This window comes from Acinetobacter sp. LT1 (assembly GCF_059800965.1).
Genome location: NZ_JBBAXE010000011.1, coordinates 1 through 115,343, shown reverse-complemented (window position 1 = coordinate 115,343; position 115,343 = coordinate 1). Strand labels below are relative to the sequence as shown.

General features: G+C 38.8%; 109 protein-coding genes, 4 tRNA genes, 1 other RNA gene, 1 pseudogene and 1 riboswitch (1 of these 116 running past the window's edge). Of the genes and pseudogenes, 47 read left to right on the top strand and 68 right to left on the bottom strand.

What is annotated here, in order from left to right:
- The 3 genes from rnpB to coaD all read right to left on the bottom strand — a co-directional run.
- Positions 1-341, bottom strand: an RNA gene (gene rnpB / locus WBW42_RS12540) — RNase P RNA component class A (it extends 15 nt beyond the left edge of the window).
- Between the two features lie 27 nt (positions 342-368).
- On the bottom strand, positions 369-632 hold the full coding sequence (locus WBW42_RS12535) for a YfhL family 4Fe-4S dicluster ferredoxin (RefSeq protein WP_005070936.1): 264 nt from the start codon (positions 630-632) through the stop codon (positions 369-371).
- Between the two features lies 1 nt (position 633).
- Positions 634-1,125, bottom strand: coding sequence for a pantetheine-phosphate adenylyltransferase (gene coaD / locus WBW42_RS12530; RefSeq protein ID WP_005070938.1), 492 nt, complete (start codon positions 1,123-1,125; stop codon positions 634-636).
- A gap of 134 nt (positions 1,126-1,259) precedes the next feature.
- Here coaD and smpB point away from each other — a divergent pair, with 134 nt between their 5' ends.
- Complete coding sequence (gene smpB, locus WBW42_RS12525) at positions 1,260-1,736, top strand: SsrA-binding protein SmpB (protein ID WP_002120348.1); 477 nt, start codon at positions 1,260-1,262, stop codon at positions 1,734-1,736.
- A 48-nt stretch (positions 1,737-1,784) separates the two neighbouring features.
- Here the strand turns inward: smpB and WBW42_RS12520 are convergent, their stop codons facing one another.
- The 3 genes from WBW42_RS12520 to rluD form a co-directional block, all read right to left on the bottom strand.
- The gene (locus WBW42_RS12520) at positions 1,785-2,336 is read right to left on the bottom strand and encodes a flavodoxin family protein (protein WP_032056895.1); all 552 of its coding nucleotides are present in this window, start codon (positions 2,334-2,336) and stop codon (positions 1,785-1,787) included.
- A 189-nt stretch (positions 2,337-2,525) separates the two neighbouring features.
- Entirely contained in the window at positions 2,526-3,263 is a 738-nt protein-coding gene (pgeF, locus tag WBW42_RS12515) for a peptidoglycan editing factor PgeF (protein WP_032056896.1), read from the bottom strand.
- A 10-nt stretch (positions 3,264-3,273) separates the two neighbouring features.
- A complete protein-coding gene (gene rluD / locus WBW42_RS12510; RefSeq protein WP_005075271.1) occupies positions 3,274-4,326 on the bottom strand; it encodes a 23S rRNA pseudouridine(1911/1915/1917) synthase RluD in 1,053 nt (350 codons plus the stop codon).
- Between the two features lie 71 nt (positions 4,327-4,397).
- Between rluD and WBW42_RS12505 the strand changes: the two genes are divergently transcribed.
- Both WBW42_RS12505 and WBW42_RS12500 read left to right on the top strand, forming a co-directional pair.
- Positions 4,398-5,561 carry an outer membrane protein assembly factor BamD gene (locus WBW42_RS12505; protein WP_032056897.1) on the top strand — a complete coding sequence of 388 codons (1,164 nt, stop codon included), beginning with the start codon at positions 4,398-4,400 and terminating at the stop codon, positions 5,559-5,561.
- Between the two features lie 157 nt (positions 5,562-5,718).
- Positions 5,719-7,587: a DNA primase gene (locus WBW42_RS12500; protein WP_032056898.1), complete on the top strand. Its 1,869-nt coding sequence runs from the start codon at positions 5,719-5,721 to the stop codon at positions 7,585-7,587.
- Here WBW42_RS12500 and hemA read toward each other — a convergent pair.
- Positions 7,584-8,867, bottom strand: coding sequence for a glutamyl-tRNA reductase (gene hemA / locus WBW42_RS12495; protein ID WP_032056899.1), 1,284 nt, complete (start codon positions 8,865-8,867; stop codon positions 7,584-7,586). The two genes, WBW42_RS12500 and hemA, sit on opposite strands and share 4 nt — an antisense overlap.
- A gap of 88 nt (positions 8,868-8,955) precedes the next feature.
- Here hemA and WBW42_RS12490 point away from each other — a divergent pair, with 88 nt between their 5' ends.
- The 11 genes from WBW42_RS12490 to panD all read left to right on the top strand — a co-directional run bounded on the left by WBW42_RS12490 (position 8,956) and on the right by panD (position 15,032).
- Positions 8,956-10,665 (top strand): tetratricopeptide repeat protein, encoded by a 1,710-nt coding sequence (locus tag WBW42_RS12490; protein WP_005070953.1) that lies wholly within the window; start codon positions 8,956-8,958, stop codon positions 10,663-10,665.
- Between the two features lie 4 nt (positions 10,666-10,669).
- A complete protein-coding gene (gene lolB, locus WBW42_RS12485) occupies positions 10,670-11,248 on the top strand; it encodes a lipoprotein insertase outer membrane protein LolB (protein WP_032056900.1) in 579 nt (192 codons plus the stop codon).
- Positions 11,249-11,266: 18 nt separating this feature from the next.
- Positions 11,267-12,100 (top strand): 4-(cytidine 5'-diphospho)-2-C-methyl-D-erythritol kinase, encoded by an 834-nt coding sequence (gene ispE / locus WBW42_RS12480; RefSeq protein WP_032056901.1) that lies wholly within the window; start codon positions 11,267-11,269, stop codon positions 12,098-12,100.
- Positions 12,099-12,173, top strand: a tRNA-Gln gene (locus WBW42_RS12475). The genes ispE and WBW42_RS12475 overlap by 2 nt, the downstream gene beginning before the upstream one ends.
- Before the next feature lie 29 nt (positions 12,174-12,202).
- A tRNA-Gln gene (locus WBW42_RS12470) sits at positions 12,203-12,277 on the top strand.
- 20 nt (positions 12,278-12,297) lie between these two features.
- A tRNA-Gln gene (locus tag WBW42_RS12465) sits at positions 12,298-12,372 on the top strand.
- A gap of 91 nt (positions 12,373-12,463) precedes the next feature.
- A tRNA-Gln gene (locus WBW42_RS12460) sits at positions 12,464-12,538 on the top strand.
- A 36-nt stretch (positions 12,539-12,574) separates the two neighbouring features.
- Complete coding sequence (locus WBW42_RS12455; RefSeq protein WP_002120445.1) at positions 12,575-13,525, top strand: ribose-phosphate pyrophosphokinase; 951 nt, start codon at positions 12,575-12,577, stop codon at positions 13,523-13,525.
- Positions 13,526-13,621: 96 nt separating this feature from the next.
- Positions 13,622-13,918, top strand: coding sequence for a 50S ribosomal protein L25 (rplY, locus tag WBW42_RS12450; RefSeq protein ID WP_002120443.1), 297 nt, complete (start codon positions 13,622-13,624; stop codon positions 13,916-13,918).
- A gap of 20 nt (positions 13,919-13,938) precedes the next feature.
- A complete protein-coding gene (pth, locus tag WBW42_RS12445; RefSeq protein ID WP_284106244.1) occupies positions 13,939-14,520 on the top strand; it encodes an aminoacyl-tRNA hydrolase in 582 nt (193 codons plus the stop codon).
- Between the two features lie 131 nt (positions 14,521-14,651).
- A complete protein-coding gene (panD, locus tag WBW42_RS12440; protein ID WP_002120296.1) occupies positions 14,652-15,032 on the top strand; it encodes an aspartate 1-decarboxylase in 381 nt (126 codons plus the stop codon).
- A 45-nt stretch (positions 15,033-15,077) separates the two neighbouring features.
- Here panD and WBW42_RS12435 read toward each other — a convergent pair whose 3' ends face one another.
- Positions 15,078-15,638, bottom strand: coding sequence for a GDYXXLXY domain-containing protein (locus WBW42_RS12435; RefSeq protein ID WP_032056902.1), 561 nt, complete (start codon positions 15,636-15,638; stop codon positions 15,078-15,080).
- Positions 15,635-17,419 (bottom strand): DUF2157 domain-containing protein, encoded by a 1,785-nt coding sequence (locus tag WBW42_RS12430; RefSeq protein ID WP_032056903.1) that lies wholly within the window; start codon positions 17,417-17,419, stop codon positions 15,635-15,637. Before WBW42_RS12430 ends, WBW42_RS12435 begins: the two co-directional genes overlap by 4 nt.
- 176 nt (positions 17,420-17,595) lie before the next feature.
- A riboswitch (FMN riboswitch) is annotated at positions 17,596-17,746 on the top strand.
- A 90-nt stretch (positions 17,747-17,836) separates the two neighbouring features.
- Here WBW42_RS12430 and ribB point away from each other — a divergent pair.
- Positions 17,837-18,496 (top strand): 3,4-dihydroxy-2-butanone-4-phosphate synthase, encoded by a 660-nt coding sequence (gene ribB / locus WBW42_RS12425; RefSeq protein ID WP_017481316.1) that lies wholly within the window; start codon positions 17,837-17,839, stop codon positions 18,494-18,496.
- A gap of 62 nt (positions 18,497-18,558) precedes the next feature.
- Here ribB and WBW42_RS12420 read toward each other — a convergent pair whose 3' ends face one another.
- The gene (locus tag WBW42_RS12420) at positions 18,559-19,233 is read right to left on the bottom strand and encodes an HAD-IA family hydrolase (protein ID WP_002120346.1); all 675 of its coding nucleotides are present in this window, start codon (positions 19,231-19,233) and stop codon (positions 18,559-18,561) included.
- A gap of 97 nt (positions 19,234-19,330) precedes the next feature.
- On the opposite strand from WBW42_RS12420, the gene WBW42_RS12415 reads away from it, so the two are divergent.
- Positions 19,331-20,098: a hydroxymethylpyrimidine/phosphomethylpyrimidine kinase gene (locus WBW42_RS12415; RefSeq protein ID WP_005075247.1), complete on the top strand. Its 768-nt coding sequence runs from the start codon at positions 19,331-19,333 to the stop codon at positions 20,096-20,098.
- Between the two features lie 44 nt (positions 20,099-20,142).
- Here the strand turns inward: WBW42_RS12415 and lysM are convergent, their stop codons facing one another.
- The 6 genes from lysM to WBW42_RS12385 form a co-directional block, all read right to left on the bottom strand.
- Positions 20,143-20,616, bottom strand: a complete 474-nt coding sequence (lysM, locus tag WBW42_RS12410; RefSeq protein WP_002120434.1) for a peptidoglycan-binding protein LysM — start codon at positions 20,614-20,616, stop codon at positions 20,143-20,145.
- Positions 20,617-20,802: 186 nt separating this feature from the next.
- The gene (gene acpP, locus WBW42_RS12405; protein ID WP_001279871.1) at positions 20,803-21,039 is read right to left on the bottom strand and encodes an acyl carrier protein; all 237 of its coding nucleotides are present in this window, start codon (positions 21,037-21,039) and stop codon (positions 20,803-20,805) included.
- Positions 21,040-21,123: 84 nt separating this feature from the next.
- On the bottom strand, positions 21,124-21,858 hold the full coding sequence (fabG, locus tag WBW42_RS12400) for a 3-oxoacyl-ACP reductase FabG (RefSeq protein WP_002120395.1): 735 nt from the start codon (positions 21,856-21,858) through the stop codon (positions 21,124-21,126).
- Complete coding sequence (gene fabD / locus WBW42_RS12395) at positions 21,855-22,841, bottom strand: ACP S-malonyltransferase (RefSeq protein ID WP_032056904.1); 987 nt, start codon at positions 22,839-22,841, stop codon at positions 21,855-21,857. Before fabD ends, fabG begins: the two co-directional genes overlap by 4 nt.
- A 152-nt stretch (positions 22,842-22,993) precedes the next feature.
- Positions 22,994-23,179, bottom strand: coding sequence for a 50S ribosomal protein L32 (gene rpmF, locus WBW42_RS12390; RefSeq protein ID WP_000290730.1), 186 nt, complete (start codon positions 23,177-23,179; stop codon positions 22,994-22,996).
- Positions 23,180-23,253: 74 nt separating this feature from the next.
- Positions 23,254-23,814: a YceD family protein gene (locus tag WBW42_RS12385; protein WP_002120393.1), complete on the bottom strand. Its 561-nt coding sequence runs from the start codon at positions 23,812-23,814 to the stop codon at positions 23,254-23,256.
- Between the two features lie 96 nt (positions 23,815-23,910).
- Between WBW42_RS12385 and WBW42_RS12380 the strand changes: the two genes are divergently transcribed.
- From WBW42_RS12380 to rluB, 5 genes are all read left to right on the top strand, one after another.
- Positions 23,911-24,573 (top strand): elongation factor P hydroxylase, encoded by a 663-nt coding sequence (locus WBW42_RS12380; RefSeq protein WP_032056905.1) that lies wholly within the window; start codon positions 23,911-23,913, stop codon positions 24,571-24,573.
- A 90-nt stretch (positions 24,574-24,663) separates the two neighbouring features.
- A complete protein-coding gene (locus WBW42_RS12375) occupies positions 24,664-25,281 on the top strand; it encodes an L-threonylcarbamoyladenylate synthase (RefSeq protein WP_002120255.1) in 618 nt (205 codons plus the stop codon).
- Between the two features lie 223 nt (positions 25,282-25,504).
- Positions 25,505-26,296, top strand: a complete 792-nt coding sequence (locus WBW42_RS12370; RefSeq protein ID WP_017387236.1) for a segregation and condensation protein A — start codon at positions 25,505-25,507, stop codon at positions 26,294-26,296.
- Positions 26,293-26,889 carry an SMC-Scp complex subunit ScpB gene (gene scpB / locus WBW42_RS12365; protein WP_002120355.1) on the top strand — a complete coding sequence of 199 codons (597 nt, stop codon included), beginning with the start codon at positions 26,293-26,295 and terminating at the stop codon, positions 26,887-26,889. The genes WBW42_RS12370 and scpB overlap by 4 nt, the downstream gene beginning before the upstream one ends.
- A gap of 41 nt (positions 26,890-26,930) precedes the next feature.
- Positions 26,931-27,854, top strand: a complete 924-nt coding sequence (gene rluB / locus WBW42_RS12360; RefSeq protein ID WP_017481313.1) for a 23S rRNA pseudouridine(2605) synthase RluB — start codon at positions 26,931-26,933, stop codon at positions 27,852-27,854.
- 61 nt (positions 27,855-27,915) lie between these two features.
- Here rluB and bioD read toward each other — a convergent pair whose 3' ends face one another.
- The 5 genes from bioD to WBW42_RS12335 form a co-directional block, all read right to left on the bottom strand.
- Complete coding sequence (bioD, locus tag WBW42_RS12355; protein ID WP_017481312.1) at positions 27,916-28,560, bottom strand: dethiobiotin synthase; 645 nt, start codon at positions 28,558-28,560, stop codon at positions 27,916-27,918.
- Positions 28,561-29,310 (bottom strand): malonyl-ACP O-methyltransferase BioC, encoded by a 750-nt coding sequence (gene bioC / locus WBW42_RS12350; protein WP_017481311.1) that lies wholly within the window; start codon positions 29,308-29,310, stop codon positions 28,561-28,563.
- On the bottom strand, positions 29,307-30,464 hold the full coding sequence (locus WBW42_RS12345) for an 8-amino-7-oxononanoate synthase (protein ID WP_017481310.1): 1,158 nt from the start codon (positions 30,462-30,464) through the stop codon (positions 29,307-29,309). Before WBW42_RS12345 ends, bioC begins: the two co-directional genes overlap by 4 nt.
- A 1-nt stretch (position 30,465) precedes the next feature.
- The gene (bioA, locus tag WBW42_RS12340; RefSeq protein ID WP_017481309.1) at positions 30,466-31,746 is read right to left on the bottom strand and encodes an adenosylmethionine--8-amino-7-oxononanoate transaminase; all 1,281 of its coding nucleotides are present in this window, start codon (positions 31,744-31,746) and stop codon (positions 30,466-30,468) included.
- Positions 31,747-31,839: 93 nt separating this feature from the next.
- A complete protein-coding gene (locus WBW42_RS12335; RefSeq protein WP_017402526.1) occupies positions 31,840-32,571 on the bottom strand; it encodes an alpha/beta fold hydrolase in 732 nt (243 codons plus the stop codon).
- Positions 32,572-32,927: 356 nt separating this feature from the next.
- Between WBW42_RS12335 and otsB the strand changes: the two genes are divergently transcribed.
- Positions 32,928-33,779, top strand: coding sequence for a trehalose-phosphatase (gene otsB / locus WBW42_RS12330; RefSeq protein WP_017481308.1), 852 nt, complete (start codon positions 32,928-32,930; stop codon positions 33,777-33,779).
- Positions 33,767-35,197, top strand: coding sequence for an alpha,alpha-trehalose-phosphate synthase (UDP-forming) (locus WBW42_RS12325; protein ID WP_000040106.1), 1,431 nt, complete (start codon positions 33,767-33,769; stop codon positions 35,195-35,197). The genes otsB and WBW42_RS12325 overlap by 13 nt, the downstream gene beginning before the upstream one ends.
- 67 nt (positions 35,198-35,264) lie before the next feature.
- Here the strand turns inward: WBW42_RS12325 and WBW42_RS12320 are convergent, their stop codons facing one another.
- The 7 genes from WBW42_RS12320 to WBW42_RS12290 all read right to left on the bottom strand — a co-directional run bounded on the left by WBW42_RS12320 (position 35,265) and on the right by WBW42_RS12290 (position 45,851).
- Positions 35,265-36,458: an MFS transporter gene (locus WBW42_RS12320; protein ID WP_001992131.1), complete on the bottom strand. Its 1,194-nt coding sequence runs from the start codon at positions 36,456-36,458 to the stop codon at positions 35,265-35,267.
- Between the two features lie 295 nt (positions 36,459-36,753).
- A complete protein-coding gene (gene ftn, locus WBW42_RS12315; RefSeq protein ID WP_001214863.1) occupies positions 36,754-37,218 on the bottom strand; it encodes a heteropolymeric bacterioferritin subunit Ftn in 465 nt (154 codons plus the stop codon).
- A gap of 253 nt (positions 37,219-37,471) precedes the next feature.
- On the bottom strand, positions 37,472-39,508 hold the full coding sequence (gene ligA / locus WBW42_RS12310; RefSeq protein ID WP_001018835.1) for an NAD-dependent DNA ligase LigA: 2,037 nt from the start codon (positions 39,506-39,508) through the stop codon (positions 37,472-37,474).
- 94 nt (positions 39,509-39,602) lie between these two features.
- On the bottom strand, positions 39,603-40,640 hold the full coding sequence (locus WBW42_RS12305; RefSeq protein ID WP_032033740.1) for a cell division protein ZipA C-terminal FtsZ-binding domain-containing protein: 1,038 nt from the start codon (positions 40,638-40,640) through the stop codon (positions 39,603-39,605).
- A 1-nt stretch (position 40,641) separates the two neighbouring features.
- On the bottom strand, positions 40,642-44,091 hold the full coding sequence (gene smc / locus WBW42_RS12300) for a chromosome segregation protein SMC (protein ID WP_032033741.1): 3,450 nt from the start codon (positions 44,089-44,091) through the stop codon (positions 40,642-40,644).
- 10 nt (positions 44,092-44,101) lie between these two features.
- Positions 44,102-44,797, bottom strand: a complete 696-nt coding sequence (locus tag WBW42_RS12295) for a GntR family transcriptional regulator (protein ID WP_001047228.1) — start codon at positions 44,795-44,797, stop codon at positions 44,102-44,104.
- A 250-nt stretch (positions 44,798-45,047) separates the two neighbouring features.
- Positions 45,048-45,851, bottom strand: a complete 804-nt coding sequence (locus WBW42_RS12290) for a sulfite exporter TauE/SafE family protein (protein WP_000420173.1) — start codon at positions 45,849-45,851, stop codon at positions 45,048-45,050.
- Positions 45,852-45,881: 30 nt separating this feature from the next.
- On the opposite strand from WBW42_RS12290, the gene WBW42_RS12285 reads away from it, so the two are divergent.
- On the top strand, positions 45,882-46,634 hold the full coding sequence (locus WBW42_RS12285) for a biotin--[acetyl-CoA-carboxylase] ligase (RefSeq protein WP_032056907.1): 753 nt from the start codon (positions 45,882-45,884) through the stop codon (positions 46,632-46,634).
- A 15-nt stretch (positions 46,635-46,649) separates the two neighbouring features.
- Positions 46,650-47,384 carry a pantothenate kinase gene (locus WBW42_RS12280; RefSeq protein WP_032006732.1) on the top strand — a complete coding sequence of 245 codons (735 nt, stop codon included), beginning with the start codon at positions 46,650-46,652 and terminating at the stop codon, positions 47,382-47,384.
- Between the two features lie 49 nt (positions 47,385-47,433).
- On the opposite strand, the gene ffh is transcribed toward WBW42_RS12280, so the two are convergent.
- Positions 47,434-48,846: a signal recognition particle protein gene (ffh, locus tag WBW42_RS12275; protein WP_032056908.1), complete on the bottom strand. Its 1,413-nt coding sequence runs from the start codon at positions 48,844-48,846 to the stop codon at positions 47,434-47,436.
- A gap of 140 nt (positions 48,847-48,986) precedes the next feature.
- Between ffh and WBW42_RS12270 the strand changes: the two genes are divergently transcribed.
- Positions 48,987-49,796, top strand: a complete 810-nt coding sequence (locus WBW42_RS12270) for a cytochrome C assembly family protein (protein WP_002120294.1) — start codon at positions 48,987-48,989, stop codon at positions 49,794-49,796.
- Positions 49,797-49,880: 84 nt separating this feature from the next.
- Positions 49,881-50,825, top strand: a complete 945-nt coding sequence (locus tag WBW42_RS12265; RefSeq protein WP_068938183.1) for a tRNA dihydrouridine synthase — start codon at positions 49,881-49,883, stop codon at positions 50,823-50,825.
- An 82-nt stretch (positions 50,826-50,907) separates the two neighbouring features.
- Here WBW42_RS12265 and WBW42_RS12260 read toward each other — a convergent pair whose 3' ends face one another.
- The 7 genes from WBW42_RS12260 to WBW42_RS12230 all read right to left on the bottom strand — a co-directional run bounded on the left by WBW42_RS12260 (position 50,908) and on the right by WBW42_RS12230 (position 60,431).
- A complete protein-coding gene (locus tag WBW42_RS12260) occupies positions 50,908-51,861 on the bottom strand; it encodes a DUF6160 family protein (protein WP_032056910.1) in 954 nt (317 codons plus the stop codon).
- Positions 51,862-52,022: 161 nt separating this feature from the next.
- On the bottom strand, positions 52,023-54,434 hold the full coding sequence (locus WBW42_RS12255) for a DUF6160 family protein (RefSeq protein ID WP_032056911.1): 2,412 nt from the start codon (positions 54,432-54,434) through the stop codon (positions 52,023-52,025).
- A 32-nt stretch (positions 54,435-54,466) separates the two neighbouring features.
- Complete coding sequence (locus WBW42_RS12250; RefSeq protein WP_032056912.1) at positions 54,467-55,192, bottom strand: DUF6160 family protein; 726 nt, start codon at positions 55,190-55,192, stop codon at positions 54,467-54,469.
- 15 nt (positions 55,193-55,207) lie between these two features.
- Complete coding sequence (locus tag WBW42_RS12245) at positions 55,208-57,340, bottom strand: hypothetical protein (protein WP_017481297.1); 2,133 nt, start codon at positions 57,338-57,340, stop codon at positions 55,208-55,210.
- A 213-nt stretch (positions 57,341-57,553) separates the two neighbouring features.
- A complete protein-coding gene (locus WBW42_RS12240) occupies positions 57,554-58,852 on the bottom strand; it encodes a type 2 periplasmic-binding domain-containing protein (protein WP_005071030.1) in 1,299 nt (432 codons plus the stop codon).
- A gap of 301 nt (positions 58,853-59,153) precedes the next feature.
- Entirely contained in the window at positions 59,154-59,723 is a 570-nt protein-coding gene (gene dcd, locus WBW42_RS12235) for a dCTP deaminase (protein ID WP_002120290.1), read from the bottom strand.
- A 114-nt stretch (positions 59,724-59,837) separates the two neighbouring features.
- Entirely contained in the window at positions 59,838-60,431 is a 594-nt protein-coding gene (locus WBW42_RS12230) for a LysE family translocator (protein ID WP_005071033.1), read from the bottom strand.
- A gap of 362 nt (positions 60,432-60,793) precedes the next feature.
- Between WBW42_RS12230 and WBW42_RS12225 the strand changes: the two genes are divergently transcribed.
- Positions 60,794-61,360 carry a DUF2062 domain-containing protein gene (locus WBW42_RS12225; protein WP_017401861.1) on the top strand — a complete coding sequence of 189 codons (567 nt, stop codon included), beginning with the start codon at positions 60,794-60,796 and terminating at the stop codon, positions 61,358-61,360.
- Between the two features lie 32 nt (positions 61,361-61,392).
- On the opposite strand, the gene WBW42_RS12220 is transcribed toward WBW42_RS12225, so the two are convergent.
- The 3 genes from WBW42_RS12220 to WBW42_RS12210 all read right to left on the bottom strand — a co-directional run bounded on the left by WBW42_RS12220 (position 61,393) and on the right by WBW42_RS12210 (position 64,245).
- A complete protein-coding gene (locus tag WBW42_RS12220) occupies positions 61,393-62,265 on the bottom strand; it encodes a 5'-methylthioadenosine/S-adenosylhomocysteine nucleosidase (RefSeq protein ID WP_032056913.1) in 873 nt (290 codons plus the stop codon).
- A 143-nt stretch (positions 62,266-62,408) separates the two neighbouring features.
- Positions 62,409-63,599 (bottom strand): iron-sulfur cluster carrier protein ApbC, encoded by a 1,191-nt coding sequence (gene apbC, locus WBW42_RS12215; RefSeq protein ID WP_032056914.1) that lies wholly within the window; start codon positions 63,597-63,599, stop codon positions 62,409-62,411.
- 145 nt (positions 63,600-63,744) lie between these two features.
- Positions 63,745-64,245 carry a hypothetical protein gene (locus WBW42_RS12210; RefSeq protein ID WP_032056915.1) on the bottom strand — a complete coding sequence of 167 codons (501 nt, stop codon included), beginning with the start codon at positions 64,243-64,245 and terminating at the stop codon, positions 63,745-63,747.
- Positions 64,246-64,530: 285 nt separating this feature from the next.
- On the opposite strand from WBW42_RS12210, the gene metG reads away from it, so the two are divergent.
- Positions 64,531-66,597, top strand: coding sequence for a methionine--tRNA ligase (gene metG, locus WBW42_RS12205; protein WP_032056916.1), 2,067 nt, complete (start codon positions 64,531-64,533; stop codon positions 66,595-66,597).
- Positions 66,598-66,679: 82 nt separating this feature from the next.
- Here the strand turns inward: metG and WBW42_RS12200 are convergent, their stop codons facing one another.
- From WBW42_RS12200 to WBW42_RS12190, 3 genes are all read right to left on the bottom strand, one after another.
- Positions 66,680-67,015: an EF-hand domain-containing protein gene (locus WBW42_RS12200; RefSeq protein WP_032056917.1), complete on the bottom strand. Its 336-nt coding sequence runs from the start codon at positions 67,013-67,015 to the stop codon at positions 66,680-66,682.
- Positions 66,996-67,184 carry an NF038215 family lipoprotein gene (locus WBW42_RS12195; RefSeq protein ID WP_032004289.1) on the bottom strand — a complete coding sequence of 63 codons (189 nt, stop codon included), beginning with the start codon at positions 67,182-67,184 and terminating at the stop codon, positions 66,996-66,998. The genes WBW42_RS12200 and WBW42_RS12195 overlap by 20 nt, the downstream gene beginning before the upstream one ends.
- A gap of 162 nt (positions 67,185-67,346) precedes the next feature.
- Positions 67,347-67,970, bottom strand: coding sequence for a LysE family translocator (locus WBW42_RS12190; RefSeq protein ID WP_002120398.1), 624 nt, complete (start codon positions 67,968-67,970; stop codon positions 67,347-67,349).
- A gap of 179 nt (positions 67,971-68,149) precedes the next feature.
- Here WBW42_RS12190 and WBW42_RS12185 point away from each other — a divergent pair, with 179 nt between their 5' ends.
- From WBW42_RS12185 to WBW42_RS12165, 5 genes are all read left to right on the top strand, one after another.
- A complete protein-coding gene (locus WBW42_RS12185; protein ID WP_032056918.1) occupies positions 68,150-68,719 on the top strand; it encodes a TetR/AcrR family transcriptional regulator in 570 nt (189 codons plus the stop codon).
- Entirely contained in the window at positions 68,716-70,359 is a 1,644-nt protein-coding gene (locus WBW42_RS12180) for an MFS transporter (RefSeq protein ID WP_032056919.1), read from the top strand. The genes WBW42_RS12185 and WBW42_RS12180 overlap by 4 nt, the downstream gene beginning before the upstream one ends.
- 39 nt (positions 70,360-70,398) lie before the next feature.
- Positions 70,399-71,517 carry an HlyD family secretion protein gene (locus tag WBW42_RS12175; protein WP_032056920.1) on the top strand — a complete coding sequence of 373 codons (1,119 nt, stop codon included), beginning with the start codon at positions 70,399-70,401 and terminating at the stop codon, positions 71,515-71,517.
- Between the two features lie 65 nt (positions 71,518-71,582).
- Positions 71,583-72,464, top strand: a complete 882-nt coding sequence (locus WBW42_RS12170) for a 1-aminocyclopropane-1-carboxylate deaminase/D-cysteine desulfhydrase (RefSeq protein ID WP_032056921.1) — start codon at positions 71,583-71,585, stop codon at positions 72,462-72,464.
- 117 nt (positions 72,465-72,581) lie between these two features.
- Entirely contained in the window at positions 72,582-73,781 is a 1,200-nt protein-coding gene (locus WBW42_RS12165) for a BaiN/RdsA family NAD(P)/FAD-dependent oxidoreductase (protein ID WP_032056922.1), read from the top strand.
- Between the two features lie 12 nt (positions 73,782-73,793).
- Here the strand turns inward: WBW42_RS12165 and WBW42_RS12160 are convergent, their stop codons facing one another.
- The 3 genes from WBW42_RS12160 to WBW42_RS12150 all read right to left on the bottom strand — a co-directional run bounded on the left by WBW42_RS12160 (position 73,794) and on the right by WBW42_RS12150 (position 76,247).
- Complete coding sequence (locus WBW42_RS12160) at positions 73,794-73,964, bottom strand: hypothetical protein (RefSeq protein WP_002120038.1); 171 nt, start codon at positions 73,962-73,964, stop codon at positions 73,794-73,796.
- Between the two features lie 126 nt (positions 73,965-74,090).
- Positions 74,091-75,794, bottom strand: a complete 1,704-nt coding sequence (locus WBW42_RS12155) for a mechanosensitive ion channel (protein ID WP_017481287.1) — start codon at positions 75,792-75,794, stop codon at positions 74,091-74,093.
- 225 nt (positions 75,795-76,019) lie between these two features.
- A complete protein-coding gene (locus WBW42_RS12150) occupies positions 76,020-76,247 on the bottom strand; it encodes a hypothetical protein (protein ID WP_002120072.1) in 228 nt (75 codons plus the stop codon).
- Between the two features lie 290 nt (positions 76,248-76,537).
- Here WBW42_RS12150 and WBW42_RS12145 point away from each other — a divergent pair, with 290 nt between their 5' ends.
- On the top strand, positions 76,538-76,957 hold the full coding sequence (locus WBW42_RS12145) for a hypothetical protein (RefSeq protein WP_014205905.1): 420 nt from the start codon (positions 76,538-76,540) through the stop codon (positions 76,955-76,957).
- A 49-nt stretch (positions 76,958-77,006) separates the two neighbouring features.
- Here WBW42_RS12145 and WBW42_RS12140 read toward each other — a convergent pair whose 3' ends face one another.
- Positions 77,007-77,768 (bottom strand): ferredoxin--NADP reductase, encoded by a 762-nt coding sequence (locus WBW42_RS12140; protein WP_032056923.1) that lies wholly within the window; start codon positions 77,766-77,768, stop codon positions 77,007-77,009.
- Positions 77,769-77,854: 86 nt separating this feature from the next.
- On the opposite strand from WBW42_RS12140, the gene gigC reads away from it, so the two are divergent.
- Positions 77,855-78,739, top strand: a complete 885-nt coding sequence (gigC, locus tag WBW42_RS12135) for a LysR family transcriptional regulator GigC (protein ID WP_002120024.1) — start codon at positions 77,855-77,857, stop codon at positions 78,737-78,739.
- 19 nt (positions 78,740-78,758) lie between these two features.
- Here the strand turns inward: gigC and WBW42_RS12130 are convergent, their stop codons facing one another.
- From WBW42_RS12130 to ndhC, 15 genes are all read right to left on the bottom strand, one after another.
- On the bottom strand, positions 78,759-79,052 hold the full coding sequence (locus tag WBW42_RS12130) for a cold shock domain-containing protein (protein WP_005803269.1): 294 nt from the start codon (positions 79,050-79,052) through the stop codon (positions 78,759-78,761).
- 116 nt (positions 79,053-79,168) lie between these two features.
- Positions 79,169-79,804 carry a uracil phosphoribosyltransferase gene (upp, locus tag WBW42_RS12125; protein ID WP_002120045.1) on the bottom strand — a complete coding sequence of 212 codons (636 nt, stop codon included), beginning with the start codon at positions 79,802-79,804 and terminating at the stop codon, positions 79,169-79,171.
- A gap of 100 nt (positions 79,805-79,904) precedes the next feature.
- Complete coding sequence (nuoN, locus tag WBW42_RS12120) at positions 79,905-81,398, bottom strand: NADH-quinone oxidoreductase subunit NuoN (protein ID WP_002120035.1); 1,494 nt, start codon at positions 81,396-81,398, stop codon at positions 79,905-79,907.
- Between the two features lie 2 nt (positions 81,399-81,400).
- Positions 81,401-82,999 (bottom strand): NADH-quinone oxidoreductase subunit M, encoded by a 1,599-nt coding sequence (gene nuoM, locus WBW42_RS12115; RefSeq protein ID WP_032056924.1) that lies wholly within the window; start codon positions 82,997-82,999, stop codon positions 81,401-81,403.
- A 1-nt stretch (position 83,000) separates the two neighbouring features.
- A complete protein-coding gene (nuoL, locus tag WBW42_RS12110) occupies positions 83,001-84,890 on the bottom strand; it encodes an NADH-quinone oxidoreductase subunit L (protein WP_032056925.1) in 1,890 nt (629 codons plus the stop codon).
- Positions 84,887-85,195, bottom strand: coding sequence for an NADH-quinone oxidoreductase subunit NuoK (nuoK, locus tag WBW42_RS12105; protein WP_000529822.1), 309 nt, complete (start codon positions 85,193-85,195; stop codon positions 84,887-84,889). The genes nuoL and nuoK overlap by 4 nt, the downstream gene beginning before the upstream one ends.
- Positions 85,195-85,713, bottom strand: a complete 519-nt coding sequence (gene nuoJ / locus WBW42_RS12100) for an NADH-quinone oxidoreductase subunit J (RefSeq protein WP_014205902.1) — start codon at positions 85,711-85,713, stop codon at positions 85,195-85,197. Before nuoJ ends, nuoK begins: the two co-directional genes overlap by 1 nt.
- A complete protein-coding gene (gene nuoI / locus WBW42_RS12095) occupies positions 85,713-86,255 on the bottom strand; it encodes an NADH-quinone oxidoreductase subunit NuoI (protein WP_002120012.1) in 543 nt (180 codons plus the stop codon). The genes nuoJ and nuoI overlap by 1 nt, the downstream gene beginning before the upstream one ends.
- Positions 86,256-86,273: 18 nt before the next feature.
- Positions 86,274-87,290, bottom strand: coding sequence for an NADH-quinone oxidoreductase subunit NuoH (nuoH, locus tag WBW42_RS12090; protein ID WP_004703499.1), 1,017 nt, complete (start codon positions 87,288-87,290; stop codon positions 86,274-86,276).
- A 3-nt stretch (positions 87,291-87,293) separates the two neighbouring features.
- The gene (nuoG, locus tag WBW42_RS12085; protein WP_032056926.1) at positions 87,294-89,978 is read right to left on the bottom strand and encodes an NADH-quinone oxidoreductase subunit NuoG; all 2,685 of its coding nucleotides are present in this window, start codon (positions 89,976-89,978) and stop codon (positions 87,294-87,296) included.
- An 11-nt stretch (positions 89,979-89,989) separates the two neighbouring features.
- Complete coding sequence (nuoF, locus tag WBW42_RS12080) at positions 89,990-91,321, bottom strand: NADH-quinone oxidoreductase subunit NuoF (RefSeq protein WP_002120030.1); 1,332 nt, start codon at positions 91,319-91,321, stop codon at positions 89,990-89,992.
- On the bottom strand, positions 91,318-91,827 hold the full coding sequence (gene nuoE, locus WBW42_RS12075; protein WP_002120040.1) for an NADH-quinone oxidoreductase subunit NuoE: 510 nt from the start codon (positions 91,825-91,827) through the stop codon (positions 91,318-91,320). Before nuoE ends, nuoF begins: the two co-directional genes overlap by 4 nt.
- Before the next feature lie 13 nt (positions 91,828-91,840).
- Positions 91,841-93,628: an NADH-quinone oxidoreductase subunit C/D gene (gene nuoC / locus WBW42_RS12070; RefSeq protein WP_002120052.1), complete on the bottom strand. Its 1,788-nt coding sequence runs from the start codon at positions 93,626-93,628 to the stop codon at positions 91,841-91,843.
- A gap of 84 nt (positions 93,629-93,712) precedes the next feature.
- On the bottom strand, positions 93,713-94,390 hold the full coding sequence (locus tag WBW42_RS12065; RefSeq protein ID WP_002120034.1) for a NuoB/complex I 20 kDa subunit family protein: 678 nt from the start codon (positions 94,388-94,390) through the stop codon (positions 93,713-93,715).
- Between the two features lie 6 nt (positions 94,391-94,396).
- Positions 94,397-94,948 (bottom strand): NADH-quinone oxidoreductase subunit A, encoded by a 552-nt coding sequence (gene ndhC, locus WBW42_RS12060; RefSeq protein ID WP_002120061.1) that lies wholly within the window; start codon positions 94,946-94,948, stop codon positions 94,397-94,399.
- Between the two features lie 425 nt (positions 94,949-95,373).
- Between ndhC and WBW42_RS12055 the strand changes: the two genes are divergently transcribed.
- Positions 95,374-96,792: a GGDEF domain-containing protein gene (locus WBW42_RS12055; RefSeq protein WP_017481284.1), complete on the top strand. Its 1,419-nt coding sequence runs from the start codon at positions 95,374-95,376 to the stop codon at positions 96,790-96,792.
- Between the two features lie 92 nt (positions 96,793-96,884).
- Complete coding sequence (locus WBW42_RS12050; RefSeq protein WP_002120022.1) at positions 96,885-97,238, top strand: hypothetical protein; 354 nt, start codon at positions 96,885-96,887, stop codon at positions 97,236-97,238.
- Between the two features lie 21 nt (positions 97,239-97,259).
- On the opposite strand, the gene bfmS is transcribed toward WBW42_RS12050, so the two are convergent.
- Genes bfmS through WBW42_RS12035 form a run of 3 tightly spaced genes read right to left on the bottom strand, consistent with a single transcriptional unit; the run spans position 97,260 to position 99,837 of the window.
- Positions 97,260-98,909: a sensor histidine kinase BfmS gene (gene bfmS / locus WBW42_RS12045; RefSeq protein ID WP_002120020.1), complete on the bottom strand. Its 1,650-nt coding sequence runs from the start codon at positions 98,907-98,909 to the stop codon at positions 97,260-97,262.
- Positions 98,910-98,941: 32 nt separating this feature from the next.
- Positions 98,942-99,658, bottom strand: a complete 717-nt coding sequence (gene bfmR / locus WBW42_RS12040; RefSeq protein ID WP_000076440.1) for a response regulator transcription factor BfmR — start codon at positions 99,656-99,658, stop codon at positions 98,942-98,944.
- Positions 99,655-99,837, bottom strand: a complete 183-nt coding sequence (locus WBW42_RS12035; protein ID WP_031944149.1) for a hypothetical protein — start codon at positions 99,835-99,837, stop codon at positions 99,655-99,657. The genes bfmR and WBW42_RS12035 overlap by 4 nt, the downstream gene beginning before the upstream one ends.
- A gap of 353 nt (positions 99,838-100,190) precedes the next feature.
- On the opposite strand from WBW42_RS12035, the gene WBW42_RS12030 reads away from it, so the two are divergent.
- The 3 genes from WBW42_RS12030 to WBW42_RS12020 all read left to right on the top strand — a co-directional run bounded on the left by WBW42_RS12030 (position 100,191) and on the right by WBW42_RS12020 (position 104,638).
- Complete coding sequence (locus WBW42_RS12030) at positions 100,191-103,025, top strand: ribonucleoside-diphosphate reductase subunit alpha (RefSeq protein ID WP_002120003.1); 2,835 nt, start codon at positions 100,191-100,193, stop codon at positions 103,023-103,025.
- Between the two features lie 56 nt (positions 103,026-103,081).
- Positions 103,082-103,216, top strand: a complete 135-nt coding sequence (locus tag WBW42_RS12025) for a hypothetical protein (protein WP_002120013.1) — start codon at positions 103,082-103,084, stop codon at positions 103,214-103,216.
- A 138-nt stretch (positions 103,217-103,354) separates the two neighbouring features.
- On the top strand, positions 103,355-104,638 hold the full coding sequence (locus WBW42_RS12020; RefSeq protein ID WP_005803276.1) for a ribonucleotide-diphosphate reductase subunit beta: 1,284 nt from the start codon (positions 103,355-103,357) through the stop codon (positions 104,636-104,638).
- A gap of 81 nt (positions 104,639-104,719) precedes the next feature.
- Here WBW42_RS12020 and WBW42_RS12015 read toward each other — a convergent pair whose 3' ends face one another.
- Positions 104,720-105,613 (bottom strand): PhzF family isomerase, encoded by an 894-nt coding sequence (locus tag WBW42_RS12015; protein ID WP_032056927.1) that lies wholly within the window; start codon positions 105,611-105,613, stop codon positions 104,720-104,722.
- Between the two features lie 224 nt (positions 105,614-105,837).
- Between WBW42_RS12015 and WBW42_RS12010 the strand changes: the two genes are divergently transcribed.
- Entirely contained in the window at positions 105,838-106,701 is an 864-nt protein-coding gene (locus WBW42_RS12010) for a LysR family transcriptional regulator (RefSeq protein ID WP_032056928.1), read from the top strand.
- Positions 106,702-106,960: 259 nt separating this feature from the next.
- Here WBW42_RS12010 and WBW42_RS12005 read toward each other — a convergent pair whose 3' ends face one another.
- The 3 genes from WBW42_RS12005 to WBW42_RS11995 all read right to left on the bottom strand — a co-directional run bounded on the left by WBW42_RS12005 (position 106,961) and on the right by WBW42_RS11995 (position 110,455).
- A complete protein-coding gene (locus WBW42_RS12005; RefSeq protein WP_032056929.1) occupies positions 106,961-108,100 on the bottom strand; it encodes a reverse transcriptase family protein in 1,140 nt (379 codons plus the stop codon).
- A 204-nt stretch (positions 108,101-108,304) separates the two neighbouring features.
- Positions 108,305-109,477 carry a phosphoribosyltransferase-like protein gene (locus WBW42_RS12000; RefSeq protein ID WP_050679201.1) on the bottom strand — a complete coding sequence of 391 codons (1,173 nt, stop codon included), beginning with the start codon at positions 109,475-109,477 and terminating at the stop codon, positions 108,305-108,307.
- Positions 109,478-109,855: 378 nt separating this feature from the next.
- Positions 109,856-110,455 (bottom strand): TetR/AcrR family transcriptional regulator, encoded by a 600-nt coding sequence (locus WBW42_RS11995; protein ID WP_032056931.1) that lies wholly within the window; start codon positions 110,453-110,455, stop codon positions 109,856-109,858.
- Positions 110,456-110,576: 121 nt separating this feature from the next.
- On the opposite strand from WBW42_RS11995, the gene WBW42_RS11990 reads away from it, so the two are divergent.
- From WBW42_RS11990 to WBW42_RS11970, 5 genes and pseudogenes are all read left to right on the top strand, one after another.
- Entirely contained in the window at positions 110,577-110,918 is a 342-nt protein-coding gene (locus WBW42_RS11990) for a darcynin family protein (RefSeq protein WP_032056932.1), read from the top strand.
- A 194-nt stretch (positions 110,919-111,112) separates the two neighbouring features.
- A complete protein-coding gene (locus tag WBW42_RS11985; RefSeq protein ID WP_284106155.1) occupies positions 111,113-112,735 on the top strand; it encodes an nSTAND3 domain-containing NTPase in 1,623 nt (540 codons plus the stop codon).
- A 54-nt stretch (positions 112,736-112,789) separates the two neighbouring features.
- Positions 112,790-113,191 carry a hypothetical protein gene (locus WBW42_RS11980; protein ID WP_284106153.1) on the top strand — a complete coding sequence of 134 codons (402 nt, stop codon included), beginning with the start codon at positions 112,790-112,792 and terminating at the stop codon, positions 113,189-113,191.
- Positions 113,192-113,203: 12 nt separating this feature from the next.
- Positions 113,204-114,964, top strand: coding sequence for a hypothetical protein (locus WBW42_RS11975; RefSeq protein ID WP_284106151.1), 1,761 nt, complete (start codon positions 113,204-113,206; stop codon positions 114,962-114,964).
- Between the two features lie 155 nt (positions 114,965-115,119).
- Positions 115,120-115,236: pseudogene (locus WBW42_RS11970) on the top strand (restriction endonuclease); the annotation flags it as partial.
- Positions 115,237-115,343: the final 107 nt, after the last annotated feature.

Below are 115,343 nucleotides of genomic sequence, written 5' to 3'. Positions count from 1 at the left end.
ATAAGCCGGGTTCTGTCGAGGATGGCCATTCCTCTAGGCGTACAATCACTCATACGCTCAAGCGACCTACCCGAATCCAGTACGGGCCGTACCTCAGGATTCCTATTTGGTCTTGCTTCTGGTGGGGTTTACCATGCCGTGAACTGTTACCAGACACGCGGTGCGCTCTTACCGCACCCTTTCACCCTTACCTCACGAATGAGGCGGTCTACTCTCTGCTGCACTTTCCGTCGGCTTTCACCGCCCAGGCGTTACCTGGCACCCTGCCCTATGAAGCCCGGACTTTCCTCCCCTGCTTCAGTCACGAAGACCTCCACAGCAGCGACCATCCAGCTCACTTCAGGGGCGCATATTAACAAATTTATTTACTAATTGCTTGTGCTTTTTTGAGCAATTAATTTTTTATATTTGTCGAATAGCTCATCTTCCGTCTCCACATGCTGCGGATCTTTAGGAATACAGTCCACTGGACAAAATAACTGACATTGCGGCTGGTCATGATGACCAACGCATTCAGTGCATAAATCTGGATGAATTTCATAAATCACTTCACCCATGAAAATAGCTTCATTTGGGCAAACTGGTTCACAAACATCACAGTTTATGCATTCATCGGTAATATATAACGACACTTTACCAACCTTGTTGATGTTTACGTTCAAAGGCCTCAACCACAGCTTGCGGAACAAACTTGGTTACATCCCCTTTTAAACGAGCAATTTCCCGAATTAATGTCGAAGAAATAAATGAATACTGCTCAGATGGTGTTAAAAATACTGCTTCAAAATGTGGGTCAAGTTGACGGTTCATATTGGCAAGTTGAAATTCATATTCAAAATCAGAAACTGCTCTTAAACCACGAAGTACTGCTGTTGCCTTTTGCTCTTTGAAAAAATTAACTAGTAAACCATCAAAGCCTACAAATTCAACATTTGATAAATGGCTGAGTGATGTTTGGGCCAGTTCAACTCTCTCTTCTAGACTGAACAAAGGATTTTTATGATGTCCAATTGCAATTGCTACTACAACCTCATCAAACATTCTTGATGCTCTAGTAACTAAATCAACGTGTCCATTCGTGATGGGGTCAAATGTTCCAGGATAAATTACACGCGTTTTAGACATCCGCTAGTACTCTAATTGTATTGTGAACCTATTTTAGCAAAAGTTATACATGAGGCGAAATATTGACGTGCAGGAAAAACTTCACCTTAGCATCAGTTTACGGCACAATAGGCATAATTGTGGAAGTTTGAATTATGGCGAAAGCAACAGTAGTAAAGAAACATAATGGCGGAACCATCGCACAAAATAAACGTGCCCGTCATGATTATTTTATCGAAGAAAAATTTGAAGCTGGTATGTCTTTACTCGGCTGGGAAGTAAAGTCTTTACGTGCTGGTCGCATGAGTTTGACAGAAAGTTATGTCATTTTTAAGAATGGTGAAGCGTTTTTATTTGGTGCACAAATTCAACCGCTCCTTTCAGCATCTACTCATGTAGTACCTGAAGCTACACGTACACGTAAATTATTATTATCACGCCGAGAACTAGAAAAGCTAACAGGTTCAGTTAACCAAAAAGGTTACTCATGTGTTCCTTTAGCATGTTACTGGAAAGGTCACTTGGTTAAACTTGAAATCGCGCTTGTGAAAGGTAAACAGCTTCATGACAAACGTGCGACTGAAAAAGATCGCGATTGGCAGCGTGATAAAGCTCGTATATTTCATAAGTAATTAAATAAAAAGCCTCTTTTTAGAGGCTTTTTTATATCGCGGAATTTATTAATTTAATCTATATAAGAGTCCAGCAATATATTCGCCAAACCATTTAGCTGTATCTAAATCACCTTGTGGAGGAGTAATTTCAACAGGTGCATTATCTGACTGCGTCATTAAACCTAAACAACTCGATAATCGATTTAAATCTTTTTCACTATGCCCAGTCGTCATTAAAGGTAAACCTGACCAAAGCATGCCATGTTGCATCGCAAAAATATTTAATTGTTGTAATACCGCCAATTTATCGCCGCTTAGACCACCTGAGTTTGCAAAGCCAGCTGCAAGCTTTCCTTGCCACAAACGCTCTTTCCAACGTTTAGAAGTACTGTCCATAAACTTTTTAAAGTCAGCGGTCATACTCCCCATATAGGTAGGCGAACCAAAAATAATACCGTGCGATGCATCAAGTGCATCCCAATCAATATGTTCAATATTCATTAAATGTACTTTTACACCCATCACCTCTGCCCCAGCAGCAATAGCGGAAGCTACCTTCGCGGTATGACCATATGGACTGTGGTAGACAATAGAGAGATGTTTTTCAGGCGAAGACATAAGATTAAAGTTTTGAGCGATTTTTTCTATTTTATCATTTTATTAACGCTTGCTAAACCTTCATCTATAAATATGAAATATAAGGTTTTCACTACTGCATACTATAGAAATATTTTCAAATTAAATAAAAAACTCTCCTATTTTTAATAAATATAAAATAAGAGAGTCATTTAAGGAAGTTATCAAAACTTACATAAAAACAAACGTAGCCATACGTCCTGTCTTCGCATCACGACGATAAGAAAAATACTCATCACCCTGTTGATAAGAACATTGATCTCCACCTAAGACTTGTTGCACACCTAGACTTTGCAAAATAAAGCGTGCAATGGCATATAAATCTGCATGAAATTTATTTGGAGCCACGCCCTCAACAAAAGCTGTTTCCAACTCTGGATATTTATCACAAAAAGCAGTTTTTACTTCGGCCCCAATTTCAAAACAAGGTTGACTGATTGCAGCTCCTAACCATGCCCAAGTTGGAGGATTCTGCATAGCGGCTACTGTATTTTCAATAATGCCACCTGCTAAACCACGCCAACCCGCATGCAAATTAGCAACTTCACTGCCTTCGGCATTTCCCAACACGACTGGTAAGCAATCAGCCGTCATCATCATTAAAGCATGACCTTTAGTTTGAGTAACTAAACCATCACCAATTAAAGCTTTAAAGGGAATTTGTTCATTTACAGTATGGCAAATCGTACTATGCGTTTGGGTCATCCATGTCATTTTTTTAACACCAAATTTCGCAAACTCATCTAACAATATCATTCGATGCTGTTGAACACGTTGTACCTCATCTTTGACATGTAAAGCCAAATTAAAGCCAGATAATTCAAGTTGATCCGTTGGTAATGCCAAAGGATGTTGAACACGTGTCTGCCCTACAAATACACCTTGAGGTAAACCTTGAACAAATTCCATATGCACGTCCTTAATATGCAGCGTTTTCTGAACGTAACACATTCACTAAATGTGTGAAATCTTCAGGCCACGGCGCTTCAAATAGCATTTCTTCACCAGTACGAGGGTGTTTTAAGCCCAATTTCGCTGCGTGCAATGCCTGACGTTTAAAACCACGTAAAGTTTCAATGAGCAATTCAGATGCACCAGCTGGCACACGTACACGGTTCATATAAACCTGATCGCCAATCAAACCGTAACCAATATAACTAAAATGCACACGGATCTGATGTGTTCGTCCTGTTTCAAGACGAGCTTGTACACGGGTAAAATCTTTAAAACGTTCTTTTACATTGTAGTGAGTTACTGCATCTCGTCCACCCGGTAAAATTGCCATTTTCACACGGTCAACTGGGTGGCGTTTGATTGGTTCATCAATGGTACCGCCAGCAATAATATTTCCATAAACAACCAAGTCATATACACGGTAAACCGTTTTATTTGCCAACTGTTTACTTAAAGAAAATTGAGCTTCTAGGCTTTTAGCAACAACCAGTAAACCGCTGGTATCTTTATCAATACGGTGTACTAAACCAGCGCGCGAAAGTTCTGCCAATTTTGGGAAATGGTAAAGCAAAGCATTCACTAAAGTTCCAGAACTATTGCCTGCTCCTGGATGTACCACCATGCCTACTGGCTTATTAATGACTAAAATATCATCGTCTTCATAGACAATATTAAGTGGAATATTTTCAGGTTGACTCGTCGTCTGAGCTTCGAGCTCTACTTCGAGCGTAAGTAGCTCTGTTCCTTCACAACGGTGCTTAGGCTTGACAATGTTACCATTCACCAACAGATGGCCATCCTTCAACCATTGCTTGAGCTTTTCACGCGAAAACTCGCTCCACACCAAAGCTGCTACCTGATCGATACGTTGTCCCAGATAGGTTTCATCTAGCTGAACTTGCAACGATAAACGTGTTGCAGTTGTATCAGAAGTATGGTTATCTGCATCCTCAGAATCTTCAAGTAAATTGAAGTCGGTTTCAGAGAAGTTTGTGTTTGAAGATTGTGCTGAAGTCATTTGATCATTGAGATAAAAGTGGTTTAATAGCGCAATTGTAGCTCATTGCCCAACATAACAGAGGAGTTTTTATGTCGCTACCACGTTATAAAATTACGATGCTTGCCTTATCTTTAGGCGTAGCGTCTGCATTTGTGGGCTGTAGCAGCAATCCAAGTAAAAAAGAAGTGGTCGATACTGGCCCTCAATCTAGTGAACAAGCTTACTTCGAAAAGGCCCAAAAGTCGCTTGACCGTGGTCAATATCTTGATGCGACCAAGTCTTTAGAGGCAATCGATACTTATTATCCGACTGGACAATACGCTCAACAAGCACAACTTGAACTTCTATATTCGAAATTTAAACAAAAAGATTATGAAGGCACCATTGCCTTAGCAGAACGTTTTATTCGTTTAAATCCTCAACATCCAAATGTGGATTATGCTTATTATGTTCGTGCTGTTGCCAATATGGAGCAAAACTACGACAGTTTGATGCGTTATACCTCTTTGCAACAGTCACATCGTGATGTGAGTTATTTAAAAGTTGCGTATCAAAACTTTGTTGATTTAATTCGTCGTTTCCCAAGTAGCCAATATTCTGTTGATGCTGCTCAGCGTATGAAATTCATTGGGCAAGAACTTGCTGAAAATGAAATGACTGCCGCTCGCTTCAACGTTAAGCGTAAAGCTTGGATCGCCGCTGCAGAACGTTCGCAATGGGTGATTGAACACTATCCACAAACACCTCAAATTCCAGAAGCTTTAGCCACTTTGGCATATAGCTATGACAAGTTAGGTGATAAAGCTACTTCGCAACAATATATTGAAGTTTTAAAACTTAATTATCCAAGCTTGGTGAAAAAAGACGGCACAGTTAACATGCGTGCTGCTCGTAAAGAAGGTAACTGGATCAACCGTGCAACTTTAGGTATTTTCGGTCGTGAATCGACTGCTGCAACGCCAGAGAGCACAACTGAAGCAGAAGCTCCAAAACGTGGTTTCCTCAACCGTGTTAGTTTTGGTTTAATTGGTAATTCAGATAAAGAAGAAACTAAAGCACCAGAACAAACACCTGTTGAAGCTCCTAAGTCTGAACGTAGTTGGACAAACCGTTTAAGCTTCGGTTTATTAGACAAACCTGAGTCACAAGCAGCAGAAAATACAACTGTTGCACCAGCTGTAACCTCTACTGAAGCTTCAACTGATGTTCAATCAGATGAGGCAACACAAGGTGCGGATGACGCTGCTCAATAAGTTTAAGCTTTAAAAAACATCAACAAACAGGCAAGTGATATCACTTGCTTGTTTGTTTTTATAAAATATTAAAATATTTATTGGGCATATCTCGATTCATCATGTCAGAATATTCTGACTTACTGTCTCATCAAGTTTTAATACGGTTATCTGAATTATGGCAATTCCACAACATACGATTGATCAAATTCTAGATCGCACAGATATTGTCGATCTGATTGGTCAGCGTGTGAAATTGAAAAAAACCGGACGTACATATTCCGGCTGTTGCCCTTTTCATCAAGAAAAAACGCCATCATTCCATGTCTACCGTGACAAACAGTATTATCACTGCTTTGGTTGTCAGGCTAACGGAAATGCAATCCGTTTTCTTATGGATATTGATAACCGAAACTTTATTGAGGTAATGAAAGAATTATCGAGCAGTACTGGAATTGAATTACCCAAAGATAATACTGAGAATAAAAAACTATCTTATACCCGTCAGGTTACAAAGCCACCTGTTACTAAAACAAATACGGCTGAGCCTGTAACTTCACAGCAGCCATCAGATGAAAGCTACAACACGCTTGAACCCGTATTTTTTGATGACCCTTTTGCTCAGTTCGAACAGCCGTTTAGCTTTGATGAACCAGTTCAAGAAGGTAATTTATATGACTTACTGGAAAATGTTGCTCAGTTCTATGAACAACAATTACCTCATAGTCAAAAGGCAAAAAATTACTTTAAACAGCGTGGACTAACCAATCAGACTATTCAATTTTGGCGCTTAGGCTATGCTCCAGAAGACTGGCAACACCTAGAAAAAGCTTTTCCTTATGATATTGACGGCTTAAAACAACTTGGACTTATCCGCTCGAGCGATAATGGCCGTGATTTTGACCTATTACGTGACCGCGTTATTTTCCCAATTCGCGACCCGAAAGGCCGAGTGGTTGGCTTTGGTGGGCGTGCATTAAATGATGAAATCAAGCCCAAATATATTAACTCGCCAGATTCAGAAGTCTTTCATAAAAATCAGCTACTTTACGGACTTTATGAAGGTAGAAAACTTAAATCTAGCGATTGGTTAATGGTTGAAGGCTATATGGATGTCATTGCGCTTCAGCAATATGGCATTACAGGAGCTGTAGCAACCTTAGGAACTGCAAGTAATACTGAACACCTTAATATTTTATTTAAACAAAATAGTCGTATTACCATTGCTTTTGATGGTGATGCTGCTGGTCAAAAAGCAGCACGCAGAACTTTAGAAATTGCTTTACCCCTTCTCAATGATGGTCGTGAACTTAAATTTTTTGTTCTACCCAATGATCACGATCCAGACTCTCTCATCCGTCGAGAAGGACTCGAAAATTTTCAAAAACTATTACAACAAGCCCCTCTTTTGTCCGATTTCGTGTTTGCGCACTTAACAGGTCAACACGATATCAGTACGCCTGAAGGGAAAAGCTTAGTCATGGGTGAACTCAGAGAACTCACCGAGTTATTACCAAAACAAGGTTCTTTCCGTTACTTACTTACTCAATCTTTCCGTGAAAAACTCGGACTAGGTAAACGTTTTACCCCACAAATCAGCCACGATGCCTCGCTCTCATTTAACATCCATACTAAAGATGAAGACTTTGCGATTGCAATTTTAATGCATCATCCTTTTCTTTATATTCATTTTGAAGGATTACGGGCTTATATTCACCAAGATGAATTATTAGCCAAAGTACTGGCAATCTTAAATCGTATTTTTGATGATTTACCGGATGATCAAGAGTTGGCAACTTATTATGTGCTTGGTGCTTGTAGTAGTTACTGTCATGAAATCGCCGATATTATGCAAAGAACCAATATTCAAGCACTAACACAGGCACCTGAAGTAGCTGACAAGTTAGCTAAAGAATATTCATTAAGTTTGCAAGAAAGATATTTACGTCAGAAGCTGAAATCACCGATTTCTTTAATTGAATCAAGAAATCTAAGACAACAATTGAATGAATTAACAAAACAAATTAGCTTAAAGTTGTTGTCTTAATGTTTTGGCTTACGCTCATGATCAAATACATCCTGTAAATGCTGTTGTAACCATTCAAAATAATCAGGATTTTCTGCTTTAGCAGCTTCACGTAACAAGATAGATGTGGGATGCATAAGTTTTTGCGTCAAACGGTGAGCAAATTGCTGTAACACCTGTTCGGCATTCTCACCATGATGCAAAGCTTCTAACGCATGTGTAAGCTCTTGTTGACTAATCTCTTCACTGTGCTGGCGGTAAGCATGAATTGTACTACCCGCCTCTTTAACCTTTTGATGCGTAATAAGCTGAGTAGCTAATTGATTAACCATGACCTCTGCTTCAACAGCCGCCTGACGACGTTGAGCAAGGTTTTCATCAATCACACTTTGTAAATCATCGACACCATATAAATAGACCCCATCAAGTGCTTCAACTTTAGGATCTATATCACGTGGTACCGCTAAATCAACCATTAACATTTGTTGGTAGCGGCGTTTTTTTAATGCAGCCTTAACATCAGAATAAGCAATAACTTGATATAAACTTCCAGTACAGCTCGACACGACATCAGCACGATATAAATTCTCTGCTAATGCTGAAAACTCAATGATTTCAACTTCAACCTGTTGTGCAATCTCCTGAGCCAGCTGGTCAGCACGCTCACGGCTACGATTACAAATAATAATCTTCGCGACACCCATTTCAGCCAAATGCTTAGCAACCAAGCTATTCATTTCACCTGCAGCAACAACCATTACGGTAAGCTTTTCAGGCTTACTAAAAACTTGTAAAGCAAGTTGTGCAACAGCATACCCCATCGAAACAGCATGACTACCGACCGCTGTTTCGGAACGTACACGTTTAGCTGCATAGAAAGCGTATTCAAAAACACTATTTAATTCAGGAGAGACCGTTTGAGCTTCTTTAGACAATGCTAAAGCACTTTTAACCTGCCCTAAAATTTGCGGCTCACCAAGCATGAGAGAATCTAGACCACTCGCCACTCGCATTAAATGTGTAATCGCCTGCGTATTCTCGTAACGATAAACATGATGAATTAACTGCTTTACATCAATATTATTGGCATCAGCTAACCATTTTAGAAGGCTTTCGGCGTTTTCTGCCATGGCATAAACTTCTGTACGGTTACAGGTCGAGACGACCACCAAATCCTTTAAGTTTTGGTGATGGCGTTGTTCGGCAAGCAAGCGACTTAATCGCTCTGCATTGAAAGCAATTTGTTCGCGGAGTTCTACAGAAGCTGTTTGATGGTTGACACCCAATGCAAAGAAAGACATATCAGATCATCATTTCGCTAAATTTATGCTATTGTGCAACATCGGTGTCATAAAAAGCATTACTTTGGATCAATAAAAATTGCGTCAAATGAATAGCCGTATTAATTTTAACGGTGCTTCGATAAGACAGTATTCTACCACATTCTTGTTGTTAGGTAGCATGTCCTCGTATGTCTATGCACGTCCTGTGCAAGAGACCTATGCCGTGCATTCATTTGATCAGGCCCTAGAGCAAACAATGGTCGCTGAATTTGCTCTAGCTTATGACGATATTCCAAACGCTTTGCATAATTACACAGTGCTCGCAATTAAAAGCAACTCTACATCAATTAAGCAGAGAGCTTTAGACGTTGCACTTGAATATAATGATTTACAAGCTGCGTTAAATATTGCTACTCATTGGGTAGCTCAAGAGCCTAAAGATGTACCAGCTTTATTTTATTTGTCACACATTGCTTTAAAAACGCACGAATATCAGCTTGCTGCTGAGACATTAGATAAAATTTTAAAGATAGATCCCACTGCCGATTTAGAACAAATTTTAGCTAGCATTGCTCCAGAAAATGCGCAAGATCGAGAAGTACTATTAACAGCTTTACGTTCTAGCGCAGAAAAAGACAATCCTTCTATTTTGGCACTCATCGCCAATTTAGAAGCTCAAAATGGCCAATTACAAACTGCGCTAACCAACATTAACAAAGCATTACGTCGACGTCCTAAAGTAACGAGTTTTATTTTAATGAAAGCAAACTTACTTATTGCTCTCAGCGATCAAGAAGGTGCGCTTAAATGGTATGCAAAGTCGAGTCGTAAGAATAAGAAAAATTTAGATATTCGATTAGCGGAAATCCGCTATCTCATACAAATTAACCAATCTCAGCTTGCGTTAGAAAAACTTGAAAAAATTATAGAAACTAACCCTAAAGCTGAAGAAGCCTTATTCATTGCAGGCTTAACGAGTATTGATTTAAAACAATATGACAAAGCAGAACAATATCTTGTTGACCTAAGAAACTCGGCTAAATACCAAAATGAAGCATATTACTACTTAGCCATTAATGCAGAGCGTAAACAGCATTATGAAACTGCAAAAGCTTACTATCGTTTAGTTGATGGCAGTTTATATGTGGTATCTAGACGAAACTTGATCGCAATATATGATAAACAAGAAAACTTACACGATGCTTTACGGTTCCTTACTCAAGAACGAGTAAATTATCCTCAACATGCAAGTTTCTTATATCAAGCCCAAGCTGAAATCTTAAAGAAAATGGGTAATAAAAAAGCTGCACTAAATCTATTAGATGAAGCAATTAAAAACCTACCCGACGACCCAGAACTGATTTATGCGGAAGTTTTATTACTTGATCCATATACGGATCGTGACAAGCTGGACAAAACATTAAAACAATTATTACAACTTGAGCCCAACAGCCCAACGTATCTAAATGCATATGCTTATACACTGGCACTGCAAAACCGTCGTTTAAAAGAAGCACGTCAGTATGCAGAGCAAGCTTTAGAATATGCGCCTGAACAGGCCTCAATTCTTGATACGCTAGGTTATATTGCATTTTTACAGAACGATTATGAAGCTGCGGCGGAAGCCTTAGGCAAAGCCTATGAACTTAGCCATAATATAAATATTGGCGTTCGTTATGCTAAAGCTTTGTATATGCAAGGGTCACTCACGCAATTTAGCGCAGTGTTACAACAACTGAAACAAAAACATGCCAATGATCCACAATTACAACAGCTTGATGCGTTAATTTTACCTACATCTGCAAAAAAGAGTTAAATATATGAGCAAATTTGCCCAACTGTGCACAGCGATTTGTGGATCAAGTGCATTATTTCTAACCGGTTGTCAGCATTTTACTCAACCCAAGCCAGCGGTTACCCAACAAGTTCAAGATGAAAAGCACTTTAATTTGCAAGGTAAGATTGGAGTTCGTACACCACAACAAACCGGTAGTGCTTTTTTTACTTGGCTTCAACAGCAAGATAATTTTGATATCGAGTTAAGCGGCATTTTAGGCGTTGGAAAAACCCAAATTCAGGGTAAACCAGGCGAAGTAACTTTAAACAGTTCTAAAACAGGACTTATTAGCGCTGCCTCTCCAGAAGAACTTTTAGAACGTGCAACGGGTTGGCAAGCCCCTATTACACACTTAACGAGCTGGATTTTAGCAAAACCAGCAACGCTAAATGCTCAAATTACGAAAGACGCTGCAAATCGAGTGAGCCAACTCATTGAAGATGGCTGGACGGTTAATTTCAGTTACGATGGTGAACAAACTTTGCCAAACAAACTGGTTTTAAAGCAAGCTCTTGCTGAAGATAAAGAAAACCGTATTACAATGGTCATCCAAAACCGCTAAGTCTAATTATATAAATCTATGATTCGAGTTCCTTCCCCTGCTAAGCTCAACCTGTTTTTACATATTACAGGCCGACGCGAAAATGGTTACCATGAGCTACAAACCATTTTCCAACTTATTGATTTATATGACTGGATGACATTTACCCTGACTTCAAATGAAGAAATCAAAATTGATGGGTTAAGTGAAATTCGTCCTGAAGAAAATTTGATTTATCGGGCAGCGCAAATACTAAAGCCACATGCAAAAAAGTTTTGTGGTGTACACATCAAAATTGAAAAAAATATTCCAATGGGCGCAGGTCTAGGCGGTGGTTCTTCCAATGCCGCCACCACGCTTATTGTGTTAAATCAATTATGGGAATGTGGTCTGGAGCAAGAACAACTTGCGGACTACGGTGTTAAGCTCGGTGCCGATGTTCCTATTTTTATTTATGGTAAAAACGCATGGGCCGAAGGCATCGGTGAACATTTATCATTCATAGACTTAGATCAAAAACAGTTCATTATTTTAAAACCTGATTGTTTTATCAGCACTCAATTGCTTTTTTCACAAAAAACATTGACAAGAGACTCTAAGACCACTAAATTTTGCGCCTATCAGTTAGAGCCTTCTAATTTTGGAAATAACTTTGAGCCACTGGCTCGACAGTTATACCCTAAAGTAGAAGAAGCAATGCAATATTTAGATCAGTTTGGTCAAGCAAAGCTTACAGGTACAGGTGCTTGTGTTTTTACTGAAGTAACAAATGAAATGAATATTGACGAAATTCTTAACCATTCACCATGTAAATCTTACTTGGTAAATAGTTTAAAAGAATCTCCTCTTAATCATTTTAAAGTTACACGTTAGGGGCGTCGCCAAGTGGTAAGGCACCGGGTTTTGATCTCGGCATCCGTTGGTTCGAATCCAGCCGCCCCTGCCAACCTCACCTGTAATAATGATGATTATATTAGGGGCGTCGCCAAGTGGTAAGGCACCGGGTTTTGATCTCGGCATCCGTTGGTTCGAATCCAGCCGCCCCTGCCATCATATATATCATCGAATTTAGGGGCGTCGCCAAGTGGTAAGGCACCGGGTTTTGATCTCGGCATCCGTTGGTTCGAATCCAGCCGCCCCTGCCATTCTCTTATTTTAAAGACAGACTTAATTGCTATGCTTTTTGTTGATTAATCTTGACATTGCATTGCAAAAATATTAAAGTTCTGCCGCATTAGGGGCGTCGCCAAGTGGTAAGGCACCGGGTTTTGATCTCGGCATCCGTTGGTTCGAATCCAGCCGCCCCTGCCATCTATTTCATTACATACCAACCGCCAAGGGTGCTTCATGCCCAATCTTGTCGTTTTTAGTGGAAATGCTCATCCACAGTTCGCTCAAAAAGTCGTAAGTCACTTACATATCCCTCTAGGTGCTGCATCAGTCGGTCACTTTTCTGATGGAGAAATTTCAGTAGAAATTACTGAAAATGTTCGTGGTAAAGACGTATTTATCGTTCAGCCTACTTGTGCCCCTACCAATGATAACCTTATGGAAATCTTGGTTATGGCAGATGCTTTGCGTCGTGCAAGTGCTGGTCGTATTACCGCTGTTATCCCTTATTTTGGTTATGCTCGCCAAGACCGTCGTCCACGTTCTGCACGTGTGCCGATTACAGCTAAAGTTGTTGCAGACATGCTTACCACTGTTGGTATTGACCGTGTCGTGATGATCGACTTACATGCTGACCAAATTCAAGGTTTCTTCGATATTCCAGTCGATAACATCTACGGTACTCCTGCTTTGCTTGCTGACTTACGTCAACAACAACATGACAACCTTATGGTGGTTTCTCCTGACGTTGGTGGTGTAGTACGTGCTCGTGCTGTTGCCAAACAGATGGGTGACATCGATTTAGCAATTATTGATAAACGTCGTCAAAAAGCCAATGAGTCGCAAGTTATGCACTTAATTGGTGACGTAAAAGATCGTGATTGCGTTATCGTAGACGATATGGTTGATACTGCTGGTACATTGTGTAAAGCAGCTGATGCGCTTAAGCAATTTGGTGCACGTCGTGTAGTTGCATACGCAACTCACCCTGTACTATCAGGTAAGGCTATTGAAAACTTACGTAATTCAGTTATTGATGAACTGGTTGTGACTGATACCATTCCTCTTTCTGAAGAAGCATTGACCTTAGGCAAGATCCGTCAGGTTTCTGTTGCTAGCATGGTTGCTGAAACGATTCGTCGTATTAATAACGAAGAGTCTATCAGTGCAATGTTCGATAGTTTATAATATTGCAGCTTTTTATAAACCCTAGCCTTGGCTGGGGTTTTCTATCACTAAACTGGTCGCAAGTTTAGTCTTTTAAACTTTAATGAGGATTTACTCATGGCAAACTTCGTATTAAACGCTCAAGCGCGTGCTGAAGACAAACAAGGGAAAGGTGCGAGCCGCCGCCTTCGTCGCGAAGCTTTAATTCCAGCTATCATTTATGGTGGCAACGCTGAGCCTGTAACTGTTACTTTAGAACTTCGTGAGCTTGTAAAAGCTTTAGAAAGCAATGCTTTCTTTGAAGAAGTTGTAGAAATCAAAGTGGGCGACAAAGTTGAAAACGTTAAAATCCAAGCGTTACAACGTCACCCATCTAAAAACACTCCTATGCACGCTGACTTCAAACGCGCATAAGTGTTTAAAGGCGTAGATTAGTGTCAAATATTTCGCTAATTGTTGGTTTGGGCAATCCTGGTTCAGAATATGCCCAAACCCGCCATAATGCAGGTTTTTGGTTCATTGAACAGCTTGCTGACAAATATGGCATTACATTAAAAAATGATCCGAAATTTCACGGAATCAGTGGACGTGGTAATATAGAAGGACACGATGTCCGTCTACTTCTACCCATTACATTTATGAACCGTTCTGGACAAAGTGTAGTTCCATTTGCAAAATTTTATCAAATTGCTCCCGAAGCAATTTTGATTGCTCATGATGAACTTGATATGAGCCCAGGTGTAATTCGTCTTAAAACAGGCGGTGGACACGGTGGTCATAACGGTTTACGTGACATTGTCCCTCATATTGGTCCAAATTTTCACCGTTTACGTATTGGTATCGGACATCCTGGCTCGAAAGAGAAAGTTTCAGGTCACGTACTTGGAAAAGCGCCAAGTAGTGAACAAAGTCTGATGGATGCTGCAATTGATCATGCCCTTTCTAAAGTGAAGCTACTTGTTCAAGGACAAGTTCCACAGGCCATGAATCAAATTAATGCATATAAACCCACTTAAATTGTTGAACAATCATGCTTGCTATCTTGCTTTTTTAGGAGCAAAATGCGCATCAGCCACTTTGCCAACCGCAAAAGCTAAAGATTTCACCATAAGATCTACCTCTTAGGTCTACTCAGGAGACGCTAGCCATGCTATCTCGTTTATTAAAATGCAAAATTCACCGTGCAGTTGTAACCCATGCTGAACTTCACTATGAAGGTTCTTGTGCAATTGATGGCGTATTGATGGACTTAGCTGGTATTCGTGAATATGAAGAAATTCATGTTTGGAATGTAACCAATGGCAAACGCTTCACAACTTATGCGATTCGTGGTGAAGATAACTCTGGAATTATTTCAGTAAACGGCGGTGCTGCACATCAAGCAGACGTTGGCGATTTAGTAATTATTGCTACATTTGGTGATTTTACTGAAGCTGAAGCAAATATTCATAAACCACGTTTGGTATATGCTAATCCAAATAATACAGTCAACCACACAGCGAATTGCATTCCTGTTCAAGTTGCCTAATTTATTTTAAGAATAAAAAGCCCGCATTGACGGGCTTTTATTATTTTATAAATCCTTAATAGTTCCTTCCCACCAGTTCTTTTGTTTTTCACAATTTAATGGTTGAAGCTGCTCTCCTCGTAATTCGAACAATATCACCTCTCCTTCAGGATTTACCTTAAATTCAGCATATTTGGCTTTTTCATAACATTGAGCCAAGCCTTCTGCAAACAAGAAACTGCGAGAGGCAGGATATAAAGCCTGCAAACGATTTTCAGGATTTTTTAAAATTAACCTCTGCCCAGCAAATGAATTATTAATATCTAAAATGGTACGAACTACGCGATTTTGTGAATCCAAAATAACTTTTGCGGGAACGGAAGAGCGATTAAAAATCACCTGTTCCAGAGCCTCACCTTCACTTCCTGCAAGAGCTTTAAGAGATTGTAAATGTAATTCATAAGCCAGTGCCATATAGTCACCTTGTAAAATTGAACGAGGGTCAACTGGCTTAAGCTCAATAAAAATACTTTTACTATGGTGCAAATGCCATTCATTTTTCGCCACTAAACCTGCAAAAAATAATATGGTGGCTAATGCAAGAATAAGAGAAAAATACTTTTTCATTCTTTCTCTCCTTTAACAAGATCATTTTTATTTTCACGTTGAAGTAACCAAGACAGAGCCAATAAAACAATACCCGAAATAAAAATAGATGCACTCTTAGCTAGAAAAGTTATTTGTAGGTTGTAATAGAGCTGCCAGAACACAAAAACGAATACAGTTAAGCTCACTCCATACACAATATAATCTTTCTTTTTTAATGCCCACGTTAAAATAATAAGCAGGATGAAAATTTCAAAATATCCCAACACAATAAGTAACACACCAAATATTAAAAAGGCGAAAAAAGTGAGTGCCTTAAGTTGTCGATATAAATGAAGAACACTAAAGCAAAGTAACCAGACAACAGGTAGCAAATATAAAACCCATAACTGCTGATCTATCGAATTTTCTGGTACCAACCCCATAAAAGTATTGAAAAAAGAAGCTACAAGAATTACGACCAGCACGCATAAAAAAATACTACGCTCGTATAGGGCTATTGATTCTCTCTTAGGTAAGAGCACCAAACTAAAAACCAAGTAACTGAGCAAAGTTAAATTTAAATAAGTCTGAGTAGAATGTATTGACCACAATGAATGGTCCAGTTGTAGCAAATAGATAAAAGCTATGCCATACGTAGCAAGCATTTGAATTAAAATGAAGAACCAATGAGGTTTAAGAAAATAACTAATACATAGAATAAAAATCTGTGCAATTAAAACCCATAGAATTTGATCTGTTTCTGAACCAAGATGAAATAAGAAAGCGGTCTGCCCACTGATAAATAAACAATAGGCAAATTGCCGAAAGAAATAGCTTTGTGATTTCTTTAAAAGAATAAACGCCGATCCAACAAAAACAATTCCAATAACTAAAGAAATAGCTTCCCAAAACACCAGCGTAAAAGCTGCAAGTGCCAAGCCAGCAAGCCAAGCACCAATTGCCAATGGAATGATATAAAAGCGGCTTTGACGAAAAATTTTTATTAAAAGATAGCTAATCAGCGCAAACCAAATAAAAATAATGCCTGCAGTCAATAAAAATATGAACTCATTAGAGTCTTTAAATAGGTTATTAATCCCATCTACAAGCCATATGGTTGCGGTCACGCCCAGAACAGCAGCCATTAAACTGGCACATAACTGATCATCTTTTTTGAAGAAATAATAAAAAGCGATTATTCCTGAAAAGAAAGCAGAAATTAGATAAGCAATATTCTCATTCGATAAATATTGAATCATTCCAATAATCGAAATAACGGCGAACCAAGCGATAAAGACAAATCGTAAAGCACGATATTTCTTTATACACACCCAAAATTCAATAAGGCTTAATAAATTCAGAGCAAATAGATATACATAAGGAAATTTTTCTGACCAGAAAGTCTGTTTAAAAAATAAAAAAAGTGTAAGTTGGCTGGTAATACAAATTAAAGCAAAGATTCCAATATTTGGTCGATATAACCACGGCAGTATAAGCAATGTCCAAATTAAAAAAAGCAAATAACTGTCCGCACCTGTTTGATAAACCTGTCCAATAACGGCCAAGCTTAAGCCTATCATCAAACCACAAACGCTATGTAAGGTCTGCCTAACCCCATCACTTAAAGTATCTTTTGTGCTGAACCATGCTGACACAAGTAATATAACGGGCGGGATAGCGAGTTGAATACTGTTTGGAAGCATAAACCAGTTGGCAGCAATTAAATAAAGGATACTTACTGCCATAAATACATAACTGAAAATATGGAGATGCTGAATAAATGAGCTATTGGTTAGAGGATAATAGTCTCTTATCTGCATGAAACACCTATTTTATTTATAATTTTCTATAAAAAACATAGCATTCCATTTTCATATGAACAAGTAAGCTCTTGTTAAAAAGCCTATTTCGATTTATGAAAATGCTTATTCATAAAGAAACTTAGCATTCTATAAAAGCATCTAGCCAATTCTATCAAGCGCGCTATAATAAAACCCATCGCTTCAGGGCGGGGTGCAATTCCCCACCGGTGGTAAAGTTAATTTTTATAAATAGATTAACAAGCCCACGAGCTTAAATTGTGTAATTTGAGCAGATTTGGTGAAACTCCAAAGCCGACGGTATAGTCCGGATGAAAGAAGACGACGAACTGGGATAAATCCGTTTTATTTCAGTGCCAGCCTGTTTTTACATCAGTCCTGAAATGTTCAACCGTATTTTTACGAGAGCGTTTCATTATGTCTAGCTTAATTCAACCAGAACTTTTTTTCTCAGCTCTCTCTCCTGCTGAGCAACGCATTCAGCAAGCATTAGAAGATATCCGTCAAGGCAAGCCTGTCTTGGTTATGGACGACTTTGATCGCGAAAATGAAGCAGATTTAATTGTTGCAGCCGAAACTTTAACGGTAGAAACAATGGCACGCATGATTCGTGATGGCTCGGGTATCGTATGTTTATGCCTTACAGAAGAGCTAGCAGACCATCTAGAACTACCACCAATGGTTTCTCAAAACTCGAGCCAGTTTCATACCGCTTTTACAGTGACTATTGAGGCAGCTCAAGGCGTTACCACTGGTGTTTCTGCTAAGGACCGTGTAACAACCATTCAAACTGCTATTAAAGATGGTGCTGTTGCAAGTGACTTAAATCGTCCGGGTCACGTTTTCCCATTACGTGCACGTAATGGTGGAGTCCTTACTCGTCGAGGTCATACCGAGGGAACAATTGATCTAGCAAGATTAGCTGGTTTAAAACCTGCTGGTGTGTTATGTGAATTAACCAATCCAGATGGCACGATGGCATCAGGCATTCAAGTTTTAGCATATGCTCAAACTCATCACTTAACGGTGATTACGATTGAAGAACTTGTTCAATACCGCCAACAACACAGCATTTAAACAAAAAAGGTTTGGCTTTAGATCAAAGCCAAACCTTCAAATTAAAATTTAATAAATAATATTTAAGAAACTTTCTTTTGTGCTGCCAGTTCTTCAACGTAGTCCAAAAGCTCAGAAAATTGCTTAATCATTGCTTTTGGCTGTGCTTGAGCAAGTTCCTCTGCTGTTCCGTAACCATAAGTCACCGCTACCGCCTCAATACCGTTATGACGAGCACCCAAAACGTCATATTGACGGTCACCGACCATCAAGCATTCTTCTGGGTTTAATTGCTCATGCTCAAGAATATAATGGATAAGATCAGCTTTATTTGTGCGCTCACCCGTTAACTCACTCCCATAGATATGTACAAAGTATTGACTTAATTCAAAATGGTCCAAGATACGTTTTGCATAAATCGTTGGTTTAGCAGTTGCGACAAATAAACGATATCCTTCTTTTTTTAAAGCGCTAAGCGTTTTGGCAACAGATGGATACACTTCATTTTCGAACAGGCCAACCACCGAAAAACGCTCGCGATAAGCAAGTAAAGCTTGTTCAGCTAAAGCATCATCTTGAGTAGCTAATAATTTTGCGAGTGATGGCTTTAATGGTGGGCCAATTGTCCAATCAATATCTAAATCAGCAGCCAATGGATAGCCTAATTTCTCCATTGCATAGCGAATTGAAGTATGGATTCCAACTTTTGGGTCTGTTAAGGTTCCATCCAAATCAATCAAAATATGTTTTATAGCCATTCAATCACTAACCCAGTAAAGTATTTAATTCAATTGGTCGAGAGTTTAATCAAACTCTCTTATACTAACGTAAATTTAAATTGAAAAGGAAATAACCGTGCGTCCAACCGTACTTTGTTTCTCGGGTTTAGACCCTTCAGGTGGTGCAGGTTTACAAGCCGATATCGAAGCAATTGGACAAAGTGGTGCCCATGCAGCAATTGCATGTACTGCCCTCACAATTCAAAACTCACAACAAGTATTTGGCTTCGAAGCAACCTCAAAAGAACTCTTATTAGCACAAGCAAATGCAGTTGTAGGTGACTTACCCATTAAATGTGTTAAGTCAGGCATGCTTGGCACGACAGATAATATTGCGGCACTAGCTGAATTTTTACGTGCTCATCCTGACTATCAATATGTACTTGATCCTGTTTTAGTCGCAAACAGTGGCGGCTCTTTAGGTGATCAGGCAACTCTCGTTAAAGCGTTCGTTGAACTTATTCCTCTAGCCACAATTATTACTCCAAATACCGTTGAATTACGTGCTCTAACAGGTATTACTGATTTAGATCAAGCCACTCAAAAGCTTTTTGAAATGGGTGCTAAAGCTGTTCTAGTGAAAGGTGGACATGAAGATACACCAGATCATATTAAAAATAGTTTATACATAAATGGTGAACTAGCAGCGAGTAGTAGCTGTCCTCGCCTTGAAGGTGAATATCACGGCTCAGGTTGTTCTTTAGCTAGCTTTATCGCTGGCCGTTTAGCTTTAGGTGATTCTTTAAAAATTGCAGTACAGCATGCTGAAACATGGTTATTCGGTGTTTTAAAAAATGCAGACACCCCTGTACCAAACGGACAAAAGATTCCAAAGCGTTTTTAAAAGCACAAAAAAGGCGCTTAAAGCGCCTTTTTTATTAATCTTAATTATTGAGGAATACGTAAAACTTGCCCCGGGAAAATCTCATCAGGATCTTTTAACATTGGTTTATTTGCTTCAAAGATTTTTGGATATTGATTTGCATCACCGTAAACTTCTTTCGCAATTTTTGAAAGGTTATCACCAGATTTCACTGTATAAAATTTACTTTCTGGTTCAGGAGTTGCCACTGTCATCTGGTCATCTACTTGAGCCACATGATCAATGTTTCCAACAATAAGAATAATTTTCTCTTTATCTGCTTGGCTTTTTACCTGCCCTTTAATAATTGCAGTATCAGTAGTACCGTTATAGGTTACAGATAAGCCTTCTACCCCTAAGCCCAAACTTTTAATTAAACCTAATAATTTATTTGCAACTTCTTGTGCAGAAGGTTCTGCTGGTGTTGCTGGAGCTGGTTGTGGTTCTGCTGGTGCGGTATTTTTTTTGCCAATACCTTTTACAAAATCAAAAAGACCCATCTTTTAGTCCTCATATTATTGTTTATAGTAAAGTCATTAAACTGACCTTTATTGTTATACTTCAAAAAAGTTATACCTCTGCTATCAATTGAGGTTGATCTTGTAAAAATATGTATCTCTTAAATTTTTTCTAAAATAAAAAAAGCCACCTTACGGTGGCCTTCTTTTTATTCAGCAATATGCGAATTAACCAAGTTTTTTAGTTACATAGTCAATTGCAGATTGAACTGTAGTGATTTCGTTAGAATCTTCATCAGGGATAGTGATGTCGAAGTCATTTTCGAAAGACATAACAAGTTCAACTAAATCTAAAGAGTCAGCACCTAAGTCATCCATAAAAGATGCTTCGTTTTTAATCTCTTCAGCTTTAAGACCAAGTTGTTCTGCAACCGCTTGTTTAACGCGTTGTTCGATATCGCTCACAGGAATTCTCCTCATTGCTTGTGGCGTTTAATTTGCCACTAGTTTAATTGAATATAAAAATTTTTAAAAGTTTATACATCGGCGTTAGGCCATGTATAAACCACCATTTACATGTAATACCGTACCGGTAATGTAACCTGCTTTATCACTTGCAAGGAAACTCACCGCATTTGCGATATCTTGTGGCTCACCTAAGCGATTTAAAGCCACTTGATCACTCATTTTTTTGCGAATGTCTTCACTAAGTGCATCTGTCATTTCTGTTGCAATAAAGCCTGGCGCCACACTGTTTACAGTAATTTGGCGGCTACCCATCTCTTTTGCAAGGCTACGGCTGAATGCTTCAATACCTGCTTTAGCAGCAGAATAGTTCGCTTGGCCTGGGTTTGCAAAATGAGCTACAACAGAACTGATATTAATAATTCGACCAAAACGCGCCTTCGTCATACCCTTAAGCACACGTTTAGATAAACGATAAACTGCTTTAAGGTGAATGTTGAGAATGTCATCCCAATCATCTTCAGACATACGAAGCAACAAATTGTCTTTCGTAATACCTGCATTGTTAACTAGAACAAGTACAGGACCATAGTTCTGTTCAATATGAGAAACGACTGCTTCAATCTCATCGAGATTACGCACGTCGAGCGCCAAACCTGCCCCTTGTTCACCAAAGCTATCACTTAACTTTTGTGCACCAGATTCAGAAGTCGCAGTACCTACAACAAAATAACCGTCTTGAATAAGTTGCTGGGCAATGGCAGCGCCAATACCCCGACTCGCGCCCGTTACTAATGCAACTTTGCGTTCTTGTGTCATGCAATTTTTCCTTCTGCCACTAAAACAGCATTTAGGGCATCTTCCATTTTGCTCTTACTATCAATAGAAAAAGCTTTTTCAATATTTGGTAAACGCTTTGCGAGATTACTCAATACTGTACCTGGACCACACTCAACAATGTACTGAATACCTTGGTCTTGTAGAGACTGCATGGTACGTGTCCATTGTACAGACTGGTACAATTGTGCTGTTAAAGCCTGACGTAATTGAGCAACATCGGTAGCAATTCCCGCGTTGACATTTTGTATTACAGGAATGGTAGGTAGCTCAATGGCAGTTTGTTCCAAAGCTTCTGCAAATTTTTCTGCTGCCGGCTTCATCAATGAACAATGTGATGGAACAGAAACTGGTAAAGCAATTGCTTTAGCAGATTGTTCTTTTGCCAATGCCATAACTTGCTGTACAGATGCAGTACTACCAGCAATCACAACTTGACCTTGTGAATTATAGTTTGCTGCTTCAACTGAACCTTGGCCTGATGCAGATACGCTCTGGCACAATTCAACTACTTTATCATCAGCTAAACCAAGAATAGCAGCCATAGCGCCTTCCCCTTGAGGAACAGCATTTTGCATGAGTTTTCCACGCAAATTAACTAACTTAACTGCATCCGCCAAACTCATTGAACCTGCTGCAACTAAAGCGCTGTATTCACCTAAAGAGTGACCTGCAAGGTATTTAGGAGCTAAACCACCTAAATCTAACCATAAACGCCATAAAGCAATACTGGCAGTTAATAATACAGGTTGGGTATTTTCTGTTTGGTCTAAACCTTCACCACTTTGTGCAATGTGCCAAAGATTAAATCCTAGCGCGTCTGAAGCTTCGGCAAAAGTTTGCCCAACTCCACTAAACTGTTCTGCGAGTTCAGCGAGCATACCAACTTTTTGTGAACCTTGACCTGGAAACACAAATGCAGTTTTTGTGGCTAAAGCTACTTGTTCAAGACGTTTAGCAGACATAAGAAATCCTTTTTGGGTTTTCACTCATTTCTCTGGAGCGGAAATTTAACATTTAATTTGTATATTTATAATTGCGAAAAACAACAAAAAAAGGGAGCTTTCGCTCCCATTTTTTCTATACTTAAGCATCACGCTTAATGCATATCATGCAATTATTCAGCATCAGCTGCTTTAGCGAATAATTGGCGACCACGGTAGAAACCGTCTTTAGTCACGTGGTGACGACGATGAGTTTCACCAGTTGCTTGGTCTACTGTTAATGCATTCTCGGTTAAAGCGTCATGTGAACGGCGCATGTCACGGCGAGAGCGACTTTTACGGTTTTGCTGAACGGCCATGATGGCTCCTTACAAAGATCGAAAAAATGGATCAGAACAAATTCAGTTGTCTTATCTCACAATTATAACACAAATTATGAGTTAAGTTTACCCTTCAAACCTGCCAAAACATCAAACGGATTATCCCGTTTTTCTTCGACAACATTCTGAATGGTAGGTTGATGTTTATGTTCACAAGCATCATGCTTGGGAGATAAAGGCATCAACAATAACAGTTCATCTTCTAGTAATGCGAGTAAGTTAATCGAGGCAGGCGTATCATAATCGCCTTTCGTCGAAGACTCACTTTCACCTAAAACGATGAAATCAGCATCCTCATCCAAGCGCTCTATCAGTGACTCATCATCCACTAATGCAATATGGAAGTCTAAGACAAGAGGCATTTCAACAGGTTCCAAACAACGTTGGCACTCCATTGGAACTTTCGTGTCCATGTGACCGTCCATCCACACAATGCGATGATATGCATCCATTGATAGCTTACAGTCTATGTTGATCAATTGATTATCAATTGATCCAACAGCTTCACGAGCGATACGAGCAAAGCGAGACAAGGGCAGTTGACCTGACCATGTAAAGCCTTGTTCAGCCCATTTAAACGGCTCAATCTGTGCCGGAAAGGTATTTGCTGACATAATTAAGGCGGCAATTCTACAAATTCATCGGTACTCTGTCAAAGATTAAGATACAATTTTGCACTTCTTTAGACAGAACTCGGGGTAAATTAAGCAATGCACCTGTTGCAGCCGCAACCTGAAGTTAACACTTCATTACTCGTTTGCACCCATTCAACTCATCAGAACACTCTTGTACCTGACCTAGTGCAACTCTCACCATGGTCAAGCTCAAAATCGGAGTCTGAGCAAGTTGATTGGCTTATTTTACACTTTAATCACTGGTTTTCCCACCATAATGTGACATTAGTTCGTGGTGATTTTGAACCTGAATATTTTCCAGCGACAAATAAAGAACCAGCCAAGATCCAATTTGCTCACGGTTTCTTTAATAGTGCTTTGCATGAAATTAGTCACTGGTCTATTGCAGGTGAAAAAAGACGTCTATTACCAGATTTAGGTTATTGGTATGCACCTGATGGTCGCACCCAAGAACAGCAAAGTTTATTTGAACAAGTAGAAATTAAGCCACAAGCAATTGAATGGTTATTTGCGCAATCTTTTGGCCGAAAATTTAGAGTTTCACTCGATAACCTTACAGGTGATAGCGGTGATGGCAAACTATTTAAAGATAACGTTTATGCTCAAGTGCAACGTTACTTTTCGGGTGAAGCTAAGTTGCCACGTGATGCAGCATCATTTATTGGTTTTATTTGCCAATGTACACGTTCGGGTACACCTTTACAATTAAATGAATTTAAACGTGAACTCCTTGATTAATTGACAAAAAAGCTACGTTAATTACTTGCCTAGGCCATTTAAAAAGCCTAATAATTATTTTTAACACTGGCGTGATGGAGTCTCTAAAATATGATGCATTTACATGTACATCCTGAAAATCCACAGCAACGCCTCATTGCCCAAGCGGTTGAACGTATCCGAGCAGGAGATGTTGTGGTCTACCCTACCGATGCTGCCTATGCAATTGGGTGTCAAATCGGTAATAAAAATGCCATGGAACGTATTGCACAGATTCGTGGCTTAGGGCCTAAACATCAATATGCCATTATGTGCTGTGACTTATCTGATATTGCAACTTATGCAAAAGTTGATAATGCGACATATCGTTTATTGAAAGCGAATACACCAGCTATTACTACATTCATTTTACCTGCAACAAGTGAAGTTCCTCGTAGATTGATGCACCCTAAAAAGAAAACGATTGGTTTACGTATTCCAAGCAACCCGATTTGTCAGGCTTTATTACAAGAACTTGGTGAGCCGCTACTCACCAGTACATTAATTTTACCGGGTCAAGAAGACCCTCTAGATGACCCTTATGATATTGAAAATCAGTTAGATAAACGAATTGATGTATTTATTGACGGTGGTTTTGGTACCTTGACCAGTACAAGTATCGTTGATTTATCGGGCGAACATCCTGAAATTATCCGCCGTGGTGTTGGCGATGTAAGTGCTTTTGAATAAGCACTTACTTTTTTACCAATAGTTTAAAAAAAAGTATTATCACTCAAAAAAATACTCTTTATTTATTTTGGATTTTTTTTACACTTTAGTCGTTAAGTAATTTATTAAAAGACACAATTCATTTAGAATGATTTTCACTATCTGCTGTTCTTCTACTTACAGCTGTCTAGGACTTGAATAACAAGTCTCATGCTTTTGAAAATTCGCGTGGCTTATAATCGTAATGAATCAATCACTTCATCAATCCATGGAAGACGCTCCACACATCCGTGTTTTAGATGAGTGGCATGACAAAATTCCAGAAGATCTCTATATACCTCCAGCTGCATTTGAGATTTTGCTCGAGCGGTTTGAAGGTCCATTAGATTTTTTAATTTATCTGATTCAGAAAAACGGTTTCGATTTAATTCAACTCGATATTGCTCCTATAGCGACTCAATATTTGGCCTATATGGATAGCATGAAATCTTTAAATATCGAGTTGACAGCAGATTATATGGTGATGGCTGCTTTATTGGCTGACTTGAAGTCTCGCCTACTTCTACCAAAACCTACAATTATAAGTATTGAAAAAGATCCTAAGCAGGAGCTTATTGATCGTCTTGAAACCTATCTACGCATTAAGCAAGCAGCTGAGCGTTTAGGTCAAATGCCAATTCTTGAGCGCGATACATTTAGTGCCAATGTAAGCTTGGGACATATCTCTCCTGTTTATGAAGGTTACGATATCTCAGCGCTACATGATGCGTTGTTCTGTGTATTTAATCGCCCCGAACCTATTACCCATGTTGTCGCTCAAGAACCTGTTTTACTCGAAGAACGTATTGCATATATTGAAGAGAAATTAGAGTCTGGTGACGTGTTAAGTTTTAAAGAATTACTCAATCCCCAGCAAGGTCGTATGGGAATGGTTGTTACTTTTATGGCAGTTTTAGAATTGACTCGCCAACAGAAAATTAAAATTATTGCCACTGGTATTGAAGCCCCGTTAGCAATTCAAGGATCTTCAATATGAGTAGTTTTGAACAAAATAATAGTGATTTGTCATTAGCTGACATACATCATGAAGTCTTATTACAACTTGAAGCAATTATCTTTGCCAGTGAAGCGCCTGTTTCAATTGCCCGCTTAAAAGAAGCATTTAACAATCAATATAATAAACAACAGCTTCGTCAGCTCTTGCAACAGCTCGCGCTATTACAACATGGTCGATCTATTGAGCTGATTGAAACAGCACAAGGGTTTCGCTTTCAGGTAAGATCTAAATATCGTAGTATTATTGCGCAAATTTGGCCAGAGCGACCAACAAAACTGTCGCCTTCATTACTAGAAACCCTGGCTGTCATTGCTTATCATCAACCGGTTACCCGAGCTGATATTGAACAAATTCGTGGTGTATCTAATAATAGTCAAATTCTTAGAACACTATTTGACTGGAACTGGATTAAAGAAGCCGGTTTTAGAGATTTACCCGGAAGACCTGCGTTGCTAATTACAACGCCTCAGTTTCTGAATGCTTTTGGTCTAGCCTCTCTAGGCCAATTGCCTCCCCTACAGAACGCCAAGGAAGCCTTTATGGCTCTCGATGCAAATGCACCGAAATCATAAAGAGGTGGACTGTTGATCATTATGTCTAAGGTTGTGCTGTCATGAGTGAAAAATTGCAAAAAGTATTAGCGCGAATCGGATTAGGTTCCCGCCGATATATGGAAGAGGTTATTGCCGCAGGACGCGTGAGTGTAAACGGTCGTGTTGCCCAAGTGGGTGAGCGCATTGAACCAGGCGATGAATTACGCATTGATGGCCGTAAAGTTCAGTTTCAGATTGAAGACGAAATTCGTCGTCGCGTACTGATTTATTATAAGCCTGAGGGTGAAATCTGTTCACGTAATGATCCTGAAAAACGCCCAACCGTATTTGATCATTTACCACAAATTGCCAATGACCGCTGGGTAATGGTAGGTCGTCTGGATATTAACAGTACTGGTTTATTACTATTCACAAATGATGGTGAACTTGCTAACCGCTTAATGCACCCATCTAATGAAATCGAACGTGAATACGCTGTTCGAGTAATGGGTGAAGTAACGCCAAAACTACGCCAAAACATGGTCAACGGAGTAGAGCTCGAAGATGGCCCTGCCAAATTCGAATCATTCTCTGAAATTGGTGGTGAAGGTATTAACCGCTGGTACCAAGTTGTAGTAAAAGAAGGTCGTAACCGCGAAGTACGTCGTATTTTTGAATCGCAAGATCTTAAAGTAAGCCGTTTATTACGTACACGCTACGGCACAGTTATTTTACCGCGCGAATTACGTACTGGTCGTTGGATGGAACTCGACAAAACTGACATCGACAACTTAGCCAAATCGGTTGAGTTAAAACCACGTCAAGGTACAGGTTTATTTGGTATGGCAAAACGCCGTACTGATCGTATGACTGAAAAACCAATGGCTGCGCGTCGTGGCGGATACTTACGTCAACAACGTCGTGATGATGAAAAAGAAACTCCTGTTAACACAGGGAACCAACGTAAATCGACTGGTTTTAACCGCGGTTCGAAGAAATTCTAAGATATTAAAAAGATGTAAAAAAAACCGCTCAAATTTGAGCGGTTTTTTATAGCCGTTTAACTTAATTCATTTTTGCCAGTTCAATCCATTCAGCTTCGGGGAAATGAATAGCTAAGTAATCTTTCAAATAATTTGAAGTATCTTGAGAAATTAATGGATCTTTTGATTCATCTTTTAGATTATAAACCAAGGCATGCAACTTCAGCCCCCGAGACTTAAGTGCTTCAAGACTAAGCAAAGTATGGTTAATACTTCCTAAACGGCCCGATGTTACTAAAATAACGGAAAACTGATGCTGAGCGACATAATCAATGGTAAGCAAACTAGTGGTTAATGGCACCATTAAGCCTCCAGCACCTTCCAACAATACGATTTCAAAACGCTCCGCCAATGTTTTGGTCGCATTTTCAATTTTTTGAAAATCAATTTCTCGGTTATCAAGACGTGTTGCAAGATGAGGTGAAGCAGGATAACTGAAGATTTCAGGCATGGTTAGCTTGTCATGATCTTCTTGAAACCAACCCTGCCCCATAATTTCACGATGCTTTTCAATATCCTCAGAAATATCAGTATTACCTGTCTGAATGAGTTTTTGAGTAATCACTTTTTTACCCTGCTCAGTCCATAATTTTGCTAAGAAACCTGTCGCATAGGTTTTACCAATTTCGGTATCAATCCCACTCACAAAATAGATCTGGCCACTCATTTACTTCATTCTCCGGACAATACAATAAATCGGATGATATGTTAGGGAATATCCTTCGGCATACTTAAACCGATCATAATCTTGATAAAACTGTTGTAAAGTTTGCTTAGTCCAACGATGCTGCGCCGTTGCTGTTACACCTGTTGCTTTTAAATGCTGTAACACGTCTTTAGGTGAATCGAAATAGAGTTGAGTTTCTGATTCTGACAAATGCAAAATCTCAAAACCAGCCTGAATTAAGGCACTATTCCAATTTTCAACTGACCAATAACTTAAACCTTGTCCTGTTAATTCTTTAATCTCTAATAAGTTTTTAGAACCGAATGTTGAGAAGCACAACCAACCTCGCTCAGTTAAAGCCTCATTACAACGTTCGAGCAAATGCGGTAAATCTTGCATCCACTGTAAAGCTGAACCTGAAACAATCATATCCAGCTGCTGAGGGAAATCTAAAGTTTCAATATCCCCAATCAACCATTTTAAATTTTCTTGATGACTAAAGTGCTGCTGCACATCTGCATATAGATCATTCAAAATTAACTCTTCAAACTGAAAAGATGTAGCAAGAAGACGAGTTAAATTGCCAGAACCACAACCAATTTCAAAGACACGCGACATCGTAGCCGGGCAGAACTGCTGAACTAAACCTGTTAAATTTTGGCAAATCTGTTTTTGAACAATTGCATGCTCTGAATAGCTTTGCCCTGCTTTGGCAAAACGCTGGGCAACTAAGTTTTTATTCAAACTCACAGAAAACTCACCAATTCTTCAAGTTCATGTTGCTGCACCATTGACGTTAAAGAAATACGCAAACGCGAACTGTTTTTAGGTACTGTTGGTGGACGCACAGGCATAGCATAAAAACCACTTTCCTGAACGTATTTCGCTTTATCGATCGCAGCCTGACTTTCTCCAACAATGACTGGAATAATATGGCTGGTCGATGGGCTTACATAACCCTTTTGCACAACAGCTTGTTGAAGATATTGGCTAATATTTTTTAAGTGTTCACGTTGAGATTGAGAGACTAATACTTTTTGAAAAATAAAGTTTGCCCATGCCATAACAATCGGAGGCTGTGCAGTACTAAAAATAAGTGGGCGCATTTTATTAATGAGATAATCTTTAATAATTGGATCACAAATAATGTAACCACCGACCGCCGCTAATGCTTTGCCTAATGTACCGACCAGAAAATCAATTTCCTGAATCACATTATATTGTTCAGCACATCCTAAGCCTTGCTGACCACGAACCCCAATTGAATGCGCTTCATCAACATATAACATAGTTTTAGCAAACCGTTTTTTTAGCTGAACTAAAGCGGCTAAATCCGTCTCATCACCGTCCATACTAAAAATACTTTCTGTGACCACAATGATTCGTTCGATCTTGTCATCATCATGATATTTTTGGAGGAGTTGTTCCAAGTGTTGTAAATCGTTATGTCGATAACGCACATACTGAGCGCCAGATAAACGTATACCGTCAATCATACTGGCATGAACTAACTTATCCGCCAATATTAAAGTTTTACTATCAGCAACAGCTGGCAAAATACCAATATTCATATGGTAGCCACTATTAAATAATAGTGCCGCGCGACCACCAAATGCTTGGCTTAGGCTATTTTCTAATTGTTCATATTCATCAAAATTGCCCGTTAATAGACGTGAAGATGATGAACTAAAATAGCTACGCTCGATTGGAAAGCTATCTAAAAACTCTTGACGAAGATTGATATCAGCAGCCAACCCAAGATAATCATTTGAAGCTAAGTTGAGCATCGTTTTATTTTGAATCGTAATAAAACGTCCGTGCTGCACATTTTGGGTAAATTGTCTAAAGTTACCTTGTTGCTTTAACTCATCTAATTCGGCAGAAAAATGATCAAGCAATGACATCTTAATTCGCTCCCTGCATCGTTTGAACAACTTCAACCAATTGTTCGAGCAAATCGCTTAACTCTTGATGCGTGATGACATACGGTGGCATCACATAAACCAATTTTCCAAAAGGACGGATCCAGATTCCACGGTCTACAAATTGTTGCTGTAAGGTTTTCATATCAACATTAAAGGTGAGTTCTACTACACCAATTGCACCCAGCACTCGCACATCGGCAACATAATCAAGCTGACTTAAAGGCGTTAAATATTGGCTAAGCTGTTGTTCAATTCGCTCAATATTAGCCTGCCAATCTTGCTCAATTAATAATTGGGTACTTTTTAAAGCGACCGCGCAAGCAAGTGGATTGGCCATAAAGGTTGGACCGTGCATAAACACCCCAGCCTCACCGCGACTAATGGTTTCTGCAACATGCTTTGTCGTTAAGGTAGCAGATAACGTCATGTAGCCGCCTGTTAGTCCTTTACCTATGCACATAATGTCTGGCTCAACTTGTGCATGTTCCCAAGCAAAAAGCTTACCCGTGCGACCAAAACCAGTCGCAATTTCATCAAAAATTAATAACAGATTATATTGTTCACAAAGTGCTTTCGCCTGACGTAAATATTCAGGATGATAAAAACGCATCCCCCCTGCACCTTGAACAATCGGCTCAATAATCAGTGCAGCAAGGTTTTCATGATTTTGCTGAATAGCTTCTTCTAGCTCGGCAATATCTTCTTGGTTCCACTCTTCATAAAATTTGGTTTGCGGAGCTGCTACAAAAAGACGGTTCGGTAAACTTGTACCAAAAATCTGATGCATACCTGTAACAGGATCACAAACAGACATCGCATTCCATGTATCACCGTGATAACCGGAACGTGTAGTAATAAAATTTGTTTTTTGTGGTTGGCCTTGTGCTGTCCAGAATTGCACAGCCATTTTCAAAGCAACTTCAACGGCTACCGAACCTGAATCTGCATAGAAAATTTTATCGAGACTTGGCGGCGTAATTTTTAAAAGAATTTTTCCAAGTTCAATTGCAGGATCGTGAGTTAAACCACCAAACATGATATGTGACATGTTTTGTAATTGATCTGTCACTGCCTGATTGAGTTCAGGGTGGTTATAGCCGTGAATTGCACACCACCATGACGACATACCATCAATTAAAGTCTTACCATCATCTAGTTCAATCGTTGCCCCATAGGCACGTTTAACTTTAAACGTTGGTAAAGGTTGGGTCATTGAGGTATATGGATGCCAAATATGTTCCAAATCAAAATTATCGGTCATCCTCTATACCCTTTTACAGCAATTAAATCTTTCATTTAGCACATGTTAAACCTGTTAAGAATGAAAGAAAATTGCGAGATCAACCAAAGCTTATTAACTTTGCTGATGAATTGTTAAAAATTGGCAGATTTCTTCAATTGTTCGATCTACTTCTAGGTATGGAAAAGCATGAGTAGCGCCTTCTAATACTTTATAACTCATGTTTTCTGTCGCGATATCCTTGAAATTTTCACTAATTTTGCAAGGAATGACATTATCTTGCTCGGCAAACACATGAAGCTGCGGACCTAGATAGTTTTTTAAGTTATTTACCAAATTTAGTTGCTCAAGCATTTGCAAACCTTCTGATAGCAATTCACTTGAAGGCGGATTTGCTATGTTTTGCATGCTTATCCAATCTTGTTTAGCCTGAGAGGAACCGAGTGTAATTAAATAATAAAAACGCTTTAAAGTGGCTTGCGGGTTTTGTAAAAAAGAAGTCTTAAATTGACTAAACACATCAGCAGGCATAGCAGTCTGCCAATTATCGTTGGTAACAAAACAAGGATTTGAAGCGAGCGTAATTAAAGTTTTAGTTTGCCCTGTTTGTTCATAAAAAGTATTAACCAGTTGAGTTGCTAACTGTCCACCTAAAGACCAACCTATTACTACATCAACCTCAGCAACTAAATCAAGCTGGGCACGATACTTACCATCTAAAATATTAAAAATATTAATAAGTTGTGTTTGATAGCCAGCTTTTTCCAATTGCAATTTAAGGGACTGCAAAGGCTCCACTCCTACTCCCCAACCTGTAATTAATAAAATTTTATTTTGTAACTTCATATGCCTGCTCAAAGCCAATTTTATAAGGATTATATAATAATATCGATTTAAAATATCTTTTAAAATCAATATAAAAATTAAATTTTAGAGCATAAAATTAAGCATTTATAATGTGATAATATTCTGAAATATATTGATAAATAAGACCCGCATTATTCATAGTAAACATACAAAAAATTAATTATCTAAACATTGAAGCCAATCAAAAAACAACATACTCCACACTTCGCCTATAAATCCATTATGCAATGTAATTAATGTTAATACTTATGTTTTTTTATTAAAAAAAATGACTCACCAATTCATTTTAATGCTAGAAGATTAATTATTGATCAAAAAGTATTAGGAAGGCTAATATGAACAGTCAAAGCACAATATCTGATGGGAGAGAAAAAAATACATCTTTTGTTACACCCAATGATATTATAAACAACTTATCTTTAGATAAAAATTACTGCTTATTTTTGGATATTGATGGTACATTAGCACCCTTTCAAATTAATCCTGAGCATAGTTTTATTCCACAAACTACCTTAGACGTTATAAAAAAAATTACTAAATTAAATATACCTGTTATTGCTGTAACAGGTCGTGATGTAGATACAGCAAGCAAACTACTACATCCTATTGAAGTTCCAATTGCTGGTTTACATGGTTTAGATATTTATTTTGATTCAGGAAATTATATTCGACCAGATTTAAGCAGTATTAATTTCAAAAAATTAAAACAAGATATTACCAAAAATTGTGATAAACATCCTGAATTATTAATTGAAGATAAAGGATATTCTATTGCCTTACATTATCGTAAAAATCCTAATTTAGAAAATAATGCCATTAATATTATGCAAAGAATTAATTTAAATTATCCTCAATTAAAAATAAATAGAGGGAAATTTGTTGTTGAATTAATTCCAAACCAAGCTGATAAAGGTAGAGCAATTAAAACTATATTAAATCATCTTGATTTACCTGCTGTATTACCTATTTTTATAGGTGATGATTTAACAGATGAATCTGGTTTCACTTACATTAATCAGCAATCTGGCCTTAGTATTAAAGTAGGTCCGGGTGAAACACAAGCAAAATATAGATTAAAAGATATTGATAATGTCGCGGATTTTCTTCTTTTATTTCAAAACAGAATAAAAAGCTTATATGTCAAAAATAGCCAAAATCAGAATGGAGAAAAATTATGTCTAAATTAATCGTATTATCGAACAGAATAAGTATGCCATCGGGTAAGGCTTCAGCAGGTGGCCTTGCAGTAGCTGTACAAGATGCATTAAATGATAGTAACGGCATTTGGTTAGGCTGGAATGGTCAGCAAATTACCGATACTGAAGCGCCTGAATTCGATCAGGCATATTCTCATGGGATCGACTACATTACCTGCCCTCTTACACATCAGCAATATGCACAGTACTACTGTGGTTTTGCCAATAAAGTATTATGGCCTGCCATGCATGATCGGGATGACCTGATCGAATATAATGCAGAAGAATATAATACCTACCAAAAGGTCAATCGTTTATTTGCTGAAAAATTACAACAGATTGCTCAGCCTGATGATCTTATTTGGGTGCATGACTATCACTTTTTCAGCGTAGCTCGTCATTGCCGTGAATTAGGTATGCAAAATAAAATCGGTTTCTTTTTGCATATTCCTTTCGCAAGCTTAAATATCTGGCGCAAGATCCCAGTTGCACTACAGTTGGTCCAAGATCTTTGCCAATATGATGTGATTGGTTTACAAACTCAAACCGATCAGAACACCTGTATGCAAACCTGTATGGGCTTACTTGAAGCTCAAAAAATACTAAGCGACAGAATCAGTTATAAGAAACGTCAAATCTTGATTAAGTCCTATCCTATCGGTGTTCAGCCAGAGCTTATTCAGCGCCAAGCACAACAGGCCTTTCATACACCATACGTATTTAACTTTGAAGATATACCACGTCAAAAAACAATTATTGGGGTTGACCGGATTGATTATTCAAAAGGTTTACTTGAGCGTTTCAATGCATTTGCAACTTTCCTTGAAACTAATCCTGAATATCATGGATTGGTACGTCACCTTCAAGTTGCAACGCCTTCACGTACAGATATTCCAGCCTATCAACGCTTATACCAACGCTTTAAGGCCAAATTAGAACTGATTAATGAAGAGTTTGCTCATGAAGATTGGCGACCTATCGATTGTTGCTTCGACACAGTTCAACATGACAGCTTGATGCATATTTATCGTCGTTCTGACATTTGCTGGATTAGCTCATTACGTGATGGTATGAATTTGGTCGCAAAAGAATATATTGCGGCTCAAGATCCAGAGAACCCAGGTGTGCTGATTTTATCTAAATATGCCGGTGCTGCTGAACAAATGACTCAAGCATTGATTGTTGATCCATTAGATAGAGCAGCCATGATGGATTCTTTAAAAACCGCTCTAGAGATGTCCAAAGCTGAACGTATTAATCGTTATGAACAGTTAATAGAAGGTTTAGCAGCTACTGACCTGAGCGATTGGCGAAATAATTTCTTGAAGGATTTAGAAAATTCTCCGACATTCACAAAGTCTAAGTTGTCCTTACAAGAAAAGTATCAACCCACTTACCATGTTTTATAATAATTTAAGCTTAGGGAACATCGAGGATGTTTTTCTCGATGTTCCGCGGCTGGTAAGCAAGCTTAAATTACTTTGCCTTCACAAGAGTAAAGCGATTGAGTATAGCAATCATGGTTAATAAAACCGCCACTCCTGATAAGACGGTAGTTAGGCTAGTCCACTGGCCAATCAAACCAATTAAGGCTGGGCCACTTAATGAACCTGTATAAGCAATCGTTGACACTAAAGACAGTGCCGCTGCTTTAGGCATATCATTTTGGCGTCCAACACGAGAGAACATGACTGGTACAATATTAGAACAGCCTAAACCTAAAAGTGCATAACCCAATACGACAACTTGCCAAACAGGTGCCATCACAATAGTGACCATAGCAAGAGCAGCAACAATTGCACTATAAGTCACAATAGTTTTCTCACCCCACTGTTTTAACAAGATATGCCCTGCAAAACGACCACTTGTCATACTAAGCGCGAAGAAAGTATAAGCCAGCCCAGCAAAGGCAGGATTAAGCTGGTATTTACTAGTTAAATAAATACCACCCCAGTCCATTGCCGCACCTTCTGACAAAAAGGCAATAAAACACATCATCCCAATCAAAAGGATCGTACCATTCGGACGTGAAGATTTTTTAGGCGCGTCAGTTATTTCCGCTGCACCTTGTTCATCTTGCTCAAATGTTGTTAAGGCAGATGGAATGGCAACAAAGCTCACCACCAATAAAACCATGACTACAGACAATGTGCTCATGAGTGGTGAAAGGCCAATTGCTAATAGTGCAGTGACAAGCATGGCACCGATTAAACCGCCAAGGCTACACATACCATGAAAACTAGACATGAGCGCACGTAAGCTGTGCTTTTCCACCACAACTGCTTGTAAATTAATAGCAACGCCAAGACTACCTGCTGCCGTACCAAAAATGAATAACGCTACAGCCATCGATACAAGACTATGCCAGATCGTTAAACTTGGTAGTAATACCATCAAGAGTATGGTCGCCACAGCAATTAATGGACGACATCCCCAACGCTTAACTAAAGCCCCAGTCGCAGGCATAGCAATCATTGAGCCGATTCCCATACAAAGCAGCAATAAACCAAAATTTGCGTGATTTAGGTTTAAACGTTGCTGAGCATACGGAATAAGTGGTGCCCATGCAGATATCGCAAAGCCCAAGCTAAAAAAGCTAAGACGAGTTGCTAATCGTTGTGTACTTAAGAGAGTAGCTGTATCTAAAACAGCAGGTTTGGAAAATAACATATACGCGAAGCTCACCATAAAACCATTGGCGATCCATACCAACCGATTCCCCATAGAAAAACCCTTGCCTCATTAAATTTCTAGGCAAGGGTTTTTGTTGGCGAAATTATATCCAATTCCACAAAAAAAACATGGGGTCTGATACAAATTTTCTGACTTTTTTGTAACTGCCAAAGCCTTATGTAATAAGGCTTTGAATATATTCAATTTGGCAGAATTAACATTTAAATGGTGACTTCATTTTATTAAAATGAGCCAATAAAAAAACCCAGCCTAAGCTGGGTTTTTCAAGTCATTAAATTTGAGACTGGATATAATTTTGTAGGCCAATCAGTTCAATTAAACGCAACTGTTTTTCAAGCCAATAAGTATGGTCTTCTTCAGTATCTGATAATTGTTGACGTAACATGTCACGACTGATGTAGTCGCCTTTTTCTTCACAAAGTTTAATACCTGTCGCTAATTTTTCACGCACATGATATTCAAGTGCTAAATCAGCTTTTAAGCAAGATACAACGTCTGTACCAACATTGATATCTTCACGATGCATGTTTGGTTTGGCACCTAAAAATAATACACGACGAATAATCGCATCGGCGTGAGACGCTTCTTCTTGCATCTCATGGTCAATACGTTCATAAATCTTGTTTAAGCCCCAATCTTCATACATACGAGAATGGATTAAATATTGATCACGGGCAGCCAACTCTCCGCCAATGAGCATATTTAAATAGTCTATGACTTCTGGATTGCCACGCATAATAAATCTCCTATCGTATGAGTCTATTATGGGCAAACTTAAAAATGATTGCAAAACAAAAAATAGTTAAGTTTATGATTTTTATCAAATTAAAATGAGAAACATACGCATTTGCAGTTTAAGTTATTTAAATTTCCTTTGCAAAAAGAAACGCTTGTCCGATTTATAAGCTCAGACAAGCGTTCAAATATAGCAAAAACCATCAATTTATAAATTTGTAACTAAAATCAATGGTTCTTATTTCGCTAACCTTTTAGCTCAAAGTTTGCCCATAGCCTGCCATGAGTGATAAGAAATCTGTTTCATTCATGACAGGGATACCTAACTTTGCAGCTTTTTCTAATTTTGAACCCGCCTTCTCACCAGCAACTACACATTTTGTTTTGCTAGAAACACTCCCACTTACTCGTGCACCTAATGCTTGTAGCATTTGAGTGGCCTGATCACGGGTCATTTGCTCTAATGTACCTGTAAGTACCCAGCTTTCACCATTTAAAGGCTGACGCGTTGGTGCTGTTGGCGCATCCCAATGAATTCCTGCAGCAATTAAACGATCGAGTACTTCAATGTTATGCGGTGCCAAGAAAAAGTCAGCAATCCACTCTGCTGTAATATCCCCTACGTCTGGGGTTTTCTTTAAAGCTTCTACATTCGCAGCTTTAAGAGCCTCAAGCGTCTGGAATGTATTTGCTAACATTCTAGCCGTTGTTTCACCTACTCCACGAATACCTAATGCATAAATAAAACGTGCTAGAGTTGTTTTCTTACTTGCTTCAATCGCATCTATTAAGTTCTGTACTGACTTTTCTCCCATTTTTTCGATGCCCAACAGAGTTTCTCTGTGCTCATGCAAATGGTAAATATCAGCAACATCTTTAAGTAAATCGAGACGTAATAAAGATTCTACCCAACGATCTCCCAAACCCTCGATATCCATCGCTTTACGCGATACAAAGTGACGAATGGCTTCAATACGCTGTGCGGCACAATATAAACCGCCTGAACAACGTGCGAGAGCCTCACCTTCAGGCATCACTACAGGCGAAGCACATACTGGGCAGGACTCTGGTAAATGAACAACTTCTGCTTCAGCAGGACGGAACTCCGGCCAAACTTTTTCTACTTTAGGGATCACGTCACCCGTACGATATACACTTACCGTATCGCCAATGCGTACATCCAGACGATGAATTTCCCCAATATTATGCAACGTTACGTTAGAAACAGTCACACCACCCACAAAAACAGGGTTTAAGCGTGCTACAGGGGTCAAAGTCCCTGTACGCCCTACTTGCCAGTCAATCTGCTCAACTGTAGTTAATGCAGCTTGTGCCGGGAATTTATAAGCAGTTGCCCAGCGTGGTTCACGACTTAAGAAACCAAGCTGCTGTTGTTGTTTTAGGTCATCAACCTTCACCACCATGCCATCAATTTCAACTTGCAAGTTTGGACGTTCTTGCTGAATTTGCTCATAGCGCTGCTGTACTTCTTGAATTGAATTACACAAGTACTGACGCTCAGCAATTTGGAACCCAAGTTCCGTTAACCATTGCAAGCTATCATGCATGGTTGTTAGGCCATGATTTGGTTCACACTGTGCAATCCCATACGCATAAAATGCCAAAGGTCGAGCAGCAGCAATATTTGGATCAAGTTGTCTTAAACTTCCAGCGGCTGCATTTCGAGGGTTAGCGAAGGTTTTTTCTCCCTTTGCTTCTTGGTCAGCATTGAGTTTTTCAAAACCAGACTTTGGCATCAATACTTCACCACGTACTTCAAGTAGACGAGGTATTTCATATTTTTCTGAATGCAGAACTTTAGGTAAGTTACGAATGGTTTTAACATTTTGAGTAATGTCTTCACCCGTTTCGCCATCCCCACGGGTTACGCCGCGAACGAGTACGCCATTTTCATACCATAGTGAAATCGCAAGGCCATCGAGTTTTAACTCAACTTCATATTGTACTTTCTGGTTCGGAAGTCGCTCTTCTACACGGCGTGCAAATGCAAATAAGTCTTCTTGGTTAAATACATTACCAAGTGAAAGCATTGGCACCACATGTGTCACACTCTCAAATTTTGAAAGCGCTTGACCACCTACTTTCGTTGTTGGTGAGTCGGCTTGTACAAATTCCGGATATTGTTCTTCTAAAGCTTTTAACTGATGAAATAAATGATCATATTCACTGTCCGAGATTGTCGGCTGATCCATGACATAGTAGGCATGGTTATGCTTTGCAATCAGTTGAATAAGCTGACGCATCTGTTCGATCACGGAAGTTATTGCCATTATTTTATTCACCATAAAAAAGGGTGGAAATTTCTCCACCCTGAGCTGCGACTAGATATATTGCAATTATCGCAACCTATACCAAAAATTTAAACTAGGCTGTTGCCTGTGCTGGACGATAATCAATCACATGATGGCGCCAATGTTCTTTTAACTGTGGCGTAAATTCAAGGTTATTTTCATCATAAACCTTACCATCAATTTCACGAGCAATAAGGCCTGCAATACTGGTCATCATGTCAAAACCGGTAACAGCTTTGCTGTTTGGAAGTGCAAGGAAAAATGCTAAACCTTGAACTTGCTCAGTCGATAAAGTTTCTAAATCGAAACCAGCAGGACCATTATCAGTCATACGCAATACAGAGAACATCAATGCACTCGGCTCATCGGTATTTTCATAGCGGTGGAAACAAGACATTTCACCGTAACGTAGACCATATTTTAAAAGCACTTTCAGTGCTTTATCACCCGATAACGCACGGCGCGGATTTGGATATACATTTAATGCGATAATCTGCTCAGCCATTGCTAACGCACTTTCATCATCAAAACGCTGCTGCTCATGTAAATGTACATCAAGAATGTTGCTTTCACCTTCAAACTCAGCAATTTCAGCAGTTTCGATATTTGGATTTAAGCTTAATTCCGGCTCAGTTTTCGGTTGCCCTTCTGCAACTTTTGGTTCTGATGAGCTAACAACTTCTGGTTCAGCAGAAACGGTATCAACTAACTCAACTGAACTATTTTCACTTACAATTGGGCTAACAGTATTTTCTTCAGCTTTAACTTCTTCTACTTCTACTGGCGTATTTTCAACGGGTACTTGTGTCTGGACTGTTTGAGCTTGTGAAGCCTGTTCTAGTTCTTTTGTTCCCTTTTCTTCTGACTGTGCTGGCTCGCTTAAAGTTGGTTCCACTCGTTCAGCAACGGCTGCTGACGCAACAGTAACTTCTGGCTGTTCAAGTTGATCTCGTACATGACGAGGGATAACCGGTTGATTACTTTCAGGATTAATATGCAAATCACTGTCTAGCGAGGGTTCAGCATGGTTCGGCTTTTTTAAAATCATTCTTAAGCCAATTAGCATGATAATAATGGCAACAACGATGCCAATAATCGTATTGATTTCCATTCTATGACTCCGAAACTAACCCGTATTCTTTTGCCTGTTCTAAATTGACAGTGACTAATTTTGATGTACCCGGTTCAGGCATGGTTACACCCAACAAGTCAGTTGCCATGGTCATCGCCAGCTTATTATGTGTAATGTAAATGAATTGTACATGTTCAGAAAGCTCTTTTACCAAATTACAATATCTCTGTACATTCGCATCGTCGAGTGGAGCGTCCACTTCATCGAGTACACAAAACGGTGCCGGATTTAACCTGAAAATAGCAAATACTAATGCTAACGCTGTTAACGCTTTTTCTCCACCGGAAAGTAATGCTAGAGAACTGTTTTTCTTACCCGGTGGTCTCGCCATGAGCTTAACCCCAGATTGCCAATCATCCTCAAGGCTTAAACTGGCTTCACCACCATTAAAAACTTTTGGAAATAGATTTTGTAACTCTTGATTAATCTGATCAAAAGTCGACATAAACAACTTACGGGTTTCTTGGTCAATGCTCTTCATCGCATCTTTTAACTGAGTTACCGTATTTTCCAAGTCTTGAATTTGGTGGCTCAACTCATCAAAACGCTGAGAAACTTCTTCAAACTCTTGTGAAGCAGCTAAGTTAACTGCACCGATTTTTTCAAACTGTTTCTGTACTTTTTCTAGTTTTTGCTGGTGTTCAGTTAAATCTATTTTCAAACCCGTTTGAAGCTCGGCATTTAACTCTTTGAGCTGTTCTTGATAGTGCTCACGATCCGACTTGGCGGCTTGCCATGCTAAACGTTTGGCTTCAAGCTGCTCTCTAAGCTTTTCATCTTGCTGTTGGTATTGATGGCGTTGGTCTGTAAGCGTTTGTTGCTTCTCTTGGACACTATTAAGCTCAATCTGCCATTCATTCCATGTCTTTTGCAGCTTTTCGGTTTGAGCAAATTGTTGTTGAAACTCTGACTCAAGGTTTGGCAACTCTAACTGAATAGGGTCAACAAACTTTTTCGCCTGTTCCATTTGCGCTGTAATTTGTTGATATTGGCTCTGCAAGAACGAAATATCTTTTTCAAGTAACTCAATCTGTTGAGTTGTCTGCGTACTATTACGGCGTAAAATCTCGCGCTCTTGCTGCTGCTGTTGCAAGACTTGTTGCTGTTCTTCAAGCTGCTCTGTTAATTCTTCTACCTGAAATTGCAAAGTTTTATAGTCAGGTAAAATGGTTTCGAGCTTCATTGCCAATGCATGCAAATCAATTTCCAGATCATCTTTTTGCATCGCATCTTCTTCAAGCTGCGTATCTAATTGAGCGAGTTGATCTTTCAATTGCTGTTTTTGCAATAAAAATGCTTGTGCTGCGGTTTGTTGCTTGGCAATTTGTACATCAAGCTGTTGCAAGTCTTTTTGTTTTTGTTTAATGACTTGTTGTTTTTGCTGTAGGTCAACTTGTAACTGTCCTAGCTCATCTTTTTGCTGAACTATAATTTGATCTAATGCTTGTAATTCTGGTTGCTGCTTTTGAAGAACTTGTTCAATTTCGTCTAGACGAATACGATGACTAAGCATACCTTGCGCACTTTGACTTTCGTCATCATACATAAGAGCAATTACCCAATCTTGCCCGACATGATAACCATCTAAAGTCAAAATAGACTGGCCATATTGCAGTTGTTTTTGTTCATTTAAAGCATGAGATAAATCTTGTGTAATTGCTACATTCGAGAATATTGATAGCTGTGGCGATGCAATCCAATCATTCAAGCAAGTCAGGTTCCTCTTAAATTTGCTTGATTGCTCTGAAGGCTTTAACTGGCGAGCAATTCCTTCCTGAAAGGCTTGTTCAGTTTCAACAATATGTGCCTGTAACCAATTTGCTAAAAACTTTTCAATAATTTGTGCGTGTGGTTTGCCCTGCTCTGTTAACTCTAGAGCCTGCATTAAACGTAGCGTATCTTGGTTTTGCTTTGGACTTTGTTTAGCAACAAGCTGGCTTAAGTTTTTCTGCTCTGATAATAAAACCTGTATTTCTGTTTTTAACGTTTGCTGCTGGTTTTTATTTGTCTGATGCGCTTGTTGAGCTTGTTCAATACGCTGCACATACTGCTCAATTTCAGCTTCTAGCGTTGAGATTTCACGACAAAGCTGCTGCTGTAATTGCTCAAGCTCGCCTTGTTCATCTTCGTGTACTTGCGATTGGATCTGGTTTGCTTGATGTTGCAGCGTTTCTTTTTGCTGTTCAATGCGCTGAACATTTTTGCCTAATTGCTCGATTTGAGCAGACATTTGCATTTTTTGCTGCTGTTGTTTTTCAACCTGAGCTTTTACTTGCTCAAATTGTTGCTGCGCTTGTCGTTGCTGTGATTGTAAACCGGCAAAATTTTGCTCTGCTTCAGCTGCTGTATGCTCAATTGCAGTTAAAGCTTCGGTTTGCTCTTCTAACTGGCTATTCAGTGTTTCGAGTTGCAATTCAGAAAGCTGTAAACGTTCTTTAGTTTGGGCTTTTTGCTGTTCTAACTGAACGAGAGTTGTACTATTTTGCTGAAATAAACTTTGTTTTTGCTCTAGAGTCATTTTCAGTTCAGACAGTTTCTTTTCAGCTTGTTGCCATTCTTGTTGTAACGGTGAAGATTGCTGAATAAGTCTCTGAAATAAAGCACTGGTAGATTCTAAATCATGTTCAATCGTACTTAATTCTGAACGAACTAATTTAAATGTTTCCCCCAGTTCGTTCATTTGAACGGTATATTCTTCTTGTAGGCGTACACTTTTCTCTGCCTGAAAAGACAAAATTTCAATTTTTAGGGTACGAATCTGGCTTTCTAATGTTTTATATTGAACCGCTGCTTCTGACTGGCGTTTAAGCGTTTTAAGTTGTGATTTTAACTCAAGCGCAATATCTTCCAAGCGTGAAAGGTTTTGCTCCGTATGTTCAAGGTGCTGCAAGGTTTCGCGGCGACGCGCCTGATAACGGGAAACACCTGCCGCCTCTTCAATGAAAATACGCATTTCTTCTGGCTTGGCATCAACCAAGCGGTTAATCATGCCTTGTTCAATGACTGCGTAAGAGCGTGGCCCTAACCCTGTGCCCAAGAAAATGTCAGTAATATCACGGCGGCGACAACGTGTACCATTTAAGAAATACTCAGATTTACCTTCGCGGGTCACCTGACGACGAACTGCGAGCTCATTATAAGCGTTATAAGCTCCACCTAATTTGCCATAGGTATTGTCAAAACGCAGTTCTACACTGGCAACCCCAACAGGTTTACGCTTGGATGTTCCGGTAAAAATAACATCTTGCATGCTACCACCACGTAGCTGACGAGCGTTTGACTCCCCCATCACCCAGCGAATTGCATCAATAACATTGGATTTGCCACAACCATTTGGACCAACCACTGCTGTGCGGTTCGCCTTAAAATTTAAAGTTGTACTATCTGCAAAAGATTTAAAGCCGGAAAGTTTTAAACTGCTTAAACGCATAATGCCCTAACTAGCGGCGTGAGCGTCTCGCCCAAGCCAATTCAATCTGTTTCATTCGTGTTAGCGATTCCAACACAAGGTTACGTAAGTGTCGACAAAAATCTTCCATAAATAAAGCGGCTTGTTGTGATTTTCGGATCAAAATTGCATCAGTCACGAGTTTAAATAATGCAAACGCTTCTTGCAGTTCCCGTTTAGAGGTATTTAGCGTCAAAAAATAACTACGACGTAATGATGGTAATAATTCTTTATAAAATTTCATTAAATAAGGATTACCGACCATATCTTGTTGTTCAGCAAGATATTGGAAAATAGCATCGTAGAATTTTTCGATATCGCCTGCTTTTACATGCTCAAGAAGCTGTTCTAGCAAAAGCTGTAATTGATCAGCTTCATGGGCACGCCATGTTTCGCTTATGCGTTGTACAATATGCCCCAATAACATCATATTTGTATCAAACAACGCTTTGACCTGTTGTGCCGACATTTCCGAAACAATTGCACCACGACGCGGAAAAATTTCAATGAGATGCGTACGCTCGAGTAATAATAGCGCCTCACGAACTGATCCCCTACTTACGTCAAGTTCTTTAGCGATACGAAGCTCTTGTATGCGTTCGCCTTCAACCAATTCGCCACTAATAATCTGTTCGCTAATATATTTGACAATTTGCTCAGAAAGACTTTCTGTCTCTTCGAGATTCATAAATCACCCGCTACTTTTTATATGCATTAATCCATGCTTTTCTTTCGCATCCTTGTTTTTAACTGATCCCATCCATTAAAAACTATGTCATTGTCTGACAATTTTATTGCATTTTAAGCCAACCCACCCAAAATCCATACACAAATCGGATGAAAAACTCACCGTTAATCTTTTCAAGTCTTCAAATAAAAAAAAGCTTAAACCGTGAGAGTCTAAGCTTTCTTTTCTATATATTTTTAATAAAACGTTTTTAATTCATAAAACCTTTATAAATAAAGTAACTGCCGACCACGACTAACAAGCAAGCAAAGCATTTTTTTAGCATTTGTGGTGACAATGCGTGGGCAACCTTAGCCCCAAGTTTAGCAGTGACAAAACTCATGACACTAATACCAATAAAAGCGTAGATATGGATATATCCAATCGTATTAGGTACAGAAATGTGCTCTTTAGCACCAAACCACATAAAACCAATTGCACCTGCAATAGCAATAGGTAAACCACAAGCAGCAGAGGTCGCAACTGCTTTTTGCATGACTACGCCATGACGGTTTAAATATGGGACAGTTAAGCTTCCGCCTCCAATACCAAAAATTGCAGAGGCAATACCAATGCCTCCACCCGCCATAAATTGCATAGGGGTTGAAGGAAGCTGACGTGTTGGGTCAACCACAACATGGGCTCCTTTGAACATCCGATAAGCCATCACAACAGCAAAGATACCAATAAGAAGCTGTAAATGCTGTCCAGACAAAAGGTCGGCAATACCTGCACCTAAAAAGGAACCAATCACTAGTCCCGGTGCTAAATTACGAAAAACAGGCCAGAGGACTGCACCTTTTTTATGATGAGCCGAAACTGAACTAAAGGAAGTCACAATAATGGTTGCTAGGGAGGTTCCGACTGCAATATGCATGATTACAGCGGGATCATAGTGCAACTGGGTAAAAACGACATAGAGAATTGGTACAATAATTAGTCCACCACCAACTCCAAACAGTCCGGCAGTAAAACCAGCAATTGCGCCAATGAGTAAATATATGATTAACTCCATAAATGTTTTACCACTCTGCTCATATTCAACATGGATTTAGAGACTCGCCAACTACAACAACTTTTAAGCGCAAAAAACCAGCTTCCAGAAGTGGTTTTATTAAAAGCAACCACAACTTCGACCAATGATGATATTCGTGAAATTGCCCAAAAAGGCATTACAACAGGCTTGGTTTGCAGTGCTCAACAAACTCAAGGGCGAGGTCAACATCAACGGCAATGGATTTCACCTGAAGGAAACATTTATTTAAGCACATTGGTGCAAACTCGAACACCCTTAGATGGTCGCTTAGCACTTGAAGTTGCTCTGAATATTTTGCAAATCCCACAGTTACAAGCTCTTAATCTGCAAGTGAAATGGCCAAACGATTTATATAGTGCTCAGGGCAAATGGGGTGGAATTTTAGTCGAACCACTGTCTCAGCATCAAGCTATTGTAGGTGTAGGTATTAATTTAAAAACACCACCAGTGACTGATAGTGATCAACCAATTACCTCTTTAGAAGATTTGGGCCTAGAGCAAATGGGTCGTCTTGAGTTAATTTCAGAACTTTATATTGCGATTCAAAATGCTGCTCGCTGGTTTGATCATGGCTGCTACAATTTAGCAGGGCGTTTTAACCATCATGCGGCATGGATTAATCAGCTAGTTCAGTTTGAACATAGTCAAGGACTGGTGCATGGCCGTTTCGTTGGAATCTCCAATGAAGGAGCAGTAATTCTTGAAACTCCAGAACCACAGCATTTTTATCAAGGTCGCCTAAGACCACAAACAACTCAGTAATCAGGTATTTCCCCCATGAAAAGTTTATGGCTTGATATCGGAAACACCCGTTTAAAGTATTGGATTACTGAAAATCAGCAAATTATTGAACATGCAGCTGAGCTACATTTGCAATCTCCTGCCGATTTATTACTTGGGTTAATCCAACACTTTAAACATCAAGGTCTACATCGCATTGGAATTTCTTCGGTACTTGATACCGAGAATAATCAACGCATTCAGCAGATTTTAAAATGGCTTGAAATTCCAGTAGTTTTTGCGAAAGTTCACTCTGAATATGCAGGTTTACAGTGTGGTTATGAAGTTCCAAGTCAACTCGGGATTGACCGCTGGTTACAAGTGTTAGCTGTAGCTCAAGCAGATGAAAACTATTGCATTATTGGTTGCGGAACAGCGCTCACAATTGACCTAACTCAAGGTAAACAGCATTTAGGAGGTTACATCCTGCCTAATTTGTATTTGCAGCGAGATGCTCTTATTCAAAATACCAAGGGTATTAAAATTCCAGACTCAGCTTTTGACAATCTAAATCCGGGTAATAACACTGTAGATGCAGTACATCACGGTATTTTATTAGGCCTGATTAGTACCATTGAAAATATTATGCAGCAATCACCTAAAAAGCTGCTGCTGACTGGTGGTGATGCAAAACTATTTGCCAAGTTCTTACAAAAATATGAGCCTGTGGTAGAAACTGATCTTTTACTCAAAGGGTTACAGCAATATATTGCTCATTACCCTAAAGATTAAAATACAGAACAAAATAAAAGGCGCTATATGCGCCATTTATTTTATGGATTTATTTCTTTTGGTCATTATTACCAAACAGTGGTCCCATTCCGCCACCGCCGCCGCCAAATTGCTTTTGCATATTGCCTAATGAACGCATCATTTTGCTCATACCAGATGGATTCGCAAATTTCTTCATCATTTTAGCCATTTGCGCTTGTTGCTTAATGAGTTTGTTCACTTCAGCAACATCCATACCACAACCTGCCGCAATACGTTTTTTACGACTTGGGTTCATTAAGTCCGGATTACGGCGCTCTTTAACAGTCATTGACTGGATAATCGCTTCCATCTTCTTGACTTGTTTTTCAGGGTTCGCTTGCTCAATCGCTTGCTGAATTCCTGCACCGCTCATGCCAGGCAACTTGTCTAAGAAGCCCATCATGCCGCCCATTTTTTTCATTTGTTCAAATTGCATCAGCATATCTTCAAAGTTGAAGCTACCGCCTTTTTGCAATTTTTTCGCCATTTTTTCGGCTTTTTCTTTGTCGATTTTACGTTCAACTTCTTCGACTAAAGAAAGTACGTCACCCATGCCTAAAATACGTTGAGCAACACGATCCGGATGGAATGGTTCTAAGGCATCAAGCTTCTCGCCCATACCCAAGAACTTGATTGGCTTACCAGTAATGGCACGCACAGAAAGCGCTGCACCACCACGTGCATCACCATCAGTTTTAGTAAGAATCACACCAGTAAGTGCTAAAGCATCATTAAATGCTTTTGCTGTATTTGCAGCATCCTGACCTGTCATGGCATCAACCACAAACAAAGTTTCAGTCGGCTTAACTGCTGCATGCAATTCTTTAATTTCATCCATCATTTCTGCATCGACATGTAGACGGCCTGCCGTATCGACAATCAATACATCAGCAAATTGGATTTTTGCCTGTTCAATTGCACGATTAACAATATCAATTGGCTTTTCTGAAGGATCTGAAGGAATAAAGCCTGCACCAACTTCATTTGAAACAGTTTCTAACTGTTTAATTGCTGCCGGACGGTAAACGTCGGCAGAAACAGTCATTACTTTTTTCTTTTGACGTTCTTTTAAGAAACGTGCCAGCTTGGCAGCAGTTGTGGTTTTACCTGCACCTTGTAAACCAGCAAGTAATACTACAACAGGAGGTTTCGCACTTAAATCAAGTGTTTCATTCGCCTCACCCATCATCTTGGTGAGTTCGTCATAGACAATTTTTACAAATGCCTGGCCTGGTGATAACTGAGTCATCACTTCTTGGCCCAATGCCTCTTCCTTAACTTTCGCGATAAATTCACGAGTTACAGGTAACGCGACATCGGCTTCAAGAAGTGCCATACGTACTTCACGTAAGGTATCTTTAATATTGTCTTCGGTCAGCTGCCCTGAGCCAGTAACATTTCTTAAACTCTGTGTGAGTCGTTCTGTTAAGGTATCAAACATTGCAAAATCCGCTTAAAATGGCTAGTTGCAAAAAAATCTTTCTCGAAATAGAAAATTTATGCATAGAATGCTATAGGATACTTTAGTTCGCAGCGAATTTATATCTTATATAGATGAATTAATCCTGAAAAAGGTTTGACATGATTAGCCTCCCCTTGGTTTATACAATTTTGGCACTCATCGCATATACCACTTCTTTCTGGTATCTGTTTATTCGTTTAATGTCAAAACGTGAACCAAACTCATGGTTATTTGCTTTTGTTACTATCTTGGCATTAGTACTGCACGGCACAGTTTTATGCGATGCCATGCTTACACCAGCAGGAATTAACTACGATGTATTTAACCTGATGTCTTTTACATCGGGGCTTATGTTATTGTTAAGCTTAATTTTTAGTACTTTCCGCCCTATTCTGCCGTTAAACTTGTTAGGCATTCCTGTCGCAGCTATTGGTCTTATTTTAGGGTTTGCCTTTAGTCGACCAGATCAATTTATTGAACAGCATTCGTTAGGACTTGATACTCATATCATTCTTTCGCTTTCTGCCTATGCAGTTTTACTGATGGCAACCATACATGCGATCTTAATGTGGTTCCAAAACCGTGAACTCAAAAAGAAACAAAAAAAACGTTTCTGGGTCAACTTACTACCGCCGATTCAGGCGATGGAATCTTTATTATTTGACCTAATCATTACTGGTTTTATTTTATTAACGATTGCGCTTACATTTGGTTTTTTAACAATTGATAGCTTCTTTGCTCAGCATCTCGCTCATAAAACCGTATTTAGTATTATTTCTTGGTTTATCTATGGCTCATTACTGATCGGCCATTACAAACTTGGCTGGAGAGGCCAAAAAGCAATTCGTTTTACCTTAATGGGTTTTGTACTTTTAGCGATTGGATTTATCGGCAGTAAATTTGTACTTGAGATGATCTTAGGGCGCTAGAGAAATTAAAATTTAATCGATACTAGACAGCGTTATACATATCCCGTATAACGCTGTTTTCGTTTTACTCAGGTGACACAGACTGTGAAACTCATACTCGCTCCAATGGAAGGTTTAACTGACCCGATCATGCGGGATACACTCACATCTGTTGGTGATTTCGACTGGTGTGTGACCGAGTTTATTCGCGTTACAGACAGTATTTTGCCAGACCACATCTATTATAGTTTTTGTCCTGAACTAAAAAATGACGGTAAAACGGCAGCTGGTACACCTGTTCATGTTCAATTCCTAGGTAATAACCCAGATATGCTGGCAGCAAATGCAGCAAAAGTTGTTGAATTGGGTGCACCTGCAATCGACCTTAATTTCGGTTGCCCTGCAAAAACCGTTAATCGACATCGTGGTGGTTCAGTCCTTCTTGATGAGCCAGACGTGGTACATCTGCTGATTAAAGCAGTGAGAGATGCTGTACCTGAAGATATTCCTGTTTCAGCAAAAATGCGTTTAGGTTATCTCGATGAAAACCATACAATGGAAAATGCCCACGCTGTTGAAGATGCAGGTGCCAGCTGGTTAACTGTACACGCTCGAACTAAAGCAGATGGGTATACACCACCAGCTTATTGGGAAAAAATTCTACCTATTAAAGAAGCTTTAAAAATTAATGTCATTGCTAACGGTGAAATCTGGACCAATGCTGATGCTAGAGCTTGTCAGCAACAATCTGGTTGTGAAGACTTAATGATTGGCCGTGGTGCGGTAACGACTCCAGATTTAACACAATGCATTCGCCAAAATATGGATGAAGCTTTATTTAGTTGGGAACAACTCGTTGACTTACAAATTCGCTTTTTAAACGGTCAAGCAAAAACAGAAATTGGCATGGTTGGTCGTTATAAGCAGTGGTTAGGCATGATGACCAAAGCCTATCCTCAAGCGAAAGAATTATGGGACCAAGTGAAACGTATTAAAGCTTTAGATGAAATTGTTCAACAATTAGCACACACCAGATCAGATACTATTTAACTCGCTATAACCTTAAAAAAAAGAGGGCGATTGTTTTCACAACTGCCCTCTTTCGTATTTCAGGTTAAGCTATTATTCTTTTTTAAAAGCCGCTTACTTTCATTTTAAAGTCAGTTACAGAAACGCCAGTGACACCAAAACTCCCCATAGAACCATTAGATAAATTATTAAACGTTGTTGTATTTTGAGTACCCATATTCCCTAAAGTGACATTATTAAGTGAAGCATCAAATTTGCTAGATGCGCCTGTATTCCCAAAAGTTAATCCAGTTGGATCAACTCCTGCATAAAAACCATCTAATACAAAACCAGTTGAGGTATTTGTTCCTGCAAACTTAAACCCAAATGTAGCACCTGTATTATCGGACACTAAAGTAATTGGACAACCCGTAGCAGCAGAACAAATAGATTGAATTGACCCACCAAATTTAACCATAACAGACTGGGCCGCATGACCCAGTTGAATGTTTAAACGGGGTTTATTGGTTTGTACAAAGTTAATATCAAGATTTCCACTAGAACGAATGATTTCTTTTACACCCGTATTTACTGTCGTTCCCGAACTAAAAATTGATTTGGGTGCATAACTTGTTAATGCATAATCGGATGGACTAGATAAAGAGGTACTTGGGGCTAAATAAACTGAAAAAGGTAGAAGTCGAATTCCGTTTACATCATTTCCCATAGATATAGCTAAATTTAAAAAAGGATTTCCACTCCCAGCATCGGTATCCATTGCAATATTAAAAGAAGGATTACCCGATACAGCAGCTTTAATAAACTCTATACCAGGAACTGGGTTAGTAGAGTTTCCAGCAATGACAAAACCAGCTTTACTGTTATAAGAAGTTGAAGCAATACCATTAGTATCAATAAGTGCGACTTGATTAAATTTAACTTTATCGGCCTGAATTCCTAAAGTTAAGCCATTTTGACCCGTCGCTGCTGCAAGGCTTTGATCATCCAAAGGTTGCATTGCAAATACACTTGAACTACTGGCAAGTAGTAGCCAGAACCCTATATTTTTATTCTTCATGTCGCTCTAATCCTTAAGAGACAAACGCTTATTATTTGTTCAGACTATCAGAATAATATTCAAGTACAAAGCAATTATCTCTATAACCCGACGAATGCAAATCCAATCACACTAAAATAAAATTTATATAAAAAAGTGACGATAATCGTCACTTTTATTTATTAGTTAAAGGCCCCATTTCTAGGCACAATACTAAAGCTACTATTTAAACGTCCACCAGTAATTGCAAGCTCACCTAAACGTGCTCCAGCTCCTGTTGAAGGCGGATAGAAATTAATATCTTTAACACGTAATGCGCCGTCAATACTCTTATCAGGGTTAAAATAAACCGCCGTATTTACGCCAACTTTACCTAAACCACTTGTTGTATCTTTACCCACAACCAAAGAACTATTAAACGCTAGCTTTCCTGTAATATTGTCAAAACCAATTGCAGAACCATCAATCGGATCACTAATTTGAACTGTATTTCCAGTTGCTGTCGCAGGCACTGTGAAATCGCCAAGTACAGTTAAAGCACTACCATCTGCAATTGAACTGTTTGGCACAATTGATAAGTTAAGATCGCCACCTAAACGGAGTTTTAGACCAAATAACACATCATTATTTTTTGCAAAATTATCAATAGGTGAAGTACATGAACCCGTCGCTGGACAAGTTTTATATTTAGCCCCTGGTAGATAACCAGCTGCAATTTCTGTTGATAAAGCAAGTAGCATCTCTTTTAAACTAATATTAAGACTGCCATTTTCTAAACCAATACTTCCATTGCCTTTGAGGAACATATCGATATTACGTAAGCCCATGTAGTAATCAGTAGGACTACCACCATTATTAGCATTTGGAGAACCATCAATTAATAAAATTGAGGTTGTTTTAGTTCCAGTCGCATCACGTCCCGTAGTTCCAGCAGCAATACCAAAACCTAAACGCGAAGTCGTTCCAGATGCAGCTACAGCATTTCGAATAGGCTTACCATTTGCATCTTTTGTATAGTAATAAGCACTATTTGCTGGTGCATCTAAACCATATACAGCAGCGTTAGCATTTAAGTTATAAAAAGGTAATGCTAAGCCCCACTGGTTATTCGCACCATTGTCTGCAAACTGATTGGCAGCGGCAACATTCGCACTTGTCGTAAAACGACCGCGTCTTGAAAATGCTTGAAACTCTGCTCCACGCATCGCAAGAATTAAGCTAAACGGATTAGTGACCGTATCACGGTGAATGTTATGTTGGTAATCAGCAGCTGTTGTTAAAGTACCCGACCCTAAACGAATTGCATTTAAAGTCGCGTTGTTTGGCATTAATAATGTTTTTGTATCAGCAAGATTTAAATAAATATTTCCGCTGTCAAAATAACCGCGCGTAGCGGAGTTAAGGCCTGTTAAATTACCAAATTCGAAACCATAAGCATTCAGACCTGCTCCACCAATTTCTAAAGTGGTTGCTTTGCCATCTGAGCCCAACATTGAGTCATTGTCTTTAGTGAATTCACCTTTCATACGAAAGGCAATCCCAGAATTACCTAAAATACTATTACTTGAGCCCGTACCCGTAGCAGTATTTGCTGTACCTAATATTGTTGTATCTGATGTACCATCCATGCCACGGACTTGTAAATAACTATTTACCATACGTCCGCTAGCACCTAAACGAATCAAACCTTTCGCATTTTGGGGACTATTGGTTGCATCTAAAGCATAAGGGTTAGTTTTATCCACATTAGAACTTAACATGACCTCAATATTCAGGCCTGAATTAGTTACTTTTCCACTACTATCTACATATGTTCCTGCTGTTAGACCAGAAGCTGAATCTGCTACACGGTTAAAATCAACATAACCATAGGTACTATTTGGGGTTTGCCCTACACTAGCAACGTTATTTCCAGTATTCGTCTGTAAAACTAGGCCACGAGTTGGGTCAATCAGCATGGCTCCTTTACCGACAAAATTAAAGTTAAAATTTCTTAAAATTAACTGATTTAGCTGACTACGAGCATCTAATTGTCCTAAATAAATATTGGCATTATTAATACCAAGCGTCATGCTTGACTGACTATTTGCATTAAATAGACCATCTTGGGTTGTAAGTGCCAAATTTAAAGGAGAGGTCGTTTGAATAGCCAGCTGCCCCATTGTTGGTGAACAAGTAGCAGAGGTATTACATACTTTAAAACTATTTACAGTAATGAGTGATGGACTGCTTTGCATAGAAAAGTCGAGTCCAGTTTTACCCGTAGTTGGGTTACTCCCTACATCTAAACGGTAATTTGTACTTAAAGGCTGACTAGATGCATTACTTTTTTGAACTTTTATCCCGCTCGCTTGCGCTCTTAAGACCTGATCTGCACTACTAGGTGTACCTGCATGGTCATCCCAGTAAGCATTATCAATATTGATTTCATTAAACGTCGTTTGAATCGAAATCCCATCTTGCCCATTAACAGCACTCATGTCAGCATCTGTTAAAGCCTCTAACGCAAAAACATGTCCGCTCACTAACAACATGCTGGTTGTTAATGCGTTTAAAATAAACTTTGAGCTGTGATTTTCTTTATTTTTTTTCATCACTTCAGTTCCTTTGAAATCTACATTAACCCTTAACAACGAGGATGGCTACCATCACAACTAAAGACCATGACTTTTCCTTGGATAGCCAAATTCCCATTCATCATCAAGCCCATAAAACCAGTTTCACGTCCATGGTCATACGCCGATGGTGTTGCAGTAGCAACTTGCTGGTTTGCACTATTAGCAGTGGCCGCATAAGTTGGTTTTTTGAAATATGCATAATCATACATATTTGCACTCGACCCTTGCGCTGTTGTTGAGCTGGTAAAGTTATCTTGCTCAATTGATAAGGCATTAAAACCAAAGTTACGAATTAAAATTGGCTGTGCTGCACTAAAACTAAGCTGAATAGCAGGCTTAATCATTTCAGTATTATTCTTATCCAAATACTTTAAATCAGCGCCATCCAAACCCATCTTTTGAATATTTAAAGTACCTTGTACGCCTTTAAATACAAGCCAAAGTTTATTACCACTATCACTATTTTCGGCCCAACCACTTGGTTTGGTCGAATCTGCTTGTACAAAACGCTTATTAATTGCCAAGCCAATATGGCAAAACTCTACGTTCTCACAGACACCACCACTACCATTGTCAAATACACCGTTAGCTGTCTGGTTTAAATTGAGCATTAAAGATAAATCAGCACCCGCCTGACCATTAATCGCCTGTAATGCTTCATTATCTAACGTTTGTAGCTCTGCATGAGTCACTGTTGCACAAAGAGCAAGGAGTAAAGCAGTTATTTTTTTCATCGCGTTACCCTCCTCTTATAGACCTTTAGTTGTCAGTTTCAAGTGTTGGATTAAAACACCGTCGATTGAAGCGGATCCCAAGTTATTTAAAGGACTAATGTTAGACAAAGCTGGAGCTTGATTAGCTGTAGGAATAACGTATCCAGTTGTGCCATTACTACTACCAATTAAATCGTTGACGACAGCATTTCTTGAAGTCAACCATGGAATAGCAGAGTTAGTCCAATCACGATTCGAAGTAGCTCCATACATTGGCGTCGAACCCGATGTACTCGTACATCCTAAAGCACCAGAACAAGTTGTTGCATCAGCTGGTTTTGGCGTTGGATTTGTAATAACCCACGCACCAGTTCCTTTGCTATATTCCCATTGATATAAATATCCTAATGTTTTATAACCACAGTTAGAATTAAACAAACCACAACTATATTCTTGTTTCCATGTCTGGGTATTCTGTTGTCTTTGTTTAAAACGGACCTCTGTCATTGTGGCGGAAGTAGTACCAGATACTGAATTAGTCATTGATACCAAACTACCGGCAGAAGTCCCAGAAACTTGCGTACCTGTTGAAATTAAACGCCCAAAGGAAACGCCAATTGCACCTTCGCCGGTATTTGCTAACAAGGTTTTTCCATTATCAGGACTATATACGGTACCAATCGTAATACTACTATGCGTAGGGTTAACACATGAATAAACGTTACACGTAGAACCTTTGTAAGTCGTGTCAGCACCAGTGTAATCAGTATAAATCTGTTTATATATTTCTGGTTTATTTGCAATTCGAGCAATTTCAATACTAAAGTTTTTGCCGTCGGAACCTAAAATAAGCGGTTGATATAAATTACCTAATACTAAATTAATATTTGGATTGTAGAGATATAAGCCTTCACTATCAGCAAACTTCGGTGCTACAGCGCCTGCAGAGTCAAATGCAGGTGTATATAAATTGTTTGATGCATTTGGTGAGTCTGAAGTTTCACGGGTACTAAATCGCAATACCTTATTTGTATCATTAAAGGCAATTCGTGTTTTATTCGATGTTTTTGTATCTGTTCTAGTTCGATTTTCTACATAGTAACGGCATCCACGAGAGGTACTAAAACTCCCTGTGCCACTGTTACCACAGTCTCCAGTACTACTTGCACTTAAAGTTGAGTTTGCACCCGCATGTACTGTTTGCCATCCATTATTACTACTTGTAGCGTATGTCTGCGTTTGACTCGTAACATTTTCAGTCACAATACTGGTATTTTTGCTATCACCCGTATTTAAGCGAACTAGTCCAGACATTCCTAACGTATTATTATAAAAAGGACTCATTCCTCCAGCCGTAGTTGCACCACCTAATGTTTGGAACATACTAATCTGGCTACCATTTAAACTAAAGCCATTTAGAATGCCTTGCAAACGTAATCGGTTAGCACGAGTTGTATCAATACTGGTACCAATTAACCCGTTATTATTACCATATTGAAATTGGGCTAGAGAGCCATTTGTTGTAGCGACAACATTGGGATTACGTACAAATGCATCAGCCCATAGCCCTAATTTTAAATTATATGCATCAGCTCCCTCTGCCCCATCAATTAATGGTTGATATAGAGGAGCTTCTAAAGATAAATACGTTACTGGGTAAACACCGCTATCTGTTGTACTAAAATTAGGAACATTGGTCGCAGTTTTTACTTTAAATATCCATGGATTGGCTCCTGTGCCCCAACTTGAAATCGCTGCTGCAGCTGAGGTGTTAGCAATACGCGAATTTGCATCGCCATCTGACTTAGATAATGCTAATCCATAAAGAAATATGTCTGCTTTACCTACTGCGCGGTCTTCTGGTCCAACAGTGCCATTACCACTTGTATCAGCCGCACCAACACTCAAAGGCCCTACGGGTACATAGTTAATATAACCTGTATCTTTACTACGATCGGTAATAATTTGATTTACAGATTCATTTGGACCAGCGCCACGAAATACCATGAATGTATTTTGTGGTAATATTGCAATACCTTCGCCTATAGTTTCACTTAAACCAGCATCAGAAAGTTCTTCAAGAGCAAAGCTTGACTGACTTAAAAAAAGTCCAATTAAACTTGCTAAAACGGTTTTTTGAAACCTTACCGTATAATTAAGTGTAGTCATCGTGACCTTCCTGTTTTATACGATGCCACGCACCATATTTCTTTTTCTTTAACAGTCCTTGATGTGAGATTATTTCCTTTTTCATCTCACAAGGGGCAAACTTTTAAAAATTGCCAACCTTTCCACATTTCCATTATGCTGAATATTTACTCAAATGCAAAATTAAATAAATAAAAACTCATTTTTCCGATAAACGAGAAATAAGAGATGCATTTAACAGAATTTTAAAGAACCATAACAGTTAGCTGAGAAGTTTTGTTTTTGAAGCACTACATTAGTTAAGGCCATAGAAGCTGGTGTTTTCCCTGTTAAATCAACAGTTCCAATAGGAAGATTACCTGCTAAACAGTTTAATGCTAATGCTCCACATTTAACAGGATGTGTTTCTAGATAAGAACTAACTTGTCCCAAGGCATCAGTAATTGTAGCTAATGCAATATCAACATTTCCCGTAGGAGTAATTTGTCCAATATCAATTGGGTTTGTAAGCTCTAGCCACCATCCTGTTTGTGCCGTTGAGGCTGCCTCTGGCCATAATATATTTACGCCCTGTACGGAGAGATAACCAGCAGAGCCATTCAGTTGAGCAGCATGGAAATAACCCAGACTTTGTTTAATTGCCACATTTACATCAAGATTATTTACTGTTCCAGTTACATCACCCGAAATCGGAACAGGAATACCCAGCACTGAAGCAGTTGCATCTAAAGTCCCCGTAACTGCAATCCCTCCAACCCTTGCTGTTGCATTCAAATTAGCTGTATTAATACGCTTACCCGTAATAATTTGTTGCCCCATAGACAATGTTCCACTACCTGCACCTAAATTTAGATTATAGGCCGTAGATGTAAATGGAAGTGTTGCTATGTTACCTATAAATTCTGCCCGTCCTGTAATTGCAGTTCCGGTTTCATCTTGGGTAATACCATAGTAAGGATTCGTAGTTACCGTACCTCCAGTTGGTTTAGTTACCATATATCCACTTAATGAATTAATACCACTAGCAGCATCACCATTTTCTAAACCAAAAGTAAGTAAACCCGAAAGTGACTTAGCACTTAACCGAAAACCTTGGATCTCACGTGTAGAAGCTGAATCTGGATTTTTAACAGCAAATTCTAAAAATGGATTGGTAATAATAGCGGAAGAAGAAGCACGCTCAGTACTAGTACTATCTACCGTGCCACCACTTAAACTCAAATAATCAATATCGATGTCACAGGCACCAGCGCCATTTACCCCACCACAACCTAACTGTAATTTTTTAATATTGGCATTAAGTTCTAATTGGGCATCTAATGCAAGTCGGTAAAACCCCATATTTCCATTTGAACTTGAGTTACTTGCAGAATCTGTAGGCGCAATATAAGACATACCCATTAAAGCTTGGCCACGAGTTGCTGATAGTTCAGCATCTGACATAGGGACTAGTGTAGAAGCAGCGTAAGCTGAAGAAAAACATAAGCTTCCGAGAGTTAAAAGTGCTACTCGAAGAGACGTAAACTGTCGCATGGCCGACCTCCGTATCCGTGGGGGCATAATCCTATTTAATTTCTTTTTATTTGGCCTATCTGCATTTGATAAATATTTAACTAAACATTATCAAAGAGAGCCTATATCAACCACATTTGCCTTTAAATTCTGTGATGCAGAACAAAAAACAAATCAATTATTGATCATATTATATCATTTTTTACAAAAGGAAACTGTCGTTTATCATAATTCCGATAAACGCTTCTCAAAAAAATTTTATTTATAAAATTGGGCCACCTAAGTGACCCATTATTTTTAAAATCTTTTCATCGAGGAAAGATTAAGTTTTAGGAAGCGTAACACCTGTTTGACCTTGGTATTTACCACCACGGTCTTTATAAGAGGTTTCACATACTTCATCACTTTCAAAGAATAGCATTTGTGCTACGCCTTCCCCAGCATAAATACGTGCAGGTAAATTTGTCGTATTTGAAAATTCTAACGTAACGTGACCTTCCCATTCAGGTTCTAATGGAGTCACATTTACAATAATACCGCAACGAGCGTAGGTCGATTTACCTAAGCACACTGTTAACACATTGCGAGGTATACGGAAATATTCAATTGTACGCGCTAGAGCAAATGAGTTTGGCGGAATAATACAAACGTCAGACTCAATATCGATAAAACTTTTGTCATCAAAATTCTTTGGATCGACAATTGCAGAATGTACGTTTGTAAAAACCTTGAATTCACGGGCACAGCGTACATCATAACCATAGCTAGAGACCCCGTAGGAAATCAACTTTTCACCATTTTTATCAAAACGGACTTGATTCTCTGCATAAGGTTCAATCATGCCGTGTTTTTCGCTCATCTCGCGAATCCAACGATCAGACTTAATGGCCATGTATTTTCTATCCAAAAGGTAAATTCATTGATTTCGACGTACTTTAACTTAAAAAACCAATTATGAAAACAACACAGAGCTACTCAAATAAATAAGAATAGCTCAGCAGTACGTTTAAAGGTTCAGTAAAGCAGAATAACTAATTGGAATTGAAAAGCTGACCAATACAAGTGAAGCGGTTTTTTGCAAGTTAGTTTGATTTAACCAACCCACTTTCTTAGAAGCTAAAACCGATCCCAAGAAAATCCAGAACAATGCAATTGGGGTAATAAGCGCTAAATAAGCCATCATATGAATTAAATAAATATGAAAATTACTCCATGCAGCTACCGGGAAAATTGCTGAGGCAAAGAGTAAGGCTTTTGGGTTTAATAAAGTGGCGCAGAATAACTCACGAGCACGAATCGTTGGCTGATTTAATTCAACTTCTTGATTTGCCGTATGCCATAACTTGATGGCTAAGAAAATAATATAGCAAGCGCTCAATAGCTTTAGAATAGGCGGCAGCATTGGTAGTGTGCTAGACACTTTTCCAATCAGCATTCCCCATGCAGAAATAGAGATTACATAACCCAAAACTTCTGCTGGAATAAGTTTTACTGACTTCCTTAAACCCACTTGTACTCCTGAAGAAGCGAGCAGAGTATTGGTTGGGCCTGGAGTAAGTAAAATTGTGGCTACTAAGCCAATAAAAAGCCATGAAATCATTGAATGACCTCACAATATAGTCATCTCAGATTAATAGATATCCTGTCACAAGGCAAAAGGTAATTGTAAGACAAAGTATTTCAAGTTATTTTCAAAATAAAAATAAAGTATATAAAAACAAATATTTATAAAATTACCACATAAAGTCGAGAAGAAAACTTTACGGTCAGTTGTTATACTTTTCAAATAGATTCTGAGTTAAGTAACATAACTATTTTTATTTTAAGTCTATTTTTCCATCAAAAGTCTTTATAATAAAAAATATATAGCACTGGTAAGTTTAAATTTTAAGCTTTTAATAAGTTTCAATTCATATATTGTTTCTGATTTTTTATATAGAGCATCGCGCTTTACTACCCTTAATGATTATGGCAAAGCATTTTTTTCAATCTTGGCTTCCCTCCCCCGAGAAAGTTTCAAATATGAAATTTCTAAGGATTTTTGGTAAAAAGACTCTTAATCCTGTGCTTTGGTATGTCAATCGAAAATCAATTACCCGAGCTGTTTTTGTCGGAACTTTTTTTGGTTTACTGCCTATTCCTTTTCACAGCGTATTTATTGTGATGGCTGTATTACTATTCGAAGTAAATTTACCAATTAGCTTGATGCTCGCTTGGTTAAGTAACCCGCTTACATTAGTTCCTATTCTATATATCGGTTTTTGGTTCGGTGCTCATATTTTTCATGTGCATATGATTAACAAAGAAATGTTACTGGGTGTATTGCATCAGATTTCTCGTTGGATTACTCATTTCGGCCATGGCCATATTGATTTTAGTCTTGCGAAAATCTTGATGACTGGACTTGTTGTAGAAGCTTTTGTATTTGCTGTCATTTTATATATATGTACAGAAATTTTCTGGCGCTGGATGGTTGTTAAAAACTGGAAAAGTAGACATCGTCAAAAGAAGCAAGAAGAGGTTTTATAAAATTTTCACTCTTCTTGCATAAGTTTAAATCATTATTTCGGCAATTTTGATTTCATATATTCTTCAGCTACATTAAGTACATATTCTTGGCAAGCCTCTCCTGTACCAGGGTCATAAGCTCCATTATTGGTAATATTATTAGATAAGATTCGAATGCCTAAGAAAGGAACGTTAAATTGACTTGCGATTTGCGCAACAGATGCCGCTTCCATTTCTTCAACAGAAGTACCATAACGTTGATGGAAAAATTGAATACGATCTAGCTCATTATTCCAGACATCTGCTGAACCAATCGTTCCTTCAACCACATCACCTTTATCATAACGGACTTTATGTGCCGCCATTAACAACTCTTGGTCACCTTCAAATTTGCGTATTGCAATCGGCTCTGGGTCAGATTCACTTGTTGGCAAAACGTCAAAAGCCTCAACCCATGTGAGTGAGTTTGAACCACCACCCACTGGCTGTTTAGGTGTTCTAAATGCACCAATATTGGTTGTATATTTTCCTAAAACAATATCATAAACATGTAAGTCAGGATCATGTCCACCCGAGGTTCCCTGATTGATGATCGCAATTGGTTTATAGCGTTCAATCGCTAGAGCAGTTGATGCAGCAGAGTTACTCATACCCATGCGGGTTTTAGAAATAATCATTGGATAACCATTATAGGTCCCTTTCCAGAAGCTCCATCCACCAATGGTTTCAACAGTCTTATTTTCTAACTTTGAAGCCATTCTTTCCGACTCTACAGGTAAAGCACCCTGAATAATGATCGGCTGTAACTTCTGTTTTTGTTCCTGAAGTGTTGGTGTTTGTGAAGCAGATGAGTTGTCATCGTTACATCCAACTAAAAATAAAGCGCTACATAAACTGATTACGCCCAAACTATACTTAAATTGCATTTTTTAACCTTTCTTTTTAAAAAGTGTAAAGTAGCAATCTACATGCCAATTTCAAGTTCAGCTTTGTTATTAGGATTCAGTAATTTAATTTTTTATTTTAATCAGATGATAAAAAACCCGACTTAAAGCCGGGTTTTAATAAATTAGAAAATACGCTTATCATCACGTGTGCGTTGAGGGATTTTTTCAATCTGCTGCCAGACTGCTTTAGCAATCTCAATATAACTATCAGCCGCATCATCCATTGCCACAACACTCGGTTTACCCTGATCAGCATGTTCACGTATTTGAGCATTTAGAGGCAAACGGCCTAACAATGGAATATGGTATTGCTCGGAAAGCTTATCACCACCACCGATACCAAAAATTTGCTCTTCATGGCCACAGTTTGAGCAAATATGAGTCGACATGTTTTCGACAACACCTAATACGGGAATACCCACTTTATTAAATAACTTAATTCCTTTGGTGGCATCAAGCAAGGCAACATTTTGTGGAGTAGTCACAATGATGGAGCCTGTAACCGGAATACGCTGTGCAAGTGTCAGCTGAATATCACCAGTACCCGGCGGCATATCAATCATGAGTACATCTAGATCAGGCCAAAGCGTTTGATTAAACAGTTGCATTAAAGCCCCCGTTGCCTTTGGCCCACGCCACGCGACAGGTGTGTTGTTATCACCAGTTAAATGTCCAATCGATAACACGGCCATTCCATAGGCATCTAAAGGCACGAAATTTTCACTTTCAATAAGAGGTGTTTTGCCTGCATTGCCTAGCATTGTCGGGATACTTGGGCCATAGATATCGGCATCCAAAACTCCAACCTTAAGTCCCATTTTTTGCAAGGCAAGTGCCAAATTGACCGTAGTTGTCGATTTACCAACACCACCCTTTCCAGATGAAACTAAAATAACATTCTTAATGCGAGGGTGAAGAGGAACATCTCTTTGTTGCGGAGCGGCTTTTTGAATCGGTGGATTATTTGGATCTGGTTCTGATTTAGGTGAGGCGTCAAGTACAGGAGGTAAATTTGAACTTTCTTGTGTAGGGCGCTTTTGTTGAACCACGTGTAAATTAAGTTCTTCAATACCGCACTTTTCTAATGCACCCGCTAAATCATCATGGATTTGCTGCAAATGCTCTTTTTCATCAGGAAATGTATTAATCGTAAGTTGTAATACACGACCCTGAACTTGAAGCTGACTAATACGCTCCTTTAAAGCATCTTTTGAATCCGGTAATAAATAATTTTGGAGTACGGTTTGGATTTCATCTTCTTTCACCTCTTGTGCGGGTGAAAAAACGGACTTTAATGAAGAAAGCCAAGACATATTGTTTACTCCAAAAACAGATCATTACAGCTTAATGGAGATAGTGTAACAGTATTGCTCCGCACTCGCTCACCTTGGGATGAATAATTACTAACTTCACATCTCATCTTTTAGGTAAGGAGTGCAGATTTTAGTTTAAATCAGCTTATTCAGCAGAATCATGGTTCTTTAATTTATTGAGTTTATCGGTCGCAGTTTTCTTCAACTCATCAAGTTTTGCGGTTGCTTGCGTTTTCAACTCATCCAATTTTGTAGCAGCCTCTTCCTTTAATTCCGCAGCTTTGGCTTTAGCATCGTCAAGTTTATGAGCTGCTTCTGTACGCAAATGATCAAACTTATCTTGTAGACTATGCTGAACATCCTCAAGTTTACCTTTTAAATCAGTTGCTTTTTCTTCAAGAGCCTCTTTACCAGAAGCTTGTTTCTCTTTTACATTTTCCTTTAAATCGTCCAAAGCTTTTTCGCCTTGTACTTTCGCATCAGCTGCTTTTGCCTTTAATTGGTCTACCTTATCTTCAACTGCTTCTTTACCAGCAGCTTGCTTCTCTTTTACATTTTCCTTTAAATCGTCCAAAGCTTTTTCACCTTGTACTTTTGCATCAGCCGCTTTTGCCTTTAATTCATCTAATTTATTTTCTGTAGTCATCGTTGTTATCCTCATAGTTAATTAAAAAATTACCTGAAATAAGTTATTAGTTATACATCGTTATGGCTTATTTTCTGACCGTAACTGCAATTTGAAACAAAGACAATACAGGAAGATTCAAATATTTTTTGATTTATTTATCTGTTCTAAAGAGAAACCATGCCTGACCAAAATCCATTTTAATAGAAATCGCTTATGCCAAGCTGGAGATTATTAATCTTTGCTTATCTCCCTGCATCAGTTAAAATCTTCCACCTTATAAATACGAATGAGAGAATGAAATCCGTGCGTAAAATTTTAGTCACTAATGCCCTCCCTTATGCTAATGGTCCAATTCATATGGGTCATTTACTCGGTTACATCCAGGCAGATATCTGGGTTCGTGCCATGCGAGCAATGGGTCATGATGTGACTTATGTATGTGCGGATGATGCTCACGGTACAGCAATTATGCTACGTGCCGAAGCAAATGGTATTAGCCCAGAAGAGCAAATTGCGAATGTTCAAAAAGAACACATCCGTGATTTTGACGGTTTTGGTGTACATTTCGATCATTACGATTCAACGCATAGCGATGCAAACAAAGCACGTTCAACAGATATCTATATTAAAAACCGTGAAGCTGGAAATATTGCAGTTCGTCCTGTAACTCAATTATTTGACCCAGAAAAAGGGATGTTCTTGTCTGACCGTTTCATTAAGGGTACATGCCCAAAATGTAAATCAGAAGATCAATACGGCGACTCATGTGAGGTGTGCGGTACAACTTACAATGCAACTGAGTTACTTAATCCACGTTCAACATTAAGTGGCGCAACACCAGTTGAAAAATCATCAGATCACTATTTCTTCAAGCTTCCAAACTTCTCTGAATATTTACAAAAATGGACGCGTGATGAAGGACGTTTACCTCTTTCAATTGCGAACAAGTTAGATGAATGGTTTGAAGCTGGTTTAGCAGACTGGGATATTTCTCGTGATGCACCATATTTTGGCTTTGAAATTCCAGACGCACCAAATAAATATTTCTACGTATGGGTAGATGCCCCAATTGGTTATATGTCTAGTTTTGAAAACTATATCAAAGCTAAACGCCCAGATTTAAACTTTGATGATTTCTGGAAAAAAAACAGCCAAAACGATGTTTATCATTTTATTGGTAAAGACATTGTTTATTTCCATGCTTTATTCTGGCCTGCAATGCTTGAAGGTGCGAACTATCGCACCCCAACAGGCTTATTTGTAAACGGTTTCTTGACTGTAAATGGACAAAAAATGTCTAAGTCACGTGGTACTTTCATTAAGGCGGAGACGTATTTACAGCATTTAAACCCAGAATATTTACGTTACTACTTTGCGTCTAAACTTTCAGATAAAGTTGAAGACTCTGACTTAAATCTTGATGACTTTGTTCAGAAAGTAAATTCAGACTTAGTCGGTAAAGTCGTTAATATTGCTAGCCGCTGTGCGAAATTTATTAACAGCAATTTTAACAATACTTTATCTGCTGACTGTGCAGAAACTGAGTTAGTACAAAGTTTTATTGATGCTGGCGATTCAATCGCTGCTGCATATGAAGCACGTGAATTCTCTACGGCGATCCGTGAAATCATGGCGCTAGCTGACCGTGCAAACCAATATATTGATGAGAAAAAGCCTTGGGCACTTGCTAAACAAGAAGGTCAAGAGCAACAAGTTCTTGACGTCTGCTCTGTGGGTATCAACTTATTCCGTCAATTAGCGGTTTACTTGGCTCCAGTTCTGCCAACTTTAGCTCAACAAGTTCAAGATTTCTTAAAACTTGAAAGCTTCGATTTCGAGTCACGCAAACAAATTCTTGTAAGCCATGAGATTGCGCAGTTCCAACCGCTTATGCAGCGTGTTGATCCAAAAGCTGTTGCAGCTATGGTTGATGCTTCTAAAGAGTCTTTAGGTGCTCCTGCTCCAGAAGCAACAAAAGCGGCAGTGAAAAAAGACAAAGCAGCTGAGAAAAAAGCAGCGCCTACTCCAGCAGTTGGTGAAGCTGAAATTATCGGTATTGAAGATTTCTTAAAAGTTGACTTACGTGTTGCTCAGGTCATTGAAGCAGGTACAGTTGAAGGTTCAGATAAACTACTACAACTTACTTTAGACGTTGGTGAAGCTGAACCACGCAATGTATTTAGTGGTATTCGTAGCCAATACACACCAGAAGACCTAAAAGGTAAATTGGTTGTTATGGTGGCTAACCTTGCACCACGAAAAATGCGTTTTGGTATTTCAAACGGCATGGTACTTGCTGCCGGAAATGGTGAAGGTATTTTCATTATTTCTCCAGACAGCGGTGCGAAACCTGGCGATAAAGTTTCTTAATCTGCTTTCAAAAAAAGCTCCCTAAATTGGGAGCTTTTTTGTTTTTAAGGACTTTGAATAGGTTTAAACGAGGCTTACTAAATTAGGACCACGGCCACCCTTCGCAAGGGTTATTAAATAAAACGTGTATATTTCCCAACTCTTCATTTGTTAAATAGCCATTCTTATTTTCATCTAAATAATGAAATAGCTCTGTCTGCTTGTTTTCACTTTGAAAACGCTTATCACTCGGCCAGTTATAGGGATAAAAGTCTTCAACACGTTGAAACTCTTTGAGGCTATACATGCCATCATGATTTAAATCATATTTTTCCTGAAAAAGCTCCCAATCTAAAGAAGCAGGCTCACACGCATTTACCATATTCAAAATACAGTAAGTTGCACATCCAGCAAGTAACTTAATAGTTAGATTGCTCATGATTATTCACTTGTATATCGGAAATTTTATAATCCTTTTCGTGAACTGGAGTACCCACAATACTCATAGTCCGCTCATTTGCCGATTGTTGTTTACTCGTCGTTCTCATCTCACATCCTGTAGTTAAGATGAGAAAAACTACAGAAATGCTCACTATTAGTTTTTTCATAACGTGATCCTCATTTCTTTTTGTTTTATTTATTAAGTTACCACTTTTAAAGTATTTAAGTGCTAAAAAAGATATTTCAATTTGTATATATTTCACTCAAAAATAAAGCCAGTCTATAAATAGCTGGCTTTGGATTTTGTAGATATTTTAATTAAAGAGTAATCATTTGAAGAAAATTAATTTTAAACCCAATAAAGTCACAATACTTCCAGCAACTCGATCCACCCCTGTTTTTGCTTTCAGATACATTTTTCGAGGCTTCTCTGAAGAGAGCAGCATTGCCACACATGAGTACCAACCCGCATCAATCATAAAACAAATCACTGGTAATGCGACGTAGTAATAATTTGGAATTTCTTTTGGCAACAAAGCAGTAAATACACTCGCTAGCACGACTGCGATTTTTGGATTACTTAACTGGGTAATTAAGCCATATCGATATGCCTGTTTATAGGTCATTTTCGATTTGCCATCGTTTTCCATCGCAATTGGTTCTTTAGCATGTTTAATAATTTTAAAAGCCAGCCAAAGCAAATATAGCCCACCACCAATTTTTAAAATTAAATAAGCAGAAGGCACCGCCAATAAAACTGCTTGCAATCCCATAACTGCTAATAGACCAAAAAGCGCTGCGCCTGTCCCCGTCCCTAAAGCGGTAAACAACCCATGTTTACGTGATTTAGAAATTGAATTTTGTGCAACATAAATAAAGCTTGGCCCAGGACTTATTGCTCCAAGCATCAATGCCATCGCAATTGAAAAAAGAGGAATAAGGGACTCAAACATTGTATTGACCTAGCATCATGCAATTGCGCGGTATTCTAACAGCTTTTTGTGACACATATAAAAATGGCGAAGATATAAATGATGAAAATTGAATTTTCATGTTTTTACAATTTAAATCTTCACAACGGACAAAAATGTCCGTTAAATATATAACCTTTAGAACTCCCCAAACCGATGACATGAGTAAACGTCAAAAAATTGCAGCCCATAATCGGGATGAATTACTCAATGCAGCCGAAGAATGTTTTCGTATTCATGGCATTAATGTTCCCTTACAAGTTGTGATTGACCACGCTGGGGTCGGCAGAGCGACGTTCTACCGTAACTTTTGTGATCGAAAAGCTTTAATTAGTGCACTTTTAGAACGTGCGATTACACAGCTAGAGCAAAAAGCAGCTCATTTTCAACAATTCGAAGATGGTTTATTTCGTTTAATTGAAGGACATATTGGGCAACTTCCCAAGCTCGCAATTTTGCAAGATTTTTGGAGAGTGATTGATCGACAAGATCCAATTATGTTAAAAATTTATGAACGGCGAAATAATGTACTTAACCCACTGATTGAAAATGCGATAAAACAAAAATTGTGCCGAGCTGATCTGACCGCCGATGACTATGCAATGGTCACAGCAATGTTGGGTTCTTCATTTCAAGGACATGAGCCAGAAGAACAGACTCGCTTAGCAAAACGAGCAATTGAATTACTATTTCATGGTATTCAAATACAAAAAATTCGAGGGATAGAATGAGTAAAACGCCTCGTTACTTAGAAACACCACCAGACTGGACCCCAGAAGAGCAACCGACTTTACCTGGTTCACCAGCAGCTATTGAACACTCTGTACCTAAGCGATTTATTTACTTTTTTATTGGTTTATTTATCGCCCTTTCGGCAAGCTTAAGTAATGGTTTTATTACGGCAAATTTACCTTTAATCCAAGGTGAGTATGGACTAACTCCTTCCGAAGCGGCTTGGTTGCCTGCTGCTTATGTCATGGCAAATGTCAGTTCAAACCTGATTTTATTTAAAGCCCGGCAACAGTATGGCCTGAGAGTATTTTCGGAAATAGGACTCGTGATTTTTATTGCAGTTCTGGTATTACATATTTTTGTGCATACTTATGAAATGGCCCTATTTGCGCGGGTTGTAGCTGGTTTAGCTGGTGCGCCATTAAGCTCTTTAGGTATGTATTACACCATGCAAGCTTTTAAAAAAGCAGACATGGCAAAAGGTATATATATTGCCTTTGGTTTTCAGCAACTTGGCGTGCCGTTAGCTTGGATTATTTCTCCATTTCTCGTAAATACAGATAGTTGGTCTGTTCTATATACCTTTGAGCTCGGCTTAGCACTTTGTTGTTTAGCCATGGTCGTTTCATTGAAGTTACCACGTAGCTTAAGAATTTATGTTTTTGAGAAGCAGGATTTCTTTACATTTGCTTTATTGGCTCCAGGTTTTGCCTGCTTGTGTATTGTGCTCACGCAAGGTCCAATTTTATGGTGGTTCAACAGTGAATGGCTTGCTTACGTCTTAATTGCAGGTTTTAGTTTAGTTGTTCTTGGTTTGCTCTATGAGCACTATCGTGCCAATCCATTAATTATGACACGCTGGTTAGGCGCCGCTTCGACCCTACGCTTCATTTTTGGTGCTTTTGCTATTCGACTTTTAATGTCAGAACAAAGCTACGCAGCTGTTAACTTCTTAAAAACAATGGGGATGGGTCCAGACCAATTTGTTCCACTCTATGTGGTCATATTGATAGGGATTTTAAGCGGAACACTTTTTAGTGCACTGACTTTTTCACGCGAACGGATTATCTTCCACTTACTTTTTGCAGAATTTTTAATTTTAGTCGCATGTGGACTGGATTATCACTTAACCAGTGATGTCCGACCTGTGAACTTCTTTGCAAGTCAGTTTTTAGTAGGCTTTGCAGGTGGTTTATTTATTGGGCCATTGCTCCTGATTGGCTTTGCGCAAACTTTGGCTAAAGGTCCTTCGTATGTGGTGACTTTTATTGTGCTGTTCTCTGCAACTCAAACATTTGGCGGCCTTGTCGGGTCTTCATTCTTCTCGACCTATCAACAACACCGCACGCAGAACTATCAAGTCGAGATTATTAAAGATTTAGAACAAGCAGACCCTCTAGTTGCTCAAAGGCTCTCTATATATCAACGCAGCGCATCAGTTACGACTACTGACCCAGCATTACAAACAGCCCAATCCATGCGCTCACTTAATCAAGTGGTCACTCGTGAAGCGCAAGTGCGTGCCTACAATGACGTTATTGCATTGAACGGTATTTTTGCTATCGCCCTACTCTTGTGGGGTGGATTTAATATTGCACGTAGTAAATATCTACAACGCAGAGGAATTAGCCGTCCTTAATGGCTTCTTTATTGATGAAATAGAAATTGAGATTGATATATGTCAGATGATCAAAACAAACCGGAACAAGCTCCACCTCAAGCAGCTCCCGCTCCATCTAACGAACCGGCACCCGCGAGCAAACTGATTCCAACAAAACGCTCCACTTTATTATGGATGTTAGTTGTGCTCATTGTCGGTATTTTAGTGATTTTGTGGGCATGGAGAATCGGACCCTTCGCAACGAGTGTTCAGCAAACTGACAATAGTTATGTTAAAGGTAAAACAACGATTTTATCGTCGCAAATTAATGGCTATGTTAAAGATGTATTAGTTAAGGACTTTGACCACGTTAAGAAAGGTCAAGTATTAATGCATATTGATGCAACCACCTACGACCAAAAAGTAACGCAAGCGGCTTCTGGAGTTGAACAAGCTAAAAATACTTTAGCCAATCAGACACAGTCTATTGCTCAAAAACAAGCTGATATTGTGGCTGCACAAGCAAAAGTTGAACAAGTTAGGGCTCAATATGAGCTTTCTTTAGCACAGCTTAGACGATATCAACAGTTAGGAAATAGTGGAGCAGCTTCTAAATCTGAGCAAGATAAAGCCGCAGCAGATGCTGAAAATAACCTTGCAGCACTGAAGCAGGCAGAGGCCAATGTTTTAGTTGCCAAAGAAGCGCTTAAAACAGCGCAAGTGGCAGAAGCTGGATTAGAAGCACAAGTTTCCAGTGCTAAAGCACAACTAGACCAAGCACAAACTACTAAAGACTATAGCGTTATTGTTGCTCCAATGGATGGTCAACTTGGTGAGGTGAACCCTCGTGTTGGGCAATATGTAGCAGCAGGGTCACAATTACTCTACCTCATCCCACAGCAAACTTGGGTGATTGCCAACTTTAAAGAAACCCAAATTGCCAATATGCGGATTGGTCAAAAAGCATGGTTTACAGTCGATGCGATGAAACACAAAAAATTTACAGGGCATGTTGAGCAGATCTCACCTGCTGCGGGTTCCGAGTTCAGTGTATTAAAACCTGACAATGCGACAGGTAACTTTACCAAAGTTGTTCAAAGAATTGCCGTACGCATTACTATTGATCCAAATCAAGAAGGAATGGAACACTTACGCCCTGGCATGTCAGTAATTACTTCTGTCGATACAAGTTCGTAAACAGCTTTTTAAAGCTCTATTTAAATAGCTACAATGTGATCAATCATTATTTTTCTCAATTTCTAATGTTTGATCACATTGCCCAGCCTGTTTCCTATCAGCACATTGAACTCCCCTCTTTAGTTCATCTCGACATTAAGCGATTAGATTTAGTTCATCCTCAAATTTCGGGCAATAAATTTTTCAAACTAAAATACAATCTGCTTGTCGCAAAACAACAAGGTTTATCGAGCATTTTGACTTTTGGAGGGGCCTATTCAAATCATATTGCCGCGACTGCCTACGCAGCTCATCTTTTTGGCTTAAAAAGTATTGGAATTATTCGTGGTGAAGAGTTAGCTGACAAACCTCTGAATCCAACCTTAGCAAAAGCTCAAAGTTTAGGAATGCATCTACATTTTGTCTCACGCAATGAATATCGCTTACGAGATAATGCAAACTATCTTCAACAATTACGTCATCAATTTCCTGAAATTTTCATTATTCCTGAAGGCGGCACCAATGAATTGGCAGTTCAAGGTTGTCAGGAAATTCTCAGCCAAAGTGATTTAAATCAATATGATGTGATTTGCTGTGCAGTAGGAACTGGCGGAACGATTTCGGGTCTTATTGAAAGGAGTTCAGCAGATCAAAAAGTCTTAGGGTTTTCGGCTTTAAAAGGTGACTTTTTACAACAAGAAATTCGGCAGTGGACCAAAAAACAGAACTGGTCTGTGACAGATGCATACTGCTGTGGTGGGTATGCAAAAACTTCACCCGAATTATTGGCATTTATAGACAGTTTTGAAGAGCAGCATGCGGTACCACTTGAACCGATCTATACGGGAAAGATGATGTTCGGTCTGTTTGATCTTATAAAGAATAATTACTTTTCTGAAGGAACTCGCATTCTGGCAATTCATTCTGGTGGTTTACAGGCAGATATAAGAAATAAATCACATCAATAACTTATTAGCTTTTAGTGCACATTACTCCGCATAGCAGTAAATGTCTTTAGCATGACTAAGGCTCGGCATGATAGTATATGCCCCTTTTAAATTTTCACGATTAATCGAGAATCTCTTATGTCTAACAGTCATGTCGATGTCATTGTCTTAGGTGCAGGTGCTTCTGGACTCATGTTGGCTGCACATGCTGCTAAACGAGGGCGCTCGGTTTTAATTTTAGAAAAAGCCAATAAAATTGGTAAAAAGATTTTAATGTCAGGCGGTGGTAAGTGTAACTTTACCAACCTTTATGTAGAGCCTGACAACTATATTTCTCATAATCCACACTTCGTTATTTCTGCCCTATCACGCTATAGCAACTGGGACTTTATCGGTTTGGTATGTGATTATAAAATTGCTTATGAAGAACGAAAACACGGGCAATTATTCACGCTAAACGGCGCTAAAGAAATTTTAGAGATGCTAGTGAGTGAATGTGATAAAACCAATAACGTTGATATCCAAACTCAATGTGAAGCTGTACAGATTGATCCATTAGAAAAAGGCGGTTTTACTGTACACACAAACCAAGGCCGATTTAGCTGTGAGTCATTAGTGGTTGCTACAGGTGGTTTATCCATTCCAACTTTGGGTGGTTCTGGATTTGGCTATGAACTGGCACAAAAATTTGGACATACGGTTTTCCCAACTCGCGCAGGTTTAGTCCCGTTTACCTTTTCAGATCATATTAAAGAAGTTACTACACGCCTAAGTGGCAATGCTTTAGATGTGACTCTAAGTAACTCGAAAAATAGTTTTACTGAAGCATTATTGTTTACGCATCGCGGCTTGAGTGGACCAAGTTCCCTACAGCTTTCAAACTATTGGAACACTGGTGAAAGTTTTAAAATTGACTTTTTCCCAAGCCAAGATTTAGCAACTTATTTAAAAGATAAAAAGAAAGCCCAACCTAAAGTTCTATTGCGCACCCTTCTGAGTGAGTTTACTGCGAAAAGTATTATCCAAGAGCTACAACAACTTATATGGTCAGAGCAGAGCGAAACAGCAATTGGTAATATCAGTGATGCACAGCTAGATCATATTGCCGAGCAACTACATGGTTTTGCTGTGAAACCATCAGGTACAGAAGGGTATCGTACTGCCGAAGTTACTTTAGGTGGAGTTGATACAAGTGAAGTATCTTCCAAAACCATGGAAAGTAAAAAGCAGAAAGGACTGTTTTTTATTGGGGAAGTACTTGATGTGACTGGCCATTTAGGAGGTTATAACTTCCAATGGGCTTGGTCTTCTGCTTATGCAGCAGCACAATACGTTTAAATGATCAATAAGCTAATTTGAAGCTTTCGAATCATTTGAAGATTTTTCAGAATTACGTGTATGAGTTGTTGCCTGTTTTGACGAATTAGATTTGTTAAACACAAATTTATAAGCACTTGCTAAAAAACCTACCGTAATTCCCGCAATGACAATCGGTGCTAAAAAACGACCTGGTTTCTTCATCGTATTTTCCTCACTTATTTGTTTTTATAACGTCTAAAAAGAACGACCACTCAATATAGAGTGGTCGAACTTATCACAAAAATCAAAGATTTTTTGTACGGTTTATCTGAAAATTAGTTTTACTTACTAAATTTCGTCATTTTCTCCAGTAGATCCAAACGGTTTATTTACTGGTGGTTCTGCTGGATTTACTTGTGCAGAATCAGCTGGTTTTGCATCAGATGAAACCGTTGATGGTGAGGTAGTAGTCGTTGGTGCAACTGTAGATGTTGACGAACTCGTAGTTGCAGATGAGCTACCAGCAGATGGACTGCTTGTGGTCGTAGTAGAAGGCGGTTGATAAAGCGGATTCGGTTCATTCGCTTCTTTTTTAGCTTTATCTAGCAAATCGCTCAACAGTCTTTCTGCTGGTTGGCGACCACCTAAACCAAATGCAAGAGCGAAAGCAACTGCAACTGCGCCTAGAGTCAAACCAAATGCAAGATTAACGATTGAATCTGCAATACCCATCGCTCTTAAACCAAGCGCAAGTACAAGACCAATAATTAATACACGAACTAAACTACCTAACCAACGCGAGCTATTATATTCGCCGCGTTGAACCACGTTCGCCACAACATTGGCAAGCCAGAAACCAATAACCAAGATTACAGCGCCCAATAGAATGTTTGCACCGAAATGGATAAACATTGCAATTAGACCACTAATTTGATCGAAACCAAGACGATCCGCAGCTTCAGAAACCGCAAATAGCATAGTAAAGAATACAATTAACCAGCCAACTGCATTAGAAACTTTAGTTTGACCTAAAAAGCGTTGTACATCTAACTTTGCAGGAATCTCATCAACACCTGTACCTGCAATTAATTCAGCGACTAAGCGACCAACAAAACGAGAAACAATATAAGCAACCAGTAGAATTAAACCAGCAGCAATAATGTTTGGAATCGCCTGCAAGATTTCATTAAGCATTGCTGTTGCTGGCTGAGAAATTGTCTCAATCCCTAAAGCTTCAAACGCTACAATCAATGTTGTAATAATGATGATTGCGAAAACAAATGACCCTAAGAATTTGCCTACGTTAGAGCTTTTGAAAAGACCAATTTTTTCAGCTTGAGCCTGAACACCTAAGCTATTCACTAAACCTTCAACAATACCGCGTACAATTTTTGCCAAGATATAACCAACAAAAACGATAACACCAGCAATAAAGATATTTGGTAAGAATGCTACAGCATCATTTACCATATTTTGAACTGGAATCAGTAAGCCTGTTAATCCTAATATTGAAAGAACAATCGGAAGGAAAAGTAACAATACAAGCCAGTAAAGAATTTCACCAATATTCTGGCTAATTCCACCTACACCCACTTCACTGCTTAACTTATCGTCAAGTTGAGTTCGGGATAAAACATTGGTCACCCCTGCTCGCACCAGTCGAGCAACGATCCAACCAATAAAACCCACCACAACAGCAGCAATAATATTTGGAATATAGACGAGTACCTGATTAACCATATTGCTGAACGGGCCACTTACTCCACTAATGTTAAGTACATTGAGAGCTGCGACAACAGCTAAGATTAAAATAAACCAGAATACGACTTTTGAAATAAGACCTTCTATGTTTGGAGCACGCCCAGTTGCTGAAGATAATTTTGCATTGGTATTTACTTTTTGCAGAAGTTTTTTTACACCTGCCGCAACTAATAAGGCGATTATCCAGCCGACCAGTAAGATGACGATTGCAGCTAAAATAGGATGAAACTGATCCCAGTAATACATCGCATCAAACTGAGCGCCGCGAGGCCCATCAAAAAATTCATTCATATTGTTATGTCCTCAATTGTTATGTTCTTTTCAGTGCCATCAATTATGAAAAACACTTTTCGTTGTTAAAAATGACGATAAATGCGGTCTATCTCACCTTATGTTTTGAATATTTTCTAATCAACACACTTCTGCATAAATACAACAAATTGATGCAAAAGGTTGCAAAAAAAGCCTTCAGGTCACATCCCAAAGGCTTTCTATAAAGATATACTGGTTAGCTTATTACCCTTTATAAATATTCAAATCTGAAGTGCTCTTAATGACATGTGGTGTGACCTCATGTTGAAAAGCGGCTTCTTCTTTAGGTGTTTTGCTGTGATCAGCAACCATGTAGACGATGAGTGCAATAAGAAAAAGCCCAACAATAATTAAAATGTAAACTGGCAATCTTCTTTTTTTCGCAGTTTCTTCAGGACTCGTCACATGAGGTGGTTTTGAAAAATCATGCATCTTCTTTCCCCTCTTCTTTTATCATTAACTTTATAATCATCATAGCAATTTGGTTTGTTGCATTGTGTGAAAAAGCATTATGCTAAGGTGTCTGTGTTTGCAAAACTCTACTATTAAAATAATAAAAACAGTATAAAATTTAGGCAAAAATATTTAGCCATTAAAAAATAATGACAAGTTATGCTCGAGCTTCTTTGAGCTTCTATTTGTAATACAATATGTTTTAGCGCTTACTTTTTATAAAATAGGCTATAATAAGCCCCCTTGTTTTAAAGCTGCTCTATTTTATGATGTATCGTCAGCAAAACGTAACACTTGATCTCGACACTGACGTCACACATCAATGTTATATACATCAGACGAGAGACGAACATCTCATTGGTATTATTGAATTTAATAAACCAAGTTATGAACTCAAATGGGGTGATTTAGAGTATTTTCGTCGCCGTACTGAAGAATTTTCGGTCATGCCATTTCCTGACTGCATTAATGCCATGATTGTTGATATTCGTAATATCAATATTTTTCTAGACAATGATGTTCCGATTTTACCTTGGCGCTTACTGGAAGAAGACTGTCCTGTTCGCTTAGTCGTTCCACAAGATCGTTTGGAACATTATGCGGGTCTTTTTGAGCCAACTTGGCTTTCAACCGATGTAGACAGCGCAATTTCAGAAATTCGCGAATTTATGGATATGTTTGTCCACTAATAACATATCCATAAAATTAAATTTTAAATTACTTTCAAAATAAGATTTATTACCAGTAATTTTCTACCGCAATATTTCCCTCACCTCGACGATTCATCGTCAAACCACGGCGCTTTAAAGCCTCTTTAGTGTCATCTACCATTTGCGGATTTCCGCAAAGCATGACGTGGCTTGTGGCAGGATTCAGCTCTATACCAGCAGATTTTTCTAATTCACTATTTTCAATCAGAATCGGCAAACGATCATGCAATGGCGCAGATGGATCTCGAGTAATAATCGGAATAAATTTAAATCCGTTATGTCCTTCCCCAAAAGTTTCAGCAATCTCTTGAATACGATCAACGTAAGCTAACTCAGCTGCGGTACGGACACTGTAGACCAAATTAATTTTTTGATATTTAGACCATGTATCGAAATCTTGTAGCATAGATAAAAATGGAGCTAAACCCGTACCTGTTGCCAATAACCATAAATCATGCGGTAAAGGTTGTTGATAGCGAGCTAAAGTCAAATAACCATAAGGTATTTTTTCTAAATAAAGCTCATCTCCTACCTTTAAATGTTGAAGATTTGACGTAAATGCACCGTCTGGTACTACAATCGAAAAAAACTCAAGCGTTTCATCAAATGGTGATGAGACTACCGAATAAGCACGAACAACGAGTTCCTCTCCAACTTTTAGCCCAATACGTGCGAATTGCCCAGCTGTAAATTTAAAATGTGCAGGGCGAGTCATGGTGAAACTAAAAAGAGTTGGAGTCCAGCGGTGTACAGATAAAACTTTTTCTACGCTAAATTTTTCAATTGACATGATTTCAACGTGGCATGAAATAGTGCGCTCATGTTAGCATGACAGCCGAAATAATGAATACTTTTAAACGTTAAGGCTTTTTAAACATGCGCATGACATTACGCCAGTTGGCTGTTTTTGTAGCAGTCGCTCAAGAAGGAACTGTCACCAAAGCGAGTGATGCGGTCAGACTGACGCAAAGTGCAGCAAGTATGGCTTTAGCCGATTTAGAGGATGGCCTTGGTGCTCCTCTATTTGATCGTTTAGGTAAACGATTACAGCTTAATGATTTAGGTCGTTTTCTATTGCCTCAAGCATTAGAAATATTAGGTCGCTGTGAAGCTTTTGAGCAAGCTGCAAAAGGTGAATTGCAAAGCATTGATTTACGTATTGGGGCCACTTTAACGATTAGTGATTACCTCATGCCAGATTTAATGGCAAACTTTTTACAGCATCATCCTAAAGCGCATTTGCAATTACAAGTGGGCAATACACGCCAAATGATTGAAGCAGTCAATCAATTCCAACTTGATTTAGCTTTAATTGAAGGCTCATGTCACTTACCTCAACTCCAATGTATTCATTGGCGTGATGATGAGCTTGCAGTTTGCTGTGCCCCAAATCACCCGTTAGCACGTTTAAATAGACCTCTAACAGCGCATGATTTTCTTCAAGTCGAATGGATTTTACGTGAAGAAGGTTCAGGAACTCGTGAAGTGTTTGATAATGCTATATTGCAAGATCTGCCAGATGCGAATATTCGCTTAACCCTAGGTCACAATGAAGCAATTTTAAAAATCGTTGCTGGTGGTTTAGGTATGTCATGTATTTCTAAACTTGCCATTGAACCTTTAATTGAAAAGGGACAATTAGTAATTTTAGATACACCATTCTGGCAGCTTACCCGTCCGCTTTATATGCTGGTACACCGTCAAAAGTATCAAGGTCCAGGTCTCAAAGCATTCTTACAATTCTGTGAAGATCAGGTTTAAAACCTGATCTTTTCATTCATTAACGTCGAAAATTTGACAACAATTCGCTTGTGATCGCTTTATTGTGATCCGCAATTTTATTTTTCTTGGTTTTCGCAGGATTCGGGTCAACACGCTCAATTTTGATCGCTTTAAATTTGCCCTGATTATCTGCGGCAAGAAATCTCACTTTTTCATTTCTTTTCGGTTCGCCCTCTGATGCAGGGAAATCAGAAATATGAAAGAAAATATCTCCTTCAGTAGTTTCAATAAAACCAAAACCTTTATCAGGGTTATATTGTTTTACCCATCCAGTATAAAACTCTTGCTTCATGATCTTTCCCCTACTTTTCCAATCCAGTCGTTGCAGTAAATAAAAAAGAGACTCACGATTCCGTTTTTAAAATTATACGGTTGAATGAAGTCTCTTTTTATTACGATTTCAAAAAATTAATCTTTTTGTACACTACCAAAAATTTTATCGCCAGCATCGCCCAAGCCAGGAACAATATAACCTTGTTCATTTAAGCCATTATCAATAGATGCCGTATAAATTTGCACATCCGGATGAGCCGCTTCAACTTTAGCAACGCCTTCAGGTGCAGCAACCAACACCATAACACGGATATCTTTACAACCACTTGCCTTTAACACATCAATAGCAGCAACTAACGAATTACCCGTTGCTAACATTGGGTCAATAATCATCGCAAGACGATTAGCCACATCCGGAACTAATTTTTTATAATACGTGCGAACTTCTAGTGTTTCTTCATTACGCTCAAGACCTAAAACACTCACCTTTGCACTTGGAATCAGATTAAGTACACCATCCAACATACCAATTCCGGCACGTAAAATCGGTACAATTGTTATTTTTTTACCAGCAATACGCTGAGTAGTAACAGTTCCAGCCCATCCATCAATTTCACAATCCACAACTGGCAAATCTTTTGTTGCTTCATAAGTCAACAACATAGTCACTTCCTGAGCAAGCTCACGGAAATTTTTAGTACTGATGTCAGCACGGCGTAACAAGCCTAATTTATGACGAATAAGTGGGTGACGAATTTCTTGAATGGCCACAGATGTTACCTAAAAATATAAAAACGTATTTATTATAATCTTTTTTTAACGCTCAATAAAAAAAAGCCTCCAGATTTGGAGGCTTTTTTGTACACCAGAATTACTGTTGTGAAAGCATGAAATGTAATGGAGATAAAATTTCTGCTTTTAGTGCCAAATTAATCATTGGATCTGGGTAAACACCCAAAATAATAACTAATGCAGCAGCAGCCAATACCATTAAACCACCCACTTTTTGTCCCCAATGAGCATCTGCATCAATACGAGGAGTTTCCGGTGGTGTCATGTACATTACAACCATCACACGTAAGTAATAGTACAAACCGATACCACTACCCACAATAATCATTGCAGCTAAGAACCAGTGTTGAGTTGTTACAGCAGCCATTACCACCAAGAACTTACCAATGAAGCCTGCTGTTAATGGGATACCAGCCAAAGACAACATCATGACTGTTAAAGTTGCTGTAAGTACTGGACGACGCCAGAACAAACCACGGTAGTCTGCAAGGCTTTGTGCTTCATCTACGTTGTTATATGGGCTAGACATTAACGCTACTGCACCAAAGGCACCAATAGTTGTTAATACATAAGACACTACATATACAGTTACGCTACCCAAGCTCGCATAAGTCATGCTAATTAAAGCAATTAACAAATAACCAAAGTGAGCAATAGATGAATAACCAAGAATACGTTTTAAGTTAACTTGACGAACAGCGAGTAAGTTACCAACTAAAATCGACAATACAGCAATGATCGTCAAAATAGTTACTAAGGAGTTCACCATCATTGCACCTGAAGCAAGCATATAGCGCACGAACAAACCAATTGTTGCAACTTTAGCAGCAGTCGCTAAGAAAGTTGCCATTGGCGCTGGTGCACCTGCATATACATCCGGTGTCCATTTATGGAACGGCGCAAGCGATAATTTAAATGCAACAGCAAAGATAATAAGTGCTAAACCTAATAACACCATTGGCTGTTTGATTGCTTCAAATAATGCTTGTACAGAATCATAGAATGAAAGCGAACCTGTATATGCATAGATATATGCCATACCCATTAACAACATTGCAGAAGCTGTCGCTGAAAGTACAAGGTATTTAATACCCGCTTCAAGTGAGTTACTACGTTGATAAGTATAAGCAAGTAAGCCATATACAGGAATCGACATTAACTCAAGGCTAATGAAGAACGATGCATAGTGAGAGCTTGCAACCATCAACATTGCACCTGCTACTGAAGCAAGTAACAAAAGGTATAACTCTTCGCGGTTGTCTTTATAAGTTTCGATATAGGCGTGAGACAAAGTACAACAAGCCAATGCCGCAATCAAAATCATAAATTGATAGAACATGGTAAATGGATCAACCATAAACATGCCCATCACATTTGCCGGTACAAACTTACCGCCAAATACTGCAAATAAAATATAAAGTGCAGCAAGGTTTAAACCGACAACAGAAGCTGTTGCGATTAAATTATGATTACGCTTAATTGAAATTAACAGCATGACGACGATTGTTGTCAAAGCAACAATCATCACCGGAGCTAAAGGCATAAGCGTAGAGAATGATACTGTGAAGTTCATGATTATTGGATCTCCACATGGTCAAGTTGAGTAGCTGTTTGCTGAACAGTTTCAACGACTTCTTGTACTGGCACATAACTATTGACCAACCACTGCATGCTTGAATGAGATACATCCAAGAATGTTTGTGGGTAGATACCAAGCCAAACGAGACCAATCGCACAAATCATCAAAATACCAACTTCACGAGCAGATAAGTCTTTCAATGGACTAGTGTAATGTTGCTTTTGTTCAGGATTTGGTTCACCAAATAAAGCACGGTGAATCAAGATCAAGCCATATAAACCTGCAAATACAAGGCTGATAGAAGCAAGAATCGTGAAGACAGGATATTTATTAAATGAACCCATCAAAATCAGGAATTCACCAATAAAGTTACCTAAACCTGGTACACCTACAAGAGCAGCAACGAAGAACATCAAGAAAAATGGCAAGTACTGAAGCTGGCCACGAAGACCACCCATTAAACGTAAATCACGTGTATGTAAACGTTCGTAGATTTGACCAGACATAATGAACAATGCAGCTGATGACAAACCATGTGCCAACATCATGATCATTAGACCTTGGAAGGTCAAAATATTACCTGCATAGATTGCAAGTAAGATAAAGCCCATGTGTGAAATCGACGTATACGCAAGTAAACGTTTCATGTCAGTTTGCTGGTAAGCACACCATGCGCCGTAGAAAATACCAATCAAACCGAAAATAATCGCAATGTCTGCAAACTGTGCAGAAGCTGTCGGGAAGAATGGAATAACAAAACGAAGCAAGCCATACGCAGCTGTTTTAATCAAGATACCCGCTAAGTCTACAGAACCCGCTGTAGGTGCTTGAGCATGCGCATCTGGTAACCAACCATGTAATGGGAATACTGGTAACTTCACCGCAAAACCGATGAAGAAACAGATCATGAAACCATACGCTAGGCCTGCAGGTAAATGGTTAGCTACAGCTAATAAATAGTTGTAATCGAAACCGATCATGCCTGTCATCATGTAGCCATAAACTACAAGACCTAGGATACCGATTAACATCACTAGACCGGCAATCTGCGTGTAAAGGAAGAACTTAGTAGCAGCGTAAACACGTGAACGACCGTTTGAACCTTTATGACCCCATAACGCAATCAAGAAGTAGATTGGTACAAGCATCATCTCCCAGAAGAAGAAGAACAAGAACAAGTCAATCGCCAAGAATACACCGATAACGCCACCTAAACTCCATAATAGGTTTAAGTGGAAGAAACCAACGTTCTTTTGAATCTCGCCCCATGAACAACCAACAGCAAGTACACCAAGTAACGCTGTTAATAACACCATGAGTAAAGATAGACCATCCACAGCTAAGTGAATGCCAATACCGAGTGATTGAATCCACGGTAAATAGAACTCAGCAGACCAAGTTGGGATTTTAGAACCCAACTCGTAGCTATAAGTTCCACTTTGCCAAAGTGCAAGACCTAAGCCCAAAGTAATGAGCATACCAATTAAGGCAATCCAGCGTGGCATAGTTTTGTCGAGCTTATCGACTAACCAACAAATAAAACCGGCAATGAACGGAACAAGGATCAGCGCGGGTAAAATTAAATTGTTTTCCATTTTATTTCCCCACTACCTGAATAACGATCAAGATCATCAATAACACCACTACACCGAGTGACATGCTTGATGCGTATTCACGCAATGAACCTGTTTGACGTGAGCTTGTAAAACTGTTTCCGCCTTTCACGAGTGCAGGAAGAACTAACCACAAACCGTCAATCGGATCACGGCCAAAGATTTTGGCGAAGAATAAATAAGGTTTAACAAAAACGATGTCATACAATGCATCAAAACCAAAAGCGGTACGGCAAATATGTGCCAAACCTGAACCCAAACTTGTTTGAGCGAATGATTTCACTGCACCATAAGCAAATGTAAATAATGCTATACCAACAACTAGACCAACTAGTGCAATACCTACTGCTAAGTGCTCTGCCCCATGCATGCCTTCTACAAATTGTTCAGCGACATGGAATTCAGGAATTTTTGCAGTATTCAGAATATCTGCTACCGGTGCTTTTAATACCGCACCAACAAAAGTAGACAATACAGCTAAAATGCCCAATGGAGCCCAGTAAGTTGCACCTTTAATCTCATGGTAAGGGGTATTTTCTTGACCAAAGAATACAACCCAGATTAAACGGAATGTATAAATTGAAGTCAGGAATGCACCTGCTACACCCACCCAATATAAGGTGTGATATAAAGCAACTGATTGACCTTGTACCCAAACTTCACCAAGAATCGCATCTTTAGAGAAGAAGCCAATAGTCAAGAATGGAATCGCTGCTAATGCACCGCCACCAATCGCGAAACAAGCAAACAGGAATTTGTTACGTTTGAACAAACCACCCATTTTGAAAATGTTTTGCTCGTGGTGATAAGCCAGAATAACCGCACCAGAAGACAAGAATAATAATGCCTTAAAGAATGCGTGAGCCAACATATGGAACAAGCCAGCTTGATACGCTTCCGCACCTACAGCCATAAACATATAGCCAAGCTGACTCATTGTTGAGTAAGCCAAGATACGTTTGATGTCTGTTTGAACAAGTGCAGCAAAACCTGCAACTAACAAAGTTACCGCGCCAGTTACCGAAATGAATTGCATCACTTCAGGAGCAAGTTCAAATACGCTGAATAGACGGCAGCATAAGTACACACCAGCCGTTACCATTGTTGCAGCGTGGATTAATGCAGAAACAGGTGTTGGACCTGCCATTGCATCTGCTAACCATGTTTGCAATGGAATTTGAGCAGATTTACCAGCAGCACCCAAGAACAACATTAATGCAGTCCAGATCGTAAGAGACGAACTCTTCGTCATTACTTCTGCTGCGTGTTCAACGATGTACTGAGTATTCAACGTACCAAATTGTTGGTAAAGCAAGAATAAAGCAATAAGCAAGAATACGTCACCAACGCGGGTCACTGTAAACGCTTTGATCGCAGCCCAACCATTTGCAGGGTTTGCATAATAGAAACCGATTAGCAAGTAAGAGCAAAGACCTACGCCTTCCCAACCCAAGAATAACAACGCTAAGTTGTCACCTAATACAAGCACAAGCATGCTAGCAACGAACAGGTTGAAATAAGAGAAGAAACGCGCATAACCCTCTTCACCACGCATGTACCATGATGCAAAGATGTGGATTAAGAAACCAACACCCGTGATCATACCCATCATGAGTAAAGATAAGCCATCTAAATGTAAGCTAATGCCCGGAGCAAAACCGCCAACATTGAACCATGTCCACAAGTTTTGAACAAAAACTTGCTGACCACTCGTGGTAAATTCCATTCCAGCAATGAGTGCAAATAATGCAGATAAACCTACAGAACCTACACCAATAACTGCTGCAACATTTTCAGAGAGTTTGTCTCGTCCTGCCGCCAATAAAATAAAACCGATTAGCGGAAATAATACTGTTAAATATAAATAACTCATCCGCGCATCTCACTAGCAGCATCCACATCCAAATGATGGAAGCGATGATAGAACTGAAGGACAATCGCAAGACCGATACATGCCTCTGCTGCTGCAAGGGTCAAAATCAAGATGAACATCACTTGCCCATCTGGTTGTGCCCATACGCTACCCGCAAGAACAAATGCCAATGCTGCAGCATTCATCATGATTTCAAGGCTCATTAACATAAATAATAGGTTGCGTCGCACCATTACACCGTAAAAACCGAGTGCAAAAAGGATGGTTGCAACAATCAAACCATGTTCTAAAGGAATCTGGCCCATTATTCTTTTTCCTCTTCTGCACCTGGTTCACGTTTACCTAAGTGGTATGCTGCAACAAGGGCTGCTAGCAATAACATCGCGGCAACTTCAACCAATAATAAATAGTGAGTAAAGAGTGCTTGACCAACTACTTTTGGTCCAATCACTTGTGCCCCAAGCGGTGCTGAAATAGTGGTGTATTCACCACCAAGCATCCAAACTAAAAGCAAGCCGAGTAAGAAACTCATGAGTGCTGGATATGCCCAAGCATCTGAAGAAAGCCATTTACGTTCTTGTTCAACGGTGTGTTGACCTAAGTTAAGCATCATCACCACGAAGACAAACAGAACCATAATTGCTCCGGCATAAACAATGATTTCAAGAGCACCTGCAAAAGGCGCCCCCACGATCATGAAAATACCAGCAACAGCAAGCAATGAAACAATTAGACTAAGTAGAGCGTGTACAGGGTTCGTGTTAGTCACTACACGAACCGTAGAAACGATGGCCACGAGTGCCATCAAATAAAACGGCCACATCATGGTAATAGACTCCGCACATCGATTGGTGCACTTTCTTTTTGTGCTTGACCTTTCTCTTTACCGTTAATTGCCATACCCGTTACACGGTAGAAGTTGTAGTCTGGGTATTTGCCCGGACCTGAAATGAGTAAGTTTTCTTTCTCATAAACAAGGTCTTGACGTACATATTCGCCTAATTCGAAGTCTGGTGTGAGCTGAATCGCAGTTGTTGGGCATGCTTCTTCACACATACCGCAGAAAATACAACGTGAGAAGTTGATACGGAAAAACTCCGGATACCAACGACCATCTTCTGTTTCTGCTTTTTGTAGTGAAATACAGCCAACCGGACATGCAACCGCACATAGGTTACATGCTACGCAACGCTCTTCCCCATCAGGGTCACGCGTTAATACGATACGGCCACGAAAGCGTGGCGGCACAATCTGTTCAGCCGGAACTTCTGGATATAAAATCGTGTCACGTTTACGCGTTGCATGGCTGAACACCATGAGTAACGTACGTACAATTGATCCGAATCCAGCTAGAAATTTATACATTTTGTACTCCCTGCTGTCCTAGGCCTGATTCATCAGAATCACAGCACCAGTCACTAACAAGTTGACCAACGCCAATGGCAAACAAATTTTCCAACCAAAGTTCATGACTTGGTCATAACGCGGACGCATTAAAGAACCACGTGCCAATACAAACATCATTACAAAGAATGCTGTTTTAATCACAAACCAGAATACTGGTGGAACAAATGGAATTTCTAAATTGAATGGCGCTAACCAGCCACCAAAGAATAAAGTCACGATCAATGCAGAGATTAGTACTACGTTGACATATTCAGCAACGAAGAACATACCCCATTTCATACCGCCATATTCAACATGGTAACCTTCTGCCAATTCTTGTTCTGCTTCTGGTTGGTCAAATGGATGACGGTGAGTTACCGCAACACCAGCAACTACGAAAATCAAGAAACCTAAGAATTGCGGAATGACAAACCAAACATCACGTTGTGCTTCAACAATTTCACGAAGGTTAAATGAGCCTGCAATTGCAACCACACCCATTAATGAAATACCCAAGAACACTTCATAAGAAATAGTTTGAGCAGCTGAACGTAAACCACCAAGCAACGAGTATTTGTTATTTGAAGCCCAACCACCAAACAATACTGCGTAGACAGCAATACCAGCCATTGCCATGAAGAACAATAAACCGATACTCATGTCGGCAACACCCAGTGAAGGACTCACTGGGATTACCATGAACGAAAGAACCGCTGTTGCCATTGCAACAGCTGGTGCTAAACGGAATGTAAGTTTGTCAGCAAACTTTGGTGTCCAGTCTTCTTTGAACATGATCTTGAGCATGTCGGCAACGATCTGGAACATACCACCAGGACCAACACGGTTTGGACCATAACGGTCTTGCCACCAAGCAAGTAAACGACGCTCAATAAAAGACATCAACGCTGCAACTAAAACTACAACAAGCAAAATCACAACTGCTTGAACGACAGCATAGGCAATCGGCCAGTTCTCAGCCCAAAGTGGCGTTTGACGTATAATTTCTTGATTCATGAATTACACTCCTAATGCCACTGAAACAGGCTCAGCTAGCGACACCATTGGTGCTAAACCAACTGGGTAACCAATATAACCTGTAGGTAAATATTCAATTACTTGTACCGGCAAGCTTACAGTCGTTTCGCCTGCTTTTACTGTAATGCGTTGACCTTCTTGAAGGTTCAAACGAGTTGCATCTTGTTCGCCAACTGCAAACACAGCTTCAGGAATACGAGTTTCCATTGCAGGTGTTTTAATGGTGAATTCGCCAGAACCAAAAATATGGTGCATTGGAACTAAGCGGAAACTTTCAGGATTTGCAACTACTGGCACTGGAGCAACGTAGCTACGTGCAGGACGTTTTGCCAAGCGATCGAATAAACGAACACCAGAATCACCACCTTTTAAGTGACCACCGACTTCATCTTGGTATTTGTTCCAAGATTGTGGAGAGTTCCAACCCGGAGCCCATGCAAATGGTACTAATGATGATGCTTTTTGCGGACCAACATAACCTTCCATTGAGAATGTTAATGCTGAATCTGGATCAGTAGGCTGTTTAGGTTCATGAACCGATAACGGCGCACGCATTGCTGTACGACCTGAATAACGACGTGGTTCACGCGCGATTTTCAAGCCATGTACACGGTAACCCGCATCAGGTGCAACATCTTGGATAGCTTCGAGTACTGGTACATTTTTCACGATGCTTTCAATTACATCGTCAAGTAATGTCCAATCTACAGCCTTACCTTTAATGCCAGTTTCAATGGCATGTAACCAGCGCCATGATTCTTTAATTGCATATTCAGGCTTGTAGTAACTTGGATCGTAAACTTGATAGAAGCGCTGTGCACGACCTTCTTGGCTTACAACAGTACCGTCACCCTCTGCAAAGCTTGCTGCTGAAAGAACGATATCAGCCTGTTTCACAGTTTCAGTTTCACTGTGATCAAGCACGATTACTGTTTCAGCTTTATCTAATGCAGCTTTTACTTGTGCAGCTGGTAAGCGACGGAACAAGTCATTTTCAACAATAACCAGTGTGTCGTAGTCTTGAGCAAAAGCTTGTTCAAGGCTTAAACCACCGAACAATGCCAAGCCCATAGAGTTCACTTCAGGAACTACAAGACTTAAACCAGCTTTAGAACCTAGGTTCTGAGTTAACTGTGCAGCAGCTTCCATAATAGAAGCATCTTGCAAGCTTGTACCCGCAATAATTAATGGTTTGTTTGCTGCTTTTAGAGTGTCAGCAATGGTTTGAGCAAATGCTTTTGCATCTTCATCTAAACCACTTACAACTTCACCACTTACTGCCGCAGCAACTGCAAAACCTAAACGTGCGATGTCATTTGGAGAAGCAACCACTTCACCAGTTGCAACGTCAGCAAGACGAGTTTGAGTTGCAGCTAAAATGTAAACCGGAGATTTTGCTTCTTGACCAATACGTTGTACAGGCTCAGCCAACCAATCTGGTGTACGTGTTTTTGCAGCCATTTCGCGTGCTTTGTTTTTCGCAGCTTGGCGAACAGACAATGCCATGCGAGGTGCAGTTTGAGTCAGGTCTTCACCTAAGATCAGAACAGCATCATAGCTTTCAATTTCACGCATATTCGGGTTGTAAATACCCTCGGTTTGCATGATAGAGGCAGCAAGTTCAACAAGCTTTTGCTCTTTTTGTGCAATACCAGTTGAGTAGTTTGCCTGACCTACAAGCTCACGTAATGCGTAGTTTGATTCCAAGCTTGCGCGAGGAGAACCAATACCCAAAACTTTTTTGCCTTGAAGCTTAGCAATCGCTTGATCTAGAGCTTGGTCGACAGAAACAGTTGCAACAGTTTCACCATTACGGAACTGAGGCTGACGTGGACGGTCTGCACGGTTTACATAACCTGTGCCAAAACGACCTTTGTCACAAAGGAAGTACTGGTTAACCGAACCATTAAAACGGTTTTCTACACGACGGATTTCACCATAACGTTCACCCGGAGAAATGTTACAACCAGAAGAACAGCCTTGACACACGCTTGGTGCATACTGCATATCCCACTTACGGTTATAACGCTCTGAATGAGTCTTATCAGTAAATACACCTGTTGGACATACTTCAGTCAAGTTACCAGAGAATTCAGATTCTAAAGTACCTGATTCTGGACGACCAAAGTAAACACGAGATGCATTGGCATACACACCAAAGTCTGTACCGCCCGCATAATCTTTGTAATAACGAACACAACGGTAACAAGCAATACAACGGTTCATTTCATGTGCAATGAATGAGCCGAGTTCTTGGTTGTAATGCGTACGTTTTGTAAAACGGTAACGACGACGGTCATGACCCGTCATTACAGTCATATCTTGTAAGTGACAGTGACCACCCTCTTCACAGACTGGACAGTCGTGCGGGTGGTTGGTCATCAAAAATTCAACAATAGATGCACGGAAATCCGTTGCTTCTTTGTCTTCAATTGAGATATAGGTATTGTCAGATGCTGGTGTCATGCAAGACATGACTAAACGACCACGCGTATCTTCTGGATTCGCATATTGCGTAACAGCACATTGACGGCAAGAACCAACCGAACCTAAGGATGGATGCCAACAAAAATATGGGATGTCGATGCCCAGACTCAAACATGCTTGTAGCAAGTTTTCCGAGCCGTTGACTTCATACGATTTTCCATCGACATGAATTGTAGCCATAGTCGAATTCCTTAAGCTTGTTCTACGTTGCTGGTTTGCACGACAGGACGATTCGTCACTTTCGCTTCAAACTCACCACGGAAATGTTTGAGTGCGCCCATAAGCGGCTCCATCGCACCTGGTGCGTGGGCACAGAAAGTTTTACCAATCCATAATTTACGAGTTAGTTCTTGTAAATGGTCGATATCTTCTTTCTTACCTTCGCCTGCTTCAAGTGCTTTAAGCGCTTTAACAGCCCATGGCAAACCATCACGACATGGTGTACAGAAACCACATGATTCACGCGCAAAGAATTCTTCTAAGTTACGAGTGAGCGATACCATACATTGGGTTTCATCTACCACCATTAACAAACATGTTCCCAAACGAGAACCTGCTTTCATAATCGTGTCTGCATCCATTGGTAAATCAATGGTATCTGCTGGTAAAAAGTCAGTTGAAGCACCGCCCGGTAACCATGCTTTGAGCTTTAAGCCCTCACGCATACCACCTGCATGATCTTCAATCACTTCACGCGCAGTTGTACCAAATGGCAATTCCCAAAGACCAGGGAATTTAACTTTACCCGATGCACCATAAATTTTAGTGCCTGGATCTTTTGATTTACCCGCTGACAAGCCGATATACCACTCTGGCCCACGAAGCATGATTGCTGGCAAGTTGTTATAAGTTTCAACGTTGTTCACAATCGTCGGACGGCCCCATGCTCCAGCAACTTGCGGGAACGGTGGCTTAGTACGTGGGTTAGCACGACGGCCTTCAAGCGAATTAATCAATGCAGTTTCTTCACCACAGATATAACGCCCTGCACCCGTATGTACATGCAGATCAAAATTCCAGCCAGAACCTAAGATATTTTCGCCTAAATAACCTTTAGCACGAATCTGTTCTAACGCTTCATTTAGATATTGAGCAGCCTCAATGTATTCACCACGGATAAAGATATAACCTTGAGTTGCTTCTAAGGTATAACCCGCAATTAACATCCCTTCGATCAATTGATGTGGAAGTTTTTCCATCAACAAACGGTCTTTAAAGGTACCTGGTTCCATTTCGTCGGCATTACAGATCAAGTAACGTGGACCACCATCATTTGGTGCCATCAATGACCATTTAATACCCGCAGGGAAACCCGCACCACCACGACCTTTTACAGTTGCAGCTTTAATGACATCTAACACTTCAGCAGGTTTCATGCCTAAAGCTTTTTTAAAGCCAGCATAGCCTTCAAGTGCTTCGTAATCATCAGCACTACGTACCGCTTCTTGTTTGCTTAAACGCCAAGTGAGCGGATGAGTTTCCGGATTACCGTCGCCATAAATTGGTTTTGGTTCAGTATTCATACATACTTCTCCAATAACTGTTTAATTGATGTCACTTCGACTAAACCGTGAGTATCTTCATCAATCATTAAAGTTGGGCCTTTGTCGCAGTTGCCTAGGCAGCAAATTGGAAGCAATGTAAAACGACCATCTGGTGTCGTTTGACCATACTGAATTCCTAATTCACGCTGGAATGCTTCAGCAAGAGTTTCTGCACCCATTAAGAAGCAAGCAATTGAGTCGCAAAGTAAAATTACGTGACGACCTACCGGATGGCGATAGATACGGTTGTAAAATGTTGCAACGCCTTCCAAATCAGCAACACTCATCGACAACAACTGTGCGATGGCATTCATTTGAGCGTCATCTACCCAACCATTACGGCGCTGTACACACTTCAATGCATCCAAAGAGGCTGCACGAGGGTATGGATAGTGACCAATGTGATGTTCGATTTCGTGAATTTCTTCCGCAGTCAAAATCCCTTCGACATTCACACGTGGTTTTTTATCAGTCAAAATCATCATTATGTGTTACCTCTTAGCGATCCACGTCAGCCATAACCACGTCAATGGTCGCCAGATAAATGATTAAGTCAGATACTAAACTTCCATTAATCACTGAAGGCATTTGCTGTAAGTGAGTAAACGTCGGTGTACGAATACGAGTACGATAACTCATGGTCGCTTTATCTGAAGTCAAGTAATAAGTACTTGCACCTTTAACCACTTCAGTCATAAATGATGACTCGCCCGCTGGCATGACAGGACCCCATGAAACGCTCAAGAAGTGCGTAATCAAGGTTTCAATATCTTGTAATGTCTTATCTTTCGGTGGTGGAACAGCCAATGGATGATCCGCTTTGTATGGACCAGAAGGCATGTTATCCAAGCACTGTTGAATAATTTTTAGCGACTCGGTAATTTCACGGAAGTGAACAAGCACACGTGCGTATGCATCGCCTTCATACTCAACCGGCACATCAAAATCGAAGTTTTCATAGCCGCTATATGGACGATATTTACGTACATCAAAATCGATACCTGTTGCACGTAAACCAGTACCAGTTACACCCCATGCGAGTGCAGATTTGGCATCATATTGTGCAACATTACGCGTACGACCAATAAACACAGAGTTTTTCAATGCCGCTGTGTAGTATTCGTTTAAGCGTTTAGGCATCCACTCTAGCAATTCTTTAACAAGCTTTTGCCAGTTGTTTGGAAGATCGTGTGCTGTACCGCCAATACGGAACCATGCTGGATGCATACGGTAACCCGTAATTGCTTCAACAATGTCGTAAACTTTTTGACGGTCTGCGAACATATAGAATACTGGTGTCATACCACCGGCATCCTGAATTGCCGTACCACAGAATAATAAGTGGTTATTGATACGGAACAATTCGTTCAACATGACACGAATCACTTGCGCACGTTCAGGAACTTTAATGCCTGCCATTTGCTCTACAGCCATCACGTACGGCATGTTTTGAGCACAACCACCTAAGTAGTCAACACGGTCAGTATAAGGAATGAAAGAATGCCATGTTTGACGTTCAGCCATCTTTTCCACACCACGGTGGTGATAACCGATATCAGGTACACAGTCCTTCACTTCTTCGCCATCTAACTGCAATACAACACGGAACGCACCATGTGCAGATGGATGGTTAGGACCCAAGTTCAGGAACATGAAGTCTTCATCAGCGTTACCACGCTTAAGACCCCAGTCTTCCGGCACAAAACGTAAGTGCTCTTGTTCAAAGTCTTGTTTCGCTTTGTCTTGCATATACGGCGTATATTCTGTCGCACGTGCTGAATATTCTTTACGAAGCGGATGACCTTCCCAATAGGTTGGCAGCAAAATACGACGGAGCATTGGATGCCCTTCGAAATTGATACCGAACATATCGTAAGCTTCACGTTCATACCAGTTGGCATTTGGCCAGATATTTGTCGCTGTCGGAATGTTTAGATCATTTTCGTTCAGGGCAACCTTGATACGAATGTCACTATTACGCTCAAGCGATAATAAATGATAGAACACAGTGAAGTCAGATGCTGGTAAACCATCACGATGAACACGTAAACGCTCATCCATCGCAGATAAGTCAAACAGCATTACATACGGACGTTCCACTTTACGCAGGAACATAAGGACTTCTTGCACGCGTGCGCGCTCGACCCAGACTGTTGGAAACTCTTCAAAAGTCGCCTGCACGTAAAAGTTCTCACCAAATTTGGTTTTGAGCTCTTCTACGATTGCAAATGCTGGGCGTGAATCAACTGCTGTTGACTCTGGCATAGCAATGTCAGTTTCAGCCATTGGCTTGGCTTCCTATTTAATACAAATTCTGTCAATTTTCTCGATGAACATATCAGTTAGATATGTCAAAACACCGTCAAAAAATTATTTAATCTCATCCATAGAGCGTAAGTTTTTAACGGCAATACGCTCTGCATTCTTACGATCACGTTCTGGCATCATCTTTGGCTTATACACTGGCTGAAGATCATCACCGATCACGGCAGAAAGCGGGCGTCGCTCTAATTGAATCTGGTCTTGTAAAAGCATTAAAGCTTGAATTAATGCTTCAGGACGAGGCGGACAACCAGGGACGTACACGTCAACAGGAATAATTTTGTCTACACCTTGTACTACTGAATAGATGTCGTACATACCTCCAGAGTTTGCACAAGCACCCATCGAGATGACCCATTTAGGCTCTAACATCTGTTCATACAGACGCTGAATAACTGGTGCCATTTTTACGAAACAGGTACCTGCAACAATCATCAAGTCAGCCTGACGAGGTGAAGCACGGATAACCTCTGCACCGAAACGTGACAAGTCATGCACACCTGTTAAGGTCGTTGCATATTCGACGTAACAACATGAGGTACCAAAGTTAAATGGCCACAAAGAGTTTTTACGTCCCCAGTTTACTGCTGTATGCAAGACATCCTCTAAACGAGTCATGAATACGTTTTTATTCACTTCCTCTTCAAGCGGATCCGTCACAATTTGACGTTCTTGCAATGGGTATTGATCAGCATCCGGATTCGCGCGGGTCAGAGTATATTTCATCCCGACTTACTCCTTTTCAGATGACAATGCAGGTGTAGTTTTTGACTTAACACGACCTGATGATTGAGCTGGAATCTGGCCTGTAGGGTCAGTTACGAGCTCTTCAATAGAATTAAAGCGTGTAATTTCAGCAATGTTCATTGTTGGTGAACCGATTTTAACCGCTTCACCTGCTGATTTACGGCGATCTGCTGGTGACCAACTTAAAGCACCTACAGAGAAGGCATAAACAAGCGCAATCAATAAATCAACGACAAAGATCACTACAGTGGTATATCCCAACCACCCTACTTCACGCACAGAAGTAGACCATGCATAGAGGTAAAGTGCCTCTAAGTCGAAGACAACAAAGAAAATTGCAACTAAATAGAACTTTGCAGACAGGCGAATGCGAGCGCCACCAGCACTCACGACACCTGATTCAAACTGCTCTTGCTTAGCACGTCCCCACGATTTTCCCCCGAGGAGTAAGGGAACTGTGAGCATAAAGACGCAAAGAAATGTAACGCCGATCACGAAGGCGATAATCGCCCAGTCGTATGGAGTAATGGCACTCATGCGGGGATAACTCCTGGCAGGCCTATTATTTAACAAAGAATGTATGTATTGGCCTTCAAATACACCAAACACAAAATTAATCCCGCCAATTGTACCTGATTTCTAATTTCCCATGCTAGTTGAAGCGTCTTAGTCTTTCGGATGATTTTCTAGACAAAACTATTCATCTATGTGTTGTAAGGGGGGTTTCACAGCACATAATCGGTTTATTTAATTGTTTCTTTGTTTATGATGATTTTTTTCATTTTTTAATTTTAGAATATTTACACAGTTGAAGCGCTTATTAACTTTTTATAACTTACTTTTTTATAATATTAGTTTGTTTTTTATTGTATTCAGCTTCTCCTCTGAATTATGATGAATGTTTAATCATGCATAATATTTTATTACTCTTGGATAAGAGTATTTATCATTAAGGGCAGCTGATGCCATACTCACTTCGTGAATTTTCATTTCTCTCCTTTTTAAAATTTTTTCTCCTATTTAGCTTCATTATTGCGACATGTTGTTTCATTGGCATTGCATCTCGCCCATTAAGTTTTCTTGCATTCTTTTGGCCTGCCAATTCGGTTTTGCTCGGATTGCTTATTCGTTTTCCAATCACACGCCGACCAAGCGCATTTTTCGGTGCCTATATAGGATATGTGATTGCTGACTTATTTCAGGGCACTCCATTTGCTCTCACACTTGTTTTAACAACATCAAACTTTCTTTATGTTGTTACTACATTTGCGCTCTATATGTTTTTTAATCAACATATTAAGGCGGCCTATCGCGGCTATTCTTACCTTTTTTTATTTGGATTATGCGGAATAGGTAGCGTAGTAGGTGCATTGTTTGCAGCAACTTTCGTGCCTATGTTTAATACCAAATTTATGATTGGTGGCTTGTTGGATGAGTTTGGTTACTGGTTCACTTCAGAACTGCAAAATGCCTTGCTTCTTTTACCTATCATATTGAACATTCCTCAATATAGTCAGGTTAAGCATTACTTTTCAAGAAATCGTGGCCTACAACCAACCGACCTTTTACCTTTTGGCGCTGTGCTTATTTCGATTGCTGCTAGCTATTATGACTCTGGCCCGGGTTCACTCCTCTACCCGATTGCTGCACTGATCTGGTGTGCTATTCGCTACAAACCTATTGTTGTTGCACTCATTACTAGCTTTACCAGTGCTTATATTATTTATCATGTCTCTGGCCATTACCTTTTGCTCTATCCAAACGAATATTTCAGCAATACGATCTCAATCCGAATTGGGTTAATTATGATGACGATTGCCCCACTTACGGTTTCTAGTATTAGTGTTTTGCATTCAGAGTTAATTCAAAAGCTTCAACATGCCATTGCACATGATGAACTAACGTCAAGTCTGACTCGACGCCAGTTTTTACAGTCGGTCAGATTACTTCAAGAAAAAGTACAAAAAGAAAATAAGACCTCAGCTTTTTTCATGCTTGATGTCGACCACTTTAAGCAAGTTAACGACAACTATGGTCATCAAATCGGTGATCGGGCGCTACAAACTTGTGTCACCACGATTCAAAATATTTTACATCCTCATGATTTATTAGGTCGCTTTGGAGGTGAAGAGTTTGCCATTTTTATTGCAGATACCACCAAGGAAAGTGCATTTGAACTGGCTGAACAAATTCGAATTAAAATTAGTCAGCAACCGATTTATATTTATGGGAAATTACCAATTTTTATACAGGTGAGTATTGGAATAAGCTTATATTCCCCATCTTCCCATCGAGCTATTGAAAGTTTATTTAAAGAAGCAGATGACGCTTTATATCAAGCAAAACGCCAAGGACGTAATCGAGTGTTTATATCTTTATAATTTTTTCATTTCATCATCTAGTGTAATGAATTTTATACAATAACCTGTGTTTTGCCATGTATGCTAATAACAGATAATAAGGAGAAAAATGCATGACTCTAGAATATACGCATAAACCAAACTACTACTTGTTTGCACAATTACTGGTGCGACATATAGAAAGCTATATTCACAAACATCCAGATGCCAACAATGCAATTTTTGACTTGCGGGATGTCTATGAAATATTTAGACAGGATTTTGCGTCAACGACAACAAACCTAGAAGGTATTTTGCATATTGCAGATGAATATAAAATAGAAACGCTTAATGGAGATCAACCTCTTATTCAAAAATACCAGATTGATGCAAAAAACAATTCGTTACTGATCGATTTTAATTCCGATGCGTTAACCAGCTTAAGAAGCGGAAAACCTATTTTGGAACCAGATGCGACTCAACTATAAATAGATCAATAAAAAAGCACCTTATGAAGGTGCTTTTTTATTGGCTTTTAAAGGAGGCTGTTTAAAGCGTTTTGCTGGCCATGTCATGATAAAGCGAGCGCCACCCAAGGTCGGGCTTTCATCCACTTTAATTTCTCCGCCAAACCAGTAGGCAATACGGCTTACGATAGACAACCCTAAACCATAACCGCCCGACGCACGTGTACGGCTATCGTCTAGACGGGCAAAAGCTTCAAATACTCTTTTACGGTCTTGTTCAGGAATACCTGCGCCGTCATCTTCAACACAAACAAAGGCCATGCCATCACTGTGGATACCACCGGTAATCCGAACTTTATTATCACAATAACGAACCGCATTACCCACCAAGTTTTGAACAACACGATGTAAATAACGGCGCTCAGCATCTACTTTTACATAAAGTGGAGGAGCAACCAGTTCAATTTCTTTTTGCGTTTTTAAAGCTTCGGTTTCGACCGCAACCTGATCCAACACATCAAATAAAGTAATTTCATCAAAATCTAGTGAAGGTGTACCCTGCTCTAGTTTTGCATAAGTCATGATTTCATCAATTAAGGTATTGAGTGCTTCAATATCTTTATCAATCATATCGACCTGATGCATACGATGGTTGTAATCATCTTCTTCTGCCAACATTTCTGTACCAAAGCGAATACGGGCAACAGGTGTTCTAAGCTCATGAGATACGGCTCTCATTAACTCACGCTGAGCCTCGATTAAACGCTGAATATGATCAGACATGTTGTTATAACTTGATGCCAAGTTTGCCATTTCGTCACTTCCCTCAATAGGAACACGCAATGACAAATCACCAGACTTCATACGGTTTAATGCATAACGTACTTGGCGAATTTTACGCTCTAGCGGCAAGATCAACCCATAAACACCTAGACTCAGCAAAAATAAGCTAAATAAAGTAATCCCTGCTGAAAGCTGCAAAGGCATCCAGTTAAACATCGGAACTGGTCCAAGCACAAGAACCCGTGTAGGCTGATTCGGAATTGGAGAGACGATTGAAATGGTTGTACCGCGGACTGTCGCACTGTCTTTGTACAACATGACGCTTTGGTCTTGGCGTAAACGCCCAATTTGTTCGGAGTCCAGATTGATATCTTGAATATTGTAGATATTAATTGGGTAAGAGAAATGTTTTTGAATCTTGGCAAGATATTCTTGTTCTTGCCCCGGATAAAACATTAGATAATCAAGTACAAAAATAGGGAGAGCCTTCATTTGGCGCTCAGTAATTTTGTCGACTTTTATAGATAAAAAATGCTGAGGGTCGTCACGCAAGCCAATAATGATATACGCAATACTATTACTGGCATCGTAACGGACAACAGACTTTTGAGCTTCGATTCGTTTTTTCTCGGTACGAGATAACTCAACCTTGCTTGCATCAGTATAATAAATTGGAAGTTCCAATAAATCTGACGCATCTGAAACCCAGTCTATTTTCTGTTGTTTCCCCGGTTGTCGAGCGACTCCCTCACTAATGACATAAGAGATACCATCAGTTAAAGATTCTCGGTATTCTTGTGCCCGTTGATAATTGATAATTTGTACAAGCAAATAACCAAAGACAGCAACCAAAACAACAAGAATTACCAGTCCCGCATATATTCGCAGGAATATACTGTGTTTAAACACTCGACCAACCTTATAGGAAGTTTATTCAGATCTTATAACCCATTGGTTTCTTTAACGAACAAGTAACCTTTACTACGTACTGTTTTAATACGTTTTGGATTTTCAGGATCATCACCAATTTTTGGACGAATACGTGAAATACGGACGTCGATTGAACGGTCCTGACCATCGTATTCGATACCACGTAAACGTTCGAAGATATCTTCACGCGATAAGATACGACCAGCATTTGATGCAAGCAACCATAATAGGTCATATTCTGCGCTAGTGAAGTCAACAAGTTCACCATTTAGCGTGACAGAACGGCCGCCATTATCAATTACAAGGTCATCGAACTCGATACGTTGAGCAACTTCATCTTCTACAGTTTTATCTGTGCGACGTAATAGTGCACGGATACGCGCTAAAAGAACACGTGGTTGAACTGGTTTAGCAACATAGTCATCTGCGCCCATTTCCAAACCAAGTACCTGATCCATGTCTTCTGTACGTGCAGTCAACATCAGAATCGGTTGATGGTAATGTGGACGAACTTCACGGCAAACTGTTAAGCCATCGGCACCCGGCAACATGACATCCAAGACCACTAGATCTGGTTGTTCACTAATAATACGACGAATTGCACGGTTACCATCAGTTTCTACACCAACTTCCAAGCCGTTGCGAATTAAATATTCTTGAGTTAATCGCGCTAAGCGCTCGTCATCTTCAACGATCAGAATCTTTGGTAACTTTTCTTCTTGGCTCATATCATTGCCCCTATAAATCTCGTTTCATGCATCTTAAAAATCTTGCAGATACATTCGTTTATCATTTGCAATATACACACGTTTACATTGTAAACAAGTAGGCGTTCACCAAACTGATACATGACCATCGTATTTTGTTGCATTTTATTAGCCTTTGAATTTTCACGTGTTTTTAAGATTTATTTATTGTTATTAAATTTCATATTCTATTCATATTTCCAATGTATGAATATTAAACAAATTATTTCTCTGTTTAGTTTAAATTTATTTAAGTGTTTGTTTTTTGAGTTATCCACAAAGTTATCTATAAGCGTTTTTTAACAGCTTTGCTATGCTATCTCCCATCAAATCATACAGATAAAAAATTACTAAAAAGTCAAGATTGATCTGCTATGAAAAATCCCGTATCTTGTGTTGAAAATAAACTTTAACTACTAAGTCTTGTGTTTATCCCTCAAATATCGTGGCATGTTTTTTGCTCGGTTCAAACGGTCTATGAACATAACAAAAGTGACAATGGAGCTATGCTGGCATGAGCGTAATTACTTCGACTCCCGGTCAAATTCAGGTGATTAAGCGCACTGGAGATGTTGCTGCATTTGATGCAGAGAAAATTTCAGTTGCGATTGGTAAAGCTTTTCTTGCTGTGGAAGGTCAACAGAGTTCGGATTCTAGCCGTATTCATGACCGTATTACCCAGTTGACGGAAATGGTCTTAAATACTTTTACTCGCCGTTTACCATCGGGCGGTACGATCCATATTGAAGAAATTCAAGATCAAGTAGAACTTGCTTTAATGCGTACTGGGGAACAAAAAGTTGCCCGCGCTTATGTGATTTACCGTGAACAACGTGCTAGCGCTCGTCAGCAAACGAACTCAAACCACCACCCTACTTTACAAGTTACCGACAAAAACGGTCAGCTTCAGCCACTTGATTTAAGTGCATTGCAAGCAACTGTTTCTAAGGCAGCTGAAGGTTTGGAAGGTATTGACGTTCAAGCCATTGTCGATGAAACCGTTAAAAACTTATATAACGGCGTAAAAGAAAGTGATATTGCCACTACAATGATGATGGCAACACGTACCCGTATTGAACAAGAACCTAACTACACTTACGTGACTGCACGTTTGCTTTGTAACGAATTAGTGAGCACTGGTTTAACGTTCTTAGGCTTATCAACAGACACACCTGAAAACAATGCACTTGAAGCATTCTTGAAAAAAGGTGTTGAGCTTGATTTGCTTTCACCTGACTTGCTTGACTTCGACTTAGAAAAATTATCAGCAGCAATTCAGCCAGAACGTTCTAATCAGTTTACCTATTTAGGTTTACAGACTTTATTTGACCGTTACTTCATTCACTCAAACGGCGTTCGTTTTGAATTACCACAATTATTCTTCATGCGCGTGTCGATGGGTCTTGCACTCAATGAGCAAGATAAAGAAGAGCGTGCAATTGAGTTCTATAACTTATTGTCTAGCTTCGACTACATGGCTTCTACGCCTACGCTGTTTAACTCAGGTACATTACGTCCACAGCTTTCAAGTTGTTACTTAACAACAATTGGCGATGACCTTTATGACATTTATGGCGCAATGCGTGACAACGCGATGCTTTCTAAATGGGCTGGCGGTTTAGGTAATGACTGGACACCTGTTCGTGCCTTGAACTCTTATATTAAAGGTACTAACGGTAAGTCTCAGGGTGTTGTTCCATTCTTGAAAGTTGCGAACGATACAGCTGTTGCGGTAAACCAAGGTGGTAAGCGTAAAGGCGCTGTGTGTGCATACCTAGAAACTTGGCACTTAGACATCGAAGAGTTCCTAGAGCTTCGTAAAAACACGGGTGATGACCGTCGCCGTACTCACGACATGAACACTGCGAACTGGGTTCCAGACTTGTTTATGCAACGTGTATTTGAAGATGGTGAATGGACATTATTTACCCCTTCTGAAACTCCAGACTTGCACGACTTAACTGGTGCTGAATTTGCTGAGCGTTATGCTTACTATGAGTCTGTAGCGAAAGAAACTAACATGCTACACAAGAAAGTACGTGCTAAAGACTTATGGCGAAAAATGCTTTCTATGTTGTTTGAAACTGGTCACCCATGGATCACATTCAAAGATGTGTGTAACTTACGTTCACCACAACAACACGTTGGCGTAGTTCACTCATCTAACCTATGTACTGAAATTACCTTGAACACAAATCAAGACGAAATTGCAGTATGTAACTTAGGTTCGATCAACCTTGTACAACACGTTCAAGGTGGTGTATTAGACCGTGAAAAGTTAGCTCGCACTATTAAAACAGCAGTACGTATGCTCGATAACGTGATCGACATTAACTACTACGCTGTACCACAAGCGAAAAACTCGAACTTGAAACACCGCCCTGTGGGTATGGGTATCATGGGCTTCCAAGATGCGCTATACGAAATGGGTATTGCTTACGGTTCAGACGCTGCTGTTGATTTTGCTGATGAATCAATGGAAGTAATTAGCTACTACGCAATTGAAACATCAAGCAACTTGGCTGTTGAACGTGGTGCTTACTCAACATTCAAAGGTTCATTGTGGGATCAAGGTATCCTTCCAATCGACTCTTTAGAAATTGTTGCGAAATCTCGTCCAGAGCGCATGTTCGAAGTTGACCGTACTCAACGTTTAGACTGGGACACTTTACGTGCCAAAGTTCAAAAAGACGGTATGCGTAACTCAAACGTGATGGCGATTGCTCCAACTGCAACCATCTCTAACATTTGTGGTGTTTCTCAGTCTATTGAGCCAACATTCCAAAACTTATATGTGAAATCTAACTTGTCTGGTGAGTTCACTGTTATTAACCCATACCTTGTTCGTGCATTAAAAGAACGCGGTCTTTGGGACACAGTAATGGTTAACGACCTTAAACACTTTGAAGGTTCAGTACAAAAAATTGCTCGTATTCCTGAAGAATTAAAAGCAATCTTTGCTACTGCGTTTGAAGTAGATACACGTTGGATCGTTGATGCTGCATCACGCCGTCAAAAATGGATTGATCAAGCTCAGTCGCTTAACCTTTACATCTCTGGTGCAAATGGTAAGAAACTTGACATCACTTACAAGATGGCATGGTTACGTGGTCTTAAGACGACTTATTACCTCCGAGCTTTAGGTGCAACTTCTGCTGAAAAATCTACAATTAACACAGGTGCTTTAAACGCAGTTAAACCTGCGACTGTTGAAGCAGCAGCTGTTGCTGCCCCTGTTGTAGAAGCGAAGAAACCAGAAGCAGCGGTTGAAGAAGAAGGCTTCACTCAAGCAGCTCCTGTACCAATGGCTTGTTCAATCGACAACCCTGATTGTGAAGCTTGCCAATAACATTCAATAAGGTTGCTCTTTTTCACTAAAGAGCAACCTTAAAAGAGGTAAAGATTATGCTTTCTCATCTCAGCCATAACTATATGCTTGGTGTTGGAGTTTTAATCTTTGCCTTTATTTTCTTTTATATGCCGATGGTTTACGCATTTATCACAATACGTAAGCAACAGCGTAAACAAAATAAGTTGTAGTGAGTAGAGACCAAAGGCCCAAAATTTGGTCATGCATCAATAAAACTTAATTTTGTTTACACATTAAAAGCGTATAGTAGGGACATCTTCGTTTAAGAGATGTCAAATATAGATATATACAACGAAGAGAGAACAAAAATGTCTATCCTTAGTTGGGACGATTTTGAAGATGATTCGCAAAAACCGACTACACCTGAACACAAGTCTGCGCCCGTCCAATCGGAAAAAGCGTCAGATTCGCAGAATGTATCTACTGCGCAGCCATCATCGCCGAGCGTGGCAGCTCCACAATCCGCTGGAACCCATTCCGTGCGACCAACAGTTGCCTCCGATACAGTGGCTAGAGCCGCTCAAGCCTTAGAACATTTAGACGTTGCCCCTGGCCTTGAAGAGCTAGAAATGGGTGCTCAACGTGTTCAAGTTGACGACAAAGCAATGATTAACTGTCGTGCCGATTTGAACCAACTTGTTCCATTTAAATATGAGTGGGCTTGGCAGAAATATCTTGACGGGTGTGCAAACCACTGGATGCCTCAAGAAGTTAACATGAACCATGACATCGCACTTTGGAAGTCTGAAAATGGCTTAACTGAAGACGAGCGTACTATTGTTATGCGTTCTTTAGGTTTCTTCTCGACTGCGGACTCTTTGGTTGCAAATAACTTGGTATTGGCGATTTACCGTCACATTACTAACCCTGAATGCCGTCAGTACATCTTGCGTCAAGCGTTTGAAGAAGCAATTCACACTCACGCTTACCAATACTGTATCGAATCTTTAGGTATGGACGAAGGCGAAGTCTTCAACATGTATCGTGAAGTTCCATCTGTTGCACGTAAAGCAGCTTGGGGCTTGAAATATACTCAATCTTTAACTGATCCTAATTTCCACACAGGCACACCTGAAAACGACCAGCGTTTACTTCGTAACCTGATCGCATTCTACTGTGTACTTGAAGGGATCTTCTTCTACTGTGGCTTTACTCAAATTTTGAGTATGGGTCGTCGTAACAAGATGAACGGTGTTGCTGAGCAGTTCCAATACATCTTGCGTGATGAATCTATGCACTTGAACTTTGGTATCGATATGATTAACCAAATCAAGATTGAGAACCCTCACCTTTGGACTGCTGAGTTCCAACAAGAAGTGGTTCAAATGATTGTTGAAGGTACGATGCTTGAAATCGAATATGCACGTGACACAATGCCACGCGGCGTATTGGGTATGAACGCAAGCATGATGGAAGAATATTTGAAATTCATCTGTAACCGCCGTTTATCTCAGTTAGGTTTACCAGAGCAATTTGCTGGTGTAACGAATCCATTTGCGTGGATGTCTGAGATGATGGACTTACGTAAAGAGAAGAACTTCTTCGAAACTCGCGTAACTGACTACCAAACTGGTGGTGCGTTAAGCTGGTAAGTTTAAGGATCTACTAAATAAAAAACCGCTATCTATAGCGGTTTTTTTATTACTCAAAATGTCATAATTTCTTAAATATAATCAATCTTTACCCGAGTACAAAACTGAGCCAACTAAAACAGCTTGACCTGCAATGCTAACTTGTAATATTGAATCTGTTTTCTCAACTGTCACTAAAACTCGCCCCGGTTTTTCTATTGCGAAGCCTTGATATCCCCAATAAGTTACTTTCTGATCACATTCGATTAAATCGTGATGAATAAGGTACGCTCCCGCTGGACCATTTGCATTACCAGTTACAGGATCTTCATTAATACCGATTGCAGGGGCGAACATTCGGCCATAGGTAATAGGTTCTTGCTTACTACCCTCCAAGACAAATGGGAAAAAACCATTGCAGCCTATTTCAGCACTAATAGCTTTCAGTTTTTCATTATTCGGAGTTAATCCATCAAGCGTACCTCTGCTCAGCATGGGCACCATCACCTTGGAATGCCCCGTCGTAACAACTTGTATTGGTAAGTCAGCAAAATCATTCATACTTACACCCAATGCGCTTGCGAGTTCAGTCCGTTGACTCTCATTAAAAGGTGATAAAAACTCTACGCGACCTTGAGTCATTTTCACCAATAACGCTTCTGGACTTCCAAATATTGAAACGGGTAAATGACCAGCCCCCGTTTTTGCGATTAATGGATAGTCTGATTGGTGGCCAGTAGTTGCACGTAAAAAATGAGTAGCGATCGTCGCATGTCCACAGATCGGGACTTCATGTGTAGGGGTAAAATATCGAACATGTATGTCATGGCTTTGATCTTTAGGTGACAAAACAAAGGCAGTTTCCGAATAGCCTGCGAATGCAGCAATATCTTGCATCTCTTGAGTCGTAAGATGGTCCGCATCTAGAACAACCCCTGCTCGATTTCCTGTATTTGGTTTGGTGGTAAACGCATCAACTACATAAATGGTCGTCATGGCAGAACTCCTCTGTTGTTAACATTGTGATCTCAGAAATAGCTCCTGCCATAACCAGAAAATCTTATTTAATTGCAACGACACATGCCTTAGCTCAAAAAGGTTTATAGTCGCCTCATATAATGAGTTTTGATTCTTTGTACTAGTTATTTGAATTGTATAAATCTAAACATCGGGGATACTATAGTTTTTATTGCAAACGCATTTTCTAAATATGGAAAGGTATGAACTGGGACGATACTAAAATTTTGTTAGCTATTGGACGAACTGGCGGGTTGAGCCGCAGTGCAAAATTGCTTGGTATTAGTGTTTCTACCGTACATCGCAGAGCTGTTGAACTAGAGAAAAGTCTCAATGCGATTCTTTTTTCTCGAGACAGTGATGGCTATACACTCACCCACGTTGGAAAACATTTTTTTGCTTTGGCTGAAAAAGCAGAAGAGCATTTAATAGCGATGGAACGGTACAACGATCAAGGGCAACAATCATTGTTCCGTATTGCTTTACCTGAGTTAATCGGGCAGCAGTTGCTTCAATCAAAGCTAACAGCATTGCAACTAAAGCACCCAGATTTACAATTAGAAATCTCAACGAGTGTTGTTCCTGTTGATTTTTCCCGACGAGAAGCTGACATTATTCTTCGACTTGTTCGTCCAGAAAGTGGGCGTTACATTATTCGGCGACTTGGCCAACTGGAGTATGGGCTTTATTGTAGTAAAGGTTATCTTGCTAGTTTCACAGAGCATGCTGAAACCTCTGATGATTTACTGAATCATCGTATAATCAGTTGGGACAGAAGCCTTCAATATACGTTCTTAGCACAATGGATGCGTGAACTCACCCAAGATGCAGCCCCTGCTTTGTCTTTTGATAACATGCACTCGCAACTACGAGCAGTCATTGAAGGACAAGGAGTTACAGCCCTGCCTTGTTTTGTTGCAAAAGCTTCGGGTTTAGTACCCATACTACCTGAGCAAACTTTAAAACAAGATGTGTGGTTAATGCGTCATTTAGATACTAAGGATAGTGATTATTCAACGTTGATTAGTGAGACGATTGAAAAAGAACTACAAGAATATTTGTTGTGATAAACATTAGCTTTTATTCTAATTTTGAATTCGAAAAAGAAATTTTAAGTTAAACCGAGTTATGTCTCTCTCAAGTTGTAGAGAGTGATTTGTAGTTAAAATGATTGGCGAGAACTATCAAATCTGCTCATAAAAAGCCGATTTGTATCAAAATCGGAATTTTGCTTTTTTTGTAGTAGATAAAAATTCTTAACACCATGATTTTAAAAACCTTTTTAAATGTGGTTTTAGATAACACCGATTATATTAAATAGAATACTTAAGATAAATCATTAAATTTGAAATCTGGAAATTTAGATGAAAAATACTGATATTTATTCATATCAATATGTTTTACAAATGAAATTAATCCACTAACATGGTTAAAAAATCCAATAGGCGACTTAAAACCTTCATGTTTTGCTACGGCTACTATTCCATATTTATTGCTAGCATGGACTAATCTATCAATCCTTTTTAGCATTACTTTTGATAATCTTGGTTCATGAGTATCAACTAATAAACCTAATACAATTTTCCTAGATCCTGGACCTAAGACTACAGTTTTTTCTTTATTTTCTTTAAAGCCATGTTTTCTAATCGTAGAAATTACTTTCCTTTGTAATTCGCCAATAGATAAATTAGAGGGTAGATTGGTAGGAGTTGAAAAGGTTAAGTCATCTGCATACCTTGTATATGTTAATCCCCAATTGTCTGCTAATTCTTTTAAAGCATTATCTAAGTGCCTTGCAACTAAATTGCTTAGCATGGGGCTTGTTGGTGCACCCTGAGGTAAAACACCTAAACGAGAATTATTTTGATAAAACTTATAGTCCTTAAAAAAAGTATTATTAGATTCTTTAAGTAAGCTATGCATATTAGTAGGCAATCTTATTGTTGTACAAATTCTTGCTAATTCAAAGGATAATAAGGGTGTATAGCCTAAATCTTTAAATATTTTGTAAACTTGGTATTCATTAATGCTATAGAAAAAGTTTTCTAAATCAAATTTAAAAATCCATTTAGCTCCACAGTGAACTTGAGCACATGGCTTAATTCCACCATTTTTACTAAAGGCATAAGAGGATCTAGATACAGTTGTATGTTGTAATATTTCTTCATTGAGAAAAGTTTGTACTTTTAATAACTTTCCATTTACAGAATGTATATGTCTTAGACCGCCATTTCTCTTGTGAATAGCATACATTTTATAGTTAGCTATTTCTCTATTACGTAAAACTGTAGAACGCAAAAAATGATAGGTAACTCCTGTAATTTTAGCTAAATGATTTAAAGTAAAAATTGTTGGTAAATTGTTTTCTTTTAAATTAGTCGAATATTTTCTCAGTTGTTTAGCTTTATTAGCCCCTAGTTTTTCTACTGACTCAGTATAGAGTTGATGTAGTGACCAAACTTCCATTCACCTAATCCTTTGGACCTTGTGTCCATTATATGTGTGTGTCTACAAGACTCCGATGGCTTCCTTTAGGGGCACACACATATAAAGGCCGACTTGATCGGCCTAACGTGAGTTCTTTCCAAAAATATCTATCCGATATTCCCATCTACACTTGTAGAATCAGTTAAAGCTCCCTTAGAGAGCAATAACGGCTGAATGGTAAGTTTAATCACTACACCAAGAACTAGGAATATAAAGGTCTTGATTCCATTTTGGAATAGTTTTTTGATTTTTATGCAGAAAATCTCTTCCTATAGTTGTTAATCTTAGAGTGTCTCGATATAAGAAATTTAAAGTTATGCATTTTTCTAAGAAGTAGTTTAATAAACTAATATCTATATCTAACTTCATAATTAAACTAGTTTTACTAATATATCCTTTTTGAATTAACTCTAATATATCAATCACTTGTTTAGGAGTAATTTGTGATTTTTCTACAACTTTATTTTCTATTAAATCTTGAACCCATTGAGGTAGTGTTCTATTTGGAAAAATAGGGGTCCAATTTTCACTCGAATACCAAAACATTCCTGGTATATTGTTAGGAATACTATGATAAAAAACTATATTGGACATAACATCTCCATGCCCTTTTCTACCTTTTTTATAAATTTTAGTTTTGCTTTCGCATAGTTTTATTATATCTGTTACACGGTCACCCCATCTAACCTCTAAATTATGGGAATAATTATATTTGCTATAAAAATAAATTTTTTTAGATTTTCTATGTTTTCTTGTTGAATGATCTGAACCAATAACATTCTTAATAATATTGCTCTGTGCATTAGTATTACGTGTAAAACTATATACATGAAAATTAATTAGACCTAAACTCCACCAGCTTTTGAAAGTTTTATTATTTAACATACTATTAATGAATGAATATACTCTTTCTCCACTCCCAATAGCATCATCTATAAGTACTAAGTTTTTAATTTTATTTTCTCTTAATTCATCCAGTGAACAATGCTCAAATAAATTATTATGGGCTTTTCTATAGCTCGAAATTAGTGAGTAAATAAAATCTTCACTACCCTGTGAGGAAGCTGGTCTTTTTGAAATCTCACCTAAGTCGTTCCAATAAGGAAGAAATTTTTTATTTTCATCTTCTTCTAACTTTCTTACTGAGTATAGGGCATATTTTATATTTGGAATAAGTTTTACAATTTCAGTCTGTAACCATGAGGCATATGTATCTCTTGAAACAAATTTGAGTTTACTCAACATTAAAAGTGCTAGTTCCTTTTCATCTTCATCAAACTGACTAAGCCATTCTTGAATATCTCTAGATCTGTAAATTTTTTCAATTGATAAATTTTGATAGTCTTGGTTATTCATACATATATAAAATATTTATAGTTACATCCATTATAGTAGCGTTTAGAGATTAGTAAAACTTTAAAGAATAGTTAATATTTCCTGAAATTAACATAATACAGCTTATGCAAAATATAATTTTTATCTGATATAAATCATAGTCTTATTTTAAAAAATCCCAACTCATAGTACTTGGGCTTTTTTAATGATTTGTTATCTTCCAGGATTACTTATTGATTAACTCTCCATAATTTCATGTAATCCCTTTTAGTCTAAAGCTGATCAATATCTAATCTAAATCCTTCATATGTCGTAAGAGTTACTAAACTTTTGAATTACTGAAATAGAAAATAACAACTTATGTGTCACATGACAAACAGAAACGATGGCTTATGTCCGCTAGCTCAAATCCAAATACCCAAATACAGCCTTTTCAACTCGCTGCTGTAAATCATTTAAATCACTTTCCCCTACTATGCCTGCCGCGTTAATCATTCCTTTACTTAAAGCAATTACATCTTGCGCGGCTGTCTGTGCATGTGAAACGCCAGAACGTTTAAGCAGATCAGTAATTATGGTTTCTAACTCGTGTTGATGCTCACTTTCCTCAGTGTCTTTTCCAATGAGTTCTGAAGCAAACTCTAGTGTTCGTGCCAACTGCGGACGGCTCAATTGATGTTGCACAGCAGCGTGCATGATGAGTTTTAATTTTTCTTTTAAGTCTGCGGTATCGTGTTGCTGTATGGCTTCAACAATACGATTTGAAAGCTTGGCGCGCTCACGTCGAATTAACTCGACGATTAAAGCATCTTTAGATGGAAAGTATTGATATAGGCTACCAATGCTTACGCCAGCGAGTTCAGCCACGGCATTTGTGTTAAATCCAGCAAAGCCTAATGACTCTAAAATGCGAGCAGCCGCTTCTAAAATAGCTTCAAAGGTAGCTACTGAGCGTGCTTGACGCGGACGTTTGCGTGGGTCTGGAAGTGCTTCTGACATGGGTCGAAATGCGAGTATTTAATGTGAGCAATCACTCATATACTGACTGAGTCATATTGATATGACAAGCAAATGCTGTCTTTTCAGTTGAACTACAACTCGGCTCAGTCACGGAGTGGTTATGTCTAGAACCTATACTTTTTTTATTCATTTAAGAGCTTTACCTGCTTGGTTGGCTTTACCACGTGAAAAGCGGGCTGAGTTTAGTACACAAAAGCTTGAACCGATTTTTGAAAAGTACTCTACTGTAAAAGTTCGCTGGTATGACGTTGAAGCGTTTAGTACTAAAGCCAGTGATATTGCTGTGTTTGAGACTACATCTCTGCAAGATTATTATTTTGTGATTGATGCGATTCGAGACTCTGAATTTTGTACTGTGCCCTACTTTGAGTTTGTAGAGATTATTCCAGCAATTGAAGATGGATATGTTGAGTATGAAAGTTGCTATACAATTTTGGCATAGAATTGGAAATCATGGCATTAACAATGCTAAAAACTCATGTAAAATGATATATCAAACACTATTTACGAAACATAGAAGTTATTCGAAAAAATAGAGCTATAAGGCTCTATTTTTTATATTTAAATTAATTTTCAGAAAAAAATTATATAATTTATTTAAATGCATTATTAATATTTAGAAATAGGAATAAATTAATGGATATTGAAACAACTGGGGTAAAAAAATATGCATTCCAAGATCTTGTATGCATTTCTCTTCTATTAAACCTGCACTTCACCGAGAATGTACAATTTTTTGTAGAGCCAGAGAATAGTGAAGATGCAAAGCTAATTACTGATGATCTAAATGGAATAAATGAAATTGAAATACAGGTAAAAGGCTCCCAAGAGAGTGTGACACCAACTAATCTAGCCCAACATTTAGCCCATTTTCCTAAGGGGAAAGCAGAGAACTGTCTTTATGACCGTTTGATAAATAATCCTCACCTTCTTGTTGTCTTTGTTATGACAGGAAGATGTAATGATGCAACATCCCCTTTTCTTTCTATGTTTGATAACTTCTATACACCACATAAAACCACGAATATAAAAAAAGAAAATGTTAAAGCAATTATAAATGAATTTAACAATATTGAAGCTGATACCGCAGAATCCGAATTAACAACAAATAGGAAAATTTATATCAATAATCTTTATAATAAATATAAAATTTTAAAAGTTAAAAAAGCTTTTGAGAGGTTAATAATTATAGAAAAAGTTACTGATAGTAGTCTTTTAAAAAATTGCTGTGATTCATTAAGAATAAACTATACAATCCCTGATGATAATCATCAATCAGTTATTGAGCGTTTAAAAACAGTAGTATTTGATGGCAAATCCTCAAAACAGAATATTTTTAATATTTTTAAAGAGGAACTTTCTAAATTTATACCAGAAAATATATATCCAACAAATTATATTAAACAAGGTATTGAAGATAATTTAAAAGAGATTCTTTCAAAAAAAAATGCTCTATTAATTACAGGGTCACCGCGTATTGGTAAAACTTACATATCACGCTGGATCACTGCTGAATATTCAAAAATCGGTTTTGAAATAAAAGAAACTAGTGACGTAGCAGAAGCATCTCGTTTTATAATGGATCCTTCTAGCTCTAAACGCCTTGTATTAATTGATGACCCTTTTGGAGCAGCACATTCTATTCCAAATGCATTACATGCTTTTCAACAATTTAAATCCTTGTTAAGCAGACTAAGTTCTAATAGAAAATTAATTACAGCCCAAGTTCAAGATAGACTATTAGAAGTAGCCTCTGCTGAAAGCTCTGATGAAATTATCATCGGGGATCATAATTGGTTGAATTTAAATAAAACTAATCCTATCTTTTTAAATGATTTATGGAACTCATTAGCTAATAAATATTCAGTTCCTAGTAAGTTAAAAGATATTGTATCTACTAAATTAGTAAATAAGGAACTATTTTTAGAAGCAGGTTGCTTGGAGTATTTAGCTATTCATCATTCTGAACTAAAAAATAATTTTAATTTAGAAAATATTAAACGTTTATCACATCAAGATGCTAAAAATTTAGGAAATGCATTAGCAGATGATGGATATAAACCAATTTTGAGAGCGTTAGCTATAGCTACAAACCATAATATAGAGATTTCTATTGCAGATTTAACCTATATCCTTTATGAAAAAAATGTTCAAAATATATTATCTATTTCTGATTATATGTGTACAAGTATGTCATTAGGTCAAATAGAACCTATAGACTATACAGATACAATTTTAATAAATTATGATCCTGAATAACAAATAACAGATAAAGATGATAAATTAATTGAAAAATTAGAATTTAGAAAAATATTGAATACAAAAAATTTAAAGGATATTATTTTTTCTCATCCATTTTATCGATCAGCTGCTGAGTATTTAGTCCAAAGAAATACTGCCAGAAAAGAACATGAGATTATTGATCTTGTAAGTAAAGGGATATTCTGCTTATCCTCTAAAACATCTCGTGCCACTACACGTAATCTTGAATGGATTTTTTATGGTCTAAAAGAAGCAGACAATCAAAGAGCTTTAGTAGAACTAGCCATAAAAGCTTTGAAATCCAGTTTCCCCTCTACCAGAGATATTTCATTTCAATTTTTAATCAACAACTACAACAACTTACCATCAAACATTGAAAAGAAAATAGATACATGGTCATATTTAGTTTCAAATTCTGAATTATTAGATAATGCTGTCTGGGTGAATGGATAACCAATTTATCCGATGGGAAACGGCATAACATTAGAATCAAATTTAGCGAACTATTTTGATTCTTTTTATGACAAACCCTACTCTTCAGAGTTAGATCCATTTTTTGAAGAAAATAATATCATTACCTCAGAAGAGGCTTGGAATTTCTTACAACTAATTGAAAAATATCCTGAGAAACTTACTATTTACGCTATCTCAAAATTACTTAGCTATGATGAGGCTTTAATTCGTTCTAAAGCAATCAATATTTGGTTAAGAATTCCAAGAAATGATGATAATAACCTACTTGAGCAAGTCTTTCTTGAAATTCATCCTGCTATTGCAAATAGTGCTTTAGAGAGTATTGTCAAAGTTTGGAATGACTGTGATAAAGAAAGGCAAGAATTACTACTAAATGGACTAATAAAACTTGCTTCACAGCCTGCAAATGCATGTCAAATGATTGAGTATATAGTGGTTTTTGATAGAGAAGGACAAATTGAAAATCTTCCATGGATTATTTTCGGCAAAATTTTGTCAACTTTATTAGACTCAATCCCAGAGAATATTTATATAAGTGATCATCGTCTATACCACATTGTGGATATATCTATTAAATATCTTGAAACATCTATGCTAATCTCTATTATGAATAGTTGGCTGAGCTGGCTAGAAAAACAAGTAACTATAAAACTACCTACAGATTATGCCTTTGGGTTAACTACAATATTAATAAAAGCCACAATGAATCAGCCAGAACTAAGATTTAATTTTATTAAGAAGCTTTTAAATTTACATGGAACTGGGGCTGCTGTTAGAGTTATTTTTGATTTAGTATATGAATGGGATAATTTAACCCAAAAAGAAAAAGAAATGATAATTAATAAATTAAATAAAGAAAGAGTGGATAAATATTGGTTACAGGCAGCTGCACTTATTCAAAATAATATTCCCGATGAACTATGTCAATTGCTTCTTCCTCAAGATATCATCTTAGATATACCAGAATCTTTATTTACACTGGATAAAAAAAATAATGATCTGTTTCTAGCAGTTATTCGAATGTACTTAGGTCATCCACAACCTCTATGGTATCTAGGTACACATCATCGAGGAAAAAAATATTGGAAGCCTGTGATTGAACAGATTATAAAAGACTCAGCACATCCTCTATTCAATAAAGCATGGGAAGAAATATATTCATCACAAAATGATCACTACGTTGCTTCTTTTGTAAAACAGCTAAGTCCTGCTGATGTTGAAAAGGTCTTCGAAATATTATTAACAATGAAAATTAATACTACTGATAACTATATGCCTGAGACTTGGAATTTAATTTTCTCAAAAGTAGAAGATCCTTTAGTTAAATCCCGCTGGCTTAAGACAATTTCGTCTTATGCCAATGAAATATTTGACAATTTATCTCAAATAAACAAGTGGCTCATAGACTCAGAAATACAAAAAGATTTTTGGAAATATTTTAGCAATGATGTCGAACTTCTTAATATATCCTATATGCTCTATGAACATATAAAACCTAATATAAATAGTACTTCTAAAAATGATTTAGAAAATAAAAAAAATATAATTGAATTATTAATTAAGATGTTTAGAAAAATTCCACCTATACATTATTCCTCTTGCCAAATTTTAATAGATACGATTTCTGATATCGGTGCAGATAATATTATTTTTGAGGAAATTACGAGCTACAAATACTCACTCATACAAAAAAGAAAAAATAAAATTATTAAAGAAGAGGATATAGAAGCTATTCAAAATTGGGTTTATTAATAAACTCAATTAAAGTAGTAAAAATCATATGATATATGATTTTTACTACTTTAAATAATTTAGACTAGTTAATTGAAGTCATGAATAAACAAATTAGTATAGTCAAGCTACTGATTTTTATATATGATTTAAAAAATTCAATACTTTTTTAATACATGGATACTAAAAAGAAAGGCGATATTTTTGAAAATTTTGTTTTTGACTACTTTTCAGCTCTAATCCAAAAAGGTTATATGGGGCTTAATCCAAGTCACACTAAAATTTACAAGAGAGGTGGTCCCACATGTTTGAACAACTAAAAGCTTATTTATAAGTGATACTCTGCTCTAGTTAAGCTACCTTATTTTGTTGTGGTAGCTGGTCATAGTAAAACTCATCT

Coding starts and splice junctions, on each gene's coding strand:
- coaD (WP_005070938.1), bottom strand. CDS start 1,125: ATGTCTAAAACGCGTGTAATTTATCCTGGAACATTTGACCCCATCACG.
- smpB (WP_002120348.1), top strand. CDS start 1,260: ATGGCGAAAGCAACAGTAGTAAAGAAACATAATGGCGGAACCATCGCA.
- WBW42_RS12520 (WP_032056895.1), bottom strand. CDS start 2,336: ATGTCTTCGCCTGAAAAACATCTCTCTATTGTCTACCACAGTCCATAT.
- pgeF (WP_032056896.1), bottom strand. CDS start 3,263: ATGGAATTTGTTCAAGGTTTACCTCAAGGTGTATTTGTAGGGCAGACA.
- rluD (WP_005075271.1), bottom strand. CDS start 4,326: ATGACTTCAGCACAATCTTCAAACACAAACTTCTCTGAAACCGACTTC.
- WBW42_RS12505 (WP_032056897.1), top strand. CDS start 4,398: ATGTCGCTACCACGTTATAAAATTACGATGCTTGCCTTATCTTTAGGC.
- WBW42_RS12500 (WP_032056898.1), top strand. CDS start 5,719: ATGGCAATTCCACAACATACGATTGATCAAATTCTAGATCGCACAGAT.
- hemA (WP_032056899.1), bottom strand. CDS start 8,867: ATGTCTTTCTTTGCATTGGGTGTCAACCATCAAACAGCTTCTGTAGAA.
- WBW42_RS12490 (WP_005070953.1), top strand. CDS start 8,956: ATGAATAGCCGTATTAATTTTAACGGTGCTTCGATAAGACAGTATTCT.
- lolB (WP_032056900.1), top strand. CDS start 10,670: ATGAGCAAATTTGCCCAACTGTGCACAGCGATTTGTGGATCAAGTGCA.
- ispE (WP_032056901.1), top strand. CDS start 11,267: ATGATTCGAGTTCCTTCCCCTGCTAAGCTCAACCTGTTTTTACATATT.
- WBW42_RS12455 (WP_002120445.1), top strand. CDS start 12,575: ATGCCCAATCTTGTCGTTTTTAGTGGAAATGCTCATCCACAGTTCGCT.
- rplY (WP_002120443.1), top strand. CDS start 13,622: ATGGCAAACTTCGTATTAAACGCTCAAGCGCGTGCTGAAGACAAACAA.
- panD (WP_002120296.1), top strand. CDS start 14,652: ATGCTATCTCGTTTATTAAAATGCAAAATTCACCGTGCAGTTGTAACC.
- WBW42_RS12435 (WP_032056902.1), bottom strand. CDS start 15,638: ATGAAAAAGTATTTTTCTCTTATTCTTGCATTAGCCACCATATTATTT.
- WBW42_RS12430 (WP_032056903.1), bottom strand. CDS start 17,419: ATGCAGATAAGAGACTATTATCCTCTAACCAATAGCTCATTTATTCAG.
- ribB (WP_017481316.1), top strand. CDS start 17,837: ATGTCTAGCTTAATTCAACCAGAACTTTTTTTCTCAGCTCTCTCTCCT.
- WBW42_RS12420 (WP_002120346.1), bottom strand. CDS start 19,233: ATGGCTATAAAACATATTTTGATTGATTTGGATGGAACCTTAACAGAC.
- lysM (WP_002120434.1), bottom strand. CDS start 20,616: ATGGGTCTTTTTGATTTTGTAAAAGGTATTGGCAAAAAAAATACCGCA.
- fabG (WP_002120395.1), bottom strand. CDS start 21,858: ATGACACAAGAACGCAAAGTTGCATTAGTAACGGGCGCGAGTCGGGGT.
- fabD (WP_032056904.1), bottom strand. CDS start 22,841: ATGTCTGCTAAACGTCTTGAACAAGTAGCTTTAGCCACAAAAACTGCA.
- rpmF (WP_000290730.1), bottom strand. CDS start 23,179: ATGGCCGTTCAGCAAAACCGTAAAAGTCGCTCTCGCCGTGACATGCGC.
- WBW42_RS12385 (WP_002120393.1), bottom strand. CDS start 23,814: ATGTCAGCAAATACCTTTCCGGCACAGATTGAGCCGTTTAAATGGGCT.
- WBW42_RS12380 (WP_032056905.1), top strand. CDS start 23,911: ATGCACCTGTTGCAGCCGCAACCTGAAGTTAACACTTCATTACTCGTT.
- WBW42_RS12375 (WP_002120255.1), top strand. CDS start 24,664: ATGATGCATTTACATGTACATCCTGAAAATCCACAGCAACGCCTCATT.
- WBW42_RS12370 (WP_017387236.1), top strand. CDS start 25,505: ATGAATCAATCACTTCATCAATCCATGGAAGACGCTCCACACATCCGT.
- scpB (WP_002120355.1), top strand. CDS start 26,293: ATGAGTAGTTTTGAACAAAATAATAGTGATTTGTCATTAGCTGACATA.
- rluB (WP_017481313.1), top strand. CDS start 26,931: ATGAGTGAAAAATTGCAAAAAGTATTAGCGCGAATCGGATTAGGTTCC.
- bioD (WP_017481312.1), bottom strand. CDS start 28,560: ATGAGTGGCCAGATCTATTTTGTGAGTGGGATTGATACCGAAATTGGT.
- WBW42_RS12345 (WP_017481310.1), bottom strand. CDS start 30,464: ATGTCATTGCTTGATCATTTTTCTGCCGAATTAGATGAGTTAAAGCAA.
- bioA (WP_017481309.1), bottom strand. CDS start 31,746: ATGACCGATAATTTTGATTTGGAACATATTTGGCATCCATATACCTCA.
- WBW42_RS12335 (WP_017402526.1), bottom strand. CDS start 32,571: ATGAAGTTACAAAATAAAATTTTATTAATTACAGGTTGGGGAGTAGGA.
- otsB (WP_017481308.1), top strand. CDS start 32,928: ATGAACAGTCAAAGCACAATATCTGATGGGAGAGAAAAAAATACATCT.
- WBW42_RS12325 (WP_000040106.1), top strand. CDS start 33,767: ATGTCTAAATTAATCGTATTATCGAACAGAATAAGTATGCCATCGGGT.
- WBW42_RS12320 (WP_001992131.1), bottom strand. CDS start 36,458: ATGTTATTTTCCAAACCTGCTGTTTTAGATACAGCTACTCTCTTAAGT.
- ftn (WP_001214863.1), bottom strand. CDS start 37,218: ATGCGTGGCAATCCAGAAGTCATAGACTATTTAAATATGCTCATTGGC.
- ligA (WP_001018835.1), bottom strand. CDS start 39,508: ATGGCAATAACTTCCGTGATCGAACAGATGCGTCAGCTTATTCAACTG.
- WBW42_RS12305 (WP_032033740.1), bottom strand. CDS start 40,640: ATGGAAATCAATACGATTATTGGCATCGTTGTTGCCATTATTATCATG.
- smc (WP_032033741.1), bottom strand. CDS start 44,091: ATGCGTTTAAGCAGTTTAAAACTTTCCGGCTTTAAATCTTTTGCAGAT.
- WBW42_RS12295 (WP_001047228.1), bottom strand. CDS start 44,797: ATGAATCTCGAAGAGACAGAAAGTCTTTCTGAGCAAATTGTCAAATAT.
- WBW42_RS12290 (WP_000420173.1), bottom strand. CDS start 45,851: ATGGAGTTAATCATATATTTACTCATTGGCGCAATTGCTGGTTTTACT.
- WBW42_RS12285 (WP_032056907.1), top strand. CDS start 45,882: ATGGATTTAGAGACTCGCCAACTACAACAACTTTTAAGCGCAAAAAAC.
- WBW42_RS12280 (WP_032006732.1), top strand. CDS start 46,650: ATGAAAAGTTTATGGCTTGATATCGGAAACACCCGTTTAAAGTATTGG.
- ffh (WP_032056908.1), bottom strand. CDS start 48,846: ATGTTTGATACCTTAACAGAACGACTCACACAGAGTTTAAGAAATGTT.
- WBW42_RS12270 (WP_002120294.1), top strand. CDS start 48,987: ATGATTAGCCTCCCCTTGGTTTATACAATTTTGGCACTCATCGCATAT.
- WBW42_RS12260 (WP_032056910.1), bottom strand. CDS start 51,861: ATGAAGAATAAAAATATAGGGTTCTGGCTACTACTTGCCAGTAGTTCA.
- WBW42_RS12255 (WP_032056911.1), bottom strand. CDS start 54,434: ATGAAAAAAAATAAAGAAAATCACAGCTCAAAGTTTATTTTAAACGCA.
- WBW42_RS12250 (WP_032056912.1), bottom strand. CDS start 55,192: ATGAAAAAAATAACTGCTTTACTCCTTGCTCTTTGTGCAACAGTGACT.
- WBW42_RS12245 (WP_017481297.1), bottom strand. CDS start 57,340: ATGACTACACTTAATTATACGGTAAGGTTTCAAAAAACCGTTTTAGCA.
- WBW42_RS12240 (WP_005071030.1), bottom strand. CDS start 58,852: ATGCGACAGTTTACGTCTCTTCGAGTAGCACTTTTAACTCTCGGAAGC.
- dcd (WP_002120290.1), bottom strand. CDS start 59,723: ATGGCCATTAAGTCTGATCGTTGGATTCGCGAGATGAGCGAAAAACAC.
- WBW42_RS12230 (WP_005071033.1), bottom strand. CDS start 60,431: ATGATTTCATGGCTTTTTATTGGCTTAGTAGCCACAATTTTACTTACT.
- WBW42_RS12225 (WP_017401861.1), top strand. CDS start 60,794: ATGATTATGGCAAAGCATTTTTTTCAATCTTGGCTTCCCTCCCCCGAG.
- WBW42_RS12220 (WP_032056913.1), bottom strand. CDS start 62,265: ATGCAATTTAAGTATAGTTTGGGCGTAATCAGTTTATGTAGCGCTTTA.
- apbC (WP_032056914.1), bottom strand. CDS start 63,599: ATGTCTTGGCTTTCTTCATTAAAGTCCGTTTTTTCACCCGCACAAGAG.
- WBW42_RS12210 (WP_032056915.1), bottom strand. CDS start 64,245: ATGACTACAGAAAATAAATTAGATGAATTAAAGGCAAAAGCGGCTGAT.
- WBW42_RS12200 (WP_032056917.1), bottom strand. CDS start 67,015: ATGAGCAATCTAACTATTAAGTTACTTGCTGGATGTGCAACTTACTGT.
- WBW42_RS12195 (WP_032004289.1), bottom strand. CDS start 67,184: ATGAAAAAACTAATAGTGAGCATTTCTGTAGTTTTTCTCATCTTAACT.
- WBW42_RS12190 (WP_002120398.1), bottom strand. CDS start 67,970: ATGTTTGAGTCCCTTATTCCTCTTTTTTCAATTGCGATGGCATTGATG.
- WBW42_RS12185 (WP_032056918.1), top strand. CDS start 68,150: ATGAGTAAACGTCAAAAAATTGCAGCCCATAATCGGGATGAATTACTC.
- WBW42_RS12180 (WP_032056919.1), top strand. CDS start 68,716: ATGAGTAAAACGCCTCGTTACTTAGAAACACCACCAGACTGGACCCCA.
- WBW42_RS12175 (WP_032056920.1), top strand. CDS start 70,399: ATGTCAGATGATCAAAACAAACCGGAACAAGCTCCACCTCAAGCAGCT.
- WBW42_RS12170 (WP_032056921.1), top strand. CDS start 71,583: ATGTTTGATCACATTGCCCAGCCTGTTTCCTATCAGCACATTGAACTC.
- WBW42_RS12165 (WP_032056922.1), top strand. CDS start 72,582: ATGTCTAACAGTCATGTCGATGTCATTGTCTTAGGTGCAGGTGCTTCT.
- WBW42_RS12160 (WP_002120038.1), bottom strand. CDS start 73,964: ATGAAGAAACCAGGTCGTTTTTTAGCACCGATTGTCATTGCGGGAATT.
- WBW42_RS12155 (WP_017481287.1), bottom strand. CDS start 75,794: ATGAATGAATTTTTTGATGGGCCTCGCGGCGCTCAGTTTGATGCGATG.
- WBW42_RS12150 (WP_002120072.1), bottom strand. CDS start 76,247: ATGCATGATTTTTCAAAACCACCTCATGTGACGAGTCCTGAAGAAACT.
- WBW42_RS12145 (WP_014205905.1), top strand. CDS start 76,538: ATGTATCGTCAGCAAAACGTAACACTTGATCTCGACACTGACGTCACA.
- WBW42_RS12140 (WP_032056923.1), bottom strand. CDS start 77,768: ATGTCAATTGAAAAATTTAGCGTAGAAAAAGTTTTATCTGTACACCGC.
- gigC (WP_002120024.1), top strand. CDS start 77,855: ATGCGCATGACATTACGCCAGTTGGCTGTTTTTGTAGCAGTCGCTCAA.
- WBW42_RS12130 (WP_005803269.1), bottom strand. CDS start 79,052: ATGAAGCAAGAGTTTTATACTGGATGGGTAAAACAATATAACCCTGAT.
- nuoN (WP_002120035.1), bottom strand. CDS start 81,398: ATGAACTTCACAGTATCATTCTCTACGCTTATGCCTTTAGCTCCGGTG.
- nuoM (WP_032056924.1), bottom strand. CDS start 82,999: ATGGAAAACAATTTAATTTTACCCGCGCTGATCCTTGTTCCGTTCATT.
- nuoL (WP_032056925.1), bottom strand. CDS start 84,890: ATGAGTTATTTATATTTAACAGTATTATTTCCGCTAATCGGTTTTATT.
- nuoK (WP_000529822.1), bottom strand. CDS start 85,195: ATGGGCCAGATTCCTTTAGAACATGGTTTGATTGTTGCAACCATCCTT.
- nuoJ (WP_014205902.1), bottom strand. CDS start 85,713: ATGTGGCCGTTTTATTTGATGGCACTCGTGGCCATCGTTTCTACGGTT.
- nuoI (WP_002120012.1), bottom strand. CDS start 86,255: ATGTATAAATTTCTAGCTGGATTCGGATCAATTGTACGTACGTTACTC.
- nuoH (WP_004703499.1), bottom strand. CDS start 87,290: ATGAATCAAGAAATTATACGTCAAACGCCACTTTGGGCTGAGAACTGG.
- nuoG (WP_032056926.1), bottom strand. CDS start 89,978: ATGGCTACAATTCATGTCGATGGAAAATCGTATGAAGTCAACGGCTCG.
- nuoF (WP_002120030.1), bottom strand. CDS start 91,321: ATGAATACTGAACCAAAACCAATTTATGGCGACGGTAATCCGGAAACT.
- nuoE (WP_002120040.1), bottom strand. CDS start 91,827: ATGATGATTTTGACTGATAAAAAACCACGTGTGAATGTCGAAGGGATT.
- nuoC (WP_002120052.1), bottom strand. CDS start 93,628: ATGGCTGAAACTGACATTGCTATGCCAGAGTCAACAGCAGTTGATTCA.
- WBW42_RS12065 (WP_002120034.1), bottom strand. CDS start 94,390: ATGAAATATACTCTGACCCGCGCGAATCCGGATGCTGATCAATACCCA.
- ndhC (WP_002120061.1), bottom strand. CDS start 94,948: ATGAGTGCCATTACTCCATACGACTGGGCGATTATCGCCTTCGTGATC.
- WBW42_RS12055 (WP_017481284.1), top strand. CDS start 95,374: ATGCCATACTCACTTCGTGAATTTTCATTTCTCTCCTTTTTAAAATTT.
- WBW42_RS12050 (WP_002120022.1), top strand. CDS start 96,885: ATGACTCTAGAATATACGCATAAACCAAACTACTACTTGTTTGCACAA.
- bfmR (WP_000076440.1), bottom strand. CDS start 99,658: ATGAGCCAAGAAGAAAAGTTACCAAAGATTCTGATCGTTGAAGATGAC.
- WBW42_RS12030 (WP_002120003.1), top strand. CDS start 100,191: ATGAGCGTAATTACTTCGACTCCCGGTCAAATTCAGGTGATTAAGCGC.
- WBW42_RS12025 (WP_002120013.1), top strand. CDS start 103,082: ATGCTTTCTCATCTCAGCCATAACTATATGCTTGGTGTTGGAGTTTTA.
- WBW42_RS12020 (WP_005803276.1), top strand. CDS start 103,355: ATGTCTATCCTTAGTTGGGACGATTTTGAAGATGATTCGCAAAAACCG.
- WBW42_RS12015 (WP_032056927.1), bottom strand. CDS start 105,613: ATGACGACCATTTATGTAGTTGATGCGTTTACCACCAAACCAAATACA.
- WBW42_RS12010 (WP_032056928.1), top strand. CDS start 105,838: ATGAACTGGGACGATACTAAAATTTTGTTAGCTATTGGACGAACTGGC.
- WBW42_RS12005 (WP_032056929.1), bottom strand. CDS start 108,100: ATGGAAGTTTGGTCACTACATCAACTCTATACTGAGTCAGTAGAAAAA.
- WBW42_RS12000 (WP_050679201.1), bottom strand. CDS start 109,477: ATGAATAACCAAGACTATCAAAATTTATCAATTGAAAAAATTTACAGA.
- WBW42_RS11995 (WP_032056931.1), bottom strand. CDS start 110,455: ATGTCAGAAGCACTTCCAGACCCACGCAAACGTCCGCGTCAAGCACGC.
- WBW42_RS11990 (WP_032056932.1), top strand. CDS start 110,577: ATGTCTAGAACCTATACTTTTTTTATTCATTTAAGAGCTTTACCTGCT.
- WBW42_RS11985 (WP_284106155.1), top strand. CDS start 111,113: ATGGATATTGAAACAACTGGGGTAAAAAAATATGCATTCCAAGATCTT.
- WBW42_RS11975 (WP_284106151.1), top strand. CDS start 113,204: ATGGGAAACGGCATAACATTAGAATCAAATTTAGCGAACTATTTTGAT.